General features: G+C 62.7%; 110 protein-coding genes and 2 pseudogenes. 49 read left to right on the forward strand and 63 right to left on the reverse strand.

Annotated features, from left to right (window positions below; translation table 11 throughout):
• Window positions 1–59: 59 nt before the first annotated feature.
• Complete coding sequence (gene ttcA, locus B3P22_RS11435) at window positions 60–884, reverse strand: tRNA 2-thiocytidine(32) synthetase TtcA (RefSeq protein ID WP_296271054.1); 825 nt, start codon at window positions 882–884, stop codon at window positions 60–62.
• 100 nt (window positions 885–984) lie between these two features.
• Here ttcA and B3P22_RS11440 point away from each other — a divergent pair, with 100 nt between their 5' ends.
• The 4 genes from B3P22_RS11440 to B3P22_RS11455 all read left to right on the forward strand — a co-directional run bounded on the left by B3P22_RS11440 (window position 985) and on the right by B3P22_RS11455 (window position 3,696).
• Window positions 985–1,578 (forward strand): DNA-J related domain-containing protein, encoded by a 594-nt coding sequence (locus tag B3P22_RS11440; protein ID WP_296271055.1) that lies wholly within the window; start codon window positions 985–987, stop codon window positions 1,576–1,578.
• A 166-nt stretch (window positions 1,579–1,744) separates the two neighbouring features.
• Window positions 1,745–2,344, forward strand: a complete 600-nt coding sequence (locus B3P22_RS11445; RefSeq protein ID WP_197857912.1) for a Yip1 family protein — start codon at window positions 1,745–1,747, stop codon at window positions 2,342–2,344.
• A gap of 134 nt (window positions 2,345–2,478) precedes the next feature.
• On the forward strand, window positions 2,479–3,141 hold the full coding sequence (locus tag B3P22_RS11450) for a Yip1 family protein (protein WP_275547280.1): 663 nt from the start codon (window positions 2,479–2,481) through the stop codon (window positions 3,139–3,141).
• A gap of 60 nt (window positions 3,142–3,201) precedes the next feature.
• Entirely contained in the window at window positions 3,202–3,696 is a 495-nt protein-coding gene (locus B3P22_RS11455; RefSeq protein WP_275547281.1) for a SprT family zinc-dependent metalloprotease, read from the forward strand.
• Between the two features lie 27 nt (window positions 3,697–3,723).
• On the opposite strand, the gene B3P22_RS11460 is transcribed toward B3P22_RS11455, so the two are convergent.
• From B3P22_RS11460 to B3P22_RS11475, 4 genes are all read right to left on the reverse strand, one after another.
• Entirely contained in the window at window positions 3,724–4,005 is a 282-nt protein-coding gene (locus B3P22_RS11460) for a lysozyme inhibitor LprI family protein (RefSeq protein WP_275547282.1), read from the reverse strand.
• Between the two features lie 176 nt (window positions 4,006–4,181).
• Window positions 4,182–5,363: a CaiB/BaiF CoA transferase family protein gene (locus B3P22_RS11465; RefSeq protein WP_275547283.1), complete on the reverse strand. Its 1,182-nt coding sequence runs from the start codon at window positions 5,361–5,363 to the stop codon at window positions 4,182–4,184.
• A gap of 80 nt (window positions 5,364–5,443) precedes the next feature.
• Window positions 5,444–7,084 carry an AMP-binding protein gene (locus B3P22_RS11470; protein ID WP_275547284.1) on the reverse strand — a complete coding sequence of 547 codons (1,641 nt, stop codon included), beginning with the start codon at window positions 7,082–7,084 and terminating at the stop codon, window positions 5,444–5,446.
• A gap of 83 nt (window positions 7,085–7,167) precedes the next feature.
• Window positions 7,168–8,307, reverse strand: a complete 1,140-nt coding sequence (locus B3P22_RS11475; RefSeq protein WP_296271056.1) for an acyl-CoA dehydrogenase family protein — start codon at window positions 8,305–8,307, stop codon at window positions 7,168–7,170.
• 162 nt (window positions 8,308–8,469) lie between these two features.
• On the opposite strand from B3P22_RS11475, the gene B3P22_RS11480 reads away from it, so the two are divergent.
• Both B3P22_RS11480 and B3P22_RS11485 read left to right on the forward strand, forming a co-directional pair.
• Window positions 8,470–9,468: an AraC family transcriptional regulator gene (locus B3P22_RS11480; RefSeq protein WP_296271057.1), complete on the forward strand. Its 999-nt coding sequence runs from the start codon at window positions 8,470–8,472 to the stop codon at window positions 9,466–9,468.
• A gap of 41 nt (window positions 9,469–9,509) precedes the next feature.
• Entirely contained in the window at window positions 9,510–9,926 is a 417-nt protein-coding gene (locus B3P22_RS11485) for a VOC family protein (protein WP_275547287.1), read from the forward strand.
• Window positions 9,927–9,938: 12 nt separating this feature from the next.
• Here B3P22_RS11485 and B3P22_RS11490 read toward each other — a convergent pair whose 3' ends face one another.
• From B3P22_RS11490 to B3P22_RS11505, 4 genes are all read right to left on the reverse strand, one after another.
• Window positions 9,939–11,321: an ATP-binding protein gene (locus B3P22_RS11490; RefSeq protein ID WP_296271058.1), complete on the reverse strand. Its 1,383-nt coding sequence runs from the start codon at window positions 11,319–11,321 to the stop codon at window positions 9,939–9,941.
• On the reverse strand, window positions 11,318–11,995 hold the full coding sequence (locus tag B3P22_RS11495) for a response regulator transcription factor (RefSeq protein WP_197857902.1): 678 nt from the start codon (window positions 11,993–11,995) through the stop codon (window positions 11,318–11,320). Before B3P22_RS11495 ends, B3P22_RS11490 begins: the two co-directional genes overlap by 4 nt.
• A gap of 68 nt (window positions 11,996–12,063) precedes the next feature.
• Window positions 12,064–12,669, reverse strand: a complete 606-nt coding sequence (locus B3P22_RS11500; protein WP_197857901.1) for an outer membrane beta-barrel protein — start codon at window positions 12,667–12,669, stop codon at window positions 12,064–12,066.
• Window positions 12,670–12,781: 112 nt separating this feature from the next.
• Complete coding sequence (locus tag B3P22_RS11505; protein WP_275547289.1) at window positions 12,782–13,954, reverse strand: MFS transporter; 1,173 nt, start codon at window positions 13,952–13,954, stop codon at window positions 12,782–12,784.
• Window positions 13,955–14,192: 238 nt separating this feature from the next.
• Here B3P22_RS11505 and napE point away from each other — a divergent pair, with 238 nt between their 5' ends.
• The 5 genes from napE to B3P22_RS11530 are packed head-to-tail and all read left to right on the forward strand — an operon-like array spanning window position 14,193 to window position 18,254.
• Window positions 14,193–14,360, forward strand: a complete 168-nt coding sequence (napE, locus tag B3P22_RS11510) for a periplasmic nitrate reductase, NapE protein (protein WP_197857899.1) — start codon at window positions 14,193–14,195, stop codon at window positions 14,358–14,360.
• 29 nt (window positions 14,361–14,389) lie between these two features.
• Window positions 14,390–14,650 carry a chaperone NapD gene (locus B3P22_RS11515; protein WP_197857898.1) on the forward strand — a complete coding sequence of 87 codons (261 nt, stop codon included), beginning with the start codon at window positions 14,390–14,392 and terminating at the stop codon, window positions 14,648–14,650.
• Window positions 14,647–17,151, forward strand: coding sequence for a nitrate reductase catalytic subunit NapA (napA, locus tag B3P22_RS11520; RefSeq protein ID WP_275547290.1), 2,505 nt, complete (start codon window positions 14,647–14,649; stop codon window positions 17,149–17,151). Before B3P22_RS11515 ends, napA begins: the two co-directional genes overlap by 4 nt.
• Before the next feature lie 11 nt (window positions 17,152–17,162).
• Window positions 17,163–17,648, forward strand: a complete 486-nt coding sequence (locus tag B3P22_RS11525; protein ID WP_296271059.1) for a nitrate reductase cytochrome c-type subunit — start codon at window positions 17,163–17,165, stop codon at window positions 17,646–17,648.
• 9 nt (window positions 17,649–17,657) lie between these two features.
• The gene (locus B3P22_RS11530; protein ID WP_197857895.1) at window positions 17,658–18,254 is read left to right on the forward strand and encodes a cytochrome c3 family protein; all 597 of its coding nucleotides are present in this window, start codon (window positions 17,658–17,660) and stop codon (window positions 18,252–18,254) included.
• A gap of 317 nt (window positions 18,255–18,571) precedes the next feature.
• On the opposite strand, the gene B3P22_RS11535 is transcribed toward B3P22_RS11530, so the two are convergent.
• Window positions 18,572–19,030, reverse strand: coding sequence for a TlpA disulfide reductase family protein (locus B3P22_RS11535; protein WP_197857969.1), 459 nt, complete (start codon window positions 19,028–19,030; stop codon window positions 18,572–18,574).
• Between the two features lie 48 nt (window positions 19,031–19,078).
• Between B3P22_RS11535 and B3P22_RS11540 the strand changes: the two genes are divergently transcribed.
• Window positions 19,079–20,485, forward strand: a complete 1,407-nt coding sequence (locus B3P22_RS11540) for a PilZ domain-containing protein (protein WP_296271060.1) — start codon at window positions 19,079–19,081, stop codon at window positions 20,483–20,485.
• A gap of 114 nt (window positions 20,486–20,599) precedes the next feature.
• Window positions 20,600–20,992: a hypothetical protein gene (locus B3P22_RS11545; RefSeq protein WP_197857893.1), complete on the forward strand. Its 393-nt coding sequence runs from the start codon at window positions 20,600–20,602 to the stop codon at window positions 20,990–20,992.
• Between the two features lie 48 nt (window positions 20,993–21,040).
• Here the strand turns inward: B3P22_RS11545 and B3P22_RS11550 are convergent, their stop codons facing one another.
• Window positions 21,041–21,241: a hypothetical protein gene (locus tag B3P22_RS11550; protein WP_197857892.1), complete on the reverse strand. Its 201-nt coding sequence runs from the start codon at window positions 21,239–21,241 to the stop codon at window positions 21,041–21,043.
• A 216-nt stretch (window positions 21,242–21,457) separates the two neighbouring features.
• Window positions 21,458–22,675 (reverse strand): YihY family inner membrane protein, encoded by a 1,218-nt coding sequence (locus B3P22_RS11555; RefSeq protein WP_296271061.1) that lies wholly within the window; start codon window positions 22,673–22,675, stop codon window positions 21,458–21,460.
• 137 nt (window positions 22,676–22,812) lie between these two features.
• Between B3P22_RS11555 and arsC the strand changes: the two genes are divergently transcribed.
• From arsC to B3P22_RS11575, 4 genes are all read left to right on the forward strand, one after another.
• Window positions 22,813–23,166, forward strand: a complete 354-nt coding sequence (arsC, locus tag B3P22_RS11560; RefSeq protein WP_296271062.1) for an arsenate reductase (glutaredoxin) — start codon at window positions 22,813–22,815, stop codon at window positions 23,164–23,166.
• On the forward strand, window positions 23,163–23,759 hold the full coding sequence (wrbA, locus tag B3P22_RS11565; RefSeq protein ID WP_275547294.1) for an NAD(P)H:quinone oxidoreductase: 597 nt from the start codon (window positions 23,163–23,165) through the stop codon (window positions 23,757–23,759). Before arsC ends, wrbA begins: the two co-directional genes overlap by 4 nt.
• Window positions 23,760–23,761: 2 nt before the next feature.
• Entirely contained in the window at window positions 23,762–24,172 is a 411-nt protein-coding gene (locus tag B3P22_RS11570; protein WP_013716364.1) for a DUF2069 domain-containing protein, read from the forward strand.
• A 169-nt stretch (window positions 24,173–24,341) separates the two neighbouring features.
• Window positions 24,342–24,848 carry an alpha/beta fold hydrolase gene (locus tag B3P22_RS11575; protein ID WP_296271063.1) on the forward strand — a complete coding sequence of 169 codons (507 nt, stop codon included), beginning with the start codon at window positions 24,342–24,344 and terminating at the stop codon, window positions 24,846–24,848.
• Between the two features lie 83 nt (window positions 24,849–24,931).
• On the opposite strand, the gene hda is transcribed toward B3P22_RS11575, so the two are convergent.
• The 4 genes from hda to B3P22_RS11595 form a co-directional block, all read right to left on the reverse strand.
• Window positions 24,932–25,636 carry a DnaA regulatory inactivator Hda gene (hda, locus tag B3P22_RS11580; RefSeq protein ID WP_197857887.1) on the reverse strand — a complete coding sequence of 235 codons (705 nt, stop codon included), beginning with the start codon at window positions 25,634–25,636 and terminating at the stop codon, window positions 24,932–24,934.
• Window positions 25,637–25,819: 183 nt separating this feature from the next.
• Entirely contained in the window at window positions 25,820–26,809 is a 990-nt protein-coding gene (locus B3P22_RS11585) for a hypothetical protein (protein ID WP_296271064.1), read from the reverse strand.
• A 64-nt stretch (window positions 26,810–26,873) separates the two neighbouring features.
• Window positions 26,874–27,944, reverse strand: coding sequence for an AI-2E family transporter (locus B3P22_RS11590; protein ID WP_296271065.1), 1,071 nt, complete (start codon window positions 27,942–27,944; stop codon window positions 26,874–26,876).
• A gap of 71 nt (window positions 27,945–28,015) precedes the next feature.
• Window positions 28,016–29,059: a DUF2066 domain-containing protein gene (locus B3P22_RS11595; protein ID WP_296271066.1), complete on the reverse strand. Its 1,044-nt coding sequence runs from the start codon at window positions 29,057–29,059 to the stop codon at window positions 28,016–28,018.
• A 234-nt stretch (window positions 29,060–29,293) separates the two neighbouring features.
• Here B3P22_RS11595 and purM point away from each other — a divergent pair, with 234 nt between their 5' ends.
• Genes purM through B3P22_RS11610 form a run of 3 tightly spaced genes read left to right on the forward strand, consistent with a single transcriptional unit; the run spans window position 29,294 to window position 31,721 of the window.
• Complete coding sequence (gene purM / locus B3P22_RS11600) at window positions 29,294–30,352, forward strand: phosphoribosylformylglycinamidine cyclo-ligase (RefSeq protein ID WP_296271067.1); 1,059 nt, start codon at window positions 29,294–29,296, stop codon at window positions 30,350–30,352.
• Window positions 30,352–30,996 (forward strand): phosphoribosylglycinamide formyltransferase, encoded by a 645-nt coding sequence (gene purN / locus B3P22_RS11605; protein ID WP_296271068.1) that lies wholly within the window; start codon window positions 30,352–30,354, stop codon window positions 30,994–30,996. Before purM ends, purN begins: the two co-directional genes overlap by 1 nt.
• A gap of 8 nt (window positions 30,997–31,004) precedes the next feature.
• Window positions 31,005–31,721: a DUF3108 domain-containing protein gene (locus tag B3P22_RS11610; RefSeq protein ID WP_197857881.1), complete on the forward strand. Its 717-nt coding sequence runs from the start codon at window positions 31,005–31,007 to the stop codon at window positions 31,719–31,721.
• A gap of 84 nt (window positions 31,722–31,805) precedes the next feature.
• On the opposite strand, the gene B3P22_RS11615 is transcribed toward B3P22_RS11610, so the two are convergent.
• Window positions 31,806–33,014 carry an ammonium transporter gene (locus B3P22_RS11615; RefSeq protein ID WP_197857880.1) on the reverse strand — a complete coding sequence of 403 codons (1,209 nt, stop codon included), beginning with the start codon at window positions 33,012–33,014 and terminating at the stop codon, window positions 31,806–31,808.
• A gap of 370 nt (window positions 33,015–33,384) precedes the next feature.
• Here B3P22_RS11615 and B3P22_RS11620 point away from each other — a divergent pair, with 370 nt between their 5' ends.
• From B3P22_RS11620 to B3P22_RS11650, 7 genes are all read left to right on the forward strand, one after another.
• Complete coding sequence (locus B3P22_RS11620) at window positions 33,385–33,702, forward strand: DUF883 family protein (RefSeq protein WP_197857879.1); 318 nt, start codon at window positions 33,385–33,387, stop codon at window positions 33,700–33,702.
• An 8-nt stretch (window positions 33,703–33,710) separates the two neighbouring features.
• The gene (locus tag B3P22_RS11625) at window positions 33,711–34,070 is read left to right on the forward strand and encodes a phage holin family protein (RefSeq protein ID WP_197857878.1); all 360 of its coding nucleotides are present in this window, start codon (window positions 33,711–33,713) and stop codon (window positions 34,068–34,070) included.
• On the forward strand, window positions 34,067–34,363 hold the full coding sequence (locus B3P22_RS11630; RefSeq protein ID WP_197857877.1) for a hypothetical protein: 297 nt from the start codon (window positions 34,067–34,069) through the stop codon (window positions 34,361–34,363). Before B3P22_RS11625 ends, B3P22_RS11630 begins: the two co-directional genes overlap by 4 nt.
• A 96-nt stretch (window positions 34,364–34,459) precedes the next feature.
• Window positions 34,460–35,623, forward strand: a complete 1,164-nt coding sequence (locus B3P22_RS11635) for an EAL domain-containing protein (protein WP_296271069.1) — start codon at window positions 34,460–34,462, stop codon at window positions 35,621–35,623.
• A gap of 72 nt (window positions 35,624–35,695) precedes the next feature.
• The gene (locus B3P22_RS11640) at window positions 35,696–37,027 is read left to right on the forward strand and encodes a deoxyguanosinetriphosphate triphosphohydrolase (RefSeq protein WP_296271070.1); all 1,332 of its coding nucleotides are present in this window, start codon (window positions 35,696–35,698) and stop codon (window positions 37,025–37,027) included.
• Between the two features lie 12 nt (window positions 37,028–37,039).
• Entirely contained in the window at window positions 37,040–38,104 is a 1,065-nt protein-coding gene (locus B3P22_RS11645; RefSeq protein WP_296271071.1) for an FUSC family protein, read from the forward strand.
• Window positions 38,105–38,174: 70 nt separating this feature from the next.
• Window positions 38,175–41,126 carry an HD domain-containing phosphohydrolase gene (locus B3P22_RS11650; RefSeq protein ID WP_296271072.1) on the forward strand — a complete coding sequence of 984 codons (2,952 nt, stop codon included), beginning with the start codon at window positions 38,175–38,177 and terminating at the stop codon, window positions 41,124–41,126.
• An 80-nt stretch (window positions 41,127–41,206) separates the two neighbouring features.
• Here the strand turns inward: B3P22_RS11650 and B3P22_RS11655 are convergent, their stop codons facing one another.
• Window positions 41,207–41,548 carry a YggL family protein gene (locus B3P22_RS11655; protein WP_197857872.1) on the reverse strand — a complete coding sequence of 114 codons (342 nt, stop codon included), beginning with the start codon at window positions 41,546–41,548 and terminating at the stop codon, window positions 41,207–41,209.
• 246 nt (window positions 41,549–41,794) lie between these two features.
• Here B3P22_RS11655 and dacB point away from each other — a divergent pair, with 246 nt between their 5' ends.
• Window positions 41,795–43,231, forward strand: coding sequence for a D-alanyl-D-alanine carboxypeptidase/D-alanyl-D-alanine endopeptidase (dacB, locus tag B3P22_RS11660; RefSeq protein ID WP_296271073.1), 1,437 nt, complete (start codon window positions 41,795–41,797; stop codon window positions 43,229–43,231).
• 70 nt (window positions 43,232–43,301) lie between these two features.
• Here the strand turns inward: dacB and rlmKL are convergent, their stop codons facing one another.
• On the reverse strand, window positions 43,302–45,548 hold the full coding sequence (gene rlmKL / locus B3P22_RS11665) for a bifunctional 23S rRNA (guanine(2069)-N(7))-methyltransferase RlmK/23S rRNA (guanine(2445)-N(2))-methyltransferase RlmL (protein WP_296271074.1): 2,247 nt from the start codon (window positions 45,546–45,548) through the stop codon (window positions 43,302–43,304).
• Between the two features lie 417 nt (window positions 45,549–45,965).
• On the opposite strand from rlmKL, the gene rmf reads away from it, so the two are divergent.
• The gene (gene rmf / locus B3P22_RS11670; protein WP_003244273.1) at window positions 45,966–46,181 is read left to right on the forward strand and encodes a ribosome modulation factor; all 216 of its coding nucleotides are present in this window, start codon (window positions 45,966–45,968) and stop codon (window positions 46,179–46,181) included.
• A gap of 94 nt (window positions 46,182–46,275) precedes the next feature.
• On the opposite strand, the gene B3P22_RS11675 is transcribed toward rmf, so the two are convergent.
• Window positions 46,276–47,298: a quinone-dependent dihydroorotate dehydrogenase gene (locus B3P22_RS11675; RefSeq protein WP_275547311.1), complete on the reverse strand. Its 1,023-nt coding sequence runs from the start codon at window positions 47,296–47,298 to the stop codon at window positions 46,276–46,278.
• An 87-nt stretch (window positions 47,299–47,385) separates the two neighbouring features.
• Window positions 47,386–47,607, reverse strand: coding sequence for a DUF2835 domain-containing protein (locus B3P22_RS11680; RefSeq protein ID WP_197857868.1), 222 nt, complete (start codon window positions 47,605–47,607; stop codon window positions 47,386–47,388).
• Between the two features lie 144 nt (window positions 47,608–47,751).
• Here B3P22_RS11680 and B3P22_RS11685 point away from each other — a divergent pair, with 144 nt between their 5' ends.
• On the forward strand, window positions 47,752–48,642 hold the full coding sequence (locus B3P22_RS11685; protein WP_296271075.1) for a DUF6685 family protein: 891 nt from the start codon (window positions 47,752–47,754) through the stop codon (window positions 48,640–48,642).
• A gap of 4 nt (window positions 48,643–48,646) precedes the next feature.
• On the opposite strand, the gene recX is transcribed toward B3P22_RS11685, so the two are convergent.
• From recX to B3P22_RS11700, 3 genes are all read right to left on the reverse strand, one after another.
• A complete protein-coding gene (recX, locus tag B3P22_RS11690) occupies window positions 48,647–49,108 on the reverse strand; it encodes a recombination regulator RecX (RefSeq protein WP_197857866.1) in 462 nt (153 codons plus the stop codon).
• Window positions 49,109–49,119: 11 nt separating this feature from the next.
• Window positions 49,120–50,163 carry a recombinase RecA gene (gene recA / locus B3P22_RS11695; protein ID WP_197857865.1) on the reverse strand — a complete coding sequence of 348 codons (1,044 nt, stop codon included), beginning with the start codon at window positions 50,161–50,163 and terminating at the stop codon, window positions 49,120–49,122.
• A gap of 86 nt (window positions 50,164–50,249) precedes the next feature.
• A complete protein-coding gene (locus B3P22_RS11700) occupies window positions 50,250–50,750 on the reverse strand; it encodes a CinA family protein (RefSeq protein ID WP_197857864.1) in 501 nt (166 codons plus the stop codon).
• Window positions 50,751–50,930: 180 nt separating this feature from the next.
• Here B3P22_RS11700 and mutS point away from each other — a divergent pair, with 180 nt between their 5' ends.
• Both mutS and fdxA read left to right on the forward strand, forming a co-directional pair.
• Window positions 50,931–53,498, forward strand: a complete 2,568-nt coding sequence (gene mutS, locus B3P22_RS11705; RefSeq protein ID WP_296271076.1) for a DNA mismatch repair protein MutS — start codon at window positions 50,931–50,933, stop codon at window positions 53,496–53,498.
• A 139-nt stretch (window positions 53,499–53,637) separates the two neighbouring features.
• Window positions 53,638–53,961 (forward strand): ferredoxin FdxA, encoded by a 324-nt coding sequence (fdxA, locus tag B3P22_RS11710; protein WP_013716392.1) that lies wholly within the window; start codon window positions 53,638–53,640, stop codon window positions 53,959–53,961.
• Window positions 53,962–54,413: 452 nt separating this feature from the next.
• Here the strand turns inward: fdxA and rpoS are convergent, their stop codons facing one another.
• The 9 genes from rpoS to B3P22_RS11755 form a co-directional block, all read right to left on the reverse strand.
• Window positions 54,414–55,421, reverse strand: coding sequence for an RNA polymerase sigma factor RpoS (rpoS, locus tag B3P22_RS11715; RefSeq protein WP_197857862.1), 1,008 nt, complete (start codon window positions 55,419–55,421; stop codon window positions 54,414–54,416).
• 101 nt (window positions 55,422–55,522) lie between these two features.
• Complete coding sequence (locus B3P22_RS11720; protein ID WP_419096431.1) at window positions 55,523–56,401, reverse strand: peptidoglycan DD-metalloendopeptidase family protein; 879 nt, start codon at window positions 56,399–56,401, stop codon at window positions 55,523–55,525.
• Between the two features lie 48 nt (window positions 56,402–56,449).
• Window positions 56,450–57,388: a DUF368 domain-containing protein gene (locus tag B3P22_RS11725; protein WP_296271078.1), complete on the reverse strand. Its 939-nt coding sequence runs from the start codon at window positions 57,386–57,388 to the stop codon at window positions 56,450–56,452.
• Between the two features lie 25 nt (window positions 57,389–57,413).
• A complete protein-coding gene (locus B3P22_RS11730; protein WP_161627115.1) occupies window positions 57,414–58,049 on the reverse strand; it encodes a protein-L-isoaspartate(D-aspartate) O-methyltransferase in 636 nt (211 codons plus the stop codon).
• A gap of 38 nt (window positions 58,050–58,087) precedes the next feature.
• The gene (gene surE, locus B3P22_RS11735; protein ID WP_296271079.1) at window positions 58,088–58,837 is read right to left on the reverse strand and encodes a 5'/3'-nucleotidase SurE; all 750 of its coding nucleotides are present in this window, start codon (window positions 58,835–58,837) and stop codon (window positions 58,088–58,090) included.
• On the reverse strand, window positions 58,825–59,883 hold the full coding sequence (gene truD, locus B3P22_RS11740; RefSeq protein ID WP_296271080.1) for a tRNA pseudouridine(13) synthase TruD: 1,059 nt from the start codon (window positions 59,881–59,883) through the stop codon (window positions 58,825–58,827). The genes surE and truD overlap by 13 nt, the downstream gene beginning before the upstream one ends.
• Window positions 59,880–60,353: a 2-C-methyl-D-erythritol 2,4-cyclodiphosphate synthase gene (gene ispF, locus B3P22_RS11745; protein ID WP_296271081.1), complete on the reverse strand. Its 474-nt coding sequence runs from the start codon at window positions 60,351–60,353 to the stop codon at window positions 59,880–59,882. The genes truD and ispF overlap by 4 nt, the downstream gene beginning before the upstream one ends.
• A 110-nt stretch (window positions 60,354–60,463) precedes the next feature.
• A complete protein-coding gene (fghA, locus tag B3P22_RS11750) occupies window positions 60,464–61,312 on the reverse strand; it encodes an S-formylglutathione hydrolase (RefSeq protein WP_296271082.1) in 849 nt (282 codons plus the stop codon).
• 99 nt (window positions 61,313–61,411) lie between these two features.
• Complete coding sequence (locus B3P22_RS11755) at window positions 61,412–62,524, reverse strand: S-(hydroxymethyl)glutathione dehydrogenase/class III alcohol dehydrogenase (RefSeq protein WP_296271083.1); 1,113 nt, start codon at window positions 62,522–62,524, stop codon at window positions 61,412–61,414.
• Between the two features lie 132 nt (window positions 62,525–62,656).
• Here B3P22_RS11755 and B3P22_RS11760 point away from each other — a divergent pair, with 132 nt between their 5' ends.
• Window positions 62,657–63,553, forward strand: coding sequence for a LysR substrate-binding domain-containing protein (locus B3P22_RS11760; protein ID WP_296271084.1), 897 nt, complete (start codon window positions 62,657–62,659; stop codon window positions 63,551–63,553).
• 140 nt (window positions 63,554–63,693) lie between these two features.
• Window positions 63,694–64,017, forward strand: coding sequence for a ribosome hibernation-promoting factor, HPF/YfiA family (gene hpf / locus B3P22_RS11765; protein WP_275547388.1), 324 nt, complete (start codon window positions 63,694–63,696; stop codon window positions 64,015–64,017).
• A gap of 13 nt (window positions 64,018–64,030) precedes the next feature.
• Here the strand turns inward: hpf and ispD are convergent, their stop codons facing one another.
• From ispD to rpsB, 23 genes are all read right to left on the reverse strand, one after another.
• Window positions 64,031–64,729 carry a 2-C-methyl-D-erythritol 4-phosphate cytidylyltransferase gene (gene ispD / locus B3P22_RS11770; protein WP_296271085.1) on the reverse strand — a complete coding sequence of 233 codons (699 nt, stop codon included), beginning with the start codon at window positions 64,727–64,729 and terminating at the stop codon, window positions 64,031–64,033.
• Window positions 64,726–65,004 carry a cell division protein FtsB gene (ftsB, locus tag B3P22_RS11775; protein WP_017363771.1) on the reverse strand — a complete coding sequence of 93 codons (279 nt, stop codon included), beginning with the start codon at window positions 65,002–65,004 and terminating at the stop codon, window positions 64,726–64,728. Before ftsB ends, ispD begins: the two co-directional genes overlap by 4 nt.
• Before the next feature lie 286 nt (window positions 65,005–65,290).
• The gene (gene eno, locus B3P22_RS11780; protein ID WP_296271086.1) at window positions 65,291–66,580 is read right to left on the reverse strand and encodes a phosphopyruvate hydratase; all 1,290 of its coding nucleotides are present in this window, start codon (window positions 66,578–66,580) and stop codon (window positions 65,291–65,293) included.
• A 148-nt stretch (window positions 66,581–66,728) separates the two neighbouring features.
• The gene (kdsA, locus tag B3P22_RS11785) at window positions 66,729–67,574 is read right to left on the reverse strand and encodes a 3-deoxy-8-phosphooctulonate synthase (protein ID WP_275547327.1); all 846 of its coding nucleotides are present in this window, start codon (window positions 67,572–67,574) and stop codon (window positions 66,729–66,731) included.
• 3 nt (window positions 67,575–67,577) lie between these two features.
• The gene (locus tag B3P22_RS11790; protein ID WP_296271087.1) at window positions 67,578–69,209 is read right to left on the reverse strand and encodes a CTP synthase; all 1,632 of its coding nucleotides are present in this window, start codon (window positions 69,207–69,209) and stop codon (window positions 67,578–67,580) included.
• A gap of 150 nt (window positions 69,210–69,359) precedes the next feature.
• Window positions 69,360–70,682: a tRNA lysidine(34) synthetase TilS gene (tilS, locus tag B3P22_RS11795; RefSeq protein ID WP_296271088.1), complete on the reverse strand. Its 1,323-nt coding sequence runs from the start codon at window positions 70,680–70,682 to the stop codon at window positions 69,360–69,362.
• 58 nt (window positions 70,683–70,740) lie between these two features.
• Window positions 70,741–71,691: an acetyl-CoA carboxylase carboxyltransferase subunit alpha gene (locus B3P22_RS11800; RefSeq protein ID WP_275547329.1), complete on the reverse strand. Its 951-nt coding sequence runs from the start codon at window positions 71,689–71,691 to the stop codon at window positions 70,741–70,743.
• Window positions 71,692–71,828: 137 nt separating this feature from the next.
• On the reverse strand, window positions 71,829–75,359 hold the full coding sequence (dnaE, locus tag B3P22_RS11805; RefSeq protein WP_296271089.1) for a DNA polymerase III subunit alpha: 3,531 nt from the start codon (window positions 75,357–75,359) through the stop codon (window positions 71,829–71,831).
• 71 nt (window positions 75,360–75,430) lie between these two features.
• Window positions 75,431–76,057 (reverse strand): ribonuclease HII, encoded by a 627-nt coding sequence (gene rnhB, locus B3P22_RS11810; protein ID WP_296271090.1) that lies wholly within the window; start codon window positions 76,055–76,057, stop codon window positions 75,431–75,433.
• Window positions 76,057–77,190 carry a lipid-A-disaccharide synthase gene (gene lpxB, locus B3P22_RS11815; protein ID WP_296271091.1) on the reverse strand — a complete coding sequence of 378 codons (1,134 nt, stop codon included), beginning with the start codon at window positions 77,188–77,190 and terminating at the stop codon, window positions 76,057–76,059. Before lpxB ends, rnhB begins: the two co-directional genes overlap by 1 nt.
• Before the next feature lie 5 nt (window positions 77,191–77,195).
• A complete protein-coding gene (gene lpxA / locus B3P22_RS11820) occupies window positions 77,196–77,972 on the reverse strand; it encodes an acyl-ACP--UDP-N-acetylglucosamine O-acyltransferase (RefSeq protein ID WP_296271092.1) in 777 nt (258 codons plus the stop codon).
• On the reverse strand, window positions 77,969–78,409 hold the full coding sequence (gene fabZ / locus B3P22_RS11825) for a 3-hydroxyacyl-ACP dehydratase FabZ (protein ID WP_003244215.1): 441 nt from the start codon (window positions 78,407–78,409) through the stop codon (window positions 77,969–77,971). The genes lpxA and fabZ overlap by 4 nt, the downstream gene beginning before the upstream one ends.
• Window positions 78,410–78,456: 47 nt before the next feature.
• Window positions 78,457–79,518: a UDP-3-O-(3-hydroxymyristoyl)glucosamine N-acyltransferase gene (lpxD, locus tag B3P22_RS11830; protein WP_296271093.1), complete on the reverse strand. Its 1,062-nt coding sequence runs from the start codon at window positions 79,516–79,518 to the stop codon at window positions 78,457–78,459.
• The gene (locus tag B3P22_RS11835) at window positions 79,515–80,018 is read right to left on the reverse strand and encodes an OmpH family outer membrane protein (RefSeq protein ID WP_197857846.1); all 504 of its coding nucleotides are present in this window, start codon (window positions 80,016–80,018) and stop codon (window positions 79,515–79,517) included. Before B3P22_RS11835 ends, lpxD begins: the two co-directional genes overlap by 4 nt.
• Window positions 80,019–80,062: 44 nt before the next feature.
• Window positions 80,063–82,423: an outer membrane protein assembly factor BamA gene (gene bamA / locus B3P22_RS11840; protein ID WP_296271094.1), complete on the reverse strand. Its 2,361-nt coding sequence runs from the start codon at window positions 82,421–82,423 to the stop codon at window positions 80,063–80,065.
• An 85-nt stretch (window positions 82,424–82,508) separates the two neighbouring features.
• A complete protein-coding gene (rseP, locus tag B3P22_RS11845) occupies window positions 82,509–83,861 on the reverse strand; it encodes a sigma E protease regulator RseP (RefSeq protein WP_275547335.1) in 1,353 nt (450 codons plus the stop codon).
• Between the two features lie 60 nt (window positions 83,862–83,921).
• Complete coding sequence (ispC, locus tag B3P22_RS11850; RefSeq protein WP_275547336.1) at window positions 83,922–85,106, reverse strand: 1-deoxy-D-xylulose-5-phosphate reductoisomerase; 1,185 nt, start codon at window positions 85,104–85,106, stop codon at window positions 83,922–83,924.
• Window positions 85,103–85,918 (reverse strand): phosphatidate cytidylyltransferase, encoded by an 816-nt coding sequence (locus B3P22_RS11855; protein ID WP_275547337.1) that lies wholly within the window; start codon window positions 85,916–85,918, stop codon window positions 85,103–85,105. Before B3P22_RS11855 ends, ispC begins: the two co-directional genes overlap by 4 nt.
• Window positions 85,918–86,664, reverse strand: coding sequence for a polyprenyl diphosphate synthase (uppS, locus tag B3P22_RS11860; RefSeq protein ID WP_197857841.1), 747 nt, complete (start codon window positions 86,662–86,664; stop codon window positions 85,918–85,920). Before uppS ends, B3P22_RS11855 begins: the two co-directional genes overlap by 1 nt.
• 17 nt (window positions 86,665–86,681) lie before the next feature.
• Entirely contained in the window at window positions 86,682–87,239 is a 558-nt protein-coding gene (gene frr / locus B3P22_RS11865) for a ribosome recycling factor (protein ID WP_275547338.1), read from the reverse strand.
• A complete protein-coding gene (gene pyrH, locus B3P22_RS11870) occupies window positions 87,236–87,979 on the reverse strand; it encodes a UMP kinase (protein WP_147809583.1) in 744 nt (247 codons plus the stop codon). The genes frr and pyrH overlap by 4 nt, the downstream gene beginning before the upstream one ends.
• Window positions 87,980–88,167: 188 nt before the next feature.
• The gene (gene tsf, locus B3P22_RS11875) at window positions 88,168–89,031 is read right to left on the reverse strand and encodes a translation elongation factor Ts (RefSeq protein WP_275547339.1); all 864 of its coding nucleotides are present in this window, start codon (window positions 89,029–89,031) and stop codon (window positions 88,168–88,170) included.
• Between the two features lie 111 nt (window positions 89,032–89,142).
• A complete protein-coding gene (gene rpsB, locus B3P22_RS11880; protein ID WP_296271095.1) occupies window positions 89,143–89,883 on the reverse strand; it encodes a 30S ribosomal protein S2 in 741 nt (246 codons plus the stop codon).
• A gap of 326 nt (window positions 89,884–90,209) precedes the next feature.
• On the opposite strand from rpsB, the gene map reads away from it, so the two are divergent.
• Window positions 90,210–90,992: a type I methionyl aminopeptidase gene (map, locus tag B3P22_RS11885; RefSeq protein ID WP_275547341.1), complete on the forward strand. Its 783-nt coding sequence runs from the start codon at window positions 90,210–90,212 to the stop codon at window positions 90,990–90,992.
• A 60-nt stretch (window positions 90,993–91,052) separates the two neighbouring features.
• Entirely contained in the window at window positions 91,053–93,749 is a 2,697-nt protein-coding gene (locus B3P22_RS11890) for a [protein-PII] uridylyltransferase (protein ID WP_275547342.1), read from the forward strand.
• A gap of 38 nt (window positions 93,750–93,787) precedes the next feature.
• Here B3P22_RS11890 and B3P22_RS23905 read toward each other — a convergent pair whose 3' ends face one another.
• Window positions 93,788–94,552, reverse strand: coding sequence for a methyl-accepting chemotaxis protein (locus B3P22_RS23905; protein WP_419096432.1), 765 nt, complete (start codon window positions 94,550–94,552; stop codon window positions 93,788–93,790).
• Between the two features lie 90 nt (window positions 94,553–94,642).
• A pseudogene (locus B3P22_RS23910) lies at window positions 94,643–95,719 on the reverse strand (HAMP domain-containing protein); the annotation flags it as partial.
• Between the two features lie 162 nt (window positions 95,720–95,881).
• On the opposite strand from B3P22_RS23910, the gene dapC reads away from it, so the two are divergent.
• Entirely contained in the window at window positions 95,882–97,078 is a 1,197-nt protein-coding gene (gene dapC / locus B3P22_RS11900) for a succinyldiaminopimelate transaminase (protein ID WP_275547344.1), read from the forward strand.
• Window positions 97,079–97,242: 164 nt separating this feature from the next.
• Here dapC and B3P22_RS11905 read toward each other — a convergent pair whose 3' ends face one another.
• Complete coding sequence (locus B3P22_RS11905) at window positions 97,243–98,877, reverse strand: Na+/H+ antiporter (protein WP_013716429.1); 1,635 nt, start codon at window positions 98,875–98,877, stop codon at window positions 97,243–97,245.
• Window positions 98,878–99,055: 178 nt separating this feature from the next.
• Here B3P22_RS11905 and B3P22_RS11910 point away from each other — a divergent pair, with 178 nt between their 5' ends.
• From B3P22_RS11910 to B3P22_RS11925, 4 genes are all read left to right on the forward strand, one after another.
• Complete coding sequence (locus tag B3P22_RS11910) at window positions 99,056–99,403, forward strand: ArsC family reductase (protein ID WP_013716430.1); 348 nt, start codon at window positions 99,056–99,058, stop codon at window positions 99,401–99,403.
• A 37-nt stretch (window positions 99,404–99,440) separates the two neighbouring features.
• Window positions 99,441–100,475: a 2,3,4,5-tetrahydropyridine-2,6-dicarboxylate N-succinyltransferase gene (gene dapD / locus B3P22_RS11915; RefSeq protein WP_013716431.1), complete on the forward strand. Its 1,035-nt coding sequence runs from the start codon at window positions 99,441–99,443 to the stop codon at window positions 100,473–100,475.
• Window positions 100,476–100,548: 73 nt separating this feature from the next.
• A complete protein-coding gene (locus B3P22_RS11920; protein WP_275547346.1) occupies window positions 100,549–101,754 on the forward strand; it encodes an aminotransferase class V-fold PLP-dependent enzyme in 1,206 nt (401 codons plus the stop codon).
• 115 nt (window positions 101,755–101,869) lie between these two features.
• On the forward strand, window positions 101,870–102,283 hold the full coding sequence (locus B3P22_RS11925) for a SufE family protein (RefSeq protein ID WP_296271096.1): 414 nt from the start codon (window positions 101,870–101,872) through the stop codon (window positions 102,281–102,283).
• An 88-nt stretch (window positions 102,284–102,371) separates the two neighbouring features.
• On the opposite strand, the gene B3P22_RS11930 is transcribed toward B3P22_RS11925, so the two are convergent.
• From B3P22_RS11930 to tcdA, 3 genes are all read right to left on the reverse strand, one after another.
• Entirely contained in the window at window positions 102,372–102,851 is a 480-nt protein-coding gene (locus tag B3P22_RS11930; RefSeq protein WP_296271097.1) for a DUF1456 family protein, read from the reverse strand.
• A 39-nt stretch (window positions 102,852–102,890) separates the two neighbouring features.
• The gene (locus B3P22_RS11935) at window positions 102,891–103,667 is read right to left on the reverse strand and encodes a substrate-binding periplasmic protein (protein ID WP_296271098.1); all 777 of its coding nucleotides are present in this window, start codon (window positions 103,665–103,667) and stop codon (window positions 102,891–102,893) included.
• A 139-nt stretch (window positions 103,668–103,806) separates the two neighbouring features.
• Window positions 103,807–104,607, reverse strand: coding sequence for a tRNA cyclic N6-threonylcarbamoyladenosine(37) synthase TcdA (gene tcdA / locus B3P22_RS11940; protein WP_275547350.1), 801 nt, complete (start codon window positions 104,605–104,607; stop codon window positions 103,807–103,809).
• 197 nt (window positions 104,608–104,804) lie between these two features.
• Here tcdA and dapE point away from each other — a divergent pair, with 197 nt between their 5' ends.
• From dapE to B3P22_RS11960, 4 genes are all read left to right on the forward strand, one after another.
• A complete protein-coding gene (dapE, locus tag B3P22_RS11945; RefSeq protein ID WP_296271099.1) occupies window positions 104,805–105,947 on the forward strand; it encodes a succinyl-diaminopimelate desuccinylase in 1,143 nt (380 codons plus the stop codon).
• 146 nt (window positions 105,948–106,093) lie between these two features.
• The gene (locus B3P22_RS11950; protein ID WP_296271100.1) at window positions 106,094–106,903 is read left to right on the forward strand and encodes a putative RNA methyltransferase; all 810 of its coding nucleotides are present in this window, start codon (window positions 106,094–106,096) and stop codon (window positions 106,901–106,903) included.
• Window positions 106,904–106,907: 4 nt separating this feature from the next.
• Window positions 106,908–107,279: a hypothetical protein gene (locus B3P22_RS11955; RefSeq protein ID WP_296271101.1), complete on the forward strand. Its 372-nt coding sequence runs from the start codon at window positions 106,908–106,910 to the stop codon at window positions 107,277–107,279.
• A gap of 188 nt (window positions 107,280–107,467) precedes the next feature.
• Entirely contained in the window at window positions 107,468–108,049 is a 582-nt protein-coding gene (locus tag B3P22_RS11960) for a sugar O-acetyltransferase (RefSeq protein ID WP_296271102.1), read from the forward strand.
• Window positions 108,050–108,157: 108 nt separating this feature from the next.
• Here the strand turns inward: B3P22_RS11960 and B3P22_RS11965 are convergent, their stop codons facing one another.
• Window positions 108,158–108,367: a cold-shock protein gene (locus B3P22_RS11965; protein WP_197857822.1), complete on the reverse strand. Its 210-nt coding sequence runs from the start codon at window positions 108,365–108,367 to the stop codon at window positions 108,158–108,160.
• A gap of 579 nt (window positions 108,368–108,946) precedes the next feature.
• Between B3P22_RS11965 and B3P22_RS11970 the strand changes: the two genes are divergently transcribed.
• The 4 genes and pseudogenes from B3P22_RS11970 to B3P22_RS11985 form a co-directional block, all read left to right on the forward strand.
• Window positions 108,947–109,501 carry a tetratricopeptide repeat protein gene (locus B3P22_RS11970; RefSeq protein WP_296271103.1) on the forward strand — a complete coding sequence of 185 codons (555 nt, stop codon included), beginning with the start codon at window positions 108,947–108,949 and terminating at the stop codon, window positions 109,499–109,501.
• A 103-nt stretch (window positions 109,502–109,604) separates the two neighbouring features.
• Entirely contained in the window at window positions 109,605–110,042 is a 438-nt protein-coding gene (locus B3P22_RS11975) for a DUF695 domain-containing protein (protein ID WP_197857821.1), read from the forward strand.
• 224 nt (window positions 110,043–110,266) lie between these two features.
• Window positions 110,267–110,659, forward strand: a complete 393-nt coding sequence (locus tag B3P22_RS11980; protein ID WP_296271104.1) for a hypothetical protein — start codon at window positions 110,267–110,269, stop codon at window positions 110,657–110,659.
• 134 nt (window positions 110,660–110,793) lie between these two features.
• Window positions 110,794–111,039, forward strand: a pseudogene (locus B3P22_RS11985) (EamA family transporter); the annotation flags it as partial.

Genomic DNA, 111,039 nt, shown 5'->3' on the forward strand with positions numbered 1-111,039 from the left:
GCGGCTAAAGCCCCTCCCACATGCGACGCGACCGTGGGAGGGGCTTTAGCCGCGATGATTTACAGGCTCATCACATCGAGAAAGCGCGGCGTGGCGCTGTCGTCGATCTTCAGGCTCTTGAAGTCGAACAGGTTACGGTCGGCCAGTTGCGAGGGGTGCACGTTCTGCAAGGCGCGGAACATGATCTCGACGCGGCCTGGGCTCTTGCGCTCCCACTCCTGCAGCATCTCCTTGACCACCTGGCGCTGCAGATTCTCCTGCGAGCCGCAGAGGTTGCACGGAATGATGGGGAATTCCTTGAGCTGGCTGTAGGCCTCGATATCGGCCTCGGCGCAGTAGGCCAGCGGGCGAATCACCACGTTGCGGCCGTCGTCGGACAGCAGTTTGGGCGGCATGGCCTTGAGCGTGCCGCCGTAGAACATGTTGAGGAAGAAGGTTTCCAGGATGTCGTCGCGATGGTGCCCCAGCGCCATCTTGGTCGCGCCGATCTCGTCGGCATAGGTGTACAGGGTGCCACGGCGCAGGCGCGAGCACAGCGAGCAGGTGGTCTTGCCCTCGGGAATCTTCTCCTTGACCACCGAGTAGGTGTCCTTCTCGATGATGTGGTACGCGACGCCGACGGACTCCAGATAGGCCGGCAGGACGTGCTCGGGGAAGCCGGGCTGTTTCTGGTCCATGTTCACCGCGACGATCTCGAACTTGATCGGCGCCACCTTCTGCAGGTAAAGCAGGACGTCGAGCATGGTGTAGCTGTCCTTGCCGCCGGACAGGCAGACCATCACCTTGTCGCCATCCTCGATCATGTTGAAGTCGGTGATGGCTTCGCCGGCCAGGCGGCGAATGCGCTTCTGCAGTTTGTTCTGGTTGACCGAGAGGGTGCCCATGGTGCGTCGAAATCCGAGGGGTGGGAACGAAAGCGCGACATTTTACGCACAAAGGCGCCGCGCCCCTACCCCGTTGACGGTTAAATGCTAGGCTCGGCCGATGAAAGACGACCTCGACCCCAACAAGGACCTAGCCGAGCAGGTGCTGCAATTGCTCCAGGCCGCCCCCGACGGGCTGGCCGAATATGCCCTTATCCAGCAACTCAAGGCCCGCCACAGCGGCTATTTGCCCAACCTGCCGCTGACTGACAAGCTGGTGCTCTTCCGCACCCATTTTCTGCTGTTCAACGCCCTCTACCGCCTGCGTGATCAGCTCTGGCAGGAACAGACGCACCTGCTCGAGATCAGCCCGCTGCGCATCCGCCTGCTGCCCTATCAGCCCGGCACTGCGGGGCTCAGCCAACGCGATGAACTGCGCGACTACTACCTGGACATGAACCATCTGCGCGATACCGACGAACGCGACGTAGAACGCCTGCTGACCAGTTTCTGGACGCGCATGCAGGGCGGCGACGAGAAACAGGCAGCCCTCGAATTGTTCGAGCTCAGCAACGAACGCACGCTCGATCTGCCACAAATCAAGCAGCGCTACCGACAAATGGTCAGCATCCATCATCCGGACCGAGGCGGCAGTACAGAGCGGTTGCAGTCGATCAACCTGGCCATGGAAATACTTGAGCGCTATTACCACTGATCGCTAGAGAGCAATTTGCTCTAAAGCCAGACACCACGCCGGCTCCAGGCCCTGTCTATACTGCGACATAAGGTCGCATAATTTCGGCCTGACACCCGGCGGCGCTGTACACGCGCCCCGGGCGTTCGCTGGGGGGCGACCGTCATAAGAAAAGGAGGTGTCTGGCATGATCCACCACGTTTGGGGGCTCTTCACCCATCCCGATCAAGAATGGCAAGAAATCCGTGGCGAGGAGGAATCCATCAGCCACATGTACCTGACCCACGTGCTGATTCTCGCGGCGATTCCCGCCATTTCAGCCTATATCGGCACAACTCAGGTTGGCTGGGCCATCGGCGACCGAACACCGGTGATGCTGACCGAGGGCAGTGCGATGGTGATGACCATCATGTCCTACCTGGCGATGCTTGCAGGCGTGGCCGTGATGGGCGCCTTCATTCACTGGATGGCACGTACCTACGATGCCAATCCGAGCCTGACCCAGTGCGTGGTCTTCGCCGCCTATACCGCAACCCCGCTGTTCATCGCAGGCCTTGCAGCGCTCTATCCACATCTATGGCTGGGCATGGTCGTGGGCACGGTCGCAATCTGCTACACGGTGTATCTGCTCTACGTCGGTATACCGACCTTCATGAACATTCCCGATGACGAGGGTTTCATGTTCTCCAGCTCCGTATTGGCGGTGGGTCTGGTGGTGTTGGTGGCGATGATCGCCAGCTCGGTCATTCTCTGGGGCATGGGCGTTGGCCCGATCTATATCAGCTGATGGCATTCACGCAAAATCGACAGGCCGCCTTCGGGCGGCCTTTTTTGTCCACAACGTTATTGGGGGAATTTGAATTGAACCCTGCGCCGCAATAGCTGCCCCAGATATAAAGGCAGCCAGCGGATGGACATACCATGTACGCAAATCTCTATACCCTTCTCACCCGCCCGGACCGCGCCTGGACGGCGATTCGTCAGGACGAAGAACGCAACAGTGCCAACTACCTGCCCTACCTGTTGTTGTTCGCCCTGTTGCCGGCGGTTTGTCTATTCATCGGCACGCATTGGGTAGGCTGGAGTCTGGTCGAAGATGAGCGCATCCGCCTGGAGGCGATAAGCGCAGTGCAGTTGAGCGTGCTGCTCTATGTCACGACGCTTATCGGCATCTTCATCATGGGCTACTTCCTGCGTTACATGTCGCGCACCTTCGAAGCCCGGCCCACTTTCAACCAGTGCATTGGTTTCATCGCCTACGCCTGCACCCCGTTCTTCCTCGCCGGCATCGCCGCGCTCTACCCCACCCGCTGGTTGGCGATACTGGCTCTGCTGGCGGCCTGCGCGCATACCTCCTACCTGATCTATGTCGGCCTGCCGCGCTTCATGCGTATCGATAACCATCAGGGTTTTCTCTATGCCAGTTCGATGATTGGCGTCGGCCTACTGGTGGTGGTCACCATCCTCGTCAGCATGATTCTGTTCTGGTCCTACACCCTCGAGCCGGAGTACCAGCGGACGGTGGATCAGGATCAGAGCCGCGGCACGCAGCAGGAGCGCATGCAGCCGCCAGGAGACGAGTGATACCTGCGCAGGCGGGCTGCTTGCGGCATAATCCGCGCTCAGCCCGTACCTGCGCCCGTCATGCCCGAACAGATTCACGCTCGCGTCGAAGCCTGCTACCAGCAGGCCGAAGCCTTCTTCAAGCAGCCCTTCGCCCGCCCCGAAATCAGCTTCAAATTGCGCGGGCAGAAGGCCGGTGTCGCTCATTTGACGGAAAACAAGCTGCGCTTCAACCTGCAGCTGTACCGCGACAACCACGAAGACTTCCTGCGCCAGACGGTGCCCCACGAAGTCGCCCACATGATCGCCCACCAACTGTTCGGCCCGCGCATTCAACCCCACGGCGAGGAATGGCAATTGATCATGCGCGGCGTTTACGAACTGCCGCCGCATCGCTGCCACAGCTACGAAGTCGAACGGCGCAAGGTGGCCCGTTTCATCTACCGCTGCAGCTGCGTCGATGGTGAATTTCCCTTCTCCGCTCAGCGTCACGCGCTGGTGGCCAAGGGGCGGCGCTATTACTGCAGGCGCTGCAAGGCGACGCTAAATTTCACCGGCGAACAGCGCCAGGAATGATCGGGCGCCAGCGCAGCGATAGCGACACTAGCCTTCGAAGGTTTTCAGCCACTCGGTGCGCGCTCGCGCCTGCTCAGCGTGGCATTCCGCCTCCCAGAAGCCGGTCCAGGGCGAGCCTTGCACCCGGTTGCGGGCGTACAGGCTGCAATCCTGTTCGCGGAGCTTGATCCACAGGCGCTGGGCATCGCGCAGCTCCGTGGCGAGGGCCGGCTCATACTGTTTGAGCGAGGCCATCACGCGATCGTAAGTGCCCTGCAGCTCCTGCTCGGCCGCCTTCCACACCGGTCCCTGGCACATGAACGCGGCCATGGCGCTACCTTGCTGGCAGGGATCGTCTGGGTCCTCAGCGGCCTGTGCTGGCGCGATTGCCACGCCCAACGCAAAAATCCAGCTCACGGCGCTCGACGCCACCCCTGTGATTCCTTTCATGGCTGACGCCCCGGTGCGGTAAAGGCGCCCATCCTAAGCGGGCGCCATGGCTCGCTTCAACCGAACACGCGCGACTCGCGCAGCGCGGCAATCCGCTCGGCGTCATAACCCAACTCCGCCAGTACCTCTTCGGTATGCGCGCCGAGCGCCGCGCCGACATGCCGGGGCGCTGGCACGCCGTCGGAGAACTTCAAGGGACAGGCCAGTTGCGCCTGCGCCGGCAAGCCTTCGCGCGGCACCTCGACGACCAGTTCGCGCGCCCTGATCTGCGAGTGCTGCACCGCCTCGGACAGCGGCAGCATGGGCTCGACGCATGCGTCCAGCTCTGCAAACACACGGCCCCATTCGGCGAAATCGCGCTTCTCGAACTCGATCTCGATCTCACGCTTGAGCGCGCGCTGGTCCTCGGGTTTCTGCGACAAGCCACGCGCCGCCAGCTCGGGCCGGCCGATGGCGGCGCAGAACTGCTGCATGAACTGCGGCTCCAGGCTCCCGACGGAGAACCAGCGGCCGTCGCGCGTGCGGTAATAGTCGTAGAAGCTGCCACCATTGAGCGCCTGGTTTTCCATGCCGGGCTCGACCCCCGCACCAAGATAACCGGCGCCGGCCATGCCATGCAGGCTGAAGGCGCAGTCGGTCATGCTCACGTCGACCTGCTGCCCCACACCGCTGACCTGGCGCTGCACCACGGCTGCGAGCAGGCCGATCACCCCATGCAGCGAGCCGCCTGCCAGATCCGCCAATTGCACGCCAAGCGGCAACGGGCCGCTGTCCTGGCGCCCGGTGTAGCTGGCGATACCGGCCAGCGCCAGGTAGTTGATGTCATGCCCGGCCCGGTCGCGATAAGGGCCGTTCTGGCCATAACCGGTGATCGACACGTAGATCAGCCGCGGGTTGATCGCCTTGAGCGCCTCGTAGCCAACGCCCAGCTTGTCCATCACGCCGGGGCGGAACTGCTCGAGGACGATGTCGTACTCGCTCACCAGTTGCTTGATCACCTCCACGGCCTCCGGCCGCTTGAGGTCCAGGGCGATGCTGCGCTTGTTGCGGTTGAGATAGGCGTGGCTGGTGGACGTTCCGCCATCATGAGGCGGCAGCACGCGTACCAGGTCCATGCGCGTGGGCGACTCCACCCGCAGCACCTCGGCGCCCATGTCGGCCAACAGCAGCGACGCGAACGGCCCCGGCAGCAGCGTGGAAAAGTCGAGAATCTTCAGCGAAGACAAGGGACCGGACATGGTGACTCCAGATTGGCTTGTTCGAAGTAACCCGGATGCAATCCGGGTTGGCGCTTAACGGCTTGCATGCCGGTGAAGGGTCAAGATTCCCAGATGATCACAGCATCAGCGGGCATGGCGGCGATGACCTCGGCATAGCGCACCTCCAGTACATTGCGGCGAATCTTCATGGTGGGCGTCATGCTGCCGTTATCCACTGTCCAGGGCTCGCTGACCAGATAGAAATGACTGATGCGCTGGTGCGGCTCCAGCCCCCGATTCACTGCCTGCAAATGTTCGGTCAGCGACTGCTCGAGCGCCTCGCGTGATTGTTGGCGAGCGCCGGGCGACAGTTCGATCAGCGCCAGGGGTTGGTCGAGATTGCTGCCCATCAGGCACACCTGCTCGACCCAATGACTCTTGGCGATCTCACCTTCGATGGGTGCCGGCGCCACGTACTTGCCCTTGCTGGTCTTGAAGATATCCTTCACCCGCCCGGTAATGCGCAGGTAGCCAGCCTCATCCAACTGGCCGCGATCACCCGTGTGCAGCCAGCCGTCCTTGAGCGTCTCGCGAGTTTTCTCCGGCTCGCGGTAATAACCCTGCATCAGCGTCTCGCTGCGCAGCAGGATCTCGCCGCTGTCGTCGATGCGCACCTCGAGATGCGGCATTGGCCTGCCAACGGTACCGAAGCGCACCTGACCGGGGCGATTGAAACAGCCGTAGGCGAAGTGCTCGGTCATGCCGTAGCCCTCGCAAATGGTCATGCCCAACCGCCGATACCATTCCAGCAAACCGGTGGAAATCGCCGCCGCGCCCGATACCAGAATCCGCGCGCGATCCAGCCCCAAGCCAGCGCGCACCTTGTGCGCCACCAGCCGCCCGAGCAGCGGAATGCGCAGCAGGCGCTCGAGCTTGTGCGCCGGCAGTTTCTCCAGCACACCCTGCTGAAAGCGCGTCCACAATCGCGGCACCGAGAAAAACACCGTGGGCCGTACCTGGCGCAGGTCGCTGGCGAAAGTTTCCAGGGATTCGACGAAGGCCACCGGTGCACCGCAATAAAGGCTGTTGAACTCCACCAAAAAGCGCTCGGCAGCATGCGACAGCGGCAGGTAGGAGAAAAACTGATCCTGCGGCGTCATGTTCATTTCCGCCGTGGCGTTGGCCGACGAGAACGCCATGGCGTAGGCCGTGAGCATCACACCCTTGGGGTGCCCCGTCGTACCCGAGGTATAGAGGATCGACAGCAGATCATCACCCCGTTGAACACGTGTGCCCGGCAGCGGCTCATGCGCGGCCAGCAAGGCCTCCCATCGATGCTCGGCGGGCATGGTCGGATAGGGCATGGCGATGCGGGTGATATGCGGTGCGATACCGCTGGCCAGCTTGTCTGGCTCATCCAGTTTACCGACCAGAATCACCTTGCAGCCGGCATGCTCCAGTACGTAGGCGATCTGCTCCGGAGCCTGCAGCGGATACAAGGGCACGCTGATCAACCCGGCATGCTGGATGGCCAGGTCGCTGATGAACCATTCGGCGCAATTCTTCGCCAACAGGGCGACGCGCTCGCCCGGCACGCAGCCCAGCGCCAGCAACGCACTGGCCAGGCGCCGCGCCTGTGTGTCGACCTGGCGCCAGCTGTAGTCGTGCCACACGCCGTTGACCGGTTGACGCAGCCAGATGGCGTCAGGCTGGCGGTCCAGCCAGTGGTTGAAGCGTTCGAGAGGCAGTTGCAGGGTCATGAGTGATCGCCTTCTTGTTGTTATGGCTCATCACGGTGAGCGCGCTATGACGATAGACCTCCATGGGCCGTCATGGCGCGGAACTACAGCTTCATCCCACGGCTGATGATTTCCTTCATGATTTCCGAAGTACCCGCAAAGATGCGCTGAATACGCGCGTTCGCGTACATCTTGCAGATCGGGTATTCCCACATGTAGCCCCAGCCGCCATGCAGCTGCACGCCCTCGTCGACCACCTTGCCGAGCAGTTCGGTGGTGAACAGCTTGGCCTCGGCGGCCACCTCGGGGCTGAGCTTCTTCTGGTTGTGATCCATCACGCAGCGGTCGGTGAAGACCTGCGCCACGTCGATCTGCGTGCGCATTTCCGCCAGCTTGAAGCGGGTATTCTGAAAATGCGCCACCGGGCGGCCGAAGGCCTGGCGCTCCCTGACGTAATCGATAGTGGTCTGCAGCGCTGCTTCAGCCCCGGCTACCGCGCCGCAGGCGTTGGTCAAGCGCTCCTGGGCGAGCATATTCATCAGGTAGAAGAAGCCGCCCTTGGAATCGCCGAGCAGGTTCTCCTTCGGCACCTTGACGTCGTTAAAGAACAGTTCGGCGGTGTCCTGGCTGTGCATGCCGAGTTTCTTCAACTTCTTGCCGCGCTCGAAACCCGGCATGCCGCGTTCCACCAGGAACAGGCCCATGGCGTGCTTGTTGGCCGGATCGGTCTTGGCCGCAACGATCACCACATCGGCCAGGTAGCCGTTGGAGATGAACACCTTGGAGCCGTTGAGCAGCCAGTGGTCGCCCTTGTCCACCGCCGTGGTGCGCATGCCGGCCAGATCGGAGCCGGCCGCGGGTTCGGTCATCGCCACTGCGAGAATCGTCTCGCCGCTGATGATGCCCGGCAGCAAACGCGCCTTCTGTTCGGCATTGCCATACTCTGCGATATAGGGGCCACACAGCGCCGAGTGCAGCGGCAGCATGAAGCCGGGCTCGTTGATGCGCGCCAGTTCCTCGCACATGATCTGCTCGTAACGAAAATCCTTGAGCCCCGCGCCGCCGTATTCCTCGTCCGCCCAGGGCAGCAGAAAGCCCATCTCGCCGGCCTTGCGCCAGACGCTGCGATCCACCACGCCGGCCTCTTCCCAGGCCTCCTGATGGGGCACCACTTCCTTGTCGAGAAAGGCCCCGAAGGCATCGCGGAACAGGTTGTGCTCGGTGTCGAAATGGCTGCGCTGCATGGGCGGATCCTCCGCTGTTGTTATGCCCTTGAGGTTAAGGGCCGCCTCGCGCCCCCTCAATGACCCATGCGCTCAGCCTCGGTTGACCCAATCGCTCGGCTGGCTTGCCCAAGCCGAGCGCAGCTGCCTACTATCGACCATCCTCGCTATCGAGACTCGAGCATGCGCGAACGCACCATCGCCAGCCATTTCGTCCGCGCCGCCCTGCGCGGTGCCGACCGCCGCGGCATGGCCTGCGAGGCGATTCTGCGCCAGGCCGGCATTCAGCCTGCGGTGCTGGTCGAGCCGCGCGCACGCATCGCCCCCGAGCAGTTTGCCCGGCTGATGCAACTGCTGTGGGAGGCGCTGGACGACGAGTACCTGGGCTTCGGTCGCCAGCCGAGCAAGCGCGGCACGTTCGCCATGATGGGCCACGCCATCATCCACTGCCGTAGCCTGGAAAAGGCTCTGAGCCGGGGCGCGATGTTCTACGGGCTGTTTCCCGACGCGCCGAGCATCCACCTGCAACGCGAGGGCGACTGGGCTCGGCTGAGCGTCGACGACAGTACGTTGTGGGACCCGGATCATTTCCTGGTGGAAAGCCTGCTGGTGATCTGGCATCGCCTCGGCAGTTGGCTGATCGGCCAACGCATTCGTCTGGAAGAGGCCACCTTCGCCTACCCCGAACCTGGGCACGCCAGCGAGTACGAACTGCTATTCCCCTGCAACCGGCGCTTCGCTGCCGGGCAAACCAGTTTGTTGTTCCATGCCCGCTACCTGACGATGCCCTTGCTGCAGGACGAACGCACTCTCAAACAGTTTCTCCAGCATTCCCCGGCCGACCTGCTGGCACGCCCCGACGGCGGCGACAGCCTGATCAGCCAGATTCGTCGCTTGCTGGGCCGCGACTGCCGTACCTGGCCGGACCTTGAACAGGTCGCCCAGCAACTGCATAGCAGCCCGCAAACCCTGCGTCGCCACCTGCGCGAGGAAGGCACCAGCTTTCAGGAACTCAAGGACCACCTGCGCCGCGATCTCGCCATTTATCACCTGGGCCGCGACGAACTAGCGATTCAGGACATCGCCGAACAGCTCGGTTTCTCCGAGCCCTCGGCCTTTCACAGGGCGTTCAAGAAATGGACCGGGCTGACGCCCGGGGCCTATCGGGCGCAGGAAGGTTAAGCCACGCGAACCCAGACCGAATCAGTAGCAGGAGAGATCGAATGAAAGCTCGTGTAAGCGTTATCACCCTGGGGGTAGAGGATCTTGAGGCGTCACTGCGTTTCTATCGTGATGGTTTGGGCTTCGCGACAGAGGGCATCGTCGGCCAGCAATTCGAACATGGCGCAGTGGTATTCATCGACATGCAGGCGGGCCTGCGTCTGGCGCTGTGGCCGCGCGCCAGCATTGCGCATGACACTGGCCTGGCCGTGCATCCCAGCAGCCCTACCGAAATGACGCTTGGTCACAACGTGGCCAGCGCGGAAGAAGTCGATACGCTCATGACACAGGCCAGGGCCGCGGGCGCGGCGATCATCAAGCCGGCCCACGCAACGTTTTGGGGTGGTTACGCCGGCTACTTCCAGGACCCGGACGGCCATGTCTGGGAAGTGGTGTGGAACCCGCAATGGGCCGCCTGAGTCGGCCCCGACTCAGTCGTACAAACGCACCCGGAAACAGGCGCCGCCCAGCTCGGAGTCTTCCAGGCTCAACTCGCCGTCGTAGCTCTCGATGATGTCTTCCACCACCGCCAGGCCGATGCCCTGCCCGGGGTTCTGCACGTCCAGCCGCTCGCCGCGCTGTAGCACCCGCTCACGCTGATGCTGCGGCACACCGGGGCCGTCATCTTCGATGGTGAGCAGGCAGCCACCGGCCAGTGGCTGCAACCTGACGCGCACGCGATGCAGGCACAGCCGGTAGGCGTTCTCCAGCAGGTTGCCGAGCAGCTCCATCAGCGCGCCACGCTCCATGGTGATCTGGCTGTGCTCAGGCACTTCCAGCGTCGCCTCCACGCGTTTGTCGCGGTAGACCTTATCCAGCGAACGGCACAAACTATCGAGCAGTGGCCAGACCTGCTCACGATGGCGAACCAGACCGCTGCGACGCAGACTGGCTCGCTGCAACTGGTAGCCGACCTGCTGACTCATGCGCTCGATCTGCGCCTGCATCAGTTGCGCCTGCTCACGATTCTCAGGCTGAACGGCAAGGGTCTCACCGATGCCCTGGAGCACGCTGAGCGGTGTTTTCAGGCTATGCGCCAGGTCTTCCAGCGAATCGCGGTAACGCTCGCGCTGGCGCCGCTCGCTGTCGAGCAGGCGGTTGAGGGAATTGGTCAGGCGCAGCAGTTCACGTGGATGTTCGTCACTCAGGCGCTGACGGGTGCCGCCCTCCACGCCATCGAGTTCGTCGCTCAAGCCGCGCAGGCTGCGAAAACCCCAGGTCAGGCCGAACCAGAGCAGGCCCAGCAACACCAGCAGCGCGATGCCCAGCCACAGCCGCAACTGCCAGGCAAAGCCGTTGAACAGCCCCTGGTATTCGCGCGTCGGCTGCATGGTGACGATACTCAGGGCGGTCTGATCGCCACCGAGCAGATCCACTTCGATGTCATATACGAAGTATTCCTGGCCACTGTCGTCGCGAATCCTCACGAACTCGTGGCCGAGACCGTCGTAGCGCGGCAGGTAACGCACCAGTTCGTCGATGGAGGAGCGTGAGCGCCAGATCAACTGGCCGTCGCGGTCGAAGATGAAGCCCAGCAGGTGAGAGTCGAGATTATCGAACTCTTCATCCGGCATCTTCTCCGGCATATGCAGTTGGCCGTTATGAATGCGTGCGGCAGAGATCAGCGCTGCAGCATCGGAGGCCAGGCGTTTCTCCACGGTCTGCTCAAGGGCCATGAGAAACACGCCTTGCAGCACGGGCATCAGCAGCAGCATGAACACCATCGCCAGCGCCGCGCTGGCCAGCATCAGGCGCAGTCGCAACGAGCCGAAGCGAATGCGCAACTTGCGTACAAAGCGGCGCGCTCGCCTCACTTGCAGCGCTCGTTGAACATGTAGCCCTGGCCGCGCACGGTTTCTATCAATTTGCCACCCAGCACGGCCTCAAGCTTGCGCCGCAGACGGCCGACCAGAACTTCTATGACATTCGGGTCGCGGTCGTCATCGCCCGGGTAGAGCTGCTCCATCAGGCGCTCCTTGGCCACCACCTGCTGGTGGTGCAGCATGAGGTACTCGAGGATACGGTACTCGTAGGCAGTCAGCTGCAGGGATTGCTCATCCACCGAGGCCTGTTTGCGATTGAGGTCCAGCACCAGGGAACCGGCCTCGATGGTCGATTTGGTGAACCCGGAAGAGCGCCGCAGCAGGGCATTGAGGCGCGCCTCCAGTTCTTCGAACTGGAAGGGTTTGACCAGGTAATCGTCAGCGCCGCAGGAAAGCCCCTCGACCTTGTCCTGCCAGTTGCCACGCGCGGTTAGTATCAGGATCGGAAAGCTCTTGTCCTGGCTGCGCAACTGGCGGATCAGATCGATGCCGCTCATGCCCGGCAAACCGAGGTCGACCAGGGCCAGATCATGATTGAAGGACTCAGCTCGATAAAGCGCCTCTTCGGCAGTGCGCACGGCATCCACCACATGCCCGTTTTCACTGAGGCGAGTGAACAGATGGTGGCGCAGCAGCGCCTCATCCTCCACCACCAGCAATTTCATGGGACGTCCCCCTTTTTCAGTTATACGAAGGCCGGGCAGATGCCCGGCCTGGTAACGCTAAGCCATCCTCAGAAGGCGAAGTTGGCGCCGAGGTACAGCAGCGAACTGCTATGCAGGTCCAGCGAACCGGCCTTGCCTGCCCCATGCGGGGCCATTTCAGTGCTGGCATTGGTACGCAGATAACGATAGCCGGCTTCGATCGAGGTATTGCTGTTCAGTTCCTGAAGGATACCGGCCTGCAGGCCTGCAGCAAATCCAATATCGCTGTCGCGGGAGAAGCCACGGCTCTCCTGCTCGAGCTTGACCAGGCCACCGGTCACACCGCCGAACAGCTTGGTGTTGTTGTCACCCAGCGGAACGAACATGTCATAGCTGCCGAGCAGATTCTGCTGGCGCAGTTTGTAGCCATTGTGACTGTCGGAGACGTTTTCGTAGGTCGCGTAGTAGCGGCTATCGGCAGTCTTCTGACCGGCGCGGATGCCCCAGGTCCCCTCGCCATTGATCACCTTGTCCAGCTTGGGATTGCCCAGGTTGGCATTCAGCGCATTGGACTTCTGAATATTGTTGTCGGTCTGGCCCCAGGTCAGGCCGACGAAATTGTCGTTGGCCTGGGCAGCAGTTGTGCCCAGGGCCAGGCAGGTAGCCAATGCGATACGGTTCAGGGTGATTTTCATCGAATCGTTCCTCTCGTTGCGGTTTTGATCAACTCGACAACAAGTCTGCGGGAAGACTACTGAATCACCGCTGAACTCTCCTTGAACCTGCACTGAACGAGCGACGAACAGGCTAGATACGCCGCACCAGAGCAGCTGCAGTGATGAACAACGAAGCCAGAACGCCAAGCAATGCCAGCCATCCAGCATGCTCCCAGACGTAACCGCCGACGTACCCCACCAGGCTGGAACCCAGGTAATAAGCACACAGATAGAGTGCCGATGCCTGCGCCTTGGCGCCCTGCGCATGCGCGCCGACCTGCCCACTGGCCACCGCATGAGCGGCGAAGAAGCCCAGGGTGAACAATGCCAGCCCAACCACCGCAGCGCTCAACCAAGGCGTCGCGCAGAGGGCCACCCCCAGCAGCATGAGGCCGATGCCGCCGTGCAGCACCTGGCGTGCGCCGAAACGCGGCACCAGTCGCCCGGCCCAGCCGGCGCTGAAGATCCCCAACAGGTAGACGGTGAACAGCAGGCCAATCACCGTGGCGGACAGATTGAACGGCTCGCCGGCCAGACGGAAACCCACGTAGTTGAACAACGCGACGAAGCCGCCCATCAACAGGAAGGCCAGGGCGAACAGAACGCGCAGGCGCGGATTGCTCAGGTGCAGGGCGAAGTTGCGCAGCAACCCGCGCAGAGACAACGGCTGGGCCGTGAAATGACGTGAAGGTGGCAGCAGCCAGAGAAACAGCCCCATCGCCAGCAGGCCCAGCCCGGCTATCCCACCCAGCGCCCAGGGCCAGCCACCGATATCGCTGAGCAGGCCGGCCAACAAGCGACCGAGCAAGCCGCCCAGTGCCGTGCCGCCGATGTACAGGCCCATGGCGGCGGGTAGCGCCTCGGGATCGAACTCCTCGCCGACATAGGCCATGGCCAGCGCCGGCAAACCGCTCAGCGCCAGCCCCAGCAGTGCACGCAGAATCAACAGGCTGCCCCACTCCTCCACCAGCGCACTGGCAATTCCCAGCATCGCCGCCAGGCCCAGCGCTGCCGCCATCACCGGCTTGCGGCCCCAGCTTTCCGCCAGCGCACCGGATACCAGCAGGCACAGCGCCAGGCTCAAGGTCGTCAGCGACAGCGCCAGGCTGCTGCTGGCGGCCGAGACACGAAAGTGTGCGGCCAGCAGAGGCAGCAACGGCTGCACGCAATAGAGCATGGCGAAGGTGGCGAAACCGGCACAGAACAGCGCCAGCGTGGCGCGCCGATAACCGGCACTGCCACGGCTGAGATGAGAAGCGGACATAGACTGGATGACTCACGGAGCATGTTGCGGACAAGCGACGCTTCGACAAGCGAATTCGATCGGAGCGATCGCGCGCCTGCGAACGAACGAAGAGCAAATATTAGCACGCTATCGATAATTTCGAACGCGTCCCCCTTATCTCGATCGTTCTGCCTCTACCTTGATCCAGCTCAACTGACTTTGCCCTTACCAATGCTAGGGTCTAGCCTGAGATACGGAACGCAATGGAGCCGAGCGAATGGACACCACGCCCGAACGCAGCGCCACGAAAGGCAAGGAAACCCGCCTGTTCGTCTTTCTTGTCGTCTGCCTATTCCCCCTCCTGTCCGTGGCGCTGGTCGGCGGCTACGGATTCATCATCTGGTTCACGCAGATGCTATTCGGGCCACCAGGCCCACCGACCTGATCCCCTTTTACCCGACGGAGCCACGGAACATGGCCGCCCCCCTGCACATATCCAGCCTGCTGGTCCACGTTAGGCCCGAGCTGCTCGCCGCGGTGAAAGCCAATCTGCGCCAGCTCGATGGTCTCGAACTGCACCAGGAAAGCCCCGAGGGCAAGCTGGTGGTGGTACTGGAGACCGAGCATGAGCGCCACATTCTCGCGCGTATCGAACAGATCAACGCATTGCCGGGCGTGCTCAATGCAGCTCTGGTCTACCACGAACTCCTCGAGCCAGAAGGAGACTCAAAATGAAGCTTTCCCGCCGTGAATTCGCCAAAGCCAACGCCGCGGCAATCGCTGCAGCGGCTGCAGGCCTGCCCATCGTCAGTACCGCCAGCAACCTGATCACCGAGGCGGACATGACCCGCCTGGACTGGAACAAGGCGCCCTGCCGCTTCTGCGGCACCGGCTGCAGCGTGATGGTCGCCACACGCGACAACCGCGTGGTGGCCACCCACGGCGACGTCAAGGCCGAGGTCAACCGCGGCCTGAACTGCGTCAAGGGTTACTTCCTGTCGAAGATCATGTACGGCGTCGACCGCCTGAATCAGCCGCTGCTACGCATGAAGAATGGTGTGTACGACAAGCAGGGCGAGTTCCAGCCGGTGAGCTGGGAGCAGGCCTTCGACATCATGGAAGAGAAGACCAAGCAAGCGCTGCGCGAGCATGGTCCGGAGGCCGTCGGCATGTTCGGCTCCGGCCAGTGGACGGTGTGGGAAGGCTATGCGGCCAACAAGCTGATGAAAGCCGGCTTTCGCAGCAACAACATCGACCCCAACGCGCGCCATTGCATGGCCTCGGCGGTGATGGGCTTCATGCGCACCTTCGGCATGGACGAGCCCATGGGCTGCTACGACGACATCGAAGCCGCCGACGCCTTCGTGCTGTGGGGCTCGAACATGGCCGAGATGCACCCGATCCTCTGGAGCCGGGTCACCGATCGCCGCCTCAGCCATCCGAATACCAAAGTCGCCGTGCTTTCCACCTTCGAGCACCGCAGCTTCGATCTGGCCGACATCCCGCTGGTGTTCAAACCGCAGACCGATCTGTTGATCCTCAACTACATCGCCAACCACATCATCGAAAGCGGCGCGGTGAACGAGGACTTCATCGGCAAGCACACCAAGTTCGTGCGTGGCGCCGACGATATCGGCTACGGCCTGCGCGCCGACAATCCGCTGGAGATGCAGGCGAAGAACGCAGCCAAGGCCAACACCTGGGAGGACATGTCCTTCGAGCAGTTCGCCGCCTTCGTCAAACCCTACACGCTGGAGCGCACCGCCAAGGAAAGCGGCGTGGCGGCCGAACGCCTCAAGGCCCTGGCCGAGCTGTACGCCGATCCCAAGCGCAAGGTCATGTCGTTCTGGACCATGGGTTTCAACCAGCACACTCGTGGCGTCTGGGCCAACAACCTGATCTACAACATCCATCTGCTCACCGGCAAGATCAGCGAACCGGGCAACAGCCCCTTCTCGCTGACCGGCCAGCCCTCGGCCTGCGGCACCGCGCGCGAAGTGGGCACCTTCTCCCACCGCCTGCCCGCCGACATGCTGGTGGCCAATCCCAAGCACCGTGAAACCGCCGAAAAGATCTGGAAGCTACCGGCCGGCACCATCCAGGAAAAGCCCGGTTTCCATGCCGTGGAGCAGAGCCGCAAGCTCAAGGATGGCGTGCTCAAGGTCTACTGGACCCAGGTCAGCAACAACATGCAGGCCGGCCCCAACGTGATGCAGGAGATCCTGCCCGGCTGGCGCAACCCGCAGGCCTTCGTCATCGTCTCCGACGTCTACCCCACCGTCTCGGCCCAGGCCGCCGACCTGATTCTGCCCAGCGCCATGTGGGTGGAGAAGGAAGGCGCCTACGGCAATGCCGAGCGTCGCACGCAGTTCTGGCATCAACTGGTGAAGGCGCCGGGCGAGGCGAAGTCCGACCTCTGGCAACTGGTGGAGTTTTCCAAGCGTTTCACCACCGATGAGGTCTGGCCCGCCGAACTGCTGGCCAAGGCCCCGGAGTACAAGGGCAAGACGCTCTATCAGGTGCTGTTCGCCAATGGCCAGGTCGACCAGTTCCCCAGTGAGCAGATCGAGGCCGGCTACGCCAACGACGAGGCCGAGGCCTTTGGCTTTTATCTACAGAAGGGTCTGTTCGAGGAATACGCCCAGTTCGGCCGCGGTCATGCCCATGACCTGGCGCCGTTCGACAGCTATCACACCGCACGCGGCCTGCGCTGGCCGGTGGTCGAAGGCCAAGAGACGCGCTGGCGCTACCGCGAGGGCCTCGACCCATACGTCGAAGAAGGCAGCGGCGTGCAGTTCTACGGTTACCCGGACAAACGCGCGCTGATTTTCGCCCTGCCCTACGAGCCGCCAGCCGAGGCACCGGACGATGAGTTCCCGTTCTGGCTCAGCACCGGCCGCGTGCTGGAACACTGGCATACCGGCAGCATGACCCAGCGCGTCGAGGAGTTGCACGGCGCCGTGCCCGATGCCCTGGTCTACATGCACCCGGACGATGCCAAGGCGCTCAAGGCGCGGCGCGGCAGCGAGGTCAAGGTGATCAGCCGGCGCGGCGAGATCCGCGCCCGCATCGAAACCCGCGGGCGCAACAAGCCACCGCGCGGCCTGGTCTTCGTGCCCTTCTTCGATGCCAACAAACTGATCAACAAGGTCACCCTGGACGCCACCGATCCGATCTCCAAGCAGACCGACTACAAGAAGTGTGCGGTGAAGATCGAACTGGTCAGCCTGGCCTGAGGAGAGCCGTCATGAGCCTGCGTTTTCTGCCTCTGTTACTGCTTGCCGCTTTTGGCCTGGCCTTTGCCGGCGAGCTCGATTACCCCCTCGACGCCCCGGCGCCGGACGGCCGCCGCCCTGGCGGCACCCTCACTCAGAGCCTGCCAGCACCAGTGCTGGGCAACGAGGAGAACAAGGACGTCCGCCGCGAGCGCAACTACCCGGAACAGCCACCGACCATCCCGCACAGCATTCGCGGCTATCAGGTGGACGCCAACAGCAACAAGTGCGTGACCTGCCACAGCCGAGCCGGCAGCGCCCGCAGCCAGGCACCGATGATCAGCATCACCCATTACATGGACCGCGACGGCCAGCCGCTCGCTGCCGTGTCGCCGCGACGCTACTTCTGCACCCAGTGCCATGTCACCCAGCAGGAGGTCAAACCCCAGGTCGGCAATAGCTTCCGCAACATCGACCATCTGCTCGAAGACGAAGCAGCCGGCGCGGCGAAACCCTGAGGAGGCCCCATGAAGTCATTACTGGCCCTGCTCAAGGAGTACTGGGGCATCCTGCGTCGCCCGAGCGTGCACTACAGCCTGGGTTTTCTCAGCCTCGGCGGGTTCATCGCCGGGATCATCTTCTGGGGCGGCTTCAACACCGCGCTGGAGGCGACCAACACCGAGCAATTCTGCATTTCCTGCCACGAAATGCGCGACAACGTGTACGTCGAGTTGCAGGACACCATTCACTACAGCAACCGCTCCGGCGTGCGCGCCACCTGCCCCGACTGCCACGTGCCACACCAGTGGACGGACAAGATCGCGCGCAAGATGCAAGCCTCCAAGGAGGTCTGGGGCAAGATCTTCGGCACCATCAACACCCGCGACAAGTTCCTCGCCCACCGCCGTGAGCTGGCCGAGCACGAATGGGCGCGGCTCAAGGCCAACGACTCACTGGAATGCCGCAACTGCCACAACTTCGATTACATGGACTTCACCAAACAGAGCCCGCGCGCCCGGCAGATGCACTCCAGCGCGCTGGCCAATGGTGAAGCCACCTGTATCGACTGCCACAAGGGCATCGCCCACCAATTGCCGGACATGAGCGGGGTGCCGGGCTGGTGAGCGCTGTGCTGCCAGATTCGGGGGCAACACGGATGGGGCGCCCTGAGCCCAGGGTAGTGCAGGGCACGTTATGCGCCGCGCGTCACTGACTACCGCATTCGCTCGGGACGAGCATGAATCGTAGCCCGGATGCAATCCGAGGAAGCGCGGCGCTCATTCCGGCTTGCATCCGGCTACAAGGCTGCCATTGGCAGTGCCCACCACCTGCCCGATATTTGAAGGCGAGTTTGGTCAGCGCCGTGGGTGCCTGTCGGGTGCGCTGTGCACACTGCAGGCAGCGCAATGTCCAACATGGGCACGGGGCATCCTAGGTGTTTCTAATCACCGCGCAGTTGCTGCAAATGCGCCAGCAGGCCGGCTGCCGTCTGCTCGCCCACCAGGCGCTCACGCAGCTTGCCATCGGCATCGACGATATAGGTCACCGGCAGTACATCATTGCGTGGCAGTTCGAAACGCGCGGCCGGGTCCTGCGCCAGCACGGTGAAACGGATGTCGAAGCTGTCCGCCGCACGCTTGAGGTCATCGCCCTGCAACGCATCGAAATTGACGCCGATCACCCGTGCCGACCGGTTTTTCAGCTCATCTTCCAGGGCATTGAGCTCGGGGATTTCCGTGCGACATGGCGCGCACCATTCGGCCCAATAATTGATAACCAGCCACTGGCCATCGAGGCTGTCAGCCGTTACCTTTCGTCCATGCTGATCAGGGCCGAAATCCTCGGCGCAAGCCGCCAGCAGCAGACCGGCGCAGATTCCCAAAACAGCCTTGCCGACCATCCGGAGCCGTAAGCCCATGTACTCGATCCTCGTCCACTCGGGGTTGATATGACGCTCAATGCACTGCGCCTGGAAGTACCGGATATCCGCGAGGACAACGACGTATCGCCAGCGGAAGTTATCCAGCGACTCGCGGCGGCCCGTCACCTGGAGCCGGAACATGGCCTGCAACAGGTGCTGGGGCTACTGTTCACGCTCAATCGCAGCGCTCTGACCTTACTGGAAAGGCAGCGTACGCTGCAAAATTTCAGTGACGAATATCGCCATTACGTTGGCCTCGCCAATCGCCAGCAGCCACCCAGCACGCTGTTCGTACGCCTGTGTGGCGAGTTGGCGATCGGTTTCAAGCGCCTGCTGCTACAGATTCTGCAAGGTCGTCAGCCATCGCTGCCGCACCTGGCCTGGTGCCTGTACATGGCCCAGCATTTCCTCGCCCAGCAGTTGCTGCGCCACTACCAGCTCTATCAGGAGCCACCGGCGGCACTCTGGCGCGACAGCCACCTGCTGTACTGGATCGGCGAGCACCAGCAGTGCCTGGACGAGCCGGTAGCCGCCGCCTTCGAGCCGAAGCCGGCCAGCGACCTGCGCGGGCTGTACCAACAGATGCTGCTACTGGCCCTGAGCAACCCCTTTCACCTCGACGAAGGCGAATGTCTGACCCTGTTCAACGCACTCGCACCGTTGGCGTCGCTGGCCAGGCTGCAAAGCTGGGACGAGGACGATGATGCCGAGGGTCCGCTCGTCGACCTCAGCCAGTCCAAGGCTTGCCTGGGCTTCGAGCAGCCGGTGGAGGGCGAGGCGGCCAACCTGCGCCGTTTCGAACTGGGCGCCCTGCTGATCGCGCTGCACGAACCGGCGCCTCTGCAAAGCGCTCAGGAGCGCCAGCTTCTCGAACGCGTACGCCAGCACTGGCTGGGTCGCCAACAACGGCGTCACCAGCGCGCCGAGCTCGATGGCCAATGCAGCCTGGTGGTCGGCCTGCCGGCTATTCACGCGCAACTGCTGGACAAGCTGCCACAGCGCACCGAGGCACAGTTGCTCGATGCCAGCCCCGGTGGCGCGCGCCTGCTGTGCAACGCCAATGAAGGCGCACCGCTGCAGGTCGGCCAGTTGCTTCTGCTACTTACCGGCGGTAAGCCGACCCTGGCATTGGTGCGCTGGCGCCATCAGGGCAGCGAGGGCCTGCACCTCGGCCTGCGCTATCTGAAGGGGTTGCCGCGGCCGGTGTGGCTGCGGCGCGCGCCCAATGCCCAGACCCATCCCGGCGTCCTGCAGAGCACCCCGGCGCCGGGTAACGGCTGGTACCACGGCCTGTGGCTGCCCAATGGCCAGTTCAGCGTCGACGAACATCTGTGGTTGCAACTGGCCAACGTTCACAACCAGGCGATCGTGCAGCTTCCCGAGAGCAACCTGCAGACATCGGCTGTCACCCGCCACCCGCTGCGTCTGGCCTGATACGCGAAACTGCGACCCCAGTCACGCGGCGCGCCTGCCGAGTGCACAGTTTCGCCAACAGGTGGCTGCTTATAATCCTGGGCACCCAAGTCTCACCCAGTCTGGAATGTCGCCATGTCCCACGTGCAAGACAAGCTGATTGGCTCCGTGCCCTCGCGCATCGTTGACGTCGCTCACCTGCTGGTCACGCCCTATGAGGGTCGCGTGGCCGAATACAACATTGCCACCTGGCTGCAATTGCCCGGGCTGGCCAACCTGCCGGTAACGCTGCTGGTGAGCTATCGCGACGGCGACAAACGCCGCGAAGTCAATGTCGACCACGGCAAGGTCAACGCCCACGGCAAGATCCTGCTCTCAGGCATCGCCCGCATGCCGGTGCGGCAGAAGATCGAAGAGATGCAGGTACGCTTGCGTTCGGCAGTACCGGCGCAAAGCCTGGTCGTCGAGGAATTTTTCGTTCAGGCGGTCGAGCTGGCCAGCAGCGCGAGTCGCCAGGCCATGGCCTGAGACAGCACGAAAAAGCAAAACCCCGCGCATCGTCGCGGGGTTTTGCTTTCAGGCAGAGGAAGCCTCCGGACTGCGCGAGGGCAATGCTTTCGAGTCGGCGGCCTCAGGCTGCGGGTCTTCACTGACCGCGTGTTCGAGCAGTGATTCCGGCCAGCGGGCGAAACGCAGCCCGGTAATACGATTGAGCCGCGTCAGCGCCTCTTGCGGATCGCGTCGATGAAGGTGAATCACCCTGTCTTTGCCTGTCATTACTGCATGCGTCCTTAACGCCCCTGCCCTGCTGGCAGTTCGATGGCCATTGCTGTTGCGATTGCCAGAAGCGTGCCAGCCCCCGGCACTGCATTCATTGACGTCCAGTCTGGTGCCAGGGCCACAGCACAGCGGGGCAAGGCCGTTTACTGACGTTTTTTGTCACGTGGTATCGCGACCTCGTCGCCCCGTTCGACATTTTCTCAACAGACTCCGTCAGCCCTTTCCCGGCAACCACTCAGCGAGACTGGTGCCAAATTGCTGCTCGCGCTGCGCCTGCACACGCTCCAATCCCTCACGCAACGCCGGATACCAGGGCTCATCGAGCTGCGCCGGGAGTTGCGACAGGCTCGGCAACGGCCAGGGGCTGCACTCGAGCAGCTTGTAGACGGGGAATGTGTGCAAATCCCGGCACAAGACCCAGCCACCGCCACTGGCTCTGCACGCCAGGTGCTCGCGTTCGAGGAAATCCATCACCTGGCTCCACTCGTCCTCCGGCAGGCGCCAGCCGGCACGTTGCATGTCGCCGTAATGCAGGGCCTCGCCCTTCTGTTGGCGTTTCAGCAAAAGACGCAGCACCACCAGCAGAGTCAAACCTCTTGGAATCGGCTCTCGACGCCAGTCCCTGGGCTGCGACAGGCCGTACACCAACTCGGCGCCCAGCAGCACGATCAGCCAGGACAGATAGATCCACACCAGAAACAGCGGCACCGTGGCGAACGCCCCATAGATCAGGTGGTAACCGGGAAACAATCGTACGTAGAGGCCGAACAGTGCCTTGGCGACTTCGAACAGAATGGCCGTGAACAGACCGCCAAGCAGCGCATGACGCAGCGGCACGCGGGTATTGGGGACTGCCGCGTAAAGCAAGGTGAAGGCGGCGATACTCGAAAACAGCGGAGTGAACGCCAACAGCGTCTTGGCGCCAACCACGGCGTCCGGCCCGGAAATCAGCGATAGAGAGGCGATATAGGTGCTGACCGCGAACCCCGCGCCGAGCAGCAAAGGTCCGAGGCTGAGAATTGCCCAGTAAAGCAGGAAGCTGGACATGCCGCGGCGCGGCTGACGCACCCGCCAGATTACGTTGAAGGTTTTCTCGATGGTCACCAGCATGAGAAACGCGGTAACCGCCAGCAAGCCCACGCCGAACCAGGTCAGTTGCCGCGCCTGCGTGGTGAACTCGCGCAGATATTCCTGCACCGTCTCGCCGGTAGACGGTACGAAATTGTGGAAGATGAAGCCCTGGATATCCTCGCCGACGCCCTGGAACGCTGGAATCGCCGAGAGCATGGCAAAGGTCACGGTCATCATCGGCACCACGGCGAACAGCGTGGTATAGGTCAACGCCGCCGCGTTGCCCGCGCCGCGGTTCTCCACGAAGCGCTTGTAAAGACACAGCCAGAACCCCAGCCAGTCCTTGAGACGAACCTGCATGACCTCTCCTTAGCCCTCAAACCTAAACAGACAGTGCGCCGCGTAAAAAGGTCGCAGCAAAGCGGCTCGCTGGTTTTCGTGCATCCACGCACCAGGCGGTTAGAATAGCCGCCACTTCAAGCCGGATGCGAGCCACCATGACCGACCTGACCCTTTATCACAACCCGCGCTGCTCCAAATCCCGCGGAGCGCTGGAACTGCTCGAAGCCCGCGGCCTGCAACCTGAGGTGGTGCGCTACCTGGAAACCCCACCCAGCGCCAACGAGCTCAAGAGCCTGCTGGGCAAGCTGGGCATCACCGCCCGTGACCTGCTACGCAGCGGCGAGGACGAGTACAAGGCGCTGGGCCTGAGCGATACCAGCCTGAGCGAAGCGCAACTGATCGAAGCCATGGTCGCGCATCCCAAACTGATCGAACGCCCGATCCTGATCGCGGGCGACAAGGCCGTGATCGGTCGCCCGCCGGAGAAGGTGCTGGAGCTGCTGGCATGAGTACGCCTTACATTCTGGTGCTCTACTACAGCCGCCATGGCGCCACTGCGCAGATGGCCAAGCAGGTTGCCCGCGGCGTCGAGATGGCCGGCCTGGAAGCACGTCTGCGCACGGTGCCAGCGGTTTCCAGCGAATGCGAGGCCGTCGCCCCGAGCGTGCCTGAAGACGGCGCCATGTACGCCACCCTGGACGACCTGAAGAGCTGCTCGGGCCTGGCCTTGGGCAGCCCGACCCGTTTCGGCAACATGGCCGCGCCGCTCAAGTACTTCCTCGACGGCACCAGCAACCTGTGGCTCACCGGCGAGCTGGTCGGCAAGCCGGCTGGCGTGTTCACATCTACCGCCAGCCTGCATGGCGGCCAGGAAACCACCCTGCTGTCGATGATGTTGCCACTGCTGCACCACGGCATGTTGCTCTGCGGCCTGCCCTACAGCGAATCGGCTCTGCTCGAAACCCGCGGTGGCGGCACGCCCTATGGCCCCAGCCACCATGCCGGTGGCGACGGCAAACGCGCGCTCGACGAACATGAAGTCGCCCTGTGCCGCGCACTGGGCCAACGCCTGGCACAGATCGCCGGCAAACTGGAGCACTGATCGTGGCCCGAGCCAAAAAGCCTTTGCCCAGCCTCGAATGGCTGGAGCCACGGGTCAAACTCAGCCGAGCGCTGAGCCTGTTCAGCTTCATCGCGCTGCTGACCCTGCTGCTGGTATGGAACCTGGCCTTCGCCGACCTGCATGGTGCCCGCGTCGGCGTGGTACTGGCCATCCAGCTGCTGCCATTGGCCCTGCTGGCGCCCGGCATCGCCATGGGTAATGCGCGCGCTCACGCCTGGGCCTGCTTCGTGGTCAACATCTACTTCATTCAGGGTGTACTCGCCGCCATCGACCCGGCGCGCGCGCTGTTCGGCGCTCTGGAGGCGGTAATCAGCTTCGGCCTGTTCTGCTGCGCCCTGCTCTACACCCGCTGGCGCTTTCAGTACGACCGCAAGAAGGCCGGGGAAGCCTGATGCGCCTGGTGCTGCTGCCTGGCCTCAATGGCAGCAGCGCCCTTTTCTCGCCTCTGCTCGCCGAGCTTGGGGATTTCGACTGCCACACCCTCGAACTGCCCGCTGATGGATCGCAGGACTATGACAGCCTGGCGCAGCCTATAACCGAGCACTGGGCAGCGCGCCCTTCGTGCTGCTGGGCGAATCCTTTTCCGGCCCACTCGCGTTCAGGCTCGCCTTGCGCAAGCCGTCTGGACTGCGCGGCGTCATCTTTGCCGCCTCTTTTCCGACCCGCCCCAACGCAGCCCTGGCGCTGCTCCGGCACCTGCCCATGCCCTTGCGACTCGCGACGCAGCCTTGGCTGCTGCGCGCGATGTGCCTTGGCCAGGACGCGAGCGATCAGACCCGGCACCTGATACAGAAAGAAATCCTTGGCTTGGACAAGACGCTGATACGCGCTCGCCTTCACACGCTGGCGACGCTGCAAGCACCGCAACAGCAGCTCGACCTGCCCGCCCTGCATCTATGGCCGCAGCAGGATCGCCTGGTTGCACACAAGGTGGCCAGGCAGCTGGCGCATGCTTGTAGCGACATCCGCCAGATTCGCCTGGATGGTCCGCACTTCATCCTGCAGACACAGCCGAAGGTCTGCGCGAGGGCAATCGCCGAATTCATGCAGGGACTGTGCGCGAGTTGACCCGTAGCCTGGATAAAATCCGGGAAGAACGGGATTCCCGGATCGTATCCGGACTACGGCAGCTTGAGGCCTGCCGCTCTTGCCTACCAGCCCAGCGTTTCCTTAAGGAAGGGAATGGTCAGCTTGCGCTGAGCCTGCAGCGAGGCCTGGTCGAGACGTTCCAGTAGTTCGAACAGCGCACTCATGCTGCGCTCGCCGCGGGTGAGAATGAAACGGCCGACCTCATCGCTCATCTGCAAGCCCCGACGCGAGGCCCGCAGTTGCAGAGCGCGCAGTTTGTCCTCGTCGGACAGCTCGTGCAGCTGGAAGATCAGCGCCAGGGTCAGGCGCGATTTAAGGTCAGGCAACTGGATCGGCAACTCGCGCGGCGACATGGTGCCAGCCAGCAGCAGACGCCGGCCGCTGTCGCGCAGACGATTGAACAGGTGGAACAGTCCCTCCTCCCAGTCGCTGCGACCCGCCACTGCATCGAGGTCGTCGAGACAGACCAGCTCGCACAACTCCAGATTGTCGAGCAGCTCCGGGCCGTGCTGCACCACCTCACCGAGCGGCAGATAGACCACCGCCTCGCCACGCTGCTCGAAACGCAGGCAGGCCGCCTGCAGCAGATGGCTACGTCCGACACCTTCGGCGCCCCACAGGTAGATCAGGCTCTCCGTCCAGCCGGCATCAGCCTCGCACAGACGCTCGACATAGCCCAGGGCCGCGGCGTTGGCGCCGGGGTAGTAGTTGGCGAAGGTGGCGTCATCGCGCAGACGCACCCCCAAAGGCAGCTGGATAGGTTTCATGCAGGGCTCGGCGGCTCAGCGGAACCGCAGTGGGACTCTCCGTAAAGGCGGGGCAGTTTATATCCTTCACCGCAGGGTGTCACTGACGCACTATTCTCGGTAATTCAATGCGTTAGCTCGTCTTGCCGGACAACGGAGCGGGCGTACGTTACCTGCTCCCACCAATCCGTGGCCTGTCAGCGTTCAGCGGATGGCCGAGTCGACCGCAAAGACCTCCGGCGAACGGTAACGGCGTATCACCTCAGGCAGGGTCTCCCCGTCGCCGGTCTTGCGGATCAGCCAATAGTTGATCGCCGCCATGTCGGTGAGGAACTCCTTGCAACGCTTGCGTGCCTCGGCGATAGCGTCGTAGGAGAACCACAGAACCTGTGCCTCCATGCGCTCAGGGCTGCGGTAGAAGCTGCCGATCACATTGACATGGACACTCTTGAGCAGTTCTTCATGGCCGGCGAAACCACCCTGCTCGATACAGGCCCAATACAGGTCCTCTGAGCCATCGGGGATGAAGGTGTCCACCCAGAGGCGATAATCCGCATCGATGATGATCGACCTCACCATCGAGTGCAGCTGGTCCTGATCCACACTCTCGAGCGGGTTGGACTTGCAGAAAGTGGCGAGTGCGCGAACCTCCCGCAACAATGACTCGGAGCCGCCACCGATGCGGTTGTAGCCCTCCATCAGCTCATTCAGGCTGCTGCGAAACTCGGCAATCTGCGCGCTGCCGCCCTCGATGCTGTCCAGCAAGGGGTAGATCTGATAGTTGTAGGCACAGATGGAGTTGATGAAATCGCCCATGGCGCGCTTGGTGCTCGACATGGACTCGAGCAGTTCGGCGGAACGTTCAGGGTTGGTCCTGAGGCTCTTCTCCAGTCGCTCCAGTCCCGCGCCGACCGAATGCTGCAAAGGGGCAGCGCGCTCGACGATCTCCTTCACGTAAATGCCCGACAACTCGCCCAGCGCAGATTGAAACTCATCGACAGTCACCGCACGAACGGATTCGTCCAGTTGACGGCGCTTGGTCTCGCGGGCTTTCAGGCGCTGGTTCACCATAAAGGTGATCGCCGAAGCCAAAATCGCCAGGCTCGTGGCCACATCCACTCCCAGCTGGACAGTTGAAAACTCCATTTTTTCCTCCCTGGCAATCCGTTTATTTACGTACTCAGCTTGGGTCACATCGATTCAAAGCTGGTACAGCGGTAATTCCGCGAAGCGCTTACAGCCCAATGCCGTCAATCACTCAATCGACGGGTGGCGAACCACCGTACAACCCCGAGAGCCGGTACAGATCATGAGCATGGCGCAGCAAAACCATGATCACCGCCGCCACCGGCAAAGCCAACAGCACGCCGGTGAAGCCGAACAGCTGGCCGCCAGCGAGAATGGCGAAGATCACCGCGACCGGGTGCAGACCGATGCGGTCACCCACCAGCATGGGTGTCAGCACCATGCCTTCGAGCAATTGACCGATCATGAACACCACGCCGATGCCGAGCAGCGGATAGGGATCGAGGCCGAACTGGAACAGCGCCGCGCTCAATGCCGCGCCGATACCGACGATGAACCCCATATAGGGCACGATACTGGCCAGGCCGGCCAGCACGCCGATCAACAGCCCGAGCTCCAACCCCACCAGCATCAGGCCAACGGAATAGATCACGCTCAGCGCCAGCATCACCAGCAACTGGCCGCGCAGGAAGGCGCCGAGCACCTCATGGCATTCGCCGGCCAGCTTGACTACCAACCCCTCGCGTTGACGCGGCAGTAAACCTCGCACGCGCTCGACCAGCACATCCCAGTCACGCATCAGGTAGAAGCTCACCACCGGGATCAACAGCAGATTGCCCAGCCAGGCCAGCAGCGCCAGCCCCGAGGACGTGGCCTGGGCCAGCACCACCTTGAGCACGTCGGTGGTCTTGCCGATGTTGTCAGCGAATACCTGCTTCAGTTGCTCGAGCTGCAACAGGTCATCCTGCAATCCGAGGTGCGATTGCGACCAGGGCAAGGCGGTGCCCTGCAGCCAGTCGAGCATCTCCGGCGCCAGCTGATACAGGCGCACCAACTGCCGCCCGAGCATGGGCACCAGCACCAGCAGAAGAATCAGCAACAGCAGCGCGAACAGGGTGAACACCACAATCACGCCGCCGGTGCGCGACAGGCGATGCCGCTCGAGACGGTCGACCAGCGGATCACCCAGGTAGGCCAGCAGGATGCCCACTAGAAACGGGGAAAGAATCGGGTGCAGCAGATACAGGAGCCAGCCGAGCAGAAACAGCCCAGCCATCCATAGCCAGCGGGTGGAATCGGTCATGCTCGCGTCCTCGATGCGAAACGGCGCCCGAAAGGCGCCGTGAAACAGGGCTGTGTCTAGCGGTGGAAATTCTACCAGCGAAAGCGCAGCTGATCGGTGCGCGGTTTCACCTGAGGCGCCTCGTTTGCGGAGCCCGCCTGCGGATTTTCCACCGGCTCAGCGGCATCGAGCGGTTCGCTGACCTCCTGAAGCTGAGCCAATGCCAGCTGCGCGCGCAGTTGCTCTGGGCTTGCGCTGACCTGATAAACAAGGCGCTGCCCATCGATTTCCTGTAGACGCGCGGCGAACGGCTCGAGGAGGCGCTCCAGCGCCGCAAAACGGCCCAGATCAGCGCCTTCGATCACCAGCGTCAGGCTTTGCGCCGCGCCGGGCTTGACGACAAAACGCGGGGCCAGACGCTCGGCCACCGCCAGCATCACCGCATCGGCCAGCGCGGCCTGATCGGCGCCCTCAGCCTTGCCCTGCTCACGTTCGTCTCCCAGCCACAGGCGCCAGGTCGCCTGCCAGTTGCCGCCGCTTTCGGCCGCCTGTACCGCCAGCAAAGCGTCGGCGCCATAGCGCTCGGACGCTTCGCGCAGCGCCTGCGGATCATTGGCCAGCAAGGCATCGGCACTGCCCAGCGCCTGCTCGCTCAGATCCGCCAGCGGCAAACGCAGTGGCAGGCCACGATGTTGCGCGGCATCGCGCAGCAGTGCCGATGCACCCTGGCTCTCGCCGACCAGTTGACTGCCTTCCGGCGACTCGTTGAGCCACCAGGCGAGAATGGCCGGACGGTTGGCCCCCCACAGGGCCAGCCCCGCCTGGCGTAATTGCCGGTCAGTGCTGGCTGGATCGAACTCGACCAGCAGTGCGTCGCCTTCGTAACCGTACTGGCTGACGATTTGCTGCGGGTCCTTGCGCAGCCCTTCCAGCGCCGAGTTCTGCAGCGCCTTGGTATCGCCGGTCAGGCGCAGCACCAGGGTCTGCAGGGCTTTCTGCATCGCCGCGTCACGGCTTTCCGGTTGCTGGTCCGCTACGGGTTCGCGCACCTGATACAGGCCGGCAACCGGCGCGGCCAATGCCGGCAGGCTCAGGAGCGACACAAGGAAGAACATCAGGCGGACAGACAAACGCATGGGGCGGCTCTCGCGAAGGGATAATGGCGTGCGCAAAGGCCTATACCTTAAACAGCCGCCTCTGCCCCGGCAACCAGAGCCATAGCCTGCGACGAAGCGCATCCACGCGAGTGGCCGCTACCGGGCAAGCCTGATAAAATCGCGCGCCTTCGCCAGCCGGTACGCGCACCGGGCTCCTGAGAGCCTGCGCCACATCGGCGCCTACACGAACTCCCCATCCAAAGGCCCGGATCTATGAGCAAGCAACCCTCCATCAGCTACAAGGACGCAGGCGTCGACATCGATGCCGGTGAAGCCCTGGTCGAGCGCATCAAAGGCGTCGCCAAGCGCACTGCCCGTCCGGAAGTCATGGGTGGCCTGGGCGGCTTCGGCGCCCTGTGCGAGATCCCGGCTGGCTACAAGCAGCCGGTGCTGGTGTCCGGCACCGATGGCGTCGGTACCAAACTGCGCCTGGCGCTGAACCTGAACAAGCACGACAGCATCGGCCAGGACCTGGTCGCCATGTGCGTCAACGATCTGGTGGTCTGCGGCGCCGAGCCGCTGTTCTTCCTCGACTACTACGCGACCGGCAAGCTCAACGTCGACGTGGCCGCCACCGTGGTCACCGGCATCGGCGCCGGTTGCGAGCTGGCCGGCTGCTCCCTGGTCGGTGGTGAAACCGCCGAAATGCCGGGCATGTACGGAGGCGAAGACTACGACCTGGCCGGCTTCTGCGTCGGCGTGGTGGAAAAGAGCGAGATTATCGACGGCTCCAAGGTCGTCACCGGCGATGCGCTGATCGCCCTGCCCTCCTCCGGCCCGCACTCCAATGGCTACTCGCTGATCCGCAAGATCATCGAAGTCTCCGGCGCCGACATCGAGCAGGTGCAACTGGGCGGCAAGGCGCTGACCGACCTGCTGATGGCGCCGACCCGCATTTACGTCAAGCCGCTGCTCAAGCTGATCAAGGACACCGGCGCGGTCAAGGCCATGGCCCACATCACCGGCGGCGGCCTGCTGGACAACATCCCGCGCGTACTGCCGCAAGGCGCTCAGGCGGTGATCGACGTAGCCAGCTGGAATCGCCCGGCCGTGTTCGACTGGCTGCAGGAACAAGGCAACGTCGACGAGCACGAAATGCACCGCGTGCTGAACTGCGGCGTCGGCATGGTCATCTGCGTCGCCCAGGATCAGGTCGATGCAGCCCTGGCCAGCCTGCGCACCAGCGGCGAGCAGCCCTGGGTCATCGGTCAGATCACCGAAGCGGCCGAAGGCGCGGCTCAGGTTCAGCTGAACAACCTGAAAAGCCACTGATGCCCTGTAATGTCGTCGTCCTGATCTCAGGGTCAGGCAGCAACCTGCAAGCGCTGATCGACAGCCTCGGCCACGACGGCAATCCGGCTCGCATCGCCGTGGTCATCTCCAACCGCGCCGATGCCTACGGTCTGCAACGGGCGCAACGGGCCGGCATCGCTACCGAACTGCTTGACCACAAGCAGTTCGACGGCCGCGAAGCCTTCGATGCAGCCCTGATCCTGGCCATCGATGCCCATCAGCCCGATCTGGTGGTGCTGGCCGGCTTCATGCGCATTCTTACGCCGGGCTTCGTTCAGCACTACGCTGGGCGCCTGCTGAACATCCACCCCTCGCTGCTGCCCAGGCACAAGGGTCTGCATACGCACCAGCGAGCGCTGGAGGCTGGCGACAGCGAGCACGGCTGCAGCGTGCACTTCGTCACCGAGGAACTCGATGGTGGCCCCCTGGTCGTACAAGCTGTGCTGCCAGTGACGGCAGACGACACGGCCGAAAGCCTGGCCAGTCGCGTGCATCAGCAGGAACACCAGATCTATCCCCTGGCCGTACGCTGGTTTGCCGAAGGCCGCTTGCGTCTCGGCGCCCAAGGCGCAATGCTGGATGGCCAGCCGCTACCCGCCAGCGGCCACCTGATTCGAACCTAGGAGACTCTATGCGTCGTGCCCTGCTGTTCGCCATGACACTGTTCGCCCTGCCAGCCCTCGCCGAGGACCTGCAGCCTTTCTCCGCCAGCTATACCGCCGACTGGAAGCAGCTGCCGGTAAGCGGCAGCGCCGAGCGCAGCCTCAAGCACGAGGACGACGGTCGCTGGACACTCAATTTCGAGGCCTCGATGCTGGTCGCCGGCCTGACCGAAGAAAGCACCTTCCGCGTCGACAACGGAGCCCTGCTGCCGCTGACCTATCGCCTCAACCGCAGCGGCCTGGGCAAGGGCAAGAAGGTCGAGCAGGACTTCGATTGGGAGCAGAAGCAGGTCATCGGCAACGACCGTGGCGATGCCGTTACCTTTCCCCTCAACCGCGGCCTGCTGGACAAGTCGACCTACCAGATCGCCCTGCAGCAGGACGTTGCAGCCGGCAAGAAGAGCGTGAGCTACCAGGTGGTCGATGGTGACGAAATCGAAACCTACGACTTCCGTGTGCTGGGCGAGGAAGTGGTACGCACCAAAGCCGGCCTGATCGATTCGATCAAGGTCGAGCGTGTGCGTGACCCCACGCAGAGCACCCGCAAGACCGTACTGTGGTTTGCCAAGGATTGGGGCCACCTGCTGGTGCGCCTGCACCAGGTGGAAACCGACGGCAAGGAATACCAGATCATGCTCAAGGAAGGCACCGTCGCCGGCAAGGCCGTGGAAGGCCGCCGCGACTGATCGGCGCACGAACAAAAAAACCGGGCAAATGCCCGGTTTTTTATTGCCCACCATAGGCGCTGATCGGGCAGCGCCTGACAAGTATCAGTCCTGACTCATCGCACCAATCCTGTGAATCGACAGGTCGGCGCCGTTGTACTCCTCTTCCTGACTCAGGCGAATGCCCAGGGAAGTCTTGAGCAGGCCATACACCGCAAAGCCACCGACCAACGCGATCACCACACCCAGCGCCGTGCCGATCACCTGGCTGGCCAGGCTCACGCCACCCAGGCCGCCAAAGGCTTCGAGCCCGAAAATGCCGCAGGCGATACCGCCCCAGACGCCGCATAGGCCATGTAATGGCCACACGCCGAGCACGTCGTCGATCTTCCACTTCACCTGAGTCGCAGTGAAGGCCCAGACGAACAGCGCACCGGCGATGGCGCCCGTGGCCAGTGCGCCGATCGGGTGCATCAGATCCGAACCGGCGCAGATCGCCACTAGGCCGGCGAGCGGGCCGTTGTGCAGGAAGCCAGGATCGTTACGACCGACCGCCAGCGCCGCGACGGTACCGCCGACCATGGCCATCAGCGAGTTGACGGCCACCAGGCCGCTGACGCCTTCGAGCGTCTGCGCGCTCATCACGTTGAAGCCGAACCATCCGATGATCAGGATCCATGATCCCAGCGCCAGAAATGGAATGTTCGACGGTGCCATGGCCACCAGCTTGCCGTCGCGGTAACGACCATTGCGACGACCGAGCAGCAGCACCGCACCGAACGCCAGCCAGCCGCCCATGGCATGCACCACCACCGACCCCGCGAAGTCATGAAAGCCTGCACCGAAGCGCGCTTCGAGCCAGGCCTGCACACCGTAGTTGGCGTTCCAGATCATGCCCTCGAAGAATGGATAGACGAAGGCCACGATCAACACCGTGGCGCATAGCTGCGGGCCGAACTTGGCGCGCTCGGCAATACCGCCGGAGATGATCGCCGGAATCGCGGCGGCGAAGGTCAGCAGAAAGAAGAACTTCACCAGGCCATAGCCATGGTGTTCGGTCAGCACCGCGGCCGGCTCGAGGAAATTGATGCCATAGGCGACCCAGTAACCGATGAAGAAGTACGCCAGCGTGGAAATGGCGAAGTCCGAAAGAATCTTCGACAGCGCATTGACCTGGTTCTTCTGCCGTACCGTACCTACTTCGAGGAAGGCGAAACCGGCATGCATGGCCAGGACCATGATCGCACCCAGCAGGATGAACAGAGTATTGGAGCCGTGAATCAGCGTGGCCACGGCACTATTGATGTTTTCCATCGAAGACGAAAACTCCGGAGGCAGAGGAAAAGGCACCAAACCAAGGCATCTCTCGAAAACTCGCACCACAATGCAGCCAGGCTGCAGGGCGCGCCCCCGAAAGAGTGCCGACAGGCGGCCCTGAAATGGCGCCACCGAAATCGACTGATCGATGCTTATTTCTTTTTAATCAAATGGTTATGCGCGAAACAGACCATCCTGAGCCAAACCCGAAAGGCCCCATTGCAGGGCATCGCTGGCTTTCGCGCACCAGCAAAATGCAATCGCCATACCAAACGCCAAACCGGTCACTCTGCGACTATTCTTGTGGAACCCTGGCGCCGCCGAGCACTCGTAAACCATACATACCCAATGCAGAGGACTGCTCGCCATGCCAAACAAAGCCGCTATTTCAAGCACTAAGGACGCCCTGCTGGATGAATTCCAGGCTCTGGTCAGCGACACCGAGAAGCTCCTGCAACATTCCGCCAGCCTCGCCGGTGAACAGGCCGAAGCCCTGCGCGACGATATTCGCAGCAGCCTGGGCCGCGCCCGGGAAACCCTGCATGACGCCGAGGCCAGCCTGCGTCAGCAGGGCAAGGTCGCCGTCGATGCCACCGAAGAGTACGTCCACAAGCATCCGTGGCAGGCCGTCGGCGTAGCAGCCGCTGTCGGCCTGGTGCTCGGCCTTATGATGAGCCGTCGTTGACAGCGCCCATGTCCAAGGACTCTTCAGCCCGTCGTCTCGGGGCAGCGCTGCTCGGCCTGTTGCAAGGCCACATCGCGCTGATGGCCCATGAACTGGAGGACCAGCGCAACCAGGCACTGCGTGCGCTGCTGCTCGGGGGCCTGTGCTTCAGTTTTGCTCTGCTTCTGTTGTTCGGTTTGTCCGTTCTGTTGCTGGTCATCTTCTGGGACAGCCACCGCCTGGCAGTGGCCATAGGGTTGTGTATGTTCCATGGAGCGGGCCTGCTAGCCTGCGGTACCTGGCTGGTGCAGAGCTTGCGGAACGCTGAAGCGCCTTTCAGCGCGACGCTGGAAGAATTGCAACGAGACAAGGAGCAACTGTTGCCATGACCACTCCCACCATGCCCCCAGGCGCCTCACCGCGCGAAATGCGTAAGGCCGTGCTGCGTATGCGCCTGGAAATGCGCCGCCAGGAGGTTCGCCATGAAGCGTTGCAGCTCACCAGCCCGCTACGCCAGGCTCGTGACTACGGACAACGCTTGCGCCAGGGTACTGCACCATTCTGGCTCGCAGGTGGAGCAGCGACGCTGACCGCGTTGCTGGTTCGCAAGCGGGGCATGCGTAGCTTGTTGCGCCTGGCGCTGCTGGTCATTCCGTTGCTTCGGCACCGTCCCATGAGGTAGCAATTACGGCCACCCTTGCGAGGAGTGGCCGTAATCTTGCTTGGTCGAGCAGTCTGCCGCTTCATGCGGCCAACTGCTCGCAGCTAAGGACATTCAGTGCTCGACGGACAGCCATTCGCCGTCTTCCAACCCTTCATCGACACGGCCACTGGCCGCATAGCTGGCGTTGAAGCGCTGGCCCGGCTGCGTGATAGCAGTGGCCAGGAGCGTTCAGCCGGCCACCTCTTCGCTGACCCTAAAACGCCCACCGCAGCCCTGCGGCGCCTGGACCGCCAAGTCCGCGAAGATGCGCTGCAGCGCTTTGGCGAAGCCCCCAGCGACTGGTTTCTCAGCCTGAACATTTCGCCGCGCTGGATCAGCCTGTTGCGCCCGGCCCAACCCCTTCCCAGTCTGATTCAACTGCAGCGCAGCCGTATCGACCCAGCGCGCATCGTCTTCGAAATAACCGAACTGGGTGGCGCCCGACAGCGGCTGCCCGACGTGGTCGCGCGCTACCGTGAAGCCGGCGCGCGTATCGCCATCGACGACTTCGGTGCCGGCTACTCGCAGCTCGACCGCGTACTGGCCTTGCAGCCGGACATCCTCAAGCTGGACATGCGCCTGTTTCAGGAAGCGGCGCGTGGCGGCCCCAGCGGCGAGGTGGTCAAGGCCCTGGCGCAGATGGCGGAGAAGACCGGCTGCTGGATCATCGCCGAAGGGGTGGAGACCGAAGCCGAGCTGAACTTCGCCCTGGAGTGCGGCGCACGCTATGTGCAGGGTTTTCTCTTCGCCAAGCCCGAGCGGGAGCTGTTCGCCAGCGATGCCTTCGTCGGCCGTTTCGCACGTTTGCGCGACAGCTACGTGCAGCAGAAACTTGCCGAGCGTGCGCGTCTGCTCAACCTGCGCCAGCAGTTGACCGAACTGATGGCCGAGCTGCGGGCCTGGGCCGAAAGCGGTGCTGCGGCGAGCAGCCTGCGCGCACCGAATAACTATCCCTGGCTGCTGCGCACCTATCAGTGCGACCGCCATGGCACCCAGCTGACGCCGAACCTGGAATGGCGCCAGCACGCCTGGCAGGCAGATGACCGCTACCTCGGCCACAACTGGTCGTGGCGCCCCTACTTCTATCAACTGCTGGCCGAAGGCTGGGAGGAACGGCGCCTGACCCTGTCCACCACCTACCGCGACGCCACCACCAACCAGTACTGCCTGACGGCTGGCCAGTTCATCGACAACGGTCGTCGCCTGCTGTTGGTGGACATCGACGCCGCCGGCCTGTAGCCAACCCGGGGTTGCAGGCAGCGGCACGAACAACCAAGCTAGGGGCCCGGATCAACCTGGCGAGGATCGGCCTTGGATTGGCACACCCTGCTCACCCGCGAACGTCTCGGCAAACCCGCGCCCGGCTCGGCAGAGCTCGGACGCAGCCCCTTTCACAAGGATCATGACCGCATCATCTTCTCCGGTGCCTTCCGCCGCCTGGGGCGCAAGACGCAGGTGCATCCGGTTTCCAGCAACGACCATATCCATACCCGCCTGACCCACTCGCTGGAAGTCAGCTGTGTCGGCCGCTCCCTGGCCATGCGCGTCGGCGAGATGCTGCGTGACGAACTGCCCCAGTGGTGCACGCCCAGCGATCTGGGCATGGTCGTGCAGTCGGCCTGTCTGGCTCACGACATCGGCAACCCACCGTTCGGCCATTCCGGCGAAGACGCCATCCGCCACTGGTTTCAGCAGGCCGCCGGGCGTGGCTGGCTGGATGCGATAAGCGATGCCGAGCGCTGCGACTTTCTCAATTTCGAAGGCAACGCCCAGGGCTTTCGCGTGCTCACCCAGCTCGAATACCACCAGTTCGACGGCGGCACACGGCTGACCTACGCGACCCTCGGCACTTACCTCAAGTACCCCTGGACGGCGCGCCATGCCGACGCTCAGGGCTACAAGAAACACAAGTTCGGCTGCTACCAGAGCGAGTTGCCGCTGCTCGAACAAATCGCCGCCAAGCTCGAATTGCCGCAGCTCGAGGCCCAACGCTGGGCGCGCCATCCACTGGTCTATCTAATGGAGGCGGCGGACGACATCTGCTACGGCCTGATCGACCTGGAAGACGGCGTGGAGATGGAGCTGCTCGACTACACCGAAGTCGAGGCGCTGCTGCTCGATCTGGTCGGCGACGATCTGCCGGAAACCTATCGCCAGCTCGGCCCACGGGACTCGCGCCGGCGCAAACTGGCGATCCTGCGCGGCAAGGCCATCGAGCACCTGACCAACGCCGCGGCCAGTGCCTTCGTCGAGCAGCAGCAGGCAATGCTCAACGGCAGCCTGCAGGGCGATCTGGTCGAACACATGCACGGCGCGGCCAAGCGCTGCGTGCAGAGCGCGAAGTCACTGGCCCGGGAGAAGATTTTCCACGACAAGCGCAAGACGCTGCACGAGATCGGCGCCTACACCACGCTGGAAATCCTCCTCAATGCCTTCTGCGGCGCGGCGCTGGAACAGCACAGCGGACGCGCGCTGTCATTCAAGCATCGGCGCATCCTCGACCTCCTCAGCTATTACGCGCCTGAACCGGGCTGGCCGCTGTATCGCTCGTTCATGCGGGTGATTGACTTCATCGCCGGCATGACAGACAGCTACGCTACGGAAATGGCCAGGGAAATGACCGGCCGTTCGAGCCCGGTCTGACGAAAAGCGCACATGAAGAACCTGATTCGCAACAGCTTCACCTGGCATGCCGGGCCACCGGCCTGGGGCCCGGCCGTGGTGGCCGGACTGGGCTGTGCACTGCCGCTGCTGCTCGGTCTGTTCACCGCTCATAGTGGGTTTCTCTGGGCCTCGGCCGGAGCCTTCCAGGCCGCGCAGGCCAATCCGCTGCACCGCTTCGGCATGTTGCGCATGCTGCTGCTCACCGGGCTCGGCGCCTGCAGCGCCGGCCTGGGCTTCTGGGCCGGCAGTCACCCGCTGGTCAGCGTGGGCATTTTCGCCGCCTTTGGCCTGCTGCTGGCCTGGCTGCAGCGCTTCGGCAGCGAGGCCGGCAAGCTGGGCATCGGCTTGTGCATCTGTGTCTGCCTCGGCCAAGGGCAGTTCGGCATCGGCAACCTGCATAATCCCTACGCGGTGGCCATGCTGTTCACCCTCGGCGGGTTGTGGGTGATGTTGCTGGCCTTCGGCCTGCGCGGCCTCCATGGCCTGCGCATGTGGCCATACATGCCGCGTTTTCTCGCCGTTCTCAAGGTACTCAAGCGCCACGCGCAGCGCCTGCCACGCCAGCAATGGCGCCTGCATGCGCTGGCCTGCATGCTGGCTTTCGCCGCCTCCGGGCTGATCGTCAATCTGGCCGGCCTGTCGCGTGGTTACTGGCTGACGCTGACCGTCATCAGCACGCTGCAGCTGGAGTTCCAGGGCAGCCTGGTACGCGCGCTGCAGGCCAGCCTTGCCAGTCTCGCCGCCGCCGGCCTGCTGATCCTCTTCGGTCACAGTCTGCAAAGCCCGCCAATGATGGTGATGACGCTGCTGGTACTGGTGATCCTCAGCCGCGCGTTGAAAGCCAATCACTACGGTTTGTTCGTGCTGCAGACCAGCCTGTGCTTCGTGCTCCTGGCGGAAAGCCTGTCGCAGGACTGGCACCTGGCCGAGGTGCGCCTGCTCAACGCGCTGATCGGTGTCGCCCTGACTCTGACCGTGGCCCTTCTGGTGCATGGCCTGCGCCTGCAACTGAACAAAACGGGCAAGAGCGAGGACGCCTCACAACAGCCCTTATAACGTTTAGGCAGATTCGCTCACTCTTCACTATGCTGTGGAAGCCTGCAGCGCCCGCAAGGAGTGAAGTGCGATGCTCAATACCGCCGTTGCGCGGGAACGCCGTTTCCCTCTGCACGTTCATATCAGTGTTCTGTTCACGCTTCTGCTGCTGTTCACCGGTGTCGTGCTGGGGTTGTTCAATTACCAGCAGACCAGCCGGCTGATTTTCTCCAGCAGCTCGACACTCTTCGAGCGCATCCAGCACGACGTGCAGCGCGATCTGGACAACACCTATCGCCCCATCCGCCACCTGCTCAGCCTGCTGGCGCTGCACCCGGCCGCCCAAGCGGAAACACTCGATGAACGCCTGGAAATGCTGCCGCTGTTCGTCCAGGCACTACGCGACAATCCCAAGCTGGCCTCGATCTATCTCGGCTACGAGGACGGCGACTTCTTCATGGTCAGGCCACTGCGCAGCGAGGCGCTCAAGCAACTCTTCGACGCACCTGAAAACGCCGCCTATCAGGTCTGGACCATCGACCGCAGCAGCGCCGGAACCGAGAGCAACTATCTGTTCTACGACGGCTCGCTGAACCCGCTCAGCCGCCGCCAGAAGCTCAGCGAACCCTACGATCCGCGACAGCGCGAGTGGTTCAAGCGCGCCCGCGGCGACGGCGGGCAGATCACCACCGCGCCCTACCTGTTCTTTTCCAGCCAGGAAATCGGCACCACCCTGGCCAGGCGCAGCGGGCTGACCACCGTACTCGGTGCCGACCTCACGCTCGACGATCTCTCCGCCACGCTGGCCACTCACCGTGTCACGCCCAACAGCCAGGTGGTGCTCGCCGACACCGACGGCAACGCGGTGGCCTACCCGGAGAGCAACCGCCTGCTCAAGGAGGTCGAGGGCAAGGTATCGCTGGTCAAGGTCAGTGAACTCGACCCGGCACTGGGTGAATTGCTGTCCGGCCACCTCAACGAACAGGACGAGGGCATTGTCGAACTGGCCAGACAACGCTGGGCAATGGCCCACCGGCACATTCAGGAAGGCGGCCCGCAGGGCCTGCATCTGGCGCTGCTGGTGCCCGAGCAGGAGCTGTTGGCCGAGGCCTATCGCATCCGCTGGCAGGGCGCGTTGATCACTTTGACCACGCTGCTGCTGTGCCTGCCGCTGGGCTGGCTGACCTCGCGTCTGGTGGCCAAACCCCTGCGCAGCCTGGTGCAGGAAGCGCAGGCCATCCGCCGCTTCGACTTCAGCCACCCGGCCAGTGGCCGCTCGCCGATTCTCGAAGTCGACCAACTGGCGGTGTCGATGGGCAGCATGAAAGACACCCTGTCGAGCTTCCTCGACATCGCCGCCAGCCTTTCCGCGGAAACCCATTTCGACATGCTGATCAAACGGGTGATGGACGCCACCGTTTCCATCAGCGATGCGCAGGGCGGGCTGCTCTATCTGCTCGACAATGACAACGATAGACTGGAGCCCCAGGGACTGGTGATCGACGGTCAGAGCCGCAGCCTCGCCGAGCTGGGCATCCATGCACTGGCCCACGCAGATCCGACGCTACCCGCCTGGCTGCAACGCCCGGCCAGCGGCGGCGAAAGCGTTGCCACCTCCATCGGCTTCGATCAGGCGGGCGAATTTCAAGGACTGCTCTCGGCCATGGACAGCCCGCGCCTGCACTTGATCGCCGCCGGCCTGCACAACCGCCAGGGTGACACGGTCGGCGTACTGGTGCTGTTGCAACGCGATAGCGGCGAGAACAGCGAAAGCATGCTCAGCCGGGACCGGGTGGCCTTCGTCGACGCAGTCTCCGGCAGCGCCGCCCTGTGCATCGAGAGCCAGCGTCTGCTGGCCCGGCAGAAGCAACTGCTCGATGCCTTCATCCAGCTGATCGCCGGCGCCATCGATGCCAAGAGTCCCTACACCGGCGGCCACTGCCAGCGCGTGCCGGAAATCACCCTGATGCTGGCGCGCGCCGTAGCCGCGAGCGACGCACCCGAATTTCGTGACTACAACCCCAGCGACGAGGAATGGGAAGCACTGCATATCGCCGCCTGGCTGCATGACTGCGGCAAGGTCACCACCCCCGAATACGTGGTCGACAAGGCAACCAAGCTGGAAACCCTGTACGACCGTATTCACGAGGTGCGCATGCGCTTCGAGGTGCTCAAGCGCGATGCCTGGGTCGCCTACTGGCGTGGCCGCGCCGAAGGCGGAGACGACACCGCGCTGGCGGCCCTGCGCGACCAGCTGCTGAGCGATCTGGACGACGAATTCGCCTTCATCGCGCGCATCAACCTGGGTGGCGAGGCCATGGCCGATGCCGACCAGGCACGTCTCGGGCAGATCGCCGAAAGACGCTGGCTGCGCACTTTGGACAACCGCCTGGGCGTTTCCTGGGAAGAGGCCAAACGCCTGGAGCGCACGGCGACCGACGAACTGCCGGTGGAAGAGGCGCTACTGGCCGACCGCCTCGATCATCTGATCGAGCGGCCGGCTCAGGAGCTGATCGCGCCGGACAACCGCTGGGGCTTCAAGCTGGAGGTACCGCCCTACAAGTTCAACCGTGGCGAGTTGCACAACCTGAGCATCGCCCGCGGCACGCTGACGGCCGAGGAACGCTACATCATCAACCATCACATCGTGCAGACCATTCTGATGCTCGACCGCCTGCCTTTTCCCAGGCACCTGCAGAGCGTCACCGAGATCGCCGGCGGGCATCACGAAAAGATGGACGGCAGCGGCTATCCCAAGCGCCTGACGCGCGAGCAGATGAGCCTGCCGGCGAGGATGATGGCGATCGCCGATATCTTCGAAGCGCTAACCGCGGTGGATCGCCCGTACAAGAAGGGCAAGACGCTGTCGGAAGCGCTGAACATCATGGTAGGCATGTGCAAGGGGGCGCACATCGACCCGCAGCTGTTCGCTCTGTTCGTCCGTAGCGGCATCCATCGACGCTACGCCGAACGCTTCATGCGGCCCGAGCAGATCGATGAGGTAGACGAGCAGGCACTGCTGGAAAAGGCAGGCATTGTGTAGGAGCGGTTTTATTCGCGAATAAAGCGGAACGCCGCCCGTCCGCTCCTACAAGACCATGACCTGGATTGGCCGAACGCCGATCAAGCCTGGTTGATCGGGTTCTCCGGATACCAGACGTCCAACAGCGGACTGATTTCGTAGTTCTCCAGCTCGTCGCGGCCCTTGAGCCAGGCCTCGACGGCAGCGCGCTGCTCCTCGTTGACCGAGCCACGCTTGGCCAGGCAGACCAGACCGTAGTCTTCGCCACCGACGTAGTCCAGACCATTGCCGGCGATGGCCTGATCGAGGAACTGATCGACGAAGTCGTCGAGAGTCTGGTCGCTCAGGTCGGCCTTGAAGTTCAGGGTCAGCTCGAAGCCCAGCTCCTGGAATTCATCGACACAGAGCTTCTTGCGCAGACGGCGGGAACGGTTGGTCGCCATGAAACAATCCTCAAAGGTGATAACGCGCGGCACTCTAGCATTTTCGCCGGCCAAGCGCCCGTCTTGTGTTGCCTGGCACACCCGGGCACAGGTTGAACACCAGCTGTTTGCCGCGACGGTTTTAAACGGCTGGGGCCAACTAAGGATCGGCTCTTGCGGCATAATGCCGGCAACTTTTCCCCGAGCCGGACGGTCGTTTGTCTGTCTCCCTCGTTGCTCCCGCCTGATTGCGGAAGGTTCCTGTCGATGATTCAGCGGTTTCGCCAACTGGCGCTGAGCGCCGTAATTCTCCCCCTCGCCCTCTCCTGCCATGCCGCCAGCGCCGCACTGCCTGCCAAGGTGGAACAGGCGCTGAAGGCCAACAAAATTTCCAACAACTCGCTGTCGGTGATGACCGTGCCGCTCGGCGGACAGACCGGCGGCCTGCAATTCAACGCCGATGTCTCGGTCAACCCGGCATCGACCATGAAGCTGGTGACCACCTATGCGGCACTCGAACTGCTGGGCCCAAACCATCAGTGGAAGACCGAGTTCTATGTCGACGGCCCACTGAAGGACGGCGTACTGCATGGCAACCTCTACCTGAAAGGTGGCGGCGACCCGAAACTGAACATGGAAAAACTCTGGCTGCTGCTGCGTGACCTGCGCATCAACGGCGTGCGCCAGGTCCAGGGCGATCTGGTGCTGGATCGCAGTTTCTTCGTCGCACCGCAGTTGCCCGCCTTCAACGACGACGGTGGCGACGCCAACAAACCCTTCCTGGTCAAACCCGACTCGCTGCTGGTCAACCTCAAGGCGCAACGTTTCATCACCCGTGCCGAAGACGGCAAGGTGAGCATCGCCATGGACCCGCCCATCGCCTCGGTGCGTATCGACAATCAGGTCCGCCTGCTCAAGGCAGCCAAGTGCCCATCCTGGCCGGACATTCGTTACAACGCAGTGGAAGAGTTCGACGGCACCACCCTGATCGTCAGCGGCCAGCTCGCCGAAGGCTGCAGCGCGCAGACCTACCTGTCGCTGCTCGATCACCCCAGCTACGCAGCGGGTGCGGTACGCGGCATCTGGCAGGAACTGGGCGGCAAGATTCTCGGCAAGGACCGCCAGGGCCCTGTGCCGGACAAGGCCCGTATGCTGGTTCGCGCCTTCTCGCCCGATGTGGTGGAGATCGTCCGCGACATCAACAAGTACAGTAACAACACCATGGCCCGGCAGCTGTTCCTCAGCATCGGGGCGCAGTTCCGTACCGAAGCCGACCAGGACGACTCCATGGCCGCGCAGCGGGTGATTCGCAGCTGGCTGGCACGCAAGGGCATCACCGCACCGCATCTAGTGATGGAGAATGGCTCCGGCCTGTCGCGCGCCGAGCGCATCAGTGCACGGGAGATGGCGCTGATTCTCCAGGCTGCCTGGCGCAGCCCGTACGCCGCCGAGTTCCGCAGCTCGATGCCGCTGGTGGCGATGGACGGCACCATGCGCAGGCGTCTGCAACGCACACCGCTGGTGGGCGAGGCGCACATCAAGACCGGCACGTTGAACAACGTGCGCGCCATCGCCGGCTACAGTCGCGACAGCAATGGCCAGGACTGGGCCGTGGTCGCCATCCTCAATGACCCCAAGCCCTGGGGCGCCACCTCGATTCTCGATCAGGTGCTGCTGGAAACCTACAAGCAGCCCAAGCGCTGACGCTTTTTGTAGCCCGGATGCAATCCGGGGCCTGGCTCGCAGAGCCCCGGATTACATCCGGGCTACGCAGTCAGCGTGCGGTGAAACGCCAGGCGCGGTGGATCTTCGGGTTACGGGCGAAGTCCGGATCCAGGGTCTGCGCGCTGATCTCCTCGACCTGATAACGCGCCACCAGACTCTCGTCGAGCTGGAACTTGCGGAAGTTGTTGGAGAAGTACAGCACGCCGCCACGGGCCAGACGCGCCATGGCCAGGTCGAGTAACTCGACGTGGTCGCGCTGCACATCGAACACGCCTTCCATGCGCTTGGAGTTGGAGAAAGTCGGCGGGTCGATGAAGATTAGATCGTACTCGCTGCGATCCTCGCCCAACCAGGCCATCACATCGCCCTGCTCCAGGCGGTGCTTGTCGGAAAAACCGTTGAGCGACAGATTACGCCGCGCCCAGTCCAGGTAGGTTTTCGATAGATCGACGCTGGTCGTGCTGCGCGCCCCGCCCTTGGCCGCATGTACGGTGGCCGTGGCGGTGTAGCAGAACAGATTGAGGAAACGCTTGCCGGCCGCCTCGCGCTGAATGCGCAGGCGCAACGGACGGTGATCGAGGAACAGCCCGGTGTCCAGATAGTCGGTGAGGTTGACCAGCAGCTTGACGCCGCCTTCGCTTACCTCCATGAACTGCCCCTGGGCGGCCTGGCGCTGATACTGCTTGGTGCCGGCCTGGCGCTCGCGACGTTTGATTGCCACCCGGTTCTGCGCCACACCCAGCGCCTGCGGGATCGCCGCCAGGGCATCGAGCAGGCGCGCCTGCGCCTTGTCCGGGTCGACCGAGCGCGGCGCAGCGTATTCCTGCACATGCACCCAGTCAGCATAGAGGTCGACCGCCAGGGCATATTCCGGCATGTCGGCATCGTACAGCCGGTAGCATTCGACGCCTTCGCGGCGCGCCCACTTGCCCAGTTGCTTGAGGTTCTTCTGCAGGCGGTTGGCGAACATCTGCCCGCCCTCGCTCAGGCGTGCCTGCTCGACCGGCGCAGGTGCCGGCTTGATCGGATTGCCGTTGCGATTGAGTTTGGGCGCCTCGGCCTGCAACTCATTCTGCTCACGTTCACGCTCGCGTTGCTCCGCTGTGCGCCGCTCACCGGTGACGAACTGTTCGGTCTGCACCTTGATCAACAACAGCTTGCAGGCCAATGCACCGTTCCAGAAGGCATACTGCTTATGGCTACGCAGGCCCATGCGCTTGCCCAGTTCCGGCGCCCCGGTGAATACCGCCGCCTCCCAGCCCAGGCAGGCCTGACGCAGGCGCTCGCCGAGGTTCTGATAGAGGTACAGCAGGCTGGCTTCATCGCCCAGACGCTCACCATAGGGCGGGTTGCTGATCACCAGGCCCTTCTGATTCTGGTCCGGACGAGGCTCGAAACTGCCCAGTTCGCCCTGATAGATCTTCACCCAGTCGGAGAGGCCGGCGCGCTCGACGTTGTTGCGCCCAGGCTGGATCAGGCGCGGGTCTGCTTCATAACCGCGAATCCACAGTGGCGGCTTGGCCAAGCCCGCCGCCGCGCGCTGCTCGGCCTCGGCATGCAATTTCTTCCAGATGGCCGGCACGTGGCCGAGCCAGTTGGAGAAGCCCCAGCGTTCGCGTTTGAGATTGGGCGCGATGTCGGCGGCCATCAACGCGGCCTCCACCAGAAAGGTGCCCACGCCGCACATCGGGTCGGCCAGTGCGCCGCCTTCGGCTGCGATGCGCGGCCAGCCGGCGCGGATCAGCACCGCAGCGGCCAGGTTCTCCTTCAGCGGCGCGGCACCCTGCTGCAGGCGATAACCGCGCTGGTGCAGGCTATGCCCGGACAGATCCAGAGAAAGCACTGCCTCACCACGATCCAGGCGCAGATGCACGCGCAAATCAGGGTTGAGCTTGTCGACGCTGGGACGCTCGCCGCCGGCCGTGCGCAGCCGGTCGACGATCGCATCCTTGACCTTGAGTGCACCGAAGTGGGTGTTGTCGATGCCCGAGCCATTGCCGCTGAACTCCACTGCCAGGCTGCCGGCCGGATCAAGATGGTCCCGCCAGTCCACTGCCTTGACGCCTTCGTACAGCTCATCGGCGTTGTTCATGGCAAAGCGCGACAGCACCAGCAACACACGGTTGGCCAATCGCGACCAGAGGCACAAGCGGTAGGCCACTTCGATCTCGGCATGACCGCGGACTGCAGCGGTCTGCTCGCGAGCCTCCTCCAGCCCGAGCGCTTTGGCTTCTTCCAACAACAGGCCTTCGAGCCCCTTGGGGCAGGTCAGCACGATTTCGTAACGATCAGACATGGATGTTCCGCTGCCTATGGCAATCAGGGAGGTGCTTCGGCGCACCTCGACTCAAAATAAGTGACAAAAGGTCACAGTGCGGCCCTTCGTCGGAATAAGTAAGCACTCTCATTTGCACTAGCAAATTGAGGGCATCGGTGCGCACAGCCAGCTATGGCGCCGCCTGGCCGAGCGACGCCGGACCTGTCTCAAGCGTCCTTATGGCCACACCCTCATTTAGATTACGCCCTTATGACAAATCGATCATTCACAGCCCCCGGTGCATTCGTTAGAACACTACCTAAGGCTTTCGCTGCAATGGCGAAGGCGCAGAAAGTTCGCCACGCCGGCAGCGGACTTTCGTAGGCAGAAAAATTTCTGCCTGGCCTTGCTACAAGGCCAACGGGACATAACAGTCAACAGTGAGGGCAACACCCTATGAGAAGACTTAAGCGTGATCCGTTAGAAAGAGCTTTTTTGCGCGGCTATCAATACGGCATCAATGGTAAATCCCGCGAACTCTGCCCCTTTACCCTACCTTCGGTTCGTCAGGCCTGGCTCAATGGCTGGCGTGAGGGCCGTGGCGACAACTGGGATGGGCTGACCGGCACAGCCGGTATTCATCGACTCAACGAACTTCACGCTGTCGGCTAATACAGGATCACTCCCGACTTCACCAAGCCGACCCCCTCCGGGCGGCGGGCGCAAGCCCAAGGGCTCCTTCGGGAGCCCTATTTATTTACGCAGCTTATTTACGCAGCGCGGCAATCGCATCCACGGCCTCGCGGATCAGCGCCGGCCCCTTATAGATGAATCCCGAATAGATCTGTACCAGGCTCGCCCCCGCAGCGATCTTCTCCGCTGCGTGCCTACCCTCGGTGATACCGCCTACCGCGATGATCGGTAAACGGCCAGACAACTCGCCAGCCAGCACCTTGACGATGTGCGTGCTCTTGTCACGCACCGGCGCGCCCGACAGGCCGCCGGCCTCGTCGCCATGAGCCAGCCCTTCGACGCCTTCACGGCTGAGCGTGGTGTTGGTGGCGATCACCGCATCCATGTCGGCGCCCAGCAGGGCCGATGCCACCAGCGCGGTTTCTTCGTCGCTCATGTCCGGGGCAATCTTGATCGCCAGCGGTACGCGCTTGCCGTGTTCCTGTGCCAGATCCTCCTGGCGACGACGCAGCGCCTCGAGCAGCTCCTTGAGCGAGTCACCGAACTGCAGGCTGCGCAGCCCCGGAGTATTCGGCGAGCTGACGTTGACGGTGACATAGCTGGCGTGGGCGTAGACCTTGTCCAGACAGGCCAGGTAATCGTCCACCGCGCGTTCAACCGGGGTGTCGAAGTTCTTGCCGATGTTGATACCCAGCACCCCCTTGAACTTGGCTGCCCGGACCCGAGCGAGCAGGTGATCGACGCCGTGGTTGTTGAACCCCATGCGATTGATCACCGCCTCGGCCTCCGGCAGACGGAACAGCCGCGGTTTGGGGTTACCCGGCTGCGGACGCGGCGTCACGGTGCCGATCTCGACGAAGCCGAAGCCGAGCTGAGCGAAGCCATCAATGGCATCGCCGTTCTTGTCCAACCCCGCCGCCAGACCGACCGGATTGGCGAACTGCAAGCCCATCACGTTCACCGGCAGGCTGGCCGGCGCCTTGGTCAGCAGGCCATTGAGCCCCAGCCGGCCACCGGCACCGATCAGATCGATGGACAGCTCGTGAGAGGTTTCCGGGGACAGTTTGAACAACAGCTCGCGGGCCAGGGAGTACATGGGCAGGCTCAGCTCGACAGGTAGAGGGTTGGCAGGCCGGCGATTATAGCTGCGCAGGCATCGCCTGCGCGAGGCAAGCGCGCCAGATCAGTCCAAAGGGCGTAAGCTCAGCAACTCACCGGTATCGTTGAATTCCAGCACGAAGGAACCATGAATGCCGGTATGAGTCAGATACGGCCGCAGATGGTGGGCCGGCAAACTGACCCGGCGCCCGTCACGGCTTTGCGCCATAATGCGGTTGGCATGGCCACGGTAGATGGCCTGCAATCGTTCGGCCGATAACGCAATATCCAGCACCAAGCTGGGCATGGAGGCATCCTCGCAAATGAATGCGGCTATTTTGCCACAGACCTGCACAGCAGCTGGCGCTCTTACGCCGCGCTACGCTTTATGGGCAACAGTCGTCCGCGTCTGCCACACTGCAGTAGACGCTTCAGGAGCGATCTGCCGGCCATGAGCCTGTCCGAATCTTCAACCCTCAGCAGCCGCCTGGCCGCTCTTGCTCAACGCATGGGCTTGCTCGGCCGTGGCTCACGGCAGATTTTTGCCAGAGCTAGTGCCCTGCGCTTGCCGTTCAAACCGCTACCCGCGATGGTCGAAAGCATCTGCTGGCACCAGGGCCCGCAATTGCAGCTTCTACTCAATCTGCCGCGCGGTGCGCTCTCCGGCCCGGTACAGGAAGACAAGGCCCAGGCCCACGCAGCCCTGACTCAGGTAGTGGAGGCACAAACTCAGCACCTGCCAACCTTCGATCTGCGCATGATCGATGGTTTCGCCTGCGCCACTCCCGCACCAAGCTATGCATGCTTCGAAGACTATGCCGCGAGCGAACACTGCAAGCAGGTGCGCATCATCAGCTACAAGGATTTCGTCAGAACCATCAGCCTGGCGTTGCCGCGCTTTCTCGCTGGAGAGCCGATCGAACTGCGCCAGGCCAACTGGCGAGGCTCACGCACCTTCTGGTCAGGTGAAACGCAAGGCGAGTCGTTCGCCGGAGCGATCGCCTACGCACGCCGACGCGGGCTGGACGTGCAACTGCCAGCCAATCTGGTGCGTTATCGATTGAACGAAACAGGCCTGAATGACCTGCAGAGTCGTTATCACGTACTGGCCATGCCCGAGGCCGCCTGGAGCGATCCAAGCTTCATGGGGCTGCTGCTGGACAATGCCATCCCCTACGCGCGACTGTCATTGCTGAAGAAAGCCGGTACACCGGAATTCCTCATGCTGCCCAAGGAGCACCATGACGCCACGGCTTTGGGCGAAGGTTTGCGTCTGGCCGGCGCTCCCGACGTACCGGAGCATCTACACAAGATGAGCGTTCAACCTGAAGACGCGGAGTGACGAACTACTCATCACAACCGCGCAGCAAACGCCCGATCATATCCAGCGAATAACCACGGTAAGCCAGAAATCGGCCCTGCTGGGCACGTTCGCGAGCATCGCCGGGAAGCCGACCGGAGAACTTGCGCTGCCAGGTTTCACGCAGTTGCTCGAACCAGTCGATACCACTTTCGCGCAGCGCCTGATCGATATCGCTGCGCGCCAGCCCACGCTGGCCGAGCTCTTCGCGGATACGCTGCGGACCATAACCGGCACGCGCCCGGTAGGCGACGAAGCTCTCCAGATAGCGGGCTTCCGACAGCAGCCCCTCTTCCGACAAGCGCTGCAGGGCAGTCTCGATCATCTCTTCGGGAGCGCCGCGCTTGCGCAACTTGCGCGTCAGCTCGACGCGGCCATGCTCACGTCGCGCCAGCAGATCCATGGCCGCTCGCCTGACGGCGAGCGGGTTATCCAGTACGACGGTCATGCGTTGAGGGCTTAGAAGTCGACTTCTGCGTCAGCCAGATCGTCGGCGGAGGCTTTCGCCGGAGCGCTGCTGACCAGCAACTTCTGGCGAATCTGGCCCTCGATCTCGCGGGCCACAGCCTGATTTTCTTCCAGGTACTTGGCGGCATTGGCCTTGCCCTGACCGATCTTGTTGCCCTGATAGCTGTACCAGGCGCCCGATTTCTCGACTAGGCCCTGCTGCACGCCCAGATCGATGATCTCGCCGTTACGGTAGATGCCCTTGCCATACAGGATCTGGAACTCGGCCTGACGGAACGGCGGTGCGACCTTGTTCTTGACGATCTTCACGCGGGTTTCGCTGCCCACTACTTCTTCGCCTTCCTTCACCGCACCCGTGCGGCGGATGTCCAGACGGACCGAGGAGTAGAACTTCAGCGCGTTACCACCGGTGGTGGTTTCCGGGCTACCGAACATCACGCCGATCTTCATACGGATCTGGTTGATGAAGATCACCAGGCAGTTGGCGTTCTTGATGTTGCCGGTGATCTTGCGCAGCGCCTGGCTCATCAGTCGGGCCTGCAGGCCGACGTGCATGTCGCCCATTTCGCCTTCGATTTCTGCCTTGGGTACCAGCGCTGCCACGGAGTCGACGATGATCACGTCGATGGCATTGGAGCGCACCAGCATGTCGGTGATTTCCAGCGCCTGCTCGCCGGTGTCCGGCTGCGATACCAGCAGGTCATCGACGTTGACACCGAGCTTGCCGGCATAATCCGGATCCAGCGCATGCTCGGCGTCGACGAAGGCGCAGGTGGCGCCCAGCTTCTGCGCTTCGGCGATAACCGACAGGGTCAGGGTCGTCTTACCGGAGGATTCAGGACCGTAGATCTCGACAATACGGCCTTTCGGCAAACCGCCAATGCCCAGGGCAATATCCAGACCCAGCGAGCCGGTGGAAATGGCCGGGATCGCCTGACGCTCATGATCGCCCATGCGCATGACCGCGCCCTTGCCGAACTGCTTCTCGATCTGACCCAGGGCAGCCGCCAAAGCGCGCTTCTTGTTCTCGTCCATTACATCCTCACGTATTCACAAGGGCCTAAGCGGCCGCCAACAACTGTATAAGTAGCCAGTATTATTCCACAGGGCAAGTCGCCCGCCTACCCCAATGCCGGATTTTCCTCTGCCAACAGGCGCAGAAGACCGGCCAGCGCGGCCTCGACCGTTTGTCGGCGTACCTCGTCGCGACCTCCGGCAAACTGCTTGCGCACGCTGTAAAGGCGCTCGCCGTCTCCCCAGGCCAACCAGACAGTACCGACCGGCTTCTCCGGCGAGCCGCCATCCGGACCCGCCACGCCACTGACGGCAACAGCGTAGCGTGCCCCGCTGTGCCCCTGGGCACCCCGCACCATGGCTTCCACTACCTCCTGACTGACCGCGCCGACGCTGGCGAAAAGCTCGGCGCAGACTTCCAGTTGCCTGGTTTTCTGTGCGTTGGAGTAAGTCACGTATCCAGCCTCGAACCAGGCCGAGCTACCCGGTATGCGGGTAATCGCCTCGGCAATACCGCCACCGGTGCACGATTCTGCAGTGCTGACCTGAGCGGCCTGCACCTTCAGCGCCTGGCCGAGCTGCTCGGCCAACTGACTGATTCTGTCCATGTTCGCCTCCTTATCGAGTGCCCCACCCTACACATCTTGCGCCAGCAGTGGAAATGGCCATGACCGACAACCGGCACAACACAGCGACCAGCGATATCGCCGGCGTTTCGGGGTCCACGGCAAAGGCGAAGTATGGGAAGATTCCCCGTTTCGTCATACCCACCGCACGTAAGGCCCGGCATGACCGATCTCTCCGCACACACCCCAATGATGCAGCAGTACTGGAAGCTGAAGAACCAGCACCTGGACCAGTTGATGTTCTATCGCATGGGTGACTTCTACGAAATTTTCTATGAAGACGCGAAGAAGGCGGCGAAGCTGCTGGACATCACCCTGACCGCTCGCGGTCAGTCGGCCGGCCAGTCGATCCCAATGTGCGGCATCCCCTTCCACTCGGTTGAAGGCTATCTGGCCAAGCTGGTCAAACTTGGCGAATCGGTGGTGATCTGCGAGCAGATCGGCGACCCGGCCACCAGCAAGGGGCCGGTGGAGCGCCAGGTGGTGCGCATCATCACTCCCGGCACCATCAGCGACGAAGCCTTGCTCGACGAACATCGCGACAACCTGCTGGCTGCCGTCCTCGGTGACGAGCGACTGTTCGGCCTGGCCGTGCTGGACATCACCAGCGGCCGCTTCAGCGTTCAGGAAATCAAGGGCTGGGAAAACCTGCTGGCCGAACTGGAGCGCCTGAGCCCCGCCGAACTACTGATCCCGGACGACTGGCCACAGGGCCTGCCCGCCGAGAAGCGCAAGGGCTCGCGACGCCGCGCGCCCTGGGATTTCGACCGCGACAGCGCCTTCAAGAGCCTGTGCCAGCAGTTCGGCACCCAGGACTTGAAGGGCTTCGGCTGCGAGAACCTGACCCTGGCCATCGGCGCCGCCGGCTGCCTGCTGGCCTATGCCAAGGAAACCCAACGCACCGCCCTGCCGCACCTGCGCAGCCTGCGCCATGAGCGCCTGGACGACACGGTGATCCTCGACGGCGCCAGCCGCCGCAACCTGGAGCTGGACATCAACCTTTCAGGTGGCCGCGACAACACCCTGCAATCGGTCATGGATCGCTGCCAGACCGCCATGGCCAGCCGCTTGCTGGGCCGCTGGTTGAACCGTCCGCTGCGCGACCGCGCGGTGCTGGAGGCGCGTCAGAACGCCATCACCTGCCTGCTCGACGGTTACCGCTTCGAGACGCTGCAGCCGCAGCTCAAGGAAATCGGCGATCTGGAACGCATCCTTGCCCGCATCGGCCTGCGCAACGCTCGCCCGCGCGATCTGGCTCGCCTGCGCGATGCCCTGGCTGCGCTGCCCGAGCTGCAACAGGCGATGACCTCGCTGGACACACCGCACCTGCAACAACTCGCCACTACCGTTGCCACCTACCCTGAGCTGGCCGACCTGCTGTCCCGCGCCATCATCGACAATCCGCCGGCAGTCATTCGCGATGGCGGCGTGTTGAAGACTGGCTTCGACGCCGAACTGGACGAGCTGCAGTCGATGAGCGAGAACGCCGGCCAGTTCCTCATGGATCTGGAGGCACGCGAGAAAGCCCGTACCGGCCTGGCCAACCTCAAGGTCGGTTACAACCGCGTGCACGGTTACTTCATCGAGCTGCCGACCAAACAGGCCGAGTCCGCCCCGGCCGATTACATCCGCAGGCAAACGCTCAAAGGTGCCGAGCGTTTCATCACCCCGGAGCTCAAAGAGTTCGAAGACAAGGCATTGTCGGCCAAGAGCCGCGCCTTGGCGCGCGAGAAGATGCTCTACGACGAACTGCTCGAGAGGCTGATTGGCCACCTCGCCCCACTGCAGGACAGCGCCGCGGCCCTGGCCGAACTGGACGTGCTGAGCAACCTGGCCGAGCGCGCGCTGAACCTCGACCTGAACCGCCCGCGCTTCGTCGACGAGCCGTGCATGCGCATCGACCAGGGGCGTCATCCGGTGGTCGAGCAGGTGCTGACCACCCCCTTCGTGGCCAACGACCTGGACCTGGACGACAACCGCCGCATGCTGGTCATCACCGGGCCGAACATGGGCGGTAAGTCCACCTACATGCGCCAGACCGCGCTGATCGTGCTACTGGCCCATATCGGCAGCTTCGTGCCGGCAGCGGCCTGCGAACTGTCGTTAGTCGACCGCATCTTCACCCGGATCGGCTCGAGCGACGACCTGGCTGGCGGCCGCTCCACCTTCATGGTGGAGATGAGCGAAACCGCCAACATCCTCCACAACGCCAGCGAACGCAGCCTGGTATTGATGGACGAAGTCGGTCGTGGTACCAGCACTTTCGACGGCCTGTCGCTGGCCTGGTCGGCAGCCGAGCACCTGGCGCGCCTGCGTGCCTTCACCCTGTTCGCCACCCACTACTTCGAGCTGACGGTATTGCCGGAAAGCGAGCCGGTAGTGGCCAACGTGCACCTTTCGGCCACCGAGCACAACGAGCGCATCGTTTTCCTCCATCACGTCCAGCCCGGACCGGCGAGCCAGAGCTATGGCCTTGCAGTGGCACAATTGGCGGGCGTGCCGGGCACGGTGATCAGCCGGGCCCGTGAGCACCTGGCACGTCTGGAGGCCACCAGCCTGCAGCACGACCTGCCACGCCAGGAGCCCGGCCAGCCGCAGGTACCGATGCAGAGCGACCTGTTCGCCAGTGCGCCACATCCACTGCTGGAGCAATTGGACAAGATCAATCCCGATGATCTGACTCCGCGTAAAGCGCTCGAGCTGTTATATACATGGAAGACGCAGATCTAACGCTCCAAACAACAAACTGCTAGAATCGCGCGCAATTTTACGACCGCCCGGTTTACAGCCTGAGCCGCGGCCTTAGACAGAGCGCCTGGCAGCCCTTCGCAGAAAGAGCCCAGGCCGCCGCCCCGAGGAGAGAATCAGAATGACCTTCGTCGTCACCGACAACTGCATCAAGTGCAAATACACCGACTGCGTGGAAGTCTGCCCGGTGGATTGCTTCTACGAAGGCCCTAACTTCCTGGTCATTCACCCGGACGAGTGCATCGACTGCGCCCTGTGCGAGCCGGAATGCCCGGCTCAGGCTATCTTCTCCGAGGACGAGGTACCCGAGGATCAGCAGGAATTCATCGAGCTGAACGCCGACCTGGCCGAAGTATGGCCGAACATCACCGAGAAGAAGGATGCGCTGCCGGACGCCGAAGAGTGGGATGGCGTGAAGGACAAGCTGCAGCATCTGGAGCGCTGAGTTCGCCAGAAACACGAAGACCCGCCATGTGCGGGTCTTTTGCTTTATACGGAGCCACTTCGACATTCCGCCCCGGCGTAGCGTCAGAAATAGCGGACAAAAAAAGGGGCGGCTCGCGCCGCCCACTTTTATTCCCTAATCCCTTTGTCTCCCAACTCATCGTCCTGATGAATCGCTTCTTGCGATACTCCTGGTCGTCATCCTGGCGACCTGCGCTTGTCCCTGAGCACGGGTGTGATATTAGCCACTTCAGACTCACGCACAACCCGACTGAAATGCGCTCAATCCGTTCGATTAAAATTAATTTCCTTTAAAAACAAATAATTACAAGAACTAGTCGGTTAAAATCAGTCCACTTCAGCACAAAGACTGACAACAGTTGTAAGCAACGGCTTACGCGACAGCACATAAAAAACCCGGCCGAAGCCGGGTTTTTCATCGAGGCGCAATCCTTATTGAAACAATGCGTCGCTGGACAGGCCGTTCTTCTCCAGAATTTCACGAAGACGCTTGAGCGCTTCGACCTGAATCTGCCGCACGCGCTCGCGAGTCAGGCCGATCTCCTGGCCCACCTCCTCCAGCGTACAGCTCTCATGCCCACGCAGACCGAAACGACGCACAACGACCTCGCGTTGCTTATCGGTCAGGTCTGACAACCACTGATCGATGCTCTGCGACAGATCATCGTCCTGCAACAGCTCGCAGGGGTCGGTCGGCCGGTCATCGGTCAAGGTGTCGAGCAGGGTCTTGTCCGAGTCCGGACCGAGCGAGACGTCCACCGAGGACACGCGTTCGTTGAGGCCGAGCATTCGCTTGACCTCACCCACCGGTTTTTCCAGCAGGTTGGCAATTTCTTCCGCGGAAGGCTCATGGTCCAGCTTCTGAGTCAGCTCGCGGGCCGCACGCAGATAGACGTTGAGTTCCTTGACCACATGAATCGGCAAACGGATGGTTCGCGTCTGGTTCATGATGGCACGTTCGATGGTCTGGCGGATCCACCAGGTGGCATAAGTCGAAAAACGGAACCCCCGCTCCGGATCGAACTTCTCCACGGCTCGAATCAGGCCCAGGTTACCCTCCTCGATCAGGTCGAGCAGGGAAAGGCCGCGATTGACGTAACGCCGGGCGATCTTCACGACCAGGCGCAGATTGCTCTCGATCATGCGCTTGCGCCCGGCAGGATCGCCCTTCTGCGCCAGGCGCGCGAAGTGCACTTCCTCTTCGGGAGTGAGCAAGGGAGAGAAACCGATTTCGTTGAGATAAAGCTGAGTGGCGTCCAGCGCCCGGGTGTAATCGATGTACTTGTGCTGCCTGGAAGGGGCGGCGTTCTTGGCCTTGGGCCGCGCGACCGGTGCTTCCACTTCATCGCCCTGAACCTCGCCGAAAACGATGCCGGACTCCATCAGGAGTAGCTCATCGTCGACGTCAAACTCCGGCGCTTCTTTTTTGATGAGAGCCATTGTTGTTGTCCTTAGCTGAGTTCGACAACAGACTCTGGCGGAACCGTCCTGGCCATACCTGAGCCCGTCCCTCCTACGCCATGGAACGGGTCAGCGGCGGATCAACGACGTGGCAGATATTGCAGCGGATCGACAGGTTTACCTTGGCGGCGAATCTCGAAGTGCAGCTTCACCCGGTCGGCCCCTGTGGACCCCATTTCGGCAATGCTTTGCCCCGCTTTGACCTGCTGCCCCTCCCGTACCAACAACCTGCGGTTATGACCGTAAGCACTTACGTAGGTGTCGCTGTGTTTGATGATGATCAACTCGCCGTAGCCCCGCAAACCACTCCCGGCGTACACCACCGATCCATCAGACGCAGCTAAAACAGGCTGTCCTAATTCCCCGGCGATATCAATGCCTTTATTCAAACTACCGTTTGAGGAAAAACGACTGATCACCGCGCCCTGTGTCGGCCAGGACCAACCGCTGGCCGAGCGGCTTACCGGGGTTACAGGCGTGGTCGCAGGAGTATTAGCCACAGGTGGCCGAGCAGGCTGAGTGGCAGGCGGGGCCGTCACGGCGACCGGCGGACGGCTCGGCACCGGGCGGGTGACCACCGGCGAGGTGGCCGGGCGCGGTGTCGAGGCGACTGTCTGGCTGCTAGCGACTGGGCGATTGTCGAAACGGATCTTCTGGCCAACGCGAATGATGTAGGGATCACGCAGGCCATTGTGCGCAGCCAGCGCCTTCCAGTCCCAGCCGAAACGAAAGGCGATGGAATAGAGGGTATCGCCACGCTGCACGACATAGTGGCCGTTGCGCACGGGCTGGCGCTGGACCACCGGAGCACGCCCCTGGCCCTGCCCGCGATCGACCACCTGCACGCCCCCGGGAGGCGAACTGACGCAACCGGCCAATGCCGAGGCGGCAAGGATGGCGAGCGGCAGGCGCAAGGCTGCGACTGCGCGCACTAGCACGTGAAGGACGGTGCAACTCACCCAAACGCTCCCTGAATGATTCCGTGTAAGGCGCCCATTGTGCCGTATTTATTCGGTGCGGCCAGCATCGACTGGCCGACGCCCTGCCAGCCACTCCAGACCCAGCACCAAGACGATACCGCCTAGCGCCAGCGCCACGGCGAATAGCAGCTGCGGATCCTGGCCGCTGACGTCGGCGAATTGCCCGGGCAGCAGATTGTTCTGCAACAGCGGCACCTGCTCGCCCTTGCTGTCGACACGCCAGGTCAGCGTTTCCTTCCAGGGCCAGACCTTGTTCAGCGAGCCGAGCATCAGCCCGCTGAGAAACGCCAGACTGAGGTCGCGCCAGCGCGACAGCAGCCAGCTGAGCAAACGCGCGAAACTGAGCAGGCCCACCAGGCACCCACTGGCGAAAACCGCCAGGACCATGAGATTGAAGTCCTTTACCGCGCCCAGCACCACGGAATAAAGGCCGAGCAGCAGCAGGATGAAGCTGCCGGAAATGCCCGGCAGGATCATCGCGCAGATGGCGATGGCCCCGGCCAGGAACAGGGTCGGCAAGTCACTGCCCCACTGCATGGGCGCCGCGACGGTGATCCAGTAGGCGAAAGCCAGACCGAATACGAAGCTCACCACCCTGCTCCAGTTCCAGCGCCCGATTTCGCGGCCGACCAGATAGGTGGATACCAGAATCAGCCCAAAGAAGAACGACCAAACCGGAATCGGATGATGGTGCAGTAAATAGGTGATGACGCGGGCGAGCGTGAGGATACTGGTGACAATGCCGCTGAACAGCACCAGGAGAAAGGTCGCGTTGGCCATCTGCCAGGCGTCCTTGATGCGGCCGCGCAGCAGCAACAGCAATGCTTCGGGAATACCGGCGATGGAGCGTAGCAGCTCGTCGTAAATGCCGCTGATGAAGGCGATGGTGCCGCCGGAAACGCCTGGCACGACATCGGCAGCGCCCATGGCCATACCCTTGGCGTAGAGCAGGAAATGTTTCTTCATGGATCCTTCCAGAGCGATAAAGCGATCAGGCCAGCGGCCCGTTGAGTAGCGGCACGAAGCGCACCGCGTCCAGCACATGACGGGAAAAACCATCCTCTTCACGTACGATCAGCAGCAATTGCTGCACATCGCCGCTGCCCACCGGAATGACCAGGCGTCCGCCCGGTGCCAGCTGATCGAGCAGGGCCTGCGGTACCTGCGCCGCAGCCGCCGTGACGATGATGCCGTTGTACGGGCCGAGCGCATTCCAGCCTTCCCAGCCGTCTCCCCAGCGAAAGACCACGTTGCGCAGCTTGAGTTCGGCCAGACGCTCCTTGGCACGATCCTGCAGCACCTGAATGCGCTCCACCGAGAACACCCGCTCCACCAGTTGCGCCAGTACGGCGGTCTGGTAGCCGGAGCCGGTACCGATTTCCAGAACCTTGTCCAACGGCCCGGCCGCCAGCAAAAGCTCGGTCATGCGACCGACCATGTACGGCTGGGAAATGGTCTGGTTATGACCGATGGGCAGCGCAGTGTCTTCATAGGCGCGGTGCGCCAGCGCTTCATCGACGAACAGATGACGCGGGGTACGGCGAATCACTTCCAGTACCCGCGCGTTGGACAGCCCTTCCTCGTAGAGGCGCTGGATCAATCGTTCGCGGGTGCGCTGCGAGGTCATGCCGATCCCGCTGCGCTGCATGTCGTCCTGTCCACGCATCAGAAGATGCCCTCCAACCAGCCATCCATAGTTTCGAGAGCCTCATTGAACGTGCGATCGAGCCGTAGCGGCGTGATCGATACATAGCCTTGCATCACGGCATGGAAATCGGTGCCCTGGCTGCCGTCCTCGACATCACCAGCAGCCGCGATCCAGTAGCCTTCCTTGCCCCGCGGGTTGACCACCTTCACCGGCGCTGCTGCGCGCGCGCGGTGACCGAGACGGGTCAGTTGCACGCCACGGATATGTTCGAGCGGCAAATTCGGCACGTTGACGTTGAGCACGGTGCGCGGCGGCAACTCCAGACGCTCGTGCGCTTCGACCAGCTTGCGGGCGAAATAGGCGGCAGTGGGCAGATTATCGGGAAGCCGCGACAGCAGCGAGAAGGCGAACGCCGGTTTGCTCAGGAAGCGACCTTCCAGCGCGGCGGCGACGGTCCCGGAATAGAGCACGTCATCGCCCAGGTTGGCGCCCAGGTTGATGCCCGAGACGACCATGTCCGGCGTCTGCTCGAGCAAGCCGTGAAGCCCCAGATGCACGCAATCGGTTGGCGTGCCGTTGAGGCTGATGTACCCGTTGGTGAGGGCCATCGGATGCAGCGGGCGGTCGAGCGTCAGCGCACTGCTGGCACCGCTCCTGTCTTCGGCCGGGGCGATCACCACGCATTCGGCGTAGCCGGCCAGCGCCTGGTGCAACGCGGCGATACCGGGCGCGTTCACCCCCCCGTCGTTGGAAATCAGAATTCGCATGGAGTATCCGTCTGCCCTGCTGGCACCAGATCGAGCAATTCGCGCACCACCACGGTGGCGAAACACCCGGCCGGCAGGACGAATGCAAGTTGCAGAATATCGGGCTCGGGATAATGCCACGTAAGGCTCTGAATGGGGAGGCGCAGAATGCGCCGTTCGTGCGCCATGTCCGCCTTGACCAGCCACTGCACCAGTTGCGTAGCCTCATCGGCGACGCTTTGCTCCAACTGCTGGGTGGCACCGCCGGTCGGCAGCGCACCGTCACCCCACAACGGCCCGGTGGGATGCAGATCGAGAATGGCCAGGCGCGGGTCTTGGCATTCAGCCTCGCCTGCCATGAAGAAACTGCGACTGCCAGTAAAGGCCAGTAAATCGCCGACCTGCGCCTGGTTCCAGGTGCCGGCTGCCACGCGCTTGGCCAGCACCTGGTTGAACAGGTAGCTGCGTGCCGCTGAAAGCAGGCGCGAACGCAGATTGCGCTGCACCGGTAGCTCCTGGCGCAAGGCAAAATCGCGCGCCTGCTCGACATTGCCGCCATCGAAACCGAAACGCTGCAGGCCGAAGTAATTCGGCACGCCCTGCTCGGCGATACGCTGCAGGCGCTGCTCAAGGGCATCACGGTCAGCCTGGAGCGCGGTCAGGCGCAAGGTGAAGCCATTGGCAGAATGGGCGCCGCGTTGCAGCTTGCGGTTATGCCGCTGGCTGCTCAGGATGACCAGATCATCGCCCTGCGCGGCGGCAAGATCGGGGTCGGCCTTGCCCGGCAGGTGCAGGCTGAACCACTGCCGGGTCAGCGCCTGGCGATCCTTGAGACCGGCATAGCTGACCGCCTTGAGCGGCAAACCGGCGGCACGGGCGATGCGCCGCGCCGCTTCTTCGGTATTCAGGCCGCGTTTTTCCACCCACAACCATAGGTGCTCACCTTGGCCCGTAAGCGGGATGTCCAGTACTTCATCGACCTGGAAATCTTCGGCCGTGGCCTTGAGCACAGCACGCCCGCAGGCGTGGCCATGCGCGCGCGGCCCCAGCAGCTGCAGCTCGTTCATGCCTTGACCAGCAAGGCCACGGCATGCACCGCAATACCTTCCTCGCGCCCGGTGAAGCCGAGCTTCTCGGTGGTGGTGGCCTTAACATTGACCTGATCCAGCTCGATGTCGAAGTCTTCGGCAATGCGCTCGCGCATGCTCTGAATGTGCGGCGCCATCTTCGGCGCCTGGGCGATGATGGTGGCGTCGACATTGCCCACCGCGTAGCCCTTGGCCCGCACCAAGCCCATTACGTGGCGCAGCAGCGCACGGCTGTCGGCGCCCTTGAAGGTCGGATCGGTATCGGGGAAATGTTTGCCAATATCGCCCAGCGCCACCGCGCCGAGCAGGGCATCGCTCAGCGCGTGCAGCAGCACGTCGCCGTCGGAGTGAGCGACAAGTCCGAACTTATGGGGAATCCGCACGCCGCCGAGGGTGATGAAATCGCCTTCGCCGAAGCGGTGTACGTCATAACCATGACCGATACGCATAAAGAACAACGCCCTGAAAAAGTCAGGGCGTGATTCTAACCGAAAGCTGCAAGGGCCTGTGCGCAGCCAAGCCTGCGGCCAAGCTTTACTTGCCGCTTGTGGCTTGCCGCTTAAAGCTGCCGCAACGCGGCCGCATGATGACGCAGATGCTCGTCGATGAAGCTGGCGATGAAATAGTAGCTGTGGTCATAGCCAGGCTGCATGCGCAGCGTCAGCGGATGCCCGGCGGCCTTGGCAGCGGCCTGCAGTGCCTGTGGCTTGAGCTGGCCTTCGAGGAAATCATCGCGATCGCCCTGATCGACCAGGATCGGCAGTTTCTCCTCAGCCTCGGCGATCAGCACGCTGGCATCCCACTCACGCCAGCGCGAACGCTCTTCACCCAGGTACAGGGAAAACGCCTTCTCGCCCCAGGGGCAGTTCATCGGATTGCTGATCGGCGAGAACGCCGACACCGACCGGTAGCGCCCAGGGTTCTTCAGCGCGCAGATCAGCGCGCCGTGACCACCCATGGAATGGCCGGCGATGCCACGCTTGTCCGAGACGGGAAAGTTGGCCTCGATCAGTGCCGGCAGCTCCTGCACCACGTAGTCGTACATGCGGTAGTGGCGCGCAAAGGGTTCCTGGGTGGCATTGACATAGAAACCTGCGCCGAGGCCGAAGTCATAGGCGCCATTGGCGTCGTCGGCCACGCCGTCACCACGCGGGCTGGTGTCCGGCGCGACGATGATCAGACCAAGCTCGGCCGCCATGCGCTGAGCGCCGGCCTTCTGCATGAAATTCTCATCGGTACAGGTCAGGCCGCTCAGCCAGTACAGCACCGGCAGCTTGGCGCCCTGCTCGGCCTGCGGTGGCAGATAGACGGCGAACACCATGTCGCAGTTCAGGCTGCTGGAGCGATGGCGATAGCGCTTGTGCCAGCCGCCAAAGCTCTTGTTGCTGGAAACGATTTCGAGGGTCATGAGCCGCTCCGTAGGGTGCGCCATGCGCACCAAGGGGTTGCGGTGCGCACAGCGCACCCCGCGAGAATCCGTGCGGCCATGAGGCCGCACGGCGTTTCATCAGAAATGGATGACGGTACGGATGCTCTTGCCTTCGTGCATCAGCTCGAAGGCTTCGTTGATCTCGTCCAGCCTCATGTTGTGGGTGATGAAGGTGTCCAGCGGGATCTCGCCCTTCTGCGACTTCTCGACATAGCCCGGCAGCTCGCTACGGCCCTTGACCCCACCGAAGGCACTGCCGCGCCAGACGCGACCGGTAACCAGCTGGAACGGACGGGTGCTGATCTCGGCACCGGCTGGCGCCACGCCGATGATGGTCGACTCGCCCCAGCCCTTGTGGCAGCACTCCAGCGCAGCGCGCATCAGTTGCACGTTGCCGATGCACTCGAAGCTGTAATCGACGCCACCGTCGGTCATCTCGATGATGACTTCCTGGATCGGCTTGTCGTGCTCCTTCGGGTTGACGAAATCGGTGATGCCCAGCTCGCGCGCCACGGCTTCCTTGGCCGGGTTGATGTCGATGCCGATGATGCGCGAAGCCTTGGCCATCTTGGCGCCGATGATCGCCGCCAGGCCGATGCCACCCAGGCCGAAGATGGCCACGGTGGAGCCCTCGGTGACCTTGGCGGTGTTGAGTACGGCACCGATACCGGTGGTCACGCCGCAACCGAGCAGGCAGACCTTGTCCAGCGGCGCTTCCTTCGGGATCACCGCAACCGAAACTTCCGGCAGCACGGTGTATTCGGAGAAGGTCGAGCAGCCCATGTAGTGATAGATCGGCTCACCGTTGTAGCTGAAACGGGTGGTGCCGTCCGGCATCAGGCCCTTGCCCTGGGTGGCACGCACCGAGCTGCACAGGTTGGTTTTCTGCGATTTGCAGAATTTGCACTCACCGCACTCGGCGGTGTACAGCGGAATCACGTGGTCGCCGACCTTCACCGAGGTCACACCCTCCCCCACCGCCTCGACGATGCCACCACCCTCGTGGCCCAGCACGCAGGGGAATACGCCTTCGGAGTCCTGGCCGGACAGGGTGTAGGCGTCGGTATGACAAACGCCGGTGGCGACGATGCGCACCAGCACTTCACCGGCCTTCGGCGGCTCGACATCGATCTCGACGATCTTCAGCGGCTCGTTGGGCGCGAAAGCGACGGCAGCACGGGACTTGATCATGAAAGCTCTCCTGAGCGTTGCGAAAGTGCCGAGCAGTCTAGAACAACGGCAAGAAGAGATAATTCAACAGATATCAAAACATTATTGCCACACAGGGATAATATGCTCATCCGTCAGACACCGGAGCAAACCATGAGTCGCTGGGAAGGACTCGACGAGTTCGTCGCGGTCGCAGAATGCGGCCAGTTCAGTGCCGCCGCGGAACGACTGGGGCTGTCCACCTCGCAGGTCAGCCGGCAGGTGGCGCGCCTGGAGGATCGCCTGCAAAGTCGCCTGTTCTACCGCAGCACGCGCCGGGTGGCCCTGACCGAGGCCGGCCAATTGTTCCTGCAGCATTGCCAGCGCCTGCAGGATGCACGCGAGGAGGCATTGCGAGCAGTCGGCGACCTCGGAGCGGAGCCCAAGGGACTGCTGCGCATGACCTGCGCGGTGGCCTATGGCGAGCGCTTCATCGTGCCGCTGGTGAATGATTTCATGGCGCGCCACCCGCAGCTGCGTGTAGAGATCGAGCTGTCCAACCGCCAACTGGACCTGCTGCACGAAGGCCTCGACCTGGCCATCCGCCTGGGGCGCCTGCAGGATTCGAGACTGATGGCGGCACGCCTGGCACCTCGGGAAATGTACCTGTGCGCCGCGCCCGAGTACTTGCAGCGCTACGGCCGACCGCACTCGCTGTCGGAGCTGGCCCGGCATAACTGCCTGATTGGCAGCAGCGAGCACTGGAGCTTTGCCGAGAACGGCCGGGAAACCCAGGTGCGGGTACAAGGCAACTGGCGCTGCAACAGCGGCCAGGCCGTGCTCGACGCCGCGCTGCGTGGGTTCGGCCTGTGCCAGTTGCCGGACTATTACGTACTGGAACACCTGCGCAGCGGGCAACTGATCTCCCTGCTGGAGCAGCACCGCCCGCCCAACACCGCGGTCTGGGCGATCTACCCGCAGCAACGCCATCTCTCGCCAAAGATTCGCCAGCTAATCGACTCGTTGCGCCTGGGGCTGAGTCAGCGCGCTGAGTACGCCGCCCCCGCCTGAGCCCTGCAACAACCTTGTCGCTCAGCTGAACCGTCATGGAATGTCACAAGCCGAGGCGAAACTTGAGCGAGGCGACCGCGTCACAACCAATGTCCCCGGCAAACGGGGCCTCACGAATTCAGCAGCATGAGGACATGGTTATGCAGGTTCTGGTCAACAGCGGTAAGCACGTCGCCTCGTCGATGGCCTTCAAGGAAGACATCAGCAGTCGAGTGCGCAGCAAACTCCAACGCTACGAGGACCACCTCACCCGGATCGAAGTCCACCTTTCCGACGAGAACGCGCTCAAGAGCGGCCCTCAGGACAAACGCTGCAAGGTCGAGGCACGGATGAAAGGACGTGACCCGATGACGGTATCCCACGATGCCGAGGAAATGCATCAGGCCATCGACGGCGCCATGAACAAGCTGACCAACGCGCTGGATCGCAACCTGGGCAAGGACGCGAAAAACTGGACGCACTGAGGCAGCAATGGAATCAATGGCCGCGTGGCCACAGTGACTGCAGATAGTGCAGGTCTTCCGGGCGGGTGACTTTGAGGTTGTCCGCCCGGCCTTCGATCAGACGCGGCGCCTGCCCCACCCACTCCATGGCAGAGGCCTCATCGGTAATCGCCACCTGCGCCTGCAGAGCCTGACTCAGCGCGCCATGCAATGCCCCCAGGCGGAACATCTGCGGCGTATAGGCCTGCCAGATCACACTGCGATCCACGGTCTGCGCCACTCGCCCGTCGACACTGGCACGTTTGAGCGTATCGCGTGCCGGCACGGCCAGCAGGCCGCCCACCGGATCATCGGCCAACTCTGCCAGCAAACGGTCCAGGTCCTGCCTGGCGAGATTGGGACGCGCGGCGTCGTGCACCAGCACCCAGTCCTCGGCACCTGCGCCCTCGGCAAGCAGCGCCTGCAACCCGGCCAGCACCGAATCGGCCCGCTCACGCCCGCCTGGCGCACGGCGTATACGCGGATCGCTGGCAACCGGGAGTTGCGGCCAGAACGGATCGTCCACCGCCACGCACACCATGGCGCCCAGCAGGCCAGGGTGATCGAGAAAACAATGCAGGCTGTGTTCGAGAATGCTGCGACCGGCAATCTGCAGGTACTGCTTGGGACGGTCGGCAGCCATCCTCGCACCGACGCCAGCTGCTGGAATCACCAGCCAGAATGGAACGCTCATTCAGTCAGCAGGTAGAGGGTTTCACCCTCTTTGAGCATGCCCAGCTCCTGCCGCGCGCGCTCTTCAACGGTCTCCATACCACGCTTGAGCTCCATTACCTCGGCCTCGAGGATGCGGTTGCGCTCCAAAAGACGCTCGTTCTCGCCTTGTTGCTCGGCGATCTGCTGCTGCAGGCGGCTTACCTGGGCAAGACTGCCCTCGCCGACCCACAGACGATACTGCAGACCGGCAAGCAACAGGATCAGCACGATGAACAGCCAATACGGACTACGCATGGAGCGGCTCGCAGATTGAGTCATCGGCATGGTAGGGGCTGCGTTCATGCTTGAAAAGAAGCCGACTGATGAGTGACATGGGGTTTCTGTACCTGCATCCGTGCAATGGTTCCCAAAGATCGACGAAGCGTCCACGAAAAACGCCATGCCCGCAATCGCGCAGCCTCTGTAGGAGCGGCTTCAGCCGCGACAATTTGCGGATAAATCCGCTCCTACAGTGCGGCACCAACGCTGGGATAGCCACGAAAAAGGGCGACTTGCGTCGCCCTTTTCTACCACGCAGATGTTAGCCGCGGAACTCGGCACGGCCCTTGTACGGAGCCTTGCCGCCCAGCTGCTCTTCGATACGCAGCAACTGGTTGTACTTCGACACGCGGTCGGAGCGGCACAGCGAGCCGGTCTTGATCTGACCCGCGGCAGTACCCACAGCTAGGTCGGCGATGGTGCTGTCTTCGGTTTCACCACTGCGGTGCGAGATCACGGCGGTGAAGCCGGCAGCCTTGGCCATCTGGATGGCTTCCAGGGTTTCGGTCAGCGAGCCGATCTGGTTGAACTTGATCAGGATCGAATTGCCGATCTTCTCGTCGATACCGCGCTTGAGGATCTTGGTGTTGGTAACGAACAGATCGTCGCCAACCAGCTGAACCTTCTCGCCGATCTTGTCGGTCAGGACTTTCCAGCCAGCCCAGTCGGACTCGTCCATGCCGTCTTCGATGGAGATGATCGGGTAACGCTGGGTCAGGCCAGCCAGGTAATCGGCGAAACCTTCGGCGCTGAACACCTTGCCTTCGCCAGCCAGATCGTACTGACCGTCCTTGAAGAATTCGCTGGAGGCGCAGTCCAGCGCCAGAGTCACGTCATCACCCAGCTTGTAGCCGGCGTTGGCCACGGCCTCGGCGATGGCGGCCAGAGCATCTTCGTTGGAGGCCAGATTCGGCGCGAAGCCACCTTCGTCACCCACGGCAGTGTTCAGGCCACGGGCCTTCAGCACGGCCTTGAGGTGGTGGAAGATCTCGGCGCCCATGCGCAGGGCGTCGGCGAAATTCTTGGCACCAACCGGCTGCACCATGAATTCCTGGATGTCGACGTTGTTATCGGCATGCTCGCCGCCGTTGATGATGTTCATCATCGGCACCGGCATGGAGTAGACGCCCGGGGTGCCATTCAGATCGGCGATGTGCGCGTACAGCGGCACGCCCTTGGCCTGAGCAGCAGCCTTGGCAGCGGCCAGGGACACGGCGAGGATGGCGTTAGCGCCCAGCTTGGCTTTGTTCTCGGTACCGTCGAGTTCGATCATCGCGCGGTCCAGCGCTTGCTGATCGGTCGCGTCCTTACCCAGCAGCAGGTCGCGAATCGGGCCGTTGATGTTGGCGACGGCTTTCAGCACGCCCTTGCCGAGGTAACGGCTCTTGTCACCATCACGCAGCTCCAGCGCTTCGCGCGAGCCGGTGGAGGCACCCGACGGCGCACAGGCGCTGCCGAAGATACCGCCTTCCAGAATCACATCGGCTTCCACGGTGGGGTTGCCACGGGAGTCGAGAACCTCACGACCCTTGATGTCGACGATCTTTGCCATTGTTGTTAATGCTCCAAAGGTTGACGATAAGACAGCAGCAGCAGGCTGCACTGGGCCGCCGCTGCCCGCAGGCAGATCGGCGGCTCACGCTGACTCACGGGTCAGGCGGGATTTTTCTCGGGCGGCACTTTACCGGATTGCGTGCGGTTCAGGCAGTCTCGATTGGCGGAAAACTCTTCACCAGATCGTCAAGCTGCTTGAGCTGGCTGAGGAACGGCTCCAGCTTGTTCAGCCGCAAGGCACAGGGGCCGTCGCACTTGGCGTTTTCCGGGTCCGGATGCGCCTCGAGGAACAGACCAGCCAGGCCCTGGCTCATGCCGGCCTTGGCCAGGTCGGTGACCTGAGCACGGCGGCCGCCGGCGGAGTCGGCACGGCCACCCGGCATCTGCAGCGCGTGAGTCACGTCGAAGAACACCGGGTACTCGAACTGCTTCATGATGCCGAAGCCGAGCATGTCCACCACCAGGTTGTTGTAACCGAAGGAGGAACCGCGCTCGCAGAGGATCAGTTGATCATTACCGGCCTCTTCGCACTTGGTCAGGATGTGCTTCATTTCCTGCGGAGCGAGGAACTGCGCCTTCTTGATGTTGATCACCGCACCGGTCTTGGCCATGGCCACCACCAGATCGGTCTGCCGCGAGAGGAAGGCCGGCAACTGGATGATGTCGCACACTTCGGCCACGGCAGCGGCCTGATGCGGCTCGTGGACGTCGGTGATCACCGGCACGCCGAAGGTCTTCTTCACTTCCTCGAAGATCTTCATGCCCTCTTCCAGGCCAGGGCCGCGGAAGGAGGTGACGGAGGAACGGTTGGCCTTGTCGAAGCTGGCCTTGAACACATAGGGGATGCCGAGCTTCTCGGTTACCCGCACGTACTCCTCGCAGGCCTGCATGGCCAGGTCACGCGACTCGAGCACGTTGATGCCGCCGAACAGCACGAACGGCTTGTCGTTGGCGATCTCGATATCGCGAACCTTGATGATCTTCTGCGCCATGGGTCAGACCTTCTTCGCTTTCTGCGCCAGCGCAGCGTTGACGAAACCGCTGAACAGCGGGTGACCGTCACGCGGCGTGGAGGTGAATTCCGGGTGGAACTGGCAAGCGACGAACCACGGATGATCCGGCGCCTCGACCACTTCCACCAGCGCGCCATCGCCAGAGCGGCCAGTGACCTTCAGGCCAGCCTCGGTCAGCTTCGGCAACAGGTTGTTGTTCACTTCGTAACGGTGACGGTGACGCTCGACGATCACGTCCTTGCCATAGCAGTCGCGCACCTTGGAGCCGGCCTGCAGCTGGCAGTCCTGCGCCCCCAGGCGCATGGTGCCGCCCAGGTCGGAGTTCTCGCTGCGCTGCTCGACGCTGCCTGCAGCGTCCTGCCATTCGGTGATCAGGCCGACCACCGGGTGCTGGCTGGCCATGTCGAATTCGGTGGAGTTGGCATCGGTCCAGCCCACCACGTTACGGGCATATTCGATGACCGCGACCTGCATGCCGAGGCAGATACCCAGGTAAGGAATCTTATTCTCGCGAGCGTACTGCACGGTCTTGATCTTGCCTTCCACGCCACGCAGACCGAAGCCGCCCGGGACCAGGATGGCATCGACGTCTTCGAGCAGGCCGGTGCCCTGGTTCTCGATATCTTCGGAGTCGATATAACGCAGGTTGACCTTGGTGCGGTTCTGGATGCCGGCGTGGCTCATCGCTTCGATCAGAGACTTGTACGCATCGAGCAGCTCCATGTACTTGCCGACCATGGCGATGGTGACTTCTTTCTCCGGATTGAGCTTGGCATCGACCACGCGATCCCACTCGGACAGGTCGGCGCCGCCGCACTCCAGGCCGAAACGCTCGACGACGAAGTCATCCAGGCCCTGAGCGTGCAGCACGCCCGGAATCTTGTAGATGGTGTCGACGTCTTCCAGACTGATCACCGCACGCTCTTCGACGTTGGTGAACAGGGCGATCTTGCGGCGCGAGGACACATCGATCGGATGGTCGGAGCGGCACACCAGCACGTCCGGCTGCAGGCCGATGGAGCGCAGCTCCTTGACCGAATGCTGGGTCGGCTTGGTCTTGGTCTCGCCGGCAGTGGCGATGTACGGCACCAGGGTCAGGTGCATCAGCATGGCGCGCTTGGCGCCCACTTCCACGCGAAGCTGGCGGATGGCTTCGAGGAACGGCTGCGACTCGATGTCACCCACAGTGCCGCCGATTTCCACCAGGGCCACGTCGGCATCGCCGGCGCCCTTGATGATGCGACGCTTGATTTCGTCGGTGATGTGCGGAATGACCTGGATGGTTGCCCCCAGGTAGTCACCACGGCGCTCCTTGCGCAGTACGTCTTCGTAAACGCGGCCGGTGGTGAAGTTGTTGCTTTTGCTCATCGTGGTGCGGATGAAGCGCTCGTAGTGACCCAGGTCGAGGTCGGTCTCGGCGCCGTCGTGGGTGACGAACACCTCACCGTGCTGGAACGGGCTCATGGTGCCCGGATCGACGTTGATGTAAGGGTCCAGCTTGAGCATGGTGACCTTCAGGCCCCGCGCCTCCAGGATGGCCGCCAGTGAAGCCGAGGCGATGCCTTTCCCCAATGAAGAAACAACACCACCCGTGACGAAGATGTAGCGCGTCATGAAAAACCCTAGAAGTCTGCGTTTAAGCGGTCAGTGCCGCCGGGGAAAGCGAAGGAGCGCCATCGACAACACAATGGCAAGCTCGCCAAGCTCCCTGAGGGAGTCGGCAAAAGCTGTAGTAAGACGGGAGCGTAGTCTACCCGAAAGGCCTTACCAGCTCAAACCTTGCTCGCCGATAGGCGGTGACCAGTGAAGACGCACCCCGCTCGCCGCCATTTCTGACGATTGCGTCAGGTTCGCCAGCGCAATCAGCTCATCGCCATCGAACAATAGCGGCAGGCGCGGACGCACGAATGCCGGCACGCGCATTTCATTGAGCAGGCGCTTGAGATCACGCCTGCCGCGCCCCGGCACCCGCAGCGACTCCCCACCTTGACGGTAGCGTAGCTGCCAGCGACCCTGCGCCAGCTCGCCAGACAAATGCACCTGACCATTATCGGGAAGCTCGACTGGCTCGCCAGACGCAGGGCATGGCAGATCCAGTGGCTGCAGCGGCTTCAGCCAGTCGCCACTGAGCCACCACAAGCGGCCATCGGCGCGGTGCAAGTCGCCATCGGCCAGTTTCCAGACCGGCGTCGCATCCGCGGCGGCATCGCGCAGATCGTACCAGCCAGCCCAGTGATCGCTGTCCGGCATGCGGGTAAGCGGCGCCAGCCAATGGCGCAGCAGGTTGCGTTGCCGCGCATCGCTCAGCGCGGTCACTGCCGCAAGGTCCAGAGAAGGCAAAGGCAACCAGGGAAATGCGCAAGCGCCACGCGCAGCAAGCAGGTCCATCTCGGCCAATTCACTGAGCAGTAGCTGAGCCTCACCCAGGTGCCCAGCGCCGCGCGCAAGACTTGCAGCAGCCTGCGGCCAGCGCTCGGCCAGCAGCGGCATCACCTGCCTGCGCAGGAAATTGCGACTGAAACGCTCGTCGGCATTGCTAGGGTCCTCGACCCAAACCAGACCACGACTTTGCGCGTAAGCCTGCAACTCGGCGCGCGAACAGTCGAGCAGTGGCCGCACCAGCCTGCCCGGCCCCAGCGGCCGACTGGCCGGCATGGCAGCCAGCCCGCGCACCCCTGCCCCGCGCAGCAGACGAAATAGCAGGGTTTCGGCCTGATCGTCGCGATGCTGGGCACTGAGCAGCACCTCGCCCGGCCCCAGCCGCTCACTGAATACCGCATAACGCGCGTTCCGCGCAGCCTGCTCCAGGCTCGCCCCCGGCGTCACCCGTACCTTGACGATCTCCAGAGGAATATCCAGGCGCGCACAAAACTGCGCGCAATGCTCAGGCCAGGCATCGGCCGTCGGCTGCAGGCCATGATGGACATGAATCGCGGACAGCGCTGGCAGCTTCTCGTGTCTCGCCCAGGCGGCAAGCAGATGCAGCAGCACGCTGGAATCCAGGCCACCGGAGAAGGCGATACGCCAGACAGGAGCCGTGCGCCACGACTGAAGGGCCTGGCGCAGGCGAGTGGTGAGATCGGTCATTGGCCAAGCTTAAACAACAATGGGCCCGAAGGCCCATTGAGATATGCGCTGAGAGAACTCAGGCGATGCCGTAGCTCATCAGGCGGTCGTAACGGCGCTTGAGCAGCGCGTCGGTATCGTGTTCCTGCAGGCTGGCCAGTTGCTTGGTCAGCTCCTGGCGGATCGACTCCGAGGCGGCGGCAGGATCGCGGTGCGCGCCGCCCAGCGGCTCAGCGATCACCTGATCGACGATACCCAGATCCTTCAGGCGCTCGGCGGTGATGCCCATGGCCTCGGCAGCATCCGGCGCCTTCTCGGCGGTACGCCAGAGAATCGAGGCGCAACCTTCCGGCGAGATCACCGAATAGGTGGAGTACTGCAGCATGTTCAGCTGGTCGCAGACGCCGATGGCCAGCGCACCGCCAGAACCGCCCTCGCCGATGACGGTGGCGATGATCGGGGTTTTCAGACGGGCCATCACGCGCAGGTTCCAGGCGATGGCCTCGCTCTGGCCACGCTCCTCGGCATCGATACCCGGGTAGGCACCGGGGGTGTCGATGAAGGTGAGGATCGGCATCTTGAAGCGCTCGGCCATTTCCATCAGGCGGCAGGCCTTGCGATAGCCCTCAGGGCGCGGCATGCCGAAGTTGCGGCGCACCTTCTCGCGCACCTCACGGCCCTTCTGGTGACCGATGATCATCACCGGCTGATCGCCCAGGCGCGCAACGCCACCGACGATGGCAGCGTCGTCGGAGAAGTGACGGTCGCCGTGCAATTCATCGAACTCGGTGAAGATGTGCTGGATGTAGTCCAGGGTATAGGGGCGGCGCGGGTGGCGCGCGAGCTGCGCGATCTGCCAGCTGGTCAGGTTGCCGAAGATGCTTTCGGTCAGGGCGCTGCTCTTGTCCTGCAGGCGGGCAATCTCGTCGCCGATGTTCAGCGCGTTGTCATTGCCAACCAGGCGTAGCTCTTCGATCTTGGCTTGCAGGTCGGCGATCGGCTGTTCGAAATCGAGGAAATTCGGGTTCATAGTCATCCGTCTTGCGTCGACGGCCAAGTGGCCGGGGAGCTGTATCCATTAGGCGCCCTACCTTAAGGGATGGGGCGCAGCGGGTCGACACCCTTGGGTGCCTTTGCTGTCACGAAGAGGAATTTTCCTCTCGCATATCAGCGGTAGTGCAAAAAGACGTTGTCGCGCCCGAACTGGTCACGCAATGCCTGAATCAAAGTGTCCGCCGGGTCGATTCGCCAGGCATCGCCGAATTGAAGCAAGGCGCGTGCCTCCTCGCCACTGTAGTCGACGGTCACCGGGCAGGCGCCCTTGTGCTTGCTGCACAACTCGGCCAGCCAGCGCAGGCGATCACCCTTGAGCGCTTCACAGGCGACCTTAACGCGCAGGCTATCGGCCAGGCCGGTACGGGCCTCTTCCAGGCTCATCACGCGCTTGGCGCGCAGACGCAAACCACCGGAGAAGTCGTCGTTGCTGACTTCACCTTCGACCACCACCAGCGCATCGTTCTGCAGCAGCGCCTGGTTGCTGGCGAAGGCATCGGCGAACAGCGAGGCTTCGATACGCCCGGAGCGGTCATCGAGGGTGATGAAGCCCATCTTGTCGCCCTTCTTGTTCTTCATCACTCGCAGGTTGACGATCATCCCGGCGATGGTCTGGGTATCGCGTGCAGGCTTCAACTCGACGATACGCTGGCGGGCGAAGCGGCGAATCTCACCTTCGTATTCGTCGATGGGGTGACCGGACAGGTAGATGCCCAGGGTGTCCTTCTCGCCTTTCAGGCGTTCCTTGATCGGCAGCTCACGGGCCTTGCGGTGGTTGGCATAGACGTCCGCCTCGGGCTCGGCGAACAGGCCGCCGAACAGATCCATATGGCCGCTCTCGGCGCTGCGTGCGGTCTGTTCGGCGGACTGCACGGCCTCCTCCATGGACGCCAGCAGCACGGCGCGGTTCTTGTCCACGCTGGCCTGATAGGCCTTGAGCTCGTCCTGGTAGTAGGGGCCGAGACGGTCCAGCGCACCGCTGCGGATCAGTGCTTCGAGGGTGCGTTTGTTGATGCGCTTGAGGTCGACGCGGTTGCAGAAGTCGAACAGGTCCTTGAACGGCCCACCTTCGGCACGGCATTCGACGATGGCCTCGACCGGGCCCTCGCCCACGCCCTTGACCGCACCGAGGCCATAGACGATACGGCCGTCGTCGTTGACGGTGAACTTGAACTCGGAGACGTTCACGTCCGGCGGATCGATGCGCAACTTCATGTTGCGGCACTCTTCCACCAGGATCACCACCTTGTCGGTGTTGTGCATGTCCGCCGAGAGCACCGCGGCCATGAACGGCGCGGGGTAATGCGCCTTGAGCCAGGCTGTCTGGTAGGACACCAGTCCGTAGGCGGCGGAGTGCGACTTGTTAAAGCCGTAGCCGGCGAACTTCTCCACCAGATCGAAGATGTTACCTGCCAGGTCGGCGTCGATATTGTTGTTGGCGCAACCTTCGATGAAGCCGCCACGCTGCTTGGCCATTTCCTCGGGCTTCTTCTTGCCCATGGCGCGACGCAGCATGTCCGCCTGGCCCAGGGTGTAACCGCCCATGACCTGAGCGATCTGCATCACCTGCTCCTGATACAGGATGATGCCGTAAGTGGGCTTGAGCACCGGCTCCAGACCGGCGTACTGGTAGTCCGGGTGCGGATAGGACAGCTCGGCGCGACCGTGTTTACGGTTGATGAAGTCGTCCACCATGCCGGACTGCAGCGGACCGGGGCGGAACAGCGCCACCAGTGCGATCATGTCTTCCAGGCAGTCGGGCTTGAGCTTCTTGATCAGCTCTTTCATGCCGCGCGATTCGAGCTGGAAGACCGCGGTGGTCTCGGCCTTCTGCAGCATGGCGTAGGTCGGCTTGTCATCGAGCGGGATGAAGTCGATGTTGACCAGTTCTTCGTCCGAGGCGCCATCGCGCTTCTGGATGCGGTGGATGGTCTCCATCGCCCACTTGATGATGGTCAGGGTACGCAGACCGAGGAAGTCGAACTTGACCAGGCCGGCCTGCTCGACGTCGTCCTTGTCGAACTGGGTCACCAGGCCGCCGCCCTCCTCGTCACAGGCGATCGGCGAGAAGTCGGTGAGCTTGGTCGGCGCTATCACCACACCACCGGCGTGCTTGCCGGTACCGCGCACCACGCCTTCGAGCTTAAGCGACATGTCCCAGATTTCGGCGGCTTCTTCGTCGTTCTTGAGGAACTCGCGCAGCGGCTCCTCCATCTCGAAAGCCTTCTCCAGGGTCATGCCCACTTCGAAGGGAATCATCTTCGACAGACGGTCGGCCAGGCCGTAGGACTTGCCCTGCGCCCGCGCCACGTCGCGCACCACCGCCTTGGCCGCCATCGAGCCGAAGGTGATGATCTGGCTGACCGCGTTGCGCCCGTACTTCTCGGCCACGTAGTCGATCACCCGGTCGCGGCCGTCCATGCAGAAGTCGACGTCGAAGTCGGGCATGGAAATCCGCTCGGGGTTGAGGAAGCGTTCGAACAGCAGGTCATAGGCCAACGGATCGAGGTCGGTGATCTTCAATACGTAGGCCACCAGCGAGCCGGCACCCGACCCACGGCCAGGGCCGACCGGCACGCCGTTGTTCTTGGCCCACTGGATGAAGTCCATCACGATCAGGAAGTAACCGGGGAAACCCATCTGGATGATGATGTCGAGTTCGAAGTTGAGACGGTCGATATAGACCTGCTTCTTCGCCTCGTAATCCGGCGTGTCCTTGGGCAGCAGCACTTCGAGACGCTCGTCCAGGCCCTCGAACGAGGCATGCCGCAGGTAGTCGTCGATGCCCATGCCGTTCGGCGTGGGGAAGTCCGGCAGGAAGTACTTGCCGAGCTGCACGTCGATGTTGCAACGCTTGGCGATCTCGACGGTGTTCTCCAGTGCTTCTGGCAGATCGGAGAACAGCTCCCACATTTCCTCGGCGCTTTTCAGGTACTGCTGATCAGAGTAATTGCGCGGTCGACGCGGGTCGTCGAGGGTACGGCCTTCACCGATGCAGACGCGGGTTTCGTGGGCTTCGAAGTCGTCCTGCTTGATGAAACGCACGTCGTTGGTGGCCACCAGCGGCGCCTCGATGCGATCAGCCAGGGCCACGGCCGCATGCAGGTATTCCTCGTCACCGACACGGCTGGTGCGCTGCACCTCCAGATAGAAGCGATCCGGGAACACCGCCATCCACTCGCGCAGGCGCGTCTCCGCCAATGCTTCATCGCCAGCCAGCAACGCCAGGCCGACTTCGCCTTCGCGCGCACCGGACAGGGCGATCAGGCCCTCGGCGGCGTCCTTGACCCAGTCGCGCTGAATGATCACCAGGTCGTTGCTCTGCCCCTCGGCCCAGCCGCGGGAGATCAGCTCGGTGAGATTGCGGTAACCCTTGGCGTTCATCGCCAGCAGGGTCAGGCGCGTCAGCGGGCCATCCTCCTCGGCACTGGCCAACCAGATGTCGGCGCCGCATATCGGCTTGACACCGGCGCCCATGGCCGTCTTGTAGAACTTCACCAGCGAGCACATGTTGCTCATGTCGGTGACGGCCACCGCCGGCATACCGGCCCCGGCCACGGCCTTGATCAGGGGTTTGACCCGCACCAGACCATCGACCAGGGAGTATTCGGTGTGCAGACGCAGGTGGACGAAAGCTTGGGTCATGAAGGGCCTTGCAGATGAAAACGACAAAGCGCGGATTGTAGCCTAAGAGGGTCTGGCTTAGGGCCAGAGCTTCAGATCGTGGCTACGATGCAATCCGCGACGACAGGCTCGAGCAGCGCACGCACCGGCGCGAAGGAGCGCCGATGAATCGGCGTCGGCCCCAGGCGCTGCAGCGCGTCAAGGTGAACGGGCGTAGGGTAGCCCTTGTGGCCGGCGATGCCGTAGCCAGGATAGAGGCGGTCCATCTCGACCATTTCGCGGTCGCGGCTGACCTTGGCCAGGATCGACGCCGCGGCGATCGCCGGCACCCGCCCATCACCCTTGATCACCGGCGCACTCGGCACGGCCAGTTTGGGGCAACGGTTGCCGTCGATCAGCGCCAGCCTGGGCGTCACACTCAAGCCCTCGACGGCACGCTGCATGGCCAGCATAGTGGCATGCAGAATATTCAGGCGGTCGATCTCCTCCACCTCGGCGCGGGCGATGCACCAGGCCAGGGCCTTTTCGCGAATCTCGTCGAAAAGCACTTCGCGGCGCAGCTCGGTGAGCTTCTTCGAGTCGTTCAGGCCGAGAATCGGCCGCGCCGGATCGAGGATCACCGCAGCCGTGACCACCGCGCCGCAGAGCGGGCCACGGCCGACTTCGTCGACACCGGCGACCAGCTCCTCGACCAGGGTGAAATCGAGCCCCTGCTGCATCAGTCGCGCCCCGCCAGCTTGAGCACGGCATCAGCCGCCGACACCGAAGCATCGCGGCGCAGTGCGCGATGGATCACGTCGAAGCCTTCGGTCTGTACCTGGCCACCGTCGATCAGTGGCGCCACGGCCTGGGCCAGCGCCTCTGGCGTCGCCGCGTCCTGAATCAGCTCGGGCACCAGCAGGCGCTCGGCCAGCAGGTTGGGCAGCGAGATATAGGGGCTTTTCACCAGGCGCTTGAGAATGCGATAGGTCATGGGCGCCACACGGTAAGCCACCACCATCGGGCGCTTGTACAGCAGCGCCTCCAGGGTCGCGGTACCCGACGCGATCAGCACCGCATCGCAGGCCGCCAGCGCCTCATGGGAACGGCCGTTGAGCAAGGTCAACGGCAGGTCACGTCCGGCCAGCATCTGCTCCAGCTGCTCGCGACGCTCGGGCGTGGCGCAAGGCAGAAGGAAGCGCACGCCTGGGCGAAGTGAACGCAGACGAATTGCGGCGTCGAGGAAAAGCTCACCGAGGCGCGCAACCTCACCGCCACGACTGCCCGGCATCAAGGCCACAACGGGCTCGTCCTGCGGCAGATCCAGCGCTTCGCGTGCAGCGGCGCGGTCTGCCTGCTGCGGAATGGCATCGGCCAGAGGGTGACCGACGAAGCGCACCGGCACCTGATGTTCATCGTAGAACTGCGCTTCGAACGGAAACAGGGTCAGCATCAGGTCGCAGGCTTCACGAATCTTCAGCACGCGCTTCTGCCGCCAGGCCCAGACCGAGGGGCTGACGTAATGCACGGTCTTGATCCCGGCACGGCGCAGCTTGAGTTCCAGGCCAAGGTTGAAATCAGGCGCATCGATGCCGATGAACACATCCGGCTTGGCGGCGATCAGATCACGCGCCAACTGGCGGCGACGGCCGAGCAGTTCGAACAGGCGGCCGAGTACTTCGACCAGGCCCATGACCGCCAGACGTTCCATCGGGAAATAGGATTTCAGGCCCTCGGCTTCCATGCGCGAACCGCCGACGCCGATGAATTCGGCATCCGGGTAGCGCTGCTTGATGGCCTGCATCAGGCCGGAACCGAGGATGTCACCGGACGCCTCACCGGCGACCAGTGCGACGCGAAGAGGTCTGCTCATAAGAATCAGCGGGTGATGCCGCGAGTAGAGGCCTGGATGGAATCGCGGAAGATCGCCACTTCGGGGAACTGCGCAGCGGACTCGGCCAGCTCGCTCAGCGCCAGCTCCACCGTCAACCCCTGGCGATAGACCAGCTTGTACGCCTTGCGCAATGCAGCGATGGCTTCGGCCGAGAACCCACGGCGGCGCATGCCTTCGAAATTCATGCTGCGCGCCTCGGCCGGGTTACCGAACACCGTGACGAAGGCCGGTACGTCCTTGCCGATGGCAGTGCCCATGCCGGAGAAGCTGTGTGCGCCGATGCGGCAGAACTGGTGCACCAGGGTGTAACCGGACAGGATTGCCCAGTCGTCGACCCAAACGTGGCCAGCCAGCGCGGTGTTGTTGACCAGGATGCAGTGATTGCCGATCACGCTGTCGTGACCGATGTGGGCGTAGGCCATGATCAGGTTGTGATCGCCGATGGTGGTTTCGCCACGATCCTGCACGGTGCCACGGTGAATGGTGACGCCTTCACGAATGGTGTTGTGATCGCCGATCACCAGGCGCGTCGCCTCGCCCTTGTATTTAAGGTCTGGCGTGTCTTCACCGACCGACGAAAACTGATAGATGCGATTATGCTTGCCGATTACGGTCGGCCCCTTGAGCACTACGTGCGGGCCGATGACTGTACCCTCGCCGATTTCCACATCGGGCCCGACAATGCTCCACGGGCCGACGACGACGTCGTCGGCCAATCTGGCACTGGGGTCGATGATCGCGCGAGGGTCAATCGAACTCATAGCTTGCGTTCCGCGCAGATGATTTCAGCGGAGCAGACTTCCTTGCCATCGACCGTGGCACGGCATTCGAATTTCCAGATGCTGCGGCGGTCGCTCAGGTACTTGGCTTCCAGCGTGAGCTGATCGCCCGGCAGCACCGGCGAGCGGAAACGCAGCTTGTCGGAGCCGACAAAATAATACAGGGTGCCGTCGGCCGGCTTCACGCCCATCATCTTGAAGCCGAGGATTCCGGCTGCCTGCGCCATGGCCTCGATGATCAGAACGCCCGGCATGATCGGATGCTCGGGGAAGTGACCGTTGAAGAACGGCTCATTGATGCTGACATTCTTATAGGCGCGAATCTGCTTGCCTTCGACGTCCAGGTCCACCACACGATCCACCAGCAGGAACGGATAGCGGTGCGGCAAATATTCACGAATTTCGTTGATGTCCATCATGTCCGGTTAAGCCTGTAAGAAAAGAAAAGAGCACGGTCATGCCGTGCTCAGGCATCAGATGAGACGTTTGCCGTCTGGGTCACGGCGGCCAGCTGTTTTTCCAGCTCGCGCAGACGCTTGGCCATCTCGTCCAACTGACGAATACGGGCTGCGCTCTTCTTCCACTCGCCCGCTGGTTGCATGGCGGTACCGGAAGAATAGGCGCCCGGCTCGGTGATCGAACGGGTCACCATGGTCATCCCGGTGACGAACACGTTGTCGCACACCTCGATATGGCCGACCATGCCCACACCACCGGCGATCATGCAGTTCCTGCCAATCTTGGTGCTGCCGGAAATCCCGCAGCAGCCGGCCATGGCGGTGTTGTCGCCGATCTGCACGTTGTGCGCGATCATGATCTGGTTATCCAGCTTCACGCCATTGCCGATCAGGGTGTCGGACAGCGCACCGCGATCGACCGTGGTATTGGCACCGATCTCGACGTCATCGCCGATGATCACCCCACCGATCTGCGCGATCTTCTGCCAGACGCCCTTCTCGTTGGCGAAACCGAAGCCCTCGCCACCGATCACCGCGCCGGACTGGATCACCACACGCTTGCCGATCTGCACGTCGTGGTACAGCGTCACGCGTGGCGCCAGCCAGCCGCCATCACCGATCACGCTGCGAGCACCGACCACGCAATGGGCACCGACGCTGACCTCGGCACCGATACGCGCACCGCTCTCGATCACCGCATAGGGACCGATACTGGCACTCGAATCGACAACGGCGTCGTCGGCGACGTACGCGGTGGCATGAATGCCCGCGGCCGCCTTGGGCTTGCGATCGAACAGATGGGAAAGCTGGGCGTAAGCCAAATACGGGTTGGCAACGATCAAGGCATCGCCAGCGTAGCCTTCGGCATCGGCTGCGGTCAGCAGCACGGCGCCGGCCTGAGTCTGCGCCAGATGCTTGCGATACTGGGCATTGGCCAGGAAGCTCAACTGTTCGGGCCTGGCCTCCTGTAAGGTGGCCAGGCCCGTGATGACCTTAGCTTCAGCGCCACGCAAGGTGGCGCCCAGGCGCTCGGCCAACTGGCCGAGAGTAACTGTCACAGTCATGCTCAACGCATCTGGTTCATGCGCTCGATGACTTGGCGAGTGATGTCGTACTGAGGTTTGACATCAATCACCGCGCCGCGCTCGAGCACCAGGTCGAAGTTACCGTTCTTGATCACTTCCTCGACGGCCTTGTCCAGGTTCGGCTTGAGCTTGGCCAGCATTTCACGGTCAGCGACGGCCTTGGCTTCGTTCAGCTCCTTGGACTGGAACTGGAAATCACGAGCCTTCTGCTTGAACTCGAGCTCGAGACGCTCGCGCTCAGCCTGCTGCATCTTCTCGCCATCCTTGACCATGCGATCCTGAATGCGCTTGGCATCGCTTTCCAGGGTCTTGAGCTTGTTCAACTGCGGGCCGAACTTCTTCTCGGCATCGACCGCGTAGCGCTTGGCCGCATCCGACTCGAGCAGCGCCATCTGATAGTTCAGCACGGCCACCTTCATCTCGGCGAACGCCGGAGTGGCGATCAGGGCGGCGGTGAACAGAACCAGTTGAGTCAACTTACGCACAATGCACTCCTGCAACAAAACTGTTGGCTTTCGGTGAATGACTTTTAGAAGGTCTGGCCCAGGGAGAACTGGAATACCTGGGTATCGGCATCATCCGGTTTCTTGATCGGCATGGCCAGGCTGAAACTCAGCGGACCCAGTGCAGTGATCCAGGTCAGACCGACACCCACGGAGCTGGCCAGATTGCTGAAATCGATATCGCAGCTGTCGCTGAGCTTCTTCTGACTGGACGAGCAATTGGTGTCGAAGACGTTACCCACGTCCCAGAACAGCGCGGTGCGCAGCGAGCGCTGATCCTTGACGAACGGCAACGGGAAGAGCATCTCGACACCACCCTGGACGAGCACGTTACCACCAAAGGGCAGCGGATCCTGATCCGGGTCACGCAGGGTTCCTGGTTTGTTACCACTGCTCGGCGTACTACGCGGCCCCAGGCTGCTGTCCTTGAAGCCACGTACCGAGTTGAAACCGCCGGCATAGTAGTGCTCGTAGAACGGCAGTTCCGCGGTGCTACCGTAGCTGTCGCCATAACCCAGCTGGGTGTGGAAACGCAGGGTGTAGTTGTCGCTGATCGGGGTGAACACCTGGCCACGGTAGTCGAGCTTGTAGAACGACAGGTCGCTACCCGGAATGGTGGTTTCCAATACCAGGCTCTGCGAATGACCACGGTTGGCCAGCACGCCACGGTTCAGGGTCGACTCGGACCAGCCGATGGAGCCCTTGAAGTTCAGGTAGTTGTCACCCTCAGCGTCGATGAAATCGAAAATTTCGTCGACGGTGTAACGACCGGTGTCGATGCTGTCCTGCTGCACGGTCAGGCCGTAGGTCAGGCGCGAGGTCTCACTGATCGGATAGCCGATGTTGATACCGGCACCCAGGCTGTCCACCGAGTAGCTGGATACGTCGACATCGAGCTCATCGTAGTCGGTGGTACGGTAGAAGGCGTTGTAACCCAGGCTGACGCCGTCGACGGTCCAGTAGGGGTCAACGAAGCCAAAGCTGTAACGGGTCTGGTATTCACTGCGGGTCAGGCCGATGCTGACGCGGTTACCGGTACCGAGGAAGTTGTTCTGGCTGATCGAACCACCCAGGATCAGACCAGCATTCTGGGCAAAGCCGACGCTGGCGGTAATGGAACCGGACGGCTGCTCTTCGACGCTGTAGTTGACGTCGATCTGGTCGTCGGTGCCCGGTACCTGCGGGGTTTCGACGTTGACTTCCTTGAAGAAACCCAGACGCTCGAGGCGGACCTTGGACTGGTCGATCAGGTAGGTCGAAGCCCAGCCACCTTCCATCTGGCGCATTTCGCGGCGCAGCACTTCGTCTTCGGACTTGGTGTTGCCACGGAAGTTGATGCGGTTGACGTAAGCACGCTTGCCTGGATCGACGAAGAAGGTGATCGAGACGGTGTTGTCCTCGTCGTGCGCTTCCGGCACACCATTGACGTTGGCGAAGGTGTAACCCTCGTTACCCAGACGACGGGTGATCAGCTCGCTGGTGGTGGTCATGATCTTGCGCGAGAAGACCTGCCCTTCCTTGACCAGCAGCAATGCGCGCACATCTTCTTCCGGAACCTTGAGGTCACCGGACAGCTTCACGTCGCGGACGCTGTACTTTTCGCCCTCTTCGACGTTGACGGTGATATAGACGTGTTTCTTGTCCGGCGTGATGGATACCTGGGTCGAGCTGATATCCATGTTGATATAGCCGCGGTCCAGGTAGTAAGAGCGCAGACGCTCCAGGTCACCGGACAGTTTTTCGCGGGCGTACTTGTCGTCGTTCTTGAAGAAAGACAGCCAGTTGGTGGTTTTCAGCTCGAACAGGTCGACCAGATCCTCATCGGAGAACACGGTGTTGCCGACCACGTTGATGTGGGAGATGGCCGCTACGGTGCCTTCGTTGATGGTGATCTTCAGCGCCACGCGGTTACGCGGCTGCGGAATCACTTCGGCCTCGATCTCGGCCGAGTAGCGGCCCTGGGCGACGTACTGGCGCTGCAGTTCGTTACGCACGCCTTCGAGTGTGGCGCGCTGGAAAATCTCGCCCTCGGCCAGACCGGACTGGTTCAGGCCCTTGAGCAGATCTTCGGTGGTGATGGCCTTGTTGCCTTCGATCTCAATACCGGAAATGGAAGGACGTTCGACCACGGTAACGACCAGCACGTCGCCATCGCGACCAAGCTGGATGTCCTGGAAGAAGCCGGTACGGAACAGCGAGCGAGTGGCATCCACCAACTGGCGATCATCGACGGACTCGCCCACGTTGAGGGGCAGTGCGCCGAACACGCTGCCGGCGGACACCCGCTGCAAGCCATTGACGCGAATATCGGAGATGGTGAAGGACTCGGCGTGAACTTCGGCGATCATCAATGCGGACAGTACCGCAGGTAGCAGCAGACGTTTCATGAAGTCCTTTCTTATTCCAACTGACGATAAAAACTGCCGCTTAAGCGACACTTCTTTTAAATCTCAAGAGCGTATTCAGCAATGCTCACAGGCGGCTGAGGTCGTTGACCAGGGCGAGCAGCATGACCCCGATGACCAGACTGATGCCGATCTGCATCCCCCAACCCTGAACCCGCTCAGACAAGGGGCGACCACGCACCCACTCGACCAGATAAAACAGCAGATGCCCACCATCCAGCACGGGAATGGGCAGCAGATTGAGAACTCCCAGGCTAATGCTCAGATATGCAAGGAATTTCAGGAAATCCCCCAGCCCTGACTCAGCTGAAGCGCCCGCCACTTTAGCAATGGTTATCGGCCCACTCAAGTTTTTTACCGAGAGCTCTCCGAACAGCATTTTCTTCAGCGAATCGAGGGTCAACAGGCTCATTGCCCAGGTCTGACGCATGCCCTCGGCGACACCTTTGAGCGGACCGTAACGCACCTCGCGGAGCATCTCGGCAGGCCATTCAACGCCCTGAACGCCCGCGCCCAGGTAGCCACTGCGGGCCTCGCCCTCGCCTCGCGACGCCAGAGTCAGCTGCACATCCCTCTCCTGGCCATCGCGCTCGAAACGCAGCGCGACCGTCTCGCCCGGCAGCGCCCGCACGCGATCGACCAGATCCTGCCAATCGGCCAGCGCTTGATCATCGAGCGCCAGCAGGCGATCACCCGGCTGCAGGCCGGCAGCATAAGCCGGCCCTTTGGAATCGACTTCAGCCAGCACAGGCTCCAGCACCGGACGCCATGGGCGAATACCCAGCGAACCGATCGGGTCCGGTTCATCGACACCACGCAGCCAGTTGTCCAGTTGCACCTGCTTGGGCGTTTCGACCGTGGAGCCCGACTCGGTCACACGCAGGTCGAGCGCGCCGCTTTCACCCAGACGCCGCACCAGTTGCAGGTTGACCGCCGCCCAGCCATTGGTGGCCTCACCGTCGACCGCGACGATCTCCTGCCCTGCACGCAGCCCGGCAGCCTCCGCCAGGCTGTCCGGCTGCACCGCACCGATGACGGGGCGCACCTGCTGACTGCCGAGCATGGCGACGAACCAGAAGAACAGCATCGCCAGCAGGAAATTGGCCAGCGGGCCGGCAGCGACGATAGCGATACGCTGGCGTACGCTCTTGCGATTGAAGGACTGCTCGACAAGCTCGGGCGGCACATCGCCCTCGCGCTCATCGAGCATCTTGACGTAGCCGCCCAGGGGAATGGCGGCAATGACGAATTCGGTGCCGTGGCGATCATGCCAGCGCACAAGTGGCGTGCCGAAGCCGACGGAGAAACGCAGAACCTTGACGCCGCAGCGCCGGGCCACCCAGAAGTGCCCATACTCGTGAAAGGTCACCAGGACACCCAGCGCGATCAGGGTGCCAACCAGCATATACAGCCCACTCATTTCACTTCTCCAGCCCTACGGGGCCGCTCAGGTTCTGATGCATGCCGGATGATCGCCGGCTCAACGAGCGGCCAGCCACTGCGCGGCCAACTCACGCGCCCGGGCGTCGGCTTCGAATACCGCGTCGAGCGCTTCGACAGCCCTGACCGGTTGCGCGTTCAGCACGGACTCAATCATACCCGCGATATCGACGAAACGGATGCGTCGCTGCAGGAACGCCTCGACCGCCACCTCGTTGACCGCATTGAGCGTCGCCGGCGCACTGCCGCCGGTCTGCGCCGCCTCGCGCGCCAGACGCAGGCAGGGAAAACGCTGCTCGTCAGGGCGCTCGAAATCCAGGCGACCGACGGCGAACAGATCCAGAGCAGACACTCCCGAATCGATACGCTCCGGCCATGCCAGGGCATGGGCGATAGGCGTGCGCATGTCCGGGTTGCCGAGCTGGGCCAGGACCGAACCATCAACGTAATCGACCAGAGAATGAATCACGCTCTGCCGGTGGATAACCACCTCGATCTGTTCGGGACGCGCGTCGAACAACCAGCAGGCCTCGATCATCTCCAGGCCCTTGTTCATCATGCTCGCCGAATCGACCGAAATCTTGCGCCCCATCGACCAGTTCGGATGTGCACAAGCTTGCTCGGGCGTGACGTGCTCCAGCTCGACCAGGGGCGTTTCGCGGAAAGGTCCGCCGGAGGCCGTCAGCAGCACGCGGCGCACACCGACTGCCTGCAGGCCGCGCGAATAATCACCTGGCAGGCACTGGAAAATGGCGTTGTGCTCGCTGTCGATCGGCAGAAGAACCGCCCCGCTCTGCTTGACGGCCTGCATGAACAAGGCGCCGGACATCACCAGCGCCTCCTTGTTGGCCAGCAGTACCTTCTTGCCGGCCTGCACGGCCGCAAGCGTCGGCTTGAGCCCGGCAGCACCGACGATGGCAGCCATCACGCAATCGACGGCCGCATCGGCGGATACCGCGCACAACCCCTCCTCGCCGATCAGCACTTCGGTCGCCAGTCCGGCGACACGCAAACGGTTCTGCAGCTCGAGCGCCGAATCGGCATCAGGCACCACGGCGTAGCGCGGGTTATGGCGCACACAGAGCGCCTGCAGCTCCGCCAGGCGGGAATAACCGGTAAGGGCGAATACCTGGTAACGCTCGGGATGACGAGCGATCACATCCAGCGTGCTGAGACCGATGGAGCCGGTCGCGCCCAGCACCGTGACCTGTTGCACTGCACTCACAACGAGCCCCAGCCGGCCAGCCAGAGCAATGTGGCGAATACGGGAATCGCTGCGGTAAGACTGTCGATACGATCCAGCACGCCACCGTGGCCTGGCAGCAGATTACTGCTGTCCTTGATCCCGGATTGGCGCTTGAACATGCTTTCGGTCAGGTCGCCAACCACGGAAATCAGCACCACCACGGCAGCGCCGGCCATGGCCAGCAACAGCCCCGTGCCGGACCAGCCTTGCTGCAGCCCGACCAGCAGGGTGATCAGCAGACTAGCAGCGAGGCCGCCATACAACCCTTCCCAGCTCTTGCCCGGGCTGACCCTGGGCGCCAGCTTGCGCTTGCCGAAGGTCTTGCCGGAGAAATAGGCACCGATATCAGCGCCCCAAACCAGCACCATCACCGCGATGATCAGCGCATTGGCCTGCGGCCACTGCTTGAGCAGAACCAACCCCTGCCATGCCGGCAGGAGAATCAACAGGCCGATCAGCAAACGGCCCGGTACACCGCCCCAGTAACGACTGCTATCGGGATAGCTCAGCACCAGCATGGTCGCCACCAGCCACCACAGCACCGCCACCAGCAAAAGCATCGGCGCGACGGCCGGGACCAGATACAGCAAGCCGAGCAACACAGCCACCGCCGCAGCATAAGCCACGCGCAGCGACTGCGCATCGAACCCCGCCAGCCGCGCCCACTCCCACGCACCCAGGGTGACCACTGCCCCAATGAACAGCGCGAAGGCGCCACCTTCGAGCAGGAAGAAACCGCCCAGAGCAATGGGCAGCAGTACCAGCGCCGTGATGATTCGTTGTTTGAGCATTAGGAGCGTGCCTCAGCTTCCACCTGCTCGCTGGTCTTGCCGAAGCGACGCTGGCGGGTAGCGAAATCGGCCAGCGCCTTGCGCATGGCCTCGTGCTTGAAATCCGGCCAGTAAAGGTCGGAGAAGTACAGTTCACTGTAGGCCAACTGCCAGAGAAGGAAATTGCTGATGCGGTGCTCTCCCCCCGTGCGAATGCACAGGTCGGGCAAGGGCAGGTCACCGGTTGCCAGACAGCCCTGGAGCAATTGCGGGGTAATGTCTTCGGCTTGCAAATGCCCCGCCTGCACCTCACGCGCCAGGCGCTGAGCGGCCTGGGCAATATCCCACTGACCGCCGTAATTGGCAGCGATCTGCAAGGTGAAGCGACGATTGCCGGCAGTCAGCAGCTCCGCTTCGCGCATGGCAGCCTGCAACTCAGGATGGAAGCGCGAGCGGTCGCCGATGATGCGCAGGCCGATGTCGTTATCCAACAGACGCTTGGCCTCACGGCGCAGCGCGCCGAGGAACAGCTCCATCAGCGCACCGACTTCTTCGGCCGGGCGCTGCCAGTTCTCGCTGGAAAAAGCGAACAGGGTCAGCACCTCGACACCCGACTCGGCACAGACCTCGATCACCGCGCGAACCGCGTCGACCCCGGCCTTGTGCCCCGCCACACCCGGCAAAAGGCGCTTCTTCGCCCAGCGGTTGTTGCCATCCATGATGATGGCGACATGCCTTGGCACCGCCCCCTGGTTGTTCTTGTCCATGTGTGGGCGCCCAGCCGTCAAACGGCCATCAGGTCCGCTTCCTTGACCTCGAGCGCCTTGTCCACGTCACCGATGAACTTGTCAGTGATCTTCTGCAGCTCGTCAGCAGCGCGGCGCTCTTCGTCTTCGCTGATTTCCTTGGCCTTGGACAGCTTCTTCAGCTCGGCCAGGGCATCGCGACGCACGTTGCGCACCGCAACCTTGGCATCCTCGGCAACGCCACGCGCCTGCTTGGTGTAGCCCTTGCGGGTTTCCTCGGTCAGGGCGGGCATCGGCACACGGATGGTGGTGCCGGCGCTGCTCGGATTCAGGCCCAGGTCGGAAGTCAGGACGGCCTTCTCGATGGCGGCACCGAGATTCTTGTCGTGCGCGACGATCTTCAGGGTACGCGCATCCTCGACGGTGATCGCAGCGACCTGATTGAGCGGCATGTCGCTGCCCCAGGCCGGGACCTTGATGCTATCGAGAATGCTCGGATGGGCACGACCGGTACGAATGGAAGCCAGGTTGCGACCCAGTGCCTCCAGGGACTTGCTCATGCGTTCCTGAGCGTCTTTCTTGATGTCGTTGATCATTGTGCATCCTCCTCGATCAGGGTTCCTTCAGCGCCACCCACTACAACGTTCAGCAGGGCGCCGGGCTTGTTCATGTTGAAGACCCGCAGCGGCATGGTGTGATCACGGCACAGGCAGATGGCGGTCAGATCCATCACGCCCAGCTTGCGGTCGAGCACCTCGTCATAGGTCAGACGCTCGAACTTCTCGGCATGCGGGTCCTTGAACGGGTCGGCAGTGTACACGCCATCGACCTTGGTCGCCTTCAGAACCACGTCGGCATCGATCTCGATGGCGCGCAGGCAGGCAGCCGAATCGGTGGTGAAGAACGGATTGCCGGTGCCCGCGGCGAAGATCACCACTTCGCCGGTCTTCAGGTGGCGCATGGCTTTGCGGCGGTCGTAATGATCGGTGACGCCGACCATGGAGATCGCCGACATGACGATGGCCGGGATGTTCGAGCGCTCCAGCGCATCACGCATGGCCAGCGCATTCATCACGGTCGCCAGCATGCCCATGTGGTCACCGGTGACGCGATCCATGCCGGCAGCGGACAGCGCCGCACCGCGGAACAGGTTGCCGCCACCGATCACCAGGCCGACCTGCACACCGATGCCGACCAGTTGGCCAACTTCCAGCGCCATGCGATCGAGCACTTTGGGATCGATGCCGAAATCTTCCGAGCCCATCAGGGCTTCGCCGCTAAGTTTGAGCAGAATGCGTTTGTAGCGAGGTTGGCGACCAGTGGTCTGCTGAGCCATTGCAAGTCTCTCCTGCGGCGATATGAAATTCTTGAGCAACGCGCCTGGGCGCTGCAATCATCCGGCACTTCGAACGTGCCGACGACCGTAGGTTGCACGGCCGCCTGTACATTTGTCGCCCCTAATTCGGCAAAGAGGCTGCACGCGCAAGCGGGCAGCCTCTCTGGGACAACTGGCCTAACCGCCGATTACTGCTTGCTGGCAGCAACCTGAGCGGCGACTTCGGCAGCGAAGTCGGTCTCGGCCTTCTCGATACCCTCGCCCACTTCGTAACGAACGAAGGAAACGACTTCGGCACCGGCTTTCTTGACCAGGTCACCGACCTTGACTTCCGGGTCCATGATGAAGGCTTGCTCGACCAGACTGGCTTCGGCCAGGAACTTGGCGATACGGCCTTTGACCATGTTCTCGACGATGTTTTCCGGCTTGCCGGCGATCTTCTCGGCGTTCAGCTGCAGGAAGATTTCCTTTTCCTTGGCAACCAGCTCCTCGGAAACCTGGTCCGGCGAAACGACGGCCGGGTTGGAAGCTGCAACGTGCATGGCAACGTGCTTGGCCAGTTCGTCGTTGCCGCCTTTCAGGACGACCAGAACGCCGATGCGGTGGCCGTGCAGGTAGGCACCAACGGTTTCGCCGGAAACGGCGGTCAGACGACGGATGTTGACGTTCTCGCCGCACTTGGCAACCAGGGCTTCACGAGCCGATTCGCGCGAGGCGATCAGCGGAGCAGCGTCGGTCAGGTTCTTCTCGAAGGCTTCATCCAGGCTTTCCTTGACGAAACCTTTGAAGTCATCCTGCAGAGCCAGGAAGTCGGTCTGCGAGTTGACTTCGATGATCAGGCCACGACCACCTTCGACGCGAACGGCGATGGAGCCTTCGGCGGCGATGTTGCCGGCCTTCTTGGCAGCCTTGATGGCGCCGGAAGCGCGCATGTCATCAATGGCTTTCTCGATGTCGCCACCAGCGGCAACCAGGGCCTTCTTGCATTCCATCATGCCTTGGCCGGTACGCTCGCGCAGTTCTTTAACCAGGGCCGCAGTAATCTCTGCCATCTTGAAAATCCTCTCGGTAGGTCTTCAACCAAATCAAATCTTTGAGTGGCAAAAAGGGGGCCTAGCCCCCTTCTTGCACAGCGCATAACGCTAAATGCTTGGCGTTACCGCTTAGCCTTCGGCGCTCTCGACTGCGGCTTCTTCGACGAACTCCTCAGTCGCGCCGCCAGCGTTGCTGCGACCACGGATCACGGCGTCAGCCATGGCACCCATGTACAGCTGGATGGCGCGGATGGCGTCGTCGTTACCCGGGATGATGTAGTCAACGCCTTCCGGGCTGCTGTTGGTATCGACGATGCCGATGACCGGGATGCCCAGCTTGTTGGCTTCGGTGATAGCGATGCGCTCGTGGTCAACGTCGATCACGAACAGAGCGTCCGGCAGACCGCCCATGTCCTTGATACCACCCAGGCTGCGATCCAGTTTTTCCAGATCACGGGAACGCATCAGGGCTTCTTTCTTGGTCAGCTTGGCGAAGGTGCCGTCCTGGGACTGGGTTTCCAGCTCGCGCAGGCGCTTGATCGAAGCACGGATGGTCTTGTAGTTGGTCAGCATGCCGCCCAGCCAGCGGTGATCGACGAACGGCGAGCCGCAACGAGCAGCTTCTTCGCGAACGATCTTGCCAGCGGAACGCTTGGTGCCGACGAACAGGATCTTGTTCTTGCCAGCAGCCAGCTTCTCAACGAAAGCCTGGGCTTCGTTGAACATCGGCAGGGTTTTTTCGAGGTTGATGATGTGAATCTTGTTGCGCGAGCCGAAAATGTACTTGCCCATTTTCGGGTTCCAGTAACGGGTCTGGTGGCCGAAGTGCACACCGGCCTTCAGCATATCGCGCATGTTGACTTGGGACATGATAGTTCCTTGATAAGTCGGGTTAGGCCTCCACGCATCCCAGTTTCCAACCCTCGAACTTGTCGAAAGGCACCCAGGAAACCGTGTCGATACGTGTGTGGGTTTAGGCTTTCGGACGTAGTGCCCGTAAAGCGGCGCGTTTTATACCACACAAAGCAGCCGCAAGCTACAGGATTCAGGCTGCAAGTAGAGGCGAACCCCCTGCACCGGCGACCACCGCGCTCAGCTTGCGGCTTGTAGTTTGAGGCTTGCAGCTGCCTTTTTGGGGCTTGCGCCTCGTAGCTGCTAAGATACTCCCCTTTTCCGTACGCGCCCGAGAGCTTCATATGACCGTCACCATCAAATCCGCCGAAGAAATCGAGAAAATGCGCGTGGCCGGCCGCCTGGCCGCCGAAGTGCTGGAGATGATCGGCGAGCACGTCAAGCCGGGCGTGACCACCGAAGAGCTGGACCGCCTCTGCCACGACTATATCGTCAACGTACAGCAGGCCATCCCCGCCCCGCTCAACTACAAGGGCTTCCCAAAGTCGATCTGCACCTCGATCAACCACGTGGTGTGCCATGGCATTCCCAACGACAAGCCGTTGAAGGATGGCGACGTACTGAACATCGACATCACCGTGATCAAGGATGGCTACCACGGCGATACCAGCAAGATGTTCATGGTCGGCAAGGTCGCCGAATGGGCCGAGCGTCTGGCCAAGGTCACTCAGGAATGCATGTATAAAGGCATCGAACTGGTCAAGCCGGGCGCACGCCTGGGCGATATTGGCGAAGTGATCCAGAAGCATGCCGAGAAGAACGGTTTCTCCGTGGTCCGCGAATACTGCGGCCATGGCATCGGCGCCGTGTTCCATGAGGAGCCGCAGGTGCTGCACTACGGCAAGGCCGGCACCGGTATGGAGCTCAAGGAAGGCATGACCTTCACCATCGAACCGATGATCAACCAGGGTCGCGCGGAAACCCGCCTGCTCGGCGACGGCTGGACTGCGATCACCAAGGACCGCAAGCTTTCCGCACAGTGGGAACATACCGTGCTGGTCACCGCCGATGGCTACGAGATCCTGACCCTGCGCAGTGACGACACTCTGCCGCGCACGTCCGCCTGAAACACAACCGCAACGGTGCGCAAGTCGCACCCTATGCCCTATATAAAGGAAGGCAATTGCATGCCGCAGATGGACCCCGAACTGTTTGACCGAGGTCAGTTCCAGGCCGAGCTGGCGCTCAAGTCCAGCCCCATCGCTGCATTCAAGAAGGCCATCCGCAGCGCGCGTGAAGTCCTTGATGCGCGCTTTCGCGAGGGTCGCGACATTCGCCGCCTGGTCGAGGATCGCGCCTGGTTCGTCGACCAGATCCTGCAGGAGGCATGGAAGCGCTTCGCCTGGAGCGAGGACGCCGATATCGCCCTGCTCGCCGTCGGTGGTTACGGCCGCGGCGAACTGCACCCCTACTCGGATATCGACCTGCTGATCCTGCTCGGCAGCGACGATCACGAGGTGTTCCGCGAGCCCATCGAAGGCTTCCTCACCCTGCTTTGGGATATTGGCCTGGAAGTCGGCCAGAGCGTGCGCTCGGTGGATGAATGCGCCGAAGAAGCGCGCGCCGACCTGACGGTGATCACCAACCTGATGGAAAGCCGCACCATTGCTGGCCCGGAACGCCTGCGCCAGCGCATGCAGCAGGTCACCAGCACAGAGCAGATGTGGCCGAGCAAGCACTTCTACCAGGCCAAGCGCGACGAGCGCAGAGCGCGCCACGCCAAGTACAACGACACCGAATACAACCTCGAGCCCAACGTCAAGGGCTCGCCCGGCGGCCTGCGCGACATCCAGACCGTGTTGTGGGTGGCCCGCCGCCAGTTCGACACCCTCAATCTGCAAGCCCTGGTCGGCCAGGGCTTTCTGCTGGAGAGCGAATACGCCCTGCTCTCCTCCAGCCAGGAGTTCCTGTGGAAGGTGCGCTACGCCCTGCACATGCTGGCCGGGCGCGCCGAAGACCGCCTGCTGTTCGATTACCAGGCGAAGATCGCCGCTCTGTTCGGCTATCAGGACGGCGACGGCAAGCGCAGCATCGAACACTTCATGCAGAAGTACTACCGCGTGGTGATGGCCATCTCCGAACTGTCGGATCTGATCAACCAGCACTTCGAGGAAGTCATCCTGCGTGCCGGCGAAAGTGGCCCGGCAACGCCCTTGAACAGTCGCTTCCAAGTGCGCGACCGCTACATCGAGGTCACCCACCCGAACGTCTTCAAACGCACGCCGTTCGCCATCATCGAAATCTTCGTGCTGATGGCGCAGCACCCGGAGATCAAGGGCGTACGCGCCGACAGCATCCGCCTGCTACGTGACAGCCGCCACCTGATCGATGACGAGTTCCGCAAGGACATTCGCAACACCAGCCTGTTCATCGAACTGTTCAAGTGCAAGGAAGGTATTCACCGCAACCTGCGGCGGATGAACCGCTACGGCATTCTCGGCCGCTACCTGCCGGAGTTCGGCCATATCGTCGGGCAGATGCAGCACGACCTGTTCCACATCTATACGGTCGATGCGCACACTCTCAATTTGATCAAGCACCTGCGCAAGTTCCGCTGGCCGGAGCTGGCGGAGAAATTTCCGCTGGCCAGCAAGCTGATCGAAAAGCTGCCCAAGCCGGAGCTGATCTACCTCGCCGGCCTCTACCACGATATCGGCAAGGGCCGCGGCGGCGATCACTCCGAACTCGGCGCGGTGGATGCCGAAGCCTTCGCCCGCCGCCATCATCTACCGGCCTGGGACGGCGCACTGATCGTCTGGCTGGTGCAGCATCACCTGGTGATGTCCACCACCGCGCAACGCAAGGACCTCTCCGACCCGCAGGTGATCCACGATTTCGCCCAGTTCGTTGGCGACCAGACGCACCTGGATTACCTCTACGTGCTGACCGTGGCCGACATCAACGCCACCAACCCCAGCCTGTGGAATTCCTGGCGCGCCAGCCTGCTGCGTCAGCTCTACACCGAGACCAAGCGCGCCCTGCGCCGCGGCCTGGAAAACCCGCTGGATCGCGAAGAACAGATTCGCCAGACGCAGAGCGCCGCCCTGGACATCCTGGTGCGCGGCGGTACCGACCCGGACGACGCCGAGCAGCTATGGAGCCAGCTCGGCGACGACTACTTTCTGCGCCACACCGCCAGCGACGTGGCCTGGCATACCGATGCCATTCTCCAGCATCCCAACGATGGCGGCCCGCTGGTACTGATGAAGGAAACCACCCAGCGCGAATTCGAGGGCGGTACGCAGATCTTCATCTACGCACCGGACCAGCATGACTTCTTCGCCGTGACCGTGGCGGCGATGAGCCAGCTCAACCTGAACATTCATGACGCGCGGATCATCACTTCCACCAGCCAGTTCACCCTGGATACGTATGTCGTGCTGGATGCCGACGGTGGCTCGATCGGCGACAACCCGGCGCGAATCCAGCAGATCCGCGCCGGCCTGATCGAAGCACTGAAGAACCCCGACGACTACCCGACCATCATCCAGCGCCGGGTACCGCGCCAGCTCAAGCACTTCGCCTTCGCCCCGCAGGTGACCATTCATAACGACGCGCAGCGGCCGGTGACCATCCTCGAGCTGACCGCCCCGGACCGCCCCGGCCTGCTGGCACGGATCGGACGCATCTTCCTCGAATACGATCTGTCGCTGCAGAACGCCAAAATCGCCACCCTCGGCGAGCGCGTCGAAGACGTATTCTTCATTACCGACGACAAAGGCCAGCCGCTGTCCGACCCCGAGTTCTGCGCGCGCCTGCAGGAAGCGATCATCGCCAAGCTCGCCGAGCCAAGTGCCCCGAGCACGACGCAGATCACCTTCTGAGCAGCTGGATGCGGCGGGCGCCGCACCCTGGACCGGAGTCAGATCCTGAAGCTGTCCACCAGTTGCTTGAGGCGGCGGACCTGCTGATCCAGCTCGGTACAGGCGCTGAGGCTGGACTGCAGGTTGCGCACGCCATCCTGGTTCAGCGTGTTGATCTCGGTGATGTCCATGTTCAGGCTCTCGATCACCGAGGTCTGCTCCTCGGTGGCGGTGGCCACTGACTGGTTCATGCCGTCGATTTCACCGATGCGATGGGTCACCCCGCGCAGGTTCTCGCCGGCCTGCCCACCGATGCGCACACTGTCGTCACTGAAGCGACGACTCTCGGCCATGGTCGCCACGGCGTCACGGGCTCCAGCCTGCAGTTGCTCGATCATCTGCTGGATCTCCAGCGCCGAGCTCTGCGTGCGCTGCGCCAGGTTGCGCACCTCATCGGCGACCACGGCAAAACCTCGCCCGGCCTCACCGGCACGCGCCGCCTCGATGGCGGCGTTGAGCGCCAGCAGGTTGGTCTGCTCGGAAATGCCCTTGATCACATCGAGAATCTGGCCGATGTCGTTGCTCTTCTCGCTGAGCAGTTCGATATGCCGACCGGAAGCCTGGATCTTCTCCGACAGCTCCCCCATCGAACTCAGGGTCCGTTCCACCATGCCCTGGCCTTCCTCGGCGTCACGGCGCGCATCACTGGCCTGCACGGAAGCATCGGCAGCATTGCGCGCGATCTCCTGGGCGGCTGCACCGAGCTCGTTGATCGCGGCGGCGACGCTGTCGGTGCGCGCGGCCTGTTCACTGGAGTTACCCATGGAGGCATTGGACGCCTGCACCACGGTGCTGACCCGTGCATGCACCTCGCGGGTCGCGGAGGCCACTTCGCGGATGGATTCGTGAATACGCTCGACGAAGCGGTTGAAGGCCCCCGCCAACTCACCGAACTCGTCGCCGGAGGCGATCGTCAGGCGCTGGGTCAGATCCCCCTCACCTTCGGCGATGCCGCCCATGGCGTGGCTCATCACGTGCAGCGGACGCAGCAGGATACGGATCAGCGCACCAAGCAGGATCAGGATGGCAACCACGCCGATGATCGTGACCATCAGCGCAGACACGCGAAACTCGCTGAGCGCGGCGAACGCCTTGCCCTCATCGACGGATAAACCGACGTACCAGCGCACGCCCGACAGCCCCTTCACTGGCAGGAAGGTGACCAGACGAGCGCTACCCTCGATGGACGAAGCATCCTGCAGGCCAGGTTGCAGACGTGGTGCACCGCTGGGGAATAGGTCCGCCAGGGTCTTGAGCACCAGGCTCTTGTCGGGATGCACCAGCACCGTGCCCTTCTCGTCGACCAGGAAGGCGTAGCCCATGCCGCCGAGATCGAAGGAATTGAGGATGTCATCAACCGTCTGCAATTTCAGGTCGCCGCCGACCACACCCTGCAGGGCACCGCCAACGCTGACCGGTCGGGTGATGGTGATCAGCAGACCGTCACGCGGATCGGCCGCCAGGTAAGGCTCGGTAAGGCCTGGCCCGCCGCTGCCCACCGCACTCTTGTACCAGGGACGCTGACGAGGATCGTAACCGGCAGGCAACTCGCTGGCCGGGAACTGGGTATAGGTGCCGTCAGCCTGGCCGAAATAGGCATAAAGGAAGGCCGATGCGATGCTGCGATGCTGCAGGTTGCGGCGCAGTGGTTCGGGCGAGCTGTCGTCCTGGACAGATTCGGCGAGGTTATCCAGCAACTGCATGCGCCCATCGAGCCAGTGCTGGATGTTGCCAGTGGAGACGATTCCGACGTCGTTCAGATAGTTGGACAGATTGTCGCGGATCGCATTGCGTTGCAGGTAATCGTTATACAAGGCAAATGACGCGAAAGCCGCGATGACCACCAGGGAAGCAGCCAGCATGATCTTGTGACTGAATTTGAGGGTGCGCATGGAGAGAACTCGCCGGAAGAAGGGATGAACGGGTGACATGAGGATTATCGGCTGAGCGTGTGCCGTCTTGAGCTACACAGGCATCGGTTTGGCGACCTAAACGGATGGAAAACGGACGGACAAAGGGAATTTCCCCAAAGGGCCTGCCGTGCTAGTGTCGCCAGCTTTGTCGCCGCCTCATAAAGGACCCGTCGGATCATCATGAACCACGCCCTCGCCCAGTTGCAGCCCTACCCGTTCGAAAAGCTCCGCGCCCTGCTTGCCGGCGTGCAACCTGCCGCCGACCGCTCGCCGATCGCCCTGTCGATCGGCGAGCCCAAGCACCGCTCACCGGACTTCGTCGGCCAGGCCCTGACCGCCAACCTCGACAAGCTGGCTGTGTATCCGACCACCCTGGGCCTGCCCGAACTGCGCCAGAGCATTGCCAACTGGTGCGAACGCCGTTTCGGCGTGCCGGCAGGCTGGCTGGATGCCGCGCGCCACGTGCTGCCGGTCAACGGTACGCGCGAGGCGCTGTTCGCCTTCACCCAGACGGTGGTCGACCGCGATGCCAGGGGCCTGGTAGTCAGCCCCAATCCGTTCTATCAGATCTACGAAGGCGCCGCGTTCCTTGCCGGTGCCGAGCCGCACTATCTGCCGTGCCTGGAAGCTCACGGCTTCAACCCGGATTTCGAGGCAGTGCCGGCAGAGGTCTGGCAACGCTGCCAGATCCTGTTCCTCTGCTCGCCCGGCAATCCCACCGGCGCGCTGATCCCGGTCGAGACTCTGAAAAAACTGATCGCCCTGGCTGATGAACACGACTTCGTCATCGCCGCCGACGAGTGCTACAGCGAACTGTACTTCGACGAAGATACTCCGCCTCCGGGCCTGCTCAGCGCCTGCGCCGAGCTGGGCCGCAGCGATTTCAAACGCTGCGTGGTGTTCCATAGCCTGTCCAAGCGCTCCAACCTGCCGGGCCTGCGCTCCGGCTTCGTCGCCGGCGACGCCGGGATCCTCAAGGATTTCCTGCTGTACCGCACCTACCATGGCTGTGCCATGCCGGTGCAGACCCAGCTGGCCAGCGTAGCGGCCTGGAACGACGAGGCGCATGTGCGTGCCAACCGTGATCTGTATCGTGAGAAGTTCGATGCGGTGCTGAAAATTCTGGCCCCGGTAATGGACGTTCAGCGCCCGGACGGCGGTTTCTACCTGTGGGCTCGCACGCCGGGTGACGACACCCTGTTCACCCGCGACCTGTTCGCCAGCGAACACGTGACCGTGGTGCCGGGCTCGTATCTGTCGCGCGAGGTCGATGGCGTCAATCCGGGTGCCGGACGCGTGCGCATGGCGCTGGTCGCGCCCCTGGCAGAATGCATCGAGGCCGCCGAGCGCATCGCCCGCTTCATTCGCGGCGCCTGAAGCCCTCTATAGTCGTGGCTAAAGCCCCTCCCCCAGGAACCTGGCATACGGAGGGCCTGAGCCCGTAGGGCGGGTGCAACCCGCCCCCTGCCCGCTGCCGAGGCAGGGCCCGGCGGATTGTTCGCTTCGCGCCTGAATCCGCCCTACGAATGAACGCGGGCGCCTCAGCTATTGTGTAGACGCGCCTCGGCGATATCCAGATCGCGCAGAATTTCGGTCAGCATGTCGTCATCCAGCTCGTTGTCCTTACGCATGCGGTACAGCTCCAGCCGCTGAGTGCGCAGTGCCTGCAGACGCAGGCGGTACTCCAGACGATCCACTTCGCGCTGCTGCTCCCGCGACTCCTCGCCGTCGCGGGCACGCTCGAGCAGGTCGCGGTATTCGCTCATCAGCCGGGCCTTGACCTCCGCCGAGGAAATCGCGCCCTCGGCATTGGCCGCGCGCTCGTCCTCGGATTCCAGGTAGCGAATCGCCGACTCCAGTATCACTGCACGATGACGATTGAGTTCACGCTCGCGCAAGGCCGCATTGTCCTGAGGCAGGCGCGGCAATATCCGCGGTAAAGCCACACTGGCCACCAGCAGCGAGAGCAGGATCACCCCGGCGGCGAGCAGAATCAGCAGATCACGCTGGGGAAACGCCTGGCCACTGTTGAGCAGCAACGGCAGCGACATCACGCCAGCCAGGGTTACCGCCCCACGCACGCCGCCCAGGGTCAGCACTGCGCTCAGCGCGATACGGGACTGCCCGGCGAAACGCGTCGGCTCGCCACGCAGGCGGCGCACCGCCCCGGAAACCCGCCAGTAGCCGTAGACCCAGACGAAACGCAGCAGCATCAGAATCGCGTAGATCGCCACCACCATGCCTAGCGCCTCGAGGGCGAACAGCCAGGGCGCCTCATGCATGCCCAGCGCGGCATCGAGAATGTCAGGCAACTGCAAGCCGAGCAGCAGGAAGATCAGGCCGTTGAATGTGAACTCCAGTAAGGTCCAGACGCTGCGATTGAGCAGGCGCGTGGAGGTCTGCCTGGGCAGCAGATCGAGGCGGCTCTGCATCATCCCTGCCGCCACTGCGGAAAGAATACCGGACAGCCCCAGATGCTCGGCGGCGACATAGGCGGCGAATGGCAGCAACAACAGCAACAGTACGTGCGGTGCTGGGTCTTCCCAGCCACGGGCGATCATCCAGGCGCGCAAACGCCCCAGCAGGTAGCTCAGGGCCACACCAACGGCCAGGCCACCGAAGGCCACCAGCACGAATTGCACACCAGCGTCGGTAATCGAGAACACCCCGGTCAGGGTCGCTGCCACGGCGAATTTGAACGCCACCAGGCCCGAGGCGTCGTTCATCAGCGCCTCGCCCTGCAGCAAATTGTTCAAGGTGCTCGGCAGGCGCCCATGGGTGATCGCCGACACCGCCACGGCGTCGGTCGGCGACAACACGGCGGCCAGCGCGAAGCAGGCAGCGAGTGGCACCTGAGGCAACAACCAGTGAATGAAGTGTCCGGCGCCAAGGATGGTGAAAAACACCAGGGCGAAGGCCAGCAACAGGATCGGCGTGCGCAACTGGCGGAACTGCCCCTTGGGCATTCGCCAACCATCGACGAACAGCAGCGGCGGGATGAACAGCAGCAAAAACAGCTCAGGCTCGAGGCGCACATGCAGCCCCAGCACGGGTATCGCCAGCAGCGCGCCGATCAATATCTGCAGCAGCGGTAGCGGCAACGGGATGAACTGAGCGGTAATACGGGTGCCACTGACCACCAGTAGCATGGTCAGGATGGTGTAGAGCAGTTGCATGGGACCAACCTCGATGGAGCAGGCCCCATTCTAGAGGCTTGCTTGCCTTTGGTGCGAGCCACCCGGCCGCCGACGCCACAACGCAGACGCTACCCGGCGCTCATGGCATAATGCTCGGCCAAAATTTCGAAGACAGACCGCGCCCGCCTAGTGGGGCGCCAGCAACATAGGAAGTGCAATGAGCTACGTCCTCTACGGCATCAAAGCCTGCGACACCATGAAGAAGGCCCGCACCTGGCTCGATGAGCACAAGGTCGACTACGCCTTTCACGACTACAAGAGCGCGGGCATCGACCGCGCCAGCCTGGAAAAGTGGTGCAACGAGCACGGCTGGGAAACCATCCTAAACCGCGCCGGCACGACTTTCCGCAAGCTCGATGACGCACAGAAAGCCGACCTCGACCAGGCCAAGGCCATCGACCTGATGCTAGCCCAACCGTCGATGATCAAGCGCCCGGTACTCGATATGGGCGGCAAGACCCTGGTCGGTTTCAAACCGGATAACTACCAAGCCGCGCTGGCCTGAACAATCTCACCCCGATTTCGTTGCAAGGAACCCATCTATGAGCACCTCCCTCTTCAGCATCGCCTTCGGCGTTGGCACCCAGAACCGCCAGGGCAACTGGCTGGAAGTCTTCTATGCACTGCCGCTGCTCAATCCGACCAGCGAACTGGTGGCCAAGGCCGCCGAGAAGCTCGGCTATCAGGGCGGCAACCAGGCCATCGCCTTCAGCACTGCACAAGCTGCCGATCTGGCTGAAGCGCTGAAAGGCGTGGACGCGGCTCAAGCGGCACTGCTGACCCGCCTGGCCGAAAGCCACAACCCGCTGGTCGCCACTTTCCTGGCTGAGGATGCTGCACCGACCAGCACCCCGGAGGCCTATCTCAAGCTGCACCTGCTGTCGCATCGTCTGGTCAAGCCACACGGCCTGAGCCTGGCGGGCATCTTCCCGCTGCTGCCCAACGTCGCCTGGACCAGCCAGGGTGCTGTCGACCTGAACGAGCTGGCCGAGCGTCAGCTGGAAGCGCGCCTGAAGGGCGAGCTTCTGGAAGTGTTCTCGGTGGATAAATTCCCGAAAATGACCGACTACGTGGTGCCGGCTGGCGTACGTATCGCCGACAGTGCTCGCGTGCGCCTGGGTGCCTACATCGGCGAAGGCACCACCGTGATGCACGAAGGTTTCGTCAACTTCAACGGCGGTACCGAAGGTCCGGGCATGATCGAAGGCCGTGTCTCCGCTGGCGTGTTCGTCGGCAAGGGATCGGACCTGGGCGGCGGCTGCTCTACCATGGGCACCCTGTCCGGCGGCGGCAACATCATCATCAGCGTTGGCGAAGGTTGCCTGATCGGCGCCAACGCCGGCATCGGTATCCCGCTGGGCGACCGCAATACCGTGGAAGCCGGCCTGTACATCACCGCCGGCACCAAGGTGAACCTGCTCGACGAGGGCAACGCCCTGGTCAAGGTGGTCAAGGCGCGCGACCTGGCTGGCCAGCCAGACCTGCTGTTCCGTCGCAACTCGCTGACCGGTGCCGTGGAGTGCAAGACCCACAAGTCGGCCATTGAGCTGAACGAAGCCCTGCACGCTCACAACTAAGAGGCAGCGCCAAGCTGCAAGCTACAAGCCGCAAGCGTTGCGGCTCGAACTTGCAGCTTGCGGCTTGAAGCTCATGGCTCTCAACTCCCCCTGGCGTGCCGATTTCCCCGGCATTCTCGCTCTCGCAGCCGAAGGCCAGACCTATCTGGACAGCGCCGCCACTGCGCAGAAACCGCAGGCGGTGCTGGACGCTCTGCTCGGCTACCTGGCCAGCGGCGTTGCCAACGTGCATCGTGCCCAGCACCTGCCAGGCGAGCGCGCCACCCGCACCTTCGAGGCGACACGCAGCAAGGCTGCGCAGTGGCTGAATGCGGCCAGCGCCGAGGAGATCATCTTTACCCGCGGCAGTACCGAATCGCTGAACCTGCTGGCCTACGGCCTGGAGCACCTGTTGCAACCCGGCGAGCAGATCGTTATCAGCGCGCTAGAGCACCACGCCAACCTGCTGCCCTGGCAGCAACTGGCCAAGCGCCGGGATCTGGAGCTGGTGATCCTGCCGCTGGATGATACGGGGACGATCGATCTGGATCAGGCCGCCCGACTGATCGGCCCACGCACCCGCCTGCTGGCGGTTTCGCAGCTGTCCAACGTGCTTGGTCGCTGGCAACCGCTGCCCGAACTGCTGGCCCTGGCGCGTGCGCAAGGCACCTTCACTGTAGTGGATGGGGCCCAGGGAGCGGTGCATGGTCGGCATGATATGCAGGCGCTGGGCTGCGACTTCTACGTGTGCTCGTCGCACAAGCTCTACGGCCCCGACGGCGTCGGCCTGCTTTACGGGCGAAGCGAGGCGCTTGGCCAACTGCGGCATTGGCAATTCGGCGGCGAGATGGTGCTCGACGCCGACTATCAGCACGCGCGCTTTCGCCCGGCGCCGCTCGGTTTCGAGGCCGGCACACCGGCCGTGTCCGCCGTGATAGCACTGGGCGCTGCGCTGGATTGGCTGAGCGGTTTGGATGACGCGGCCATGGCCCGGCATGAAGCGGCCCTGCATGCCGAACTGCTGGCCGGTCTGCAAGCCCGTGACGGCATTCGTCTGCTTGGCCAGCCGCAGTTGGCGCTGGCCGGCTTCTGCGTCGACGGCATCCATAACGCCGACCTGGCGCACCTGCTGACCGAACAGGGTATCGCCGTACGGGCCGGTCACCACTGCGCCATGCCACTGATGAAAAGCCTGGGCCTCAGTGGTGCGATTCGTGTCTCGCTCGGCCTGTACAACGATGGCGAAGATCTGCAGCGATTCTTCAGCGCCCTGGATAGTGCTTTGGAGCTGCTTCGATGAACACCACGAACGCCCCCTGTGGGAGCGGACTTGTCCGCGAATGTCGTATTCGCAAGATTCGCGGACAAGTCCGCTCCCAAAATTCGGCCTGTGCTGCCGCGAAGAGTGTCAGGGCATGCCACTGACCGCTCAGGCCCAACAGGCTCTCGAGGCCTTCGCTTCCTGCCCCAGCTGGGAGCAGCGCGCGCGCCTGCTGATGCAATGGGGCGAGCGCCTTGAACCACTCAGCGATGAAGAGCGCCAGGAACACAATCGGGTGCATGGCTGCGAAAGCCTGGTCTGGCTCGTCGCCGAGCGCCGCGACGGGCGGCTGCACTTTCGTGCCAGCAGCGATGCCCGCCTGCTGCGTGGTTTGCTCGCGGTGCTGCTGGTACGCGTCGAAGGCTTGAGCGATACCGAGTTGGCAACGCTCGATCCAGCCGACTGGTTCAACCAGTTGGGCCTGCAGCGCCAGCTATCGCCCTCGCGCAGCAATGGCCTCAATGCCGTACTGCAACGTATACGCGAGCTTGCGGGTCGATCAGCCTAAAACCCATTCGTCGCGAGGCGCGACTGCTAAAGGAAAACTGCCGACACGCCATCGCGTAGGAGCACCGCCGCGGGCGAAGCTCTTACGATCAGGTGAGCGAGTCGCCGTTGCCCCGCTCTCGCAACGTCAAGCCGCGCAGAAAATTGCGCAGAATCTGGTCACCACACTCGCGGTAGTGCTTGTGGCCCGGCGCGCGGAACAAGGCGCCCAATTCGGCCTTGGTCATCGGCAGATCGGCGGTTTGCAGAATCGCCTGAATATCATCGTCGCGCAGCTCGAAAGCCACACGCAGCTTCTTCAGGATCAGGTTGTTGCTCAGGCGTTTTTCCACCGGCAAGCGCGGCCGACTTTCATCCTTGCCACGCTTGTGGAACACCAAACCTTCGAGCACATGAGCCAGCAGCACATCGCTGCAGGAGCGGTAACCCGGCTCATCCTCACGCAGCAGGCAAGCCGGGATCAGCCCCGGCTCGACGGGATAGTCCGCCAACTGGCAGAACGCTTCCAGCGTGCCGTCGCTGACATCCAGCAGATAGCGCAGGCTGCGCAGCACATCGTTATTGAGCATGCAGAAAATTCTCGACGGAATAAGGTCGGCAGCTGCGGCTCAGTTCCGCAGCGCCTCGGCCGGGGCGCCCGGTTTCCAGTCATCGGCGTTACCGGAATTGAGCGCCTGCTGCAGACGCTGTAGATCGCCACGCTCGGCAATTGTACGCAACCCGGCATTGAACAGGCGCAGCAACCGGGCGCTCTCGGGATCGTCGTTGCGAAACAGCATGCGCAGTGGCTCGGTATTCAGCTGACGCGGATGATGAACGATGCTGCCGCGTTCCAGCGGAAACAGACGGCGCAGCATCGCATACCCCACCGCCCGGTCCTGCGGGTGCAAATCGATCCGGCCTAGTTGCAACAGCCGAAAGCCGATGTCGTCGTTGCGCGCCTGCTCCACCTGCAAGCGCCCCTGCTGCAGCGCCTCATCGAAAACCGGCCCGTAGGAGTAGCCGAGCGTGACGCCAAGACGGTAACGCCTCAGATCATCGATGCTCTGCCAGTCCATTGGATGATCGACGCGGTGAAACAGGACGATCTCGCCGCGCACCATCGGGTCGCTGCAAATGGCATAGCTGAGTCGGCCAGGGGTGCAACTGTAGGGCATGATCGCGTCCAGCTGACCTTGCTGCAGCATCAGCACGTTACGATCCCAGGGGTAATAGAGAAATTCGACGCGATAACCCGCCTCGTTGAAGATGGCGCTGATCAGGCGCCCCAAGGCCCCTCCGTCCAGGCGGGACCGGTCGACATAGGGCTGCCAATCGCTGGTGCCGATGCGCAGGGTCTTTGGCGCTTCATGTGCGGTGCCGGCGCTCACAGTCAGGCTCAACAACAGCGCAGCGAGCATCCTTGCCCACGCTGCACGCACGACCTGACGGCCAAACCAATCTGTCACAACTCACCTCATGCACATTGCTCGAAGCATCCGTGCTACACAAAGAACGGGCGCCATACGCCCGCAAAGATCACTGCTACTGACGCTCTGCCGGGCGACGCGCCCCGGCCACCAGTTTGTCCACCAGCCTGGCCGCCGCGGCCATGCCGAAGCTGGCGGTGACCATCATCACCGCGCCGAAGCCCCCGGCGCAGTCGAGTTTCACCCCTTCACCGACGAAGCCCTTGGCCTGGCACACCGTGCCATCGGGCTTGGGGTAGCGCAGTTGCTCGGTGGAGAACACGCAGGGCACGCTGTAAGTGCGGCCCGGCGTGCGGGAAAAGCCATAGTCACGGCGCAGCATCGAGCGCACCTTGGCCGCCAGCGGGTCGTTGAAGGTCTTGTTCAGGTCGGTGACCTGAATCTGCGTCGGGTCGACCTGCCCGCCCGCACCGCCGGTCGTGACGATCTGGATCTTGCGGCGCTTGCACCAGGCGATCAGCGCGGCCTTGGCCGGCACGCTGTCGATACAATCGATCACCCCGTCGAGCTGCTCGGTGATGTACTCGGCCATGGTCTCGCGGGTGACGAAATCGGCGACGGCGTGTACCACGCAAGCCGGGTTGATAGCGCGGATGCGCGCAGCCATCTCGTCGACCTTGGCCTTGCCCACGGCCCCTTCGACGGCATGCACCTGGCGATTGGTGTTGGTGATGCAGACATCGTCCAGGTCGAACAGGGAAATCTCGCCAACCCCCGAGCGCGCCAGGGCCTCGGCCGCCCACGAGCCCACGCCGCCAATGCCGACCACCGCCACGTGCGCCGCAGCCAGGCGCTGATAGCCCTCCTGGCCGTAAAGCCGGGCTATGCCGCCGAATCGCTGATCGTCTGTATTCATTTATCCCCCTGCTGGACGGCGCGCATTATAGAGATAGCACCCTGCCCACCCAAGCCTGTCATGCAGGTCAACCGTCGCCTGGCGAAACAGGCGGCATGACAGCCAATGCGCCACGCGGCGCGCCTGATGACCTGATCGGTAACGACTTTTGCTTTAAGATGGCCGACCTTCACGCCAGCCGCCGTACCGGAGCCGTAATGACCGCCACCCTCTCCCCGACCCTGGAACTCGCCTTCGACCTGATTCGTCGTCCATCCGTGACCCCGGTCGACGAAGGCTGCCAGGAACTGATGATGCGTCGCCTGGCTGCTTGCGGCTTCGAAGTCGAGCCCATGCGCATCGAAGAGGTGGAGAATTTCTGGGCCAGGCGCGGTGGTGACGGCCCGGTATTGTGCTTCGCCGGTCACACCGACGTAGTGCCCACCGGCCCACTGGACGCCTGGCAGTATCAGCCGTTCGACGTGCGCATCGATGACGACGGCATGCTCTGCGGCCGTGGCGCAGCGGATATGAAGGGCAGCCTGGCGAGCATGATCATCGCCGTGGAGCGCTTCGTCGCCGACTATCCGAACCACAAGGGCGCCATCACCTTCCTGATCACCAGCGACGAAGAAGGCCCGGCCCAGCACGGCACCAAGGCGGTGGTCGAGCGCCTGCGCGAACGGGGCGAGCGTCTGGACTGGTGCATCGTTGGCGAACCGTCGAGCACCACCCTGCTCGGTGACGTGGTGAAGAACGGCCGTCGCGGCTCGCTCGGCTGCACTCTCACCGTCTATGGCAAACAAGGTCACGTGGCCTACCCGCACCTGGCGAAGAACCCGATTCACCTGGCTGCCCTGGCACTGGCCGAACTGGCCGCCGAGCACTGGGATCATGGCAACGATTACTTCCCGCCGACCAGTTTTCAGGTCTCCAACCTCAATTCCGGCACAGGCGCTACCAACGTCATCCCCGGCGAACTGAAGGCGGTGTTCAACTTCCGCTTCTCTACCGAATCCACCGTCGAGGGCCTGCAGCAGCGCGTCACCGCCATCCTCGACAAGCACGGCCTGGATTACCACCTGGAGTGGGCGCTATCCGGCCTGCCCTTCCTCACCCAACCGGGCGAACTGCTCGATGCCGTGGCTGCCAGCATTAAAGGCGTCACCGGCCGCGAGACCACGCCGTCGACCAGCGGCGGCACCTCCGATGGGCGCTTTATCGCCACCCTGGGCACGCAGGTGGTCGAACTCGGCCCGGTCAACGCCACCATCCACCAGATCAACGAACGCGTGCTGGCCAGCGACCTCGACCTGCTGACCGAGGTCTACTACCAGACCCTGGTCAAGCTGCTCGCATGAAAATCCATGAATAAGCCTGCTGCGCACACCGATAGCTGCGTTGGGCGGTACTCGCTCCTCGCCTATCTATTCGATATGTCTCGTCGCTGCGTTCCGTCCGCCTTGCTCTCGGCGCGCTCGCGACGGCCTATTCACGGATTTTACGCATGCTGATCTGCCCCCTCTGCCAGACGCCGCTCGAGCACAGCGGCAACGGCCTGGCCTGCGAAAACCGCCACAGCTTCGACCGCGCGCGGCAGGGCTACTACAACCTGCTGCCGGTGCAGCACAAGAACAGCCGTGACCCCGGCGACAACGCCGCCATGGTCGAGGCGCGCCGACGTTTTCTCGACGGAGGCCACTACGCACCGCTGGCCGCGCGCCTGGCCGCACTGGCGGCCGAGTACAAACCGGCGCGCTGGCTGGATATCGGCTGCGGTGAGGGCTACTACACCGAGCAGATCGCCAGCGCCCTTCCCCACGCCGACGGTTATGCTCTGGACATTTCCCGCGAGGCGGTCAAACGCGCCTGCAAACGCGCGCCGCAACTGAGTTGGCTGGTGGCGAGCATGGCTCGCGTGCCATTGGCCGATGCCAGTTGCGAGCTGCTCGCCAGCGTGTTCAGCCCACTAGACTGGAGCGAGGCCAAACGCCTGCTCGCCCCTGGAGGAGGCCTGCTGCGCATGGGCCCGACCCGCGTGCACCTGATGGAGCTACGGCAGAAGCTGTATGACGAGGTGCGCGACTACGACGACGAGAAGCACCTGGCGCTGATTCCGCCCGGCATGCACCTGGCGCATAGCGAGACCCTGCAGTTTCCGCTGCACCTGACCCAGCCCGAAGCCCGCGCCGACCTGCTGGCCATGACGCCGCACGGCTGGCGCGCCAGTGCCGAACGCCGCGAAGCGGTGATCGCCGAACCCTTCGAAGTTACCGTCGCCATCCGCTACGATTGGATCGTCAAAACTCAGGAATGAACCCATGCGCCAACCGGATATCGAGATCTACCTCAAAGACGCCGAACGCGACGCCGTGGCGCAATGGCTGGGTGAAGCCCTCGGCCCGTGCAGCGACTGGCAGCAAAAGGGCCAGACCTTCAAGTGCAAGGCCGGCGACGTGCCGGTGACCTGGCTGCCAAAAGCTGTGGGCAAATGGCACAGCCTGTACCTGGAAAGCGACGCCACGCCCTGGGCCGACGACCTGGCCTGCGCCCGCGCCGCCCATGCCGCGCTTGGCGTACAGGTGCGCTGCGCCCCTGGCACCTGGGTGGAAGACGAGAGCGACGAAGAAGCCGACCGCTGGATCAAGGTCGATGCCGACGGCGAAAGCGAGATCATCTGGCGCACGGACTGAACGCAAGGCCACTCAGGGCAACCGTTTCAATTGCAACGCCAATTTCAACCCGACCGCCAGGCGTCTCGGGTTAGTCCGTATCTCCGCCGAGCAGGGCGGCCGCCCCCTAACCCGGCAGCTGCCACTTTCCCGACGTCAGCCGGTCGAAGCTGAAGCCTTGGCAAAAAACCTCGATCGGAGCGACGTCCATGAACGAAGCCCAGAAAGCCGCAGCCGGCCTGCTCTACGATGCCAATCACGACCCCGAACTGCTCGCACAGCGGCTGCGCGCCAAGACCAAGTTGTTCAAGCTGAACGCTACCTGCCCGAGCGAGGTGCACAGCCGCGAGACACAACTGCGGGCGATCATCGCCAGCATTGGCGAAGACTTCGTCATCGAAGGCCCCTTCCACTGCGACTATGGCCACAACATCCGCATCGGCAGGCACTTCTACGCCAACGTCAACCTGGTGATCCTCGATTGCGCCAGCGTGACCGTGGGCGACAACGTGTTCATCGCCCCCAACGTCGGCATCTACACCGCCGGGCACCCACTGGATGCCCAGCGGCGCAATGCCGGGCTGGAGTACGCGAAGCCGGTGGACATCGGCAATAACGTCTGGATAGGGGCTGACGTATCGATTCTGCCGGGCGTGACGATTGGTGACGACAGCGTGATCGGTGCCGGCAGCGTGGTGAATCGCTCGATTCCGCCGGGCGTTCTCGCCGCCGGAAATCCGTGCCGGGTGATCCGGCCGATAACCGATGCGCACGGACTGCTGCCGGGCTGAGTCCTCGCGCCGAAGGAAATGCTGATAGCGGGCTGAAAGCCAGCCCGCGGATGAAAGGCACAAACGAAGAGGCCCGTCATCGACGGGCCTCTCGTTGGAGTCTGGAGCTCAGAGCGCGGAGACGTCTTCCGCCTGCAGGCCTTTCTGGCCCTGGGTCACGCCGAACTCGACCTTCTGGCCCTCGACCAGAGTGCGGTGACCATCACCACGGATGGCGCGGTAGTGAACGAATACATCCGCGCCGCTTTCGCGTTGAATGAACCCGTAACCCTTGGAATCATTGAACCATTTGACGGTTCCGGTCTCACGATCTGCCATTACCAACTTCTCCAAACTCGCTATGTTTTTATTGTCCCCGAAGGCGCTTTGACGGCTCGGTAAAAACGTTCTCTCAGCGTTCGCCACTCCCGGCAATCGAGCATGGAGCAGGTCAAGCGATTCGCGTTCTTGCTTGAGCCGAAGGCCGAGTATAAAGCATGAATTGTGACTGAAAAGGACTTTTTAGAGCCCACTCTTTCGTAGCCAGATGCGCTGTTCAGAGCGTTTTTTGTCGGTTTTTAGCCTGTAGATCGCGTAACTTTCTTCGCCTGCCACTGAACATGCCGCTGCCTTTCGGCATTGCGAAAAACCGGACATTTCGGCAAACGCAATCGTTGTCCTATATGGCGCCGTTGCGGTAGGCACTGCAGCATGGTGAAGCGTTCCTTCTTCCCCTTGCCGTCACGAATAAGGAATTCGTGTTTGGAGAAAACCCCATTCTTGAGGCGACAGCGAGGTCTGCAGCACTGCGCCGAGTCGGCATGGACAGTGCCCTTGGAAATCGAATAGGTTCTACCGGCAACCTCGTTTTACGGTCGCCCCCCTTGCGACGGCCTGGTCGTTTGGCGATGCAAAAGGATGATGCATGCGTGCAATGCTATTGGTTCTGGTCTGCCTGCTGCCCCTTTGGGCCTCGGCCGAGGAGGCGCTGGGCAGGATGATCGAGCGCTACAACCAGGAAAGAACCGACGATTACCTGCACAAGCAATCGCTCGCCTTTCTAAGCCACGAGATCGGCATACGCCTGCTGGAAAATCAGGACTACTGGCATCGATTGCCTACTTCCAGACCGCACTGGATATCGACCAGAACCTCGATCCTGATGATCCCTACCTCGGCGGCCGCTGGACGTATCTCGGCCAGGCCTACATGTTCGACGGCCAGTTCCAGAAAGGGCTCGAATCACTTCGAACAGCGCTGGAGGTGGACGAGCTGCACTATTCGGCCGAACATCTCAATATCGGCATCGCCAATGGCAACATGGGTTGGGCGCTGATCCTGGCCAGACAGTACCGACAGGCCAACGACCATCTACAGATCGCCTGTGCCATCTTCACCAGACAGCTGGGGGAACAGGATACGCAAACACTGGATTGCCACAAGAAACTGGATGTGACGCGCAAATATCTATAGCGAACCGGCTCGGGAGGTCGTGCGCAGCTTCACTTCAAGGGTATGAGCGAACATCATGTGAATCGCCGTCTTTCTGTTGTTTTTACTAGCGGGAGCATCTTCCATGGAATCCACAGAACGCATCTGGTCAGTCGCCAAGGCAACGGTAGAAGGCAAACCGATCATCTATAAATTCGTCGCCGACGCTCCGCCTTTGGACATCCAGCAAAAGATGCCCTGGCTGACGGTCATTTCCTGGAAGTACGAGGCGTCGGAAAACAACGGTTTGCCGTCGGCGCAGATCAACAAGGAGATGATTCGGCTCGAAGACGGGCTGGAGACGATAGGCGGCAGTGGCACGCTCTATCTGGATGCCTACACGGCAACCGGCAACGGCCTGAAGGAGTTCGTCTATTACATCGCCGACCGCGAAGCGTTCATGGCCAACGTCAACGAGGCGCTGAGCGATCACCCGGTCTACCCCATCGAGATCAATTTCTACGAGGACCGCGACTGGAGCGACCTGGCCAAGCTTCATCAGAGCATGAGCACCGTGCACTGACCTGCTGAGCGCGCCCCGAAACATCCTCTATTTCGACTTCAGCGAAACATGAGCGGGCCTGCTGGTCAGGCCCCTGGAGCGACTGGCGTCGACGAGATATTCAAGCGTGATGGACGGGCCAGGTAACGGCTGAAATGCGATGTCGCGATGGGAACTTCATCTCAGGTGATGCCTTCGTTTCAGGGCTATGCTCCACTCGCTCATTCCCACAGGTCGGAACCGCTATGGGCTATATCGCACGTCACTTCAAATGGCTGATGTTGGTGTCCGGCGTTCTTACCGCCACCATGTTCTACGGTCTGTTTGCGCCACAAGAAGCGCTGCAATCGATGTTCGGCGTATCCTTCGACGGGCCATTGCAATCTCTGGTTATTCGCAGCTGGTCGGCACTGGTCGGGCTGATGGGCGTACTGTTGATCTATGGCGCATTGAACGCAGAACACCGGACGCTGTGCGCCGTGATTGCAGCGCTGAGCAAGGCCGTCTTTGTGTCGCTGCTGATCGTTCATGGCCAGGCATATTTGGCCAAGGCTGCTGCGGCGGTGGTTCTGGACGTGCTGGTTATCGTGTTCACCCTGCTCTATCTGCTGAGTATGCGGCGACAGGCTATCGCTTGATGCGCCGCGGTCAACGCACATTCGCTTGCCTCGACGCGGCCTGTAAAGACCAGTAGTCTTCTTGCTGTCACAGTCGTCAGCGATGCTGCTGCGTTTCGCCCAGCACCGCTAAATTTCTGCGCCAGAGGCCCTTCTTGGAAACCACGGTCTTTCTCGCCGTCATCGCCGCTGCCGCCCTGCATGCCGGTTGGAACGCGCTGCTGAAGATCGGCCTCGACCGCTTTCTCACCGCCACCCTGATCCAGATCGGCGCCGGTTTGGTGGCGCTGTGCGCGTTGCCCCTGGTAGCACTGCCGCAGGTATCGGCCTGGCCATGGATTGCGCTGTCGGCGCTGCTGCACATTGGCTACAACTTCTTCCTCGCTCGCGCCTACCAGTAT

This window comes from Pseudomonas sp. UBA6323, assembly GCF_002439135.1.
In the GTDB taxonomy this organism is placed as follows: domain Bacteria; phylum Pseudomonadota; class Gammaproteobacteria; order Pseudomonadales; family Pseudomonadaceae; genus Aquipseudomonas.

What these genes read in the sequence shown, in the direction of transcription:
- ttcA (WP_296271054.1), bottom strand. Translation starts at nt 884, where the DNA reads ATGGGCACCCTCTCGGTCAACCAGAACAAACTGCAGAAGCGCATTCGC.
- B3P22_RS11440 (WP_296271055.1), top strand. Translation starts at nt 985, where the DNA reads ATGAAAGACGACCTCGACCCCAACAAGGACCTAGCCGAGCAGGTGCTG.
- B3P22_RS11445 (WP_197857912.1), top strand. Translation starts at nt 1,745, where the DNA reads ATGATCCACCACGTTTGGGGGCTCTTCACCCATCCCGATCAAGAATGG.
- B3P22_RS11450 (WP_275547280.1), top strand. Translation starts at nt 2,479, where the DNA reads ATGTACGCAAATCTCTATACCCTTCTCACCCGCCCGGACCGCGCCTGG.
- B3P22_RS11455 (WP_275547281.1), top strand. Translation starts at nt 3,202, where the DNA reads ATGCCCGAACAGATTCACGCTCGCGTCGAAGCCTGCTACCAGCAGGCC.
- B3P22_RS11460 (WP_275547282.1), bottom strand. Translation starts at nt 4,005, where the DNA reads ATGGCCGCGTTCATGTGCCAGGGACCGGTGTGGAAGGCGGCCGAGCAG.
- B3P22_RS11465 (WP_275547283.1), bottom strand. Translation starts at nt 5,363, where the DNA reads ATGTCCGGTCCCTTGTCTTCGCTGAAGATTCTCGACTTTTCCACGCTG.
- B3P22_RS11470 (WP_275547284.1), bottom strand. Translation starts at nt 7,084, where the DNA reads ATGACCCTGCAACTGCCTCTCGAACGCTTCAACCACTGGCTGGACCGC.
- B3P22_RS11475 (WP_296271056.1), bottom strand. Translation starts at nt 8,307, where the DNA reads ATGCAGCGCAGCCATTTCGACACCGAGCACAACCTGTTCCGCGATGCC.
- B3P22_RS11480 (WP_296271057.1), top strand. Translation starts at nt 8,470, where the DNA reads ATGCGCGAACGCACCATCGCCAGCCATTTCGTCCGCGCCGCCCTGCGC.
- B3P22_RS11485 (WP_275547287.1), top strand. Translation starts at nt 9,510, where the DNA reads ATGAAAGCTCGTGTAAGCGTTATCACCCTGGGGGTAGAGGATCTTGAG.
- B3P22_RS11495 (WP_197857902.1), bottom strand. Translation starts at nt 11,995, where the DNA reads ATGAAATTGCTGGTGGTGGAGGATGAGGCGCTGCTGCGCCACCATCTG.
- B3P22_RS11500 (WP_197857901.1), bottom strand. Translation starts at nt 12,669, where the DNA reads ATGAAAATCACCCTGAACCGTATCGCATTGGCTACCTGCCTGGCCCTG.
- B3P22_RS11505 (WP_275547289.1), bottom strand. Translation starts at nt 13,954, where the DNA reads ATGTCCGCTTCTCATCTCAGCCGTGGCAGTGCCGGTTATCGGCGCGCC.
- napE (WP_197857899.1), top strand. Translation starts at nt 14,193, where the DNA reads ATGGACACCACGCCCGAACGCAGCGCCACGAAAGGCAAGGAAACCCGC.
- B3P22_RS11515 (WP_197857898.1), top strand. Translation starts at nt 14,390, where the DNA reads ATGGCCGCCCCCCTGCACATATCCAGCCTGCTGGTCCACGTTAGGCCC.
- napA (WP_275547290.1), top strand. Translation starts at nt 14,647, where the DNA reads ATGAAGCTTTCCCGCCGTGAATTCGCCAAAGCCAACGCCGCGGCAATC.
- B3P22_RS11525 (WP_296271059.1), top strand. Translation starts at nt 17,163, where the DNA reads ATGAGCCTGCGTTTTCTGCCTCTGTTACTGCTTGCCGCTTTTGGCCTG.
- B3P22_RS11530 (WP_197857895.1), top strand. Translation starts at nt 17,658, where the DNA reads ATGAAGTCATTACTGGCCCTGCTCAAGGAGTACTGGGGCATCCTGCGT.
- B3P22_RS11535 (WP_197857969.1), bottom strand. Translation starts at nt 19,030, where the DNA reads ATGGTCGGCAAGGCTGTTTTGGGAATCTGCGCCGGTCTGCTGCTGGCG.
- B3P22_RS11540 (WP_296271060.1), top strand. Translation starts at nt 19,079, where the DNA reads ATGACGCTCAATGCACTGCGCCTGGAAGTACCGGATATCCGCGAGGAC.
- B3P22_RS11545 (WP_197857893.1), top strand. Translation starts at nt 20,600, where the DNA reads ATGTCCCACGTGCAAGACAAGCTGATTGGCTCCGTGCCCTCGCGCATC.
- B3P22_RS11550 (WP_197857892.1), bottom strand. Translation starts at nt 21,241, where the DNA reads ATGACAGGCAAAGACAGGGTGATTCACCTTCATCGACGCGATCCGCAA.
- B3P22_RS11555 (WP_296271061.1), bottom strand. Translation starts at nt 22,675, where the DNA reads ATGCAGGTTCGTCTCAAGGACTGGCTGGGGTTCTGGCTGTGTCTTTAC.
- arsC (WP_296271062.1), top strand. Translation starts at nt 22,813, where the DNA reads ATGACCGACCTGACCCTTTATCACAACCCGCGCTGCTCCAAATCCCGC.
- wrbA (WP_275547294.1), top strand. Translation starts at nt 23,163, where the DNA reads ATGAGTACGCCTTACATTCTGGTGCTCTACTACAGCCGCCATGGCGCC.
- hda (WP_197857887.1), bottom strand. Translation starts at nt 25,636, where the DNA reads ATGAAACCTATCCAGCTGCCTTTGGGGGTGCGTCTGCGCGATGACGCC.
- B3P22_RS11590 (WP_296271065.1), bottom strand. Translation starts at nt 27,944, where the DNA reads ATGACCGATTCCACCCGCTGGCTATGGATGGCTGGGCTGTTTCTGCTC.
- B3P22_RS11595 (WP_296271066.1), bottom strand. Translation starts at nt 29,059, where the DNA reads ATGCGTTTGTCTGTCCGCCTGATGTTCTTCCTTGTGTCGCTCCTGAGC.
- purM (WP_296271067.1), top strand. Translation starts at nt 29,294, where the DNA reads ATGAGCAAGCAACCCTCCATCAGCTACAAGGACGCAGGCGTCGACATC.
- purN (WP_296271068.1), top strand. Translation starts at nt 30,352, where the DNA reads ATGCCCTGTAATGTCGTCGTCCTGATCTCAGGGTCAGGCAGCAACCTG.
- B3P22_RS11610 (WP_197857881.1), top strand. Translation starts at nt 31,005, where the DNA reads ATGCGTCGTGCCCTGCTGTTCGCCATGACACTGTTCGCCCTGCCAGCC.
- B3P22_RS11615 (WP_197857880.1), bottom strand. Translation starts at nt 33,014, where the DNA reads ATGGAAAACATCAATAGTGCCGTGGCCACGCTGATTCACGGCTCCAAT.
- B3P22_RS11620 (WP_197857879.1), top strand. Translation starts at nt 33,385, where the DNA reads ATGCCAAACAAAGCCGCTATTTCAAGCACTAAGGACGCCCTGCTGGAT.
- B3P22_RS11625 (WP_197857878.1), top strand. Translation starts at nt 33,711, where the DNA reads ATGTCCAAGGACTCTTCAGCCCGTCGTCTCGGGGCAGCGCTGCTCGGC.
- B3P22_RS11630 (WP_197857877.1), top strand. Translation starts at nt 34,067, where the DNA reads ATGACCACTCCCACCATGCCCCCAGGCGCCTCACCGCGCGAAATGCGT.
- B3P22_RS11645 (WP_296271071.1), top strand. Translation starts at nt 37,040, where the DNA reads ATGAAGAACCTGATTCGCAACAGCTTCACCTGGCATGCCGGGCCACCG.
- B3P22_RS11650 (WP_296271072.1), top strand. Translation starts at nt 38,175, where the DNA reads ATGCTCAATACCGCCGTTGCGCGGGAACGCCGTTTCCCTCTGCACGTT.
- B3P22_RS11655 (WP_197857872.1), bottom strand. Translation starts at nt 41,548, where the DNA reads ATGGCGACCAACCGTTCCCGCCGTCTGCGCAAGAAGCTCTGTGTCGAT.
- dacB (WP_296271073.1), top strand. Translation starts at nt 41,795, where the DNA reads ATGATTCAGCGGTTTCGCCAACTGGCGCTGAGCGCCGTAATTCTCCCC.
- rlmKL (WP_296271074.1), bottom strand. Translation starts at nt 45,548, where the DNA reads ATGTCTGATCGTTACGAAATCGTGCTGACCTGCCCCAAGGGGCTCGAA.
- rmf (WP_003244273.1), top strand. Translation starts at nt 45,966, where the DNA reads ATGAGAAGACTTAAGCGTGATCCGTTAGAAAGAGCTTTTTTGCGCGGC.
- B3P22_RS11675 (WP_275547311.1), bottom strand. Translation starts at nt 47,298, where the DNA reads ATGTACTCCCTGGCCCGCGAGCTGTTGTTCAAACTGTCCCCGGAAACC.
- B3P22_RS11680 (WP_197857868.1), bottom strand. Translation starts at nt 47,607, where the DNA reads ATGCCCAGCTTGGTGCTGGATATTGCGTTATCGGCCGAACGATTGCAG.
- B3P22_RS11685 (WP_296271075.1), top strand. Translation starts at nt 47,752, where the DNA reads ATGAGCCTGTCCGAATCTTCAACCCTCAGCAGCCGCCTGGCCGCTCTT.
- recX (WP_197857866.1), bottom strand. Translation starts at nt 49,108, where the DNA reads ATGACCGTCGTACTGGATAACCCGCTCGCCGTCAGGCGAGCGGCCATG.
- recA (WP_197857865.1), bottom strand. Translation starts at nt 50,163, where the DNA reads ATGGACGAGAACAAGAAGCGCGCTTTGGCGGCTGCCCTGGGTCAGATC.
- B3P22_RS11700 (WP_197857864.1), bottom strand. Translation starts at nt 50,750, where the DNA reads ATGGACAGAATCAGTCAGTTGGCCGAGCAGCTCGGCCAGGCGCTGAAG.
- mutS (WP_296271076.1), top strand. Translation starts at nt 50,931, where the DNA reads ATGACCGATCTCTCCGCACACACCCCAATGATGCAGCAGTACTGGAAG.
- fdxA (WP_013716392.1), top strand. Translation starts at nt 53,638, where the DNA reads ATGACCTTCGTCGTCACCGACAACTGCATCAAGTGCAAATACACCGAC.
- rpoS (WP_197857862.1), bottom strand. Translation starts at nt 55,421, where the DNA reads ATGGCTCTCATCAAAAAAGAAGCGCCGGAGTTTGACGTCGACGATGAG.
- B3P22_RS11725 (WP_296271078.1), bottom strand. Translation starts at nt 57,388, where the DNA reads ATGAAGAAACATTTCCTGCTCTACGCCAAGGGTATGGCCATGGGCGCT.
- B3P22_RS11730 (WP_161627115.1), bottom strand. Translation starts at nt 58,049, where the DNA reads ATGACCTCGCAGCGCACCCGCGAACGATTGATCCAGCGCCTCTACGAG.
- surE (WP_296271079.1), bottom strand. Translation starts at nt 58,837, where the DNA reads ATGCGAATTCTGATTTCCAACGACGGGGGGGTGAACGCGCCCGGTATC.
- truD (WP_296271080.1), bottom strand. Translation starts at nt 59,883, where the DNA reads ATGAACGAGCTGCAGCTGCTGGGGCCGCGCGCGCATGGCCACGCCTGC.
- ispF (WP_296271081.1), bottom strand. Translation starts at nt 60,353, where the DNA reads ATGCGTATCGGTCATGGTTATGACGTACACCGCTTCGGCGAAGGCGAT.
- fghA (WP_296271082.1), bottom strand. Translation starts at nt 61,312, where the DNA reads ATGACCCTCGAAATCGTTTCCAGCAACAAGAGCTTTGGCGGCTGGCAC.
- B3P22_RS11755 (WP_296271083.1), bottom strand. Translation starts at nt 62,524, where the DNA reads ATGATCAAGTCCCGTGCTGCCGTCGCTTTCGCGCCCAACGAGCCGCTG.
- B3P22_RS11760 (WP_296271084.1), top strand. Translation starts at nt 62,657, where the DNA reads ATGAGTCGCTGGGAAGGACTCGACGAGTTCGTCGCGGTCGCAGAATGC.
- hpf (WP_275547388.1), top strand. Translation starts at nt 63,694, where the DNA reads ATGCAGGTTCTGGTCAACAGCGGTAAGCACGTCGCCTCGTCGATGGCC.
- ispD (WP_296271085.1), bottom strand. Translation starts at nt 64,729, where the DNA reads ATGAGCGTTCCATTCTGGCTGGTGATTCCAGCAGCTGGCGTCGGTGCG.
- ftsB (WP_017363771.1), bottom strand. Translation starts at nt 65,004, where the DNA reads ATGCGTAGTCCGTATTGGCTGTTCATCGTGCTGATCCTGTTGCTTGCC.
- eno (WP_296271086.1), bottom strand. Translation starts at nt 66,580, where the DNA reads ATGGCAAAGATCGTCGACATCAAGGGTCGTGAGGTTCTCGACTCCCGT.
- kdsA (WP_275547327.1), bottom strand. Translation starts at nt 67,574, where the DNA reads ATGGCGCAGAAGATCATCAAGGTTCGCGATATCGAGATCGCCAACGAC.
- B3P22_RS11790 (WP_296271087.1), bottom strand. Translation starts at nt 69,209, where the DNA reads ATGACGCGCTACATCTTCGTCACGGGTGGTGTTGTTTCTTCATTGGGG.
- tilS (WP_296271088.1), bottom strand. Translation starts at nt 70,682, where the DNA reads ATGACCGATCTCACCACTCGCCTGCGCCAGGCCCTTCAGTCGTGGCGC.
- B3P22_RS11800 (WP_275547329.1), bottom strand. Translation starts at nt 71,691, where the DNA reads ATGAACCCGAATTTCCTCGATTTCGAACAGCCGATCGCCGACCTGCAA.
- dnaE (WP_296271089.1), bottom strand. Translation starts at nt 75,359, where the DNA reads ATGACCCAAGCTTTCGTCCACCTGCGTCTGCACACCGAATACTCCCTG.
- rnhB (WP_296271090.1), bottom strand. Translation starts at nt 76,057, where the DNA reads ATGCAGCAGGGGCTCGATTTCACCCTGGTCGAGGAGCTGGTCGCCGGT.
- lpxB (WP_296271091.1), bottom strand. Translation starts at nt 77,190, where the DNA reads ATGAGCAGACCTCTTCGCGTCGCACTGGTCGCCGGTGAGGCGTCCGGT.
- lpxA (WP_296271092.1), bottom strand. Translation starts at nt 77,972, where the DNA reads ATGAGTTCGATTGACCCTCGCGCGATCATCGACCCCAGTGCCAGATTG.
- fabZ (WP_003244215.1), bottom strand. Translation starts at nt 78,409, where the DNA reads ATGATGGACATCAACGAAATTCGTGAATATTTGCCGCACCGCTATCCG.
- bamA (WP_296271094.1), bottom strand. Translation starts at nt 82,423, where the DNA reads ATGAAACGTCTGCTGCTACCTGCGGTACTGTCCGCATTGATGATCGCC.
- rseP (WP_275547335.1), bottom strand. Translation starts at nt 83,861, where the DNA reads ATGAGTGGGCTGTATATGCTGGTTGGCACCCTGATCGCGCTGGGTGTC.
- B3P22_RS11855 (WP_275547337.1), bottom strand. Translation starts at nt 85,918, where the DNA reads ATGCTCAAACAACGAATCATCACGGCGCTGGTACTGCTGCCCATTGCT.
- uppS (WP_197857841.1), bottom strand. Translation starts at nt 86,664, where the DNA reads ATGGACAAGAACAACCAGGGGGCGGTGCCAAGGCATGTCGCCATCATC.
- frr (WP_275547338.1), bottom strand. Translation starts at nt 87,239, where the DNA reads ATGATCAACGACATCAAGAAAGACGCTCAGGAACGCATGAGCAAGTCC.
- pyrH (WP_147809583.1), bottom strand. Translation starts at nt 87,979, where the DNA reads ATGGCTCAGCAGACCACTGGTCGCCAACCTCGCTACAAACGCATTCTG.
- tsf (WP_275547339.1), bottom strand. Translation starts at nt 89,031, where the DNA reads ATGGCAGAGATTACTGCGGCCCTGGTTAAAGAACTGCGCGAGCGTACC.
- rpsB (WP_296271095.1), bottom strand. Translation starts at nt 89,883, where the DNA reads ATGTCCCAAGTCAACATGCGCGATATGCTGAAGGCCGGTGTGCACTTC.
- map (WP_275547341.1), top strand. Translation starts at nt 90,210, where the DNA reads ATGACCGTCACCATCAAATCCGCCGAAGAAATCGAGAAAATGCGCGTG.
- B3P22_RS11890 (WP_275547342.1), top strand. Translation starts at nt 91,053, where the DNA reads ATGCCGCAGATGGACCCCGAACTGTTTGACCGAGGTCAGTTCCAGGCC.
- B3P22_RS23905 (WP_419096432.1), bottom strand. Translation starts at nt 94,552, where the DNA reads ATGGGTAACTCCAGTGAACAGGCCGCGCGCACCGACAGCGTCGCCGCC.
- dapC (WP_275547344.1), top strand. Translation starts at nt 95,882, where the DNA reads ATGAACCACGCCCTCGCCCAGTTGCAGCCCTACCCGTTCGAAAAGCTC.
- B3P22_RS11905 (WP_013716429.1), bottom strand. Translation starts at nt 98,877, where the DNA reads ATGCAACTGCTCTACACCATCCTGACCATGCTACTGGTGGTCAGTGGC.
- B3P22_RS11910 (WP_013716430.1), top strand. Translation starts at nt 99,056, where the DNA reads ATGAGCTACGTCCTCTACGGCATCAAAGCCTGCGACACCATGAAGAAG.
- dapD (WP_013716431.1), top strand. Translation starts at nt 99,441, where the DNA reads ATGAGCACCTCCCTCTTCAGCATCGCCTTCGGCGTTGGCACCCAGAAC.
- B3P22_RS11920 (WP_275547346.1), top strand. Translation starts at nt 100,549, where the DNA reads ATGGCTCTCAACTCCCCCTGGCGTGCCGATTTCCCCGGCATTCTCGCT.
- B3P22_RS11925 (WP_296271096.1), top strand. Translation starts at nt 101,870, where the DNA reads ATGCCACTGACCGCTCAGGCCCAACAGGCTCTCGAGGCCTTCGCTTCC.
- B3P22_RS11930 (WP_296271097.1), bottom strand. Translation starts at nt 102,851, where the DNA reads ATGCTCAATAACGATGTGCTGCGCAGCCTGCGCTATCTGCTGGATGTC.
- tcdA (WP_275547350.1), bottom strand. Translation starts at nt 104,607, where the DNA reads ATGAATACAGACGATCAGCGATTCGGCGGCATAGCCCGGCTTTACGGC.
- dapE (WP_296271099.1), top strand. Translation starts at nt 104,805, where the DNA reads ATGACCGCCACCCTCTCCCCGACCCTGGAACTCGCCTTCGACCTGATT.
- B3P22_RS11950 (WP_296271100.1), top strand. Translation starts at nt 106,094, where the DNA reads ATGCTGATCTGCCCCCTCTGCCAGACGCCGCTCGAGCACAGCGGCAAC.
- B3P22_RS11955 (WP_296271101.1), top strand. Translation starts at nt 106,908, where the DNA reads ATGCGCCAACCGGATATCGAGATCTACCTCAAAGACGCCGAACGCGAC.
- B3P22_RS11960 (WP_296271102.1), top strand. Translation starts at nt 107,468, where the DNA reads ATGAACGAAGCCCAGAAAGCCGCAGCCGGCCTGCTCTACGATGCCAAT.
- B3P22_RS11965 (WP_197857822.1), bottom strand. Translation starts at nt 108,367, where the DNA reads ATGGCAGATCGTGAGACCGGAACCGTCAAATGGTTCAATGATTCCAAG.
- B3P22_RS11970 (WP_296271103.1), top strand. Translation starts at nt 108,947, where the DNA reads ATGATGCATGCGTGCAATGCTATTGGTTCTGGTCTGCCTGCTGCCCCT.
- B3P22_RS11975 (WP_197857821.1), top strand. Translation starts at nt 109,605, where the DNA reads ATGGAATCCACAGAACGCATCTGGTCAGTCGCCAAGGCAACGGTAGAA.
- B3P22_RS11980 (WP_296271104.1), top strand. Translation starts at nt 110,267, where the DNA reads ATGGGCTATATCGCACGTCACTTCAAATGGCTGATGTTGGTGTCCGGC.